Raw genomic sequence first — 111,763 nt, 5'->3', positions numbered from 1 at the left:
TCAACCCCGCCTTGGCCGCAAACGCCGACTGCGACGCCACCAACTGCGGAATATGGGCATCCAACAAACTCATCACTTACATCCTTTCCTGATCGACTACCACTCGTGCGATACGCTGTGCTGTCTCAGTTGTGTTCTCCCCCTTCGCCGTTGGTATGGCCAGCTGACTCCGCCTCCCAGGTGCCGGGCACCATCGGCATCGTCGGACCGCCGCCGAACTCGTCACCGGCCAGAGTCGCCAGCCCCGTCGCGGCGGCAACGGTGTCTTTGCCCACCGTGCCGGTGAAGCCCAACCGTCCTGCACCGTTGCCGGAGGCCGTCGTCTCCGGCTCGGTGCCGTTGCCGGAGCCGAAATCGGTTTCCATGTCCGCGAATTCGTCAGCATAGTCGTGCAGGGCCGCCCGGCGGCGGCGCCGTGCGCGTGCCTTCTCCCGGCTCGACACCCCTACCGCAGCAGCGGCCGGGATATGTGCGGCCGGTGCCTTGGTTCCCTCGCGATCGCGCAGGCTCGGACCCGGTCCACCGTCCGGATAGATACCGCCCACCGCGTAGGCAAAACCCGGTGCCGCCGAGGCGGCGGCAGGTGCGGCGCTCGCCGCAGCGGTGCCGCCCGCGGGGGCGGACCCGGCGGCGGCCGAGGCGGGAACACCAGGCGCCAGGGCTGCGACCGGTAACGCGGCAGACGGCGCGGTCCCGGTCGCGGCGGGTGCTCCGACCACCGCCGGAGCGAGTGCCGGCGCAATCGGGGAGTCCGTGGTCATCAGTGCGCTGACGCCAAGACCGATCGCGAGCGGGAGCACGAACGGGGCGCTGAGGATCATCGCCCACGTCGGCCAGCCGACGAGGTTCCAGAACACCTGGTAACCGATGAAGAACAGCAGCGGAAAATAGGTCACCCAGGCGGCGGGATTGGTCAATAGTGCTTGAAGCACCTGGCCCGGATTCTGCAGCAGCTGCATCAGTTGGTTGAGCATCTGGCTGAAGAAGTCCGACCCAGACGGCGCCTGGGTGGCGGCCTGCGTGACGCCATTCGACTTCACCACCGTCGGCGCCGGCGTGGTGCGCGGCGCCGACGCCAGCGCGGTGCCGGAAACCGCGTGATAGGTCGCCATTGTGGTGGCTGCCTGGACCCACATCCGGACGTAGTCCGCCTCGTTTAGCGCAATCGGAATCGTGTTGATGCCAAAGAAATTCGTGGCAACCAGAATCCCGTGGATCGCGTGATTGGCGGCCAGCTCGGGCAAGGTCGGCATGGCGGCCAACGCCGTGGTGTAGGCCGCCGCCGCCACCTCGTGCTGAGCGGCCACCCCTGCGCTGTTCGCGCTGGCCTGCGTCAACCACGCCAGGTACGGCAGATGGGCAGCGACGTACTGCTCTGCGGTCGGACCTTCCCACGATCCGGCCTGCACCGCGCCCAACAGCGTGGTGAGTTCACCTGCAGCGGAAGCGTATTCGTTACTGAGCGAGGTCCATGCCGCCGCGGCCGCCAGCAGCGACCCGGGCCCAGGACCGCTGCCGAGCAGCGTCGAATGCACCTCCGGCGGCGAAGCCATCCACACCGGCGCGGTCATAGTCAGCCGCCGGCAACCAGGTAGGTCGAGGCCGCGGCCGCGTCACCGGCGGCATAGCTGGCACCGGACTCCCCGACGCCGACACCCGCCCGGCCCAGTTCCTCGACACCTTGGGCGGCCACGGCCGCGTGCTCGCTGCCCTGGGCGCTGAAGCCGGCAGCGGTTTGCAGCGAAACCGGGTCGGCCGCAGACGGTATCACCGCGCTGATCAACGGAGCCGCGCTCGCGTGGGCAGCCGCCAGCTTGGCGGTGATCGCCTCCACCGCCGCACTCGTAGCGGCCAACCCCTCGGGAACAACTTGCAGCGTCATTGCAGATACTCCTTTCGACCGTCAACGGTCACGCCCTCGTCCACCAGAGGGTTGACCAACTGCACATACGTGGGACTGTCGTTGTCGCCCAACAGGATCGCTCGACCAGCGGGCAACCGCTCGAATCGCTGACCACGGATCTTGCCGCCGTCGGCCGGATTGCCGGACAGCATCAGCGTGGTCGCCTGCAAATCGTTGAACCGGCGCAGCAGCGGGCTGGTCATCAACGCGTGCGCGGAGCCGCTGGCGCGCGCGGTGATGATCACCCGCAAGCCCAGATCGCCGGCTTCCGCCAACAGGCCGATCAGGCTGGTCCAAGGCCGCTGCCCGATGAACGGCCCGCTCATCGCCGGCGTGTCCGGGATCTGGTCGACGTCGTCGATGATCAGGTAGTGGGTGTGGCCCCGGTATCTCCAGCCGGCCAGTTCGTGCGGCGCCAAACCCGCCGGCGGGCGGCGCTTTTCGATGAGAGCCGAGAGCCCCAGCATCGCCGGGATGACGCGGTCGATGTTGGTGGTGTACTCGTTGTCACCGAACAGCGGCTCGTCGAAGAGATGCAGCCGGCGGTCCAGCACCGTGAACGCGACCTGCTCGGCGGTCGAGTGGTCGCGGACGGTGCGAATGATGTGGCGCAGCAGCGTCGTCTTGCCCGACTTGGTGTCTCCGAACGCCATCAGCAACGGGTTCTCGGCGAAGTTGACTTCGACTGCGGCCAAGTCTTCTTCGCGCTGGCCGATGACCACCCGGTCCGGGCCGCGATACACCCCGCCGACCTCGGTGGGTGCCAGGTTCTTCGGCAGCAACCGCACCGGCGGCGCCTCGGCGCCCGGGTAGCGGGCGTTGAGCGTGGCGACCTGGTCGGGCTCGGGGGCCGCGAACAAGAAGTGCTCGGCGGCCATGGTCAGCCCCCGGCCGGGCTGGTCCGGCGGCACCGTCTCGGCCGGGCGACGCAGCGCGCCGACCACTCGGACATTGCTGTCGCGGGCGTCGTGCAGCTTGAGCTCCAGCCGCAGCCCGAGACCGTCACGCATCGCCAGCGGAACCTCCAGCCAGCTGGGCGTGGTGACGATCACGTGGATGCCGTAGGCAAGGCCGACGTTGACCAGCTCGGTCACCTTGGCCAGCAACGGGTTACGGGTGTTGAACTGGTCGGTGTTGTCCCGGCTGAAGGCATAGAGGTTGTCGATGACCAGGAACACCTCGCCGAACCCGTCGTCGAGCCCCGATTCCTGCCGATGCCGGAAGACCTCCCGCTGCTGGCGGATGCGCAGCAGCTGCTCGAGCTCGCCGAAGGTGCGACGGATGCGTTCGGGCTCCAGCGGCGACGCCACGCTGCCGACGTGTGCCAGGTCCTCCAGCGCCCGCAGCTGCCCGCCGCCGTAGTCCAGGCAGTAGAAGCTCACTTCACCGGGCGCGTGCAGGTTTGCAGCCGAGAGGATAAAGGTCTGCAGCGCAGTCGATTTGCCCGACTTGGCGCCGCCATGGATGACCATGTTGCCGGCGGCCGAGCGCGCGTCGAACACCAGTGGGTCGCGGCGCATCTCGAACGGCTTGTCGATCTCGCCGAGCGGCCAGCGCCACTGTCCTTGCGGTATGGCGGCGCGGGCCAGCACCGACCGCAGTGGGATCGGCTCGTCGAGCGGCGGCAGCCACAGCTCCGGCGCGCGCGGCCCGTAGCGGGCCAACTGGTCGCCGATGGTGGCGATCAGCTTGCGCGGCGGACCGGCCGGCTCCTCCTCGTCGGCGCCGGTGATCACGGTCTCCTGATCCGGTTCGACGCGCCCGGCGCTGAACAGCTTGGGCTCCGGAGCGGAGTGCACCACAAGGGTTTTCGCCGCCTGCGGCGGATCGTAGATGCCGTCGACGTAGGTGCTGCGGAACTTGATCGGCGCAGCGCCCGGTGCGGGCACCAGGAACCCCACGCCCTTGTGCTCCTTGCCGGACTCGATGTGGTAGGCGTCCTCAACGCCGATGATCTGCCGCGACACCGCGGGGCTGGCGACCTTCAAACCGATCCGGTAGGAGGTGTTCTTGTCGATGTCCTTGATCTTGCCGATGTCCAGCGTCTGCGACGCGAACAGAATGTGGATGCGGAACGAGCGGCCCTTGCGGGCAACGTAGTCGAACAGCTCCGCGTATTCCGGATGGTCGGCCAGCATCAGGGTGAACTCGTCGGCGACCACGAACAGCGTCGGGATCGGCGCCAGGTCGTGGCCCGCTGCAATGGCGTTCTCGTATTCGGTGACCGAGTTGAACGCGCTGCCCTGCACGCGACGGCCGGCCTCGCGCAGCAACACCTCGCGGCGAGCCACCTCACCGCGCAGCGTGTCGGCGAACCGGTCGGCCAGCGACTTCTTCTCGGCCATGTTCGAGATCACGGCGACGACCTGCGGGAAATGCCGGAAGCTGTCGGCGCCGGCCTCACCCTTGAAGTCGGCGTAGATCACGATCAGCCGGTCGGCGGGATGAGTTGTCAACAGTGACAACAGGATCGACATCAGGGTCTGCGACTTGCCGGAGCCGGTCATGCCGATCATCAGGCCGTGCGGGCCCATGCCGCCCTCGGCCTCGTCCTTGAGGTCGAAGATCAGCGGCTCCCCGGTCGCGGTGACCCCGATCGGGACTCGCAGCTCGTCCTCGCGCCGGCGCGGCGCCCACAGCGTCGGCACGTCCAGCCGCGACGCGTCCGGAATCCCCAGCAGCGTCGTGAAAGTGGCGCCGCGGGTGGCCGCCGACTGAAGCCCACTGTGGGTGGGGTTGGAATCCCAGCGCGACAGCCGCCGCGCAAGATGCGCGGCCTCGTCGGCGCCGAAGGTGTCGGCGGTGTCGACGTAGCGCTGCCAGCCGCCGGTCTGCCACCGGTCGATGACACCGTCGGCGACCCGCAGGATCGGCCGTTCCGGATCCGAATACTGTTCGCGGTGCGGGGGGGTGGCCGAACGGTGGATGACGGTGACCCCGGCCCAACCGGCCGCCAGCGTCGACGCGTTGACGTCGTAGTCGGGGTCGTCGACGACGACCAGCAGGTGCCGCAGCGCGTCGGCTGCACCGCCGTTGAACGCCGGGCGGTCGGCCAGCGCCGGGCCCAGCTGCGCGGCGAGCTCGTCGATGTTGGTCGACAGGTAGCGGGCCGGACCGACACCATCGACCTGCCCCGGAATGTCAACGTGCGGAAGCCATTTCAGCCACGACCAGTCCGGCGATTCCAGGTCGGGGGCGGCCAGCGCGACGCCGAGCACGGTCGGGTCGTGCCAGGTGACCGCCTGGGCGATCCAGGCGCGCAACGCGCCCCGCACGTCGTCGGTGTCGCCGAGCACGGTGATCCGGGAAACCTTGGTCAGGTCGATGCCGGCGGGCACGTCGCGCACCGTGCGCTGGGTGTCCAGCAGACTGCGTAAAGCACTGTGCGACACCGGTTCCAGGTCGATCTCGTCGGCGGTGTCGTTGACGCGCAGCGCGGTGGCGAGCGGCGCCGAATGCAGGCCGGCCCGCACCACCAGGAAGTCGTCGTCGGCCGGGTCGCGCTCCCACTGGCGCCGCGAACCGGGTATCGCGACCAATTCGGCCGGGTCCGGGTGCGACCATTCGGCGGCCGCGCGCTGCTCGGCGGCCTGGGCGCGGATGTTGTCTCGGACCACCGACAGGTAGCGCAGATAGTCGGCCCGTTCGGCGTCGACTTCCTCGGTGCGCATCTTGTTGTCGGTGCCACGGTAAAGCGCTGTGGCGGCGAGCAACAGCACGAACGGGAAGAACAAGGTCTGCGGGGAGATCACCCGCATCCCGGTGGCGACCATCGCGACGATCATCCCGACGATCAGGATGACGATCACGATGGGCAGCGCGCGGCGCAGCAGCGACGGCGGGATCGCCCGCGGCAGCTCCGGGGGCGCCTCGATGTTGATGGCTCCCTTGCGGCTCGCCGGCCGCGGCACCCGGCGGCGGGCCTCGAAGATCAAACGGCTCATCGGGTCTCCTCAGCTGAGGTCATTCGACCGGGCCGCTTGTCGGGCGCCAGGCCGTCGTGGGCGAGCAACGCGTCGGCGCGCGACAGCGTGGGGCCGGGCGCGAACAGCGACAGCATTGACCACGGGATCGGAGTCGGGGGCGGGTTGAGGCCAAGAGCTTCAACGGTTTTGGAGCGGCCGGTGGAACCGGCTTCGGTGTCGATGCCGTAACGCACACCGGTGTCGGAGATCCAGAACAGCGACCCCGCCGCCGGTGACTCCGCGCCCTGGCCGACGCTCTGGGCGAAGTAACCGGTGCCGGGTGCCAGGGCGACACGCGTCGCTGTCCCGCCGGCACCGGCACTGACCAGATCCTCGGTGTGCACCGCCTCGGGCACCGGCAGCGCCGAGCCGGACAGCAGGGTCAGTGAGTTCGTAGCGGCTCCGGCCGGCTTGCTCCAATGCGCACAGGTGACCGGATCATGGGCGGCGTCGACCAGAGTGATCCGCTGGTCCGGATAGCGCGCGGTGTCCAGCACCCGCGACACCGGCAGCTTCGCAACCTGATCGGCGCTGAGCCGGGGCGGCTGGTCCAGGCCGTAGGAGTTGGCATTGCGCAGCATCGCAGCCAGCACAGCCGAAATCGGTTGCAGCCCATCGGGTAAGACCGCGTAGTACAGCGGGGTGTTGTCCGCAGCGTAGGCGACGACGACGGCGCCGACCGGCGCTCCCACCGACAACGGGAACTGCGGCGGGCTTCCGGCATCGGGGATGGCCGGGGCGGTCAGCGCCGGCGCCTCGGGAATCGCGTTGAACAGGCCGGCGGCTATCGTCCGCGGCGCAGGCACGTCCGTGCCGAAGCCCAACGCACCGGTGACGGCGCGGTCGGCCAAGTCGATGCGGCTGCGCTTGCCGTCCCACAGCAGCCAGGTGCCGGCGTCGTTTTTGGTCAGCACGCCATGCCCGGCGGCCAGCGTCGCCGCGCGGGCGCCGCTGCTGTCCGGGGTGCCGGCGATCACCGTGACACCGACATCCGGGCCACCGACGGCGTCGCACACCGTCCAGTTGGCGTCCTTGTCGGTGTTTTGCACCATCCGCTCCGGCGCGCCGGGGATGCCGATCAAGTTGCCGCGTGGGAATTGGTCCAGCGCACTGCTTTTCACGGTGGTGGGGTTGACCGGCCGGCCGGCGATCAGCCGCGCCGAGGTCAAGTTGAGCACCGGGTGCAGTCGGTCCCCGACCCGCACGTACAGCGCGGCGGTGGAGCGGTCGGCCAGCACCGGGTTGTTGGCCGGTGACCCGTTGGGCCGGATCAGCGAGAACACAAAACAGCCCACCAGGGTGGTGACCAGGATCAGCACGCCCATCACCACCGAACGGGTCTGCGTGCGCAGCGGGTCGACGAGCATCCGGGTGTCGTGCAGCGCAACCCCAGATGCAATGCGGCGCATGACGAATCGCCAGCCGCTTACCTGGTGGCGGGTGACGAAGCCGCGACGATAGACGACCTTGTCGGGGTTGTCGTTGACCGGTGTGCGCGACGAGAACGAGCGCCGCTCGTCGTCGGGTTCGCGGGCGGTCATGATGGCACCGACAGGCCGAGGCCACGCAGCAGCGGTTCCACCGAGTTGGCGACGTCGCCAGCGGTGATGGTGATCAGTTCCTCGTCGGTGAACTCACCTGTTCCCGCCTGTTCCGAGTGATCCAATCGGAATTCTCTTTCTTCCTCGGATTTTTCGACGATGTTGCGGACGAACCGGCCGTTACCGGCGATGTCGAGGCTGCGCCGGTTGACGCCGTTGGAATCGGGCGTCGTCGAGGTAGCCAGATGGGCGAACAGCTTCTCCAGATCGTCGAGGGCGGCCTTCTCGAAGGCACTGTCGCGTTGCTCGGCCATCTTGTGCGCGATCTCGACAAGTTCGCCCGGGTTGTACGACGGGAAGTCGATGCTGCGGGTGAACCGCGATCGCAGACCTTCGTTGGTGTCGAGGAACTTGTCCAAATCGGCGCGGTACCCGGCGATGATCACCACCAGCCGGTCGCGGTCGTTCTCCATCCGGGCCAGCAGGGTGTCGATGGCTACCAGCCCGAAGTCGTTCTTGGCGCCCGTCGCGACCAGCGCGTAGGCCTCGTCGAGGAACAGCACGCCGTCCAGTGCGCTGTCGATGATCGCGTTGGTCTTGGCTTCGGTCTCACCGATGTGCTGGCCGATCAGGTCTGCGCGGTGCACCTCTTTGATGTTCTCTTTCTTCAAAAGACCCAGGCCGCAATAGATTTTGGCGACGACACGGGCGATCGTGGTCTTACCGGTACCGGGCGGTCCGGCGAAGACCAGGTGGTGGGTGCGCTGGGCCACCGTGAGCCCCCGCTGCTTGCGCACCAATTCCATTGCCACCGAGCTCTTCAGGCGCGCCACCTGGTTTTTGACCTGCTCCAGTCCGATGAATTCGGCGAGCTGGCGTTCGGCCTCGGCGAGCAACTCGGCCTTGCGCTCCCGGGATTCAGGGTCGATGAAGTCTTCGGCACTGGGCTCCGTCTCCGGATTCCATGGATCGGTACGCGCCTCGATCCGGGCCGCAGTAGTGGTGACGATCCCGAAGCTGGTGTCGGACAGGGCGTGCTCGATCTGCTCGTTCTCCGGATTGGCCGCGTAAAGGTCTTGCAGGACTTCGCTTGCCGACTCTTCATCGACGTGTGCGCGCAGTACCAGCGCTTTGGCCAGTGCGCCGTCGACCGCGGCGACGGGGACCGGACCGTCGGGTTCCTCCAGGTATGACAGTGCCGGGGCGAACATGCCCAGCCGGGCCAAGGCGATGCCCAGCGTGATCTTGGCGGCGTGCGCGTACGTCTCGTCCAGGTCAGGATCGTTGACGACGGGGGTCAGCAGTTTGACGACGTCGGACCAGCGCTCGGCGCGGTAGTGGATGGCCACCGTGACCCAGCGGGCGTCGCGCCAGCTCGGCCGGCTCTCGGCGATCTCGCCGGCCAGTTTGTGTGCGTCGGCGTACTTGCCCTCGGCGGCCAGCGCCGCCGCATAGGCGAGGTGGAAATCGTCGGGGTCGGTGGCACGAAACCGCAGATACAAACCGGTGTCGTAGTAGAAACCCAACGCTCGCGGCGCCAGTTCGACGCGGCGCTGCAAGATCCCCGCGGTGGGGGCGGTGCGCGAAACCGCTTCCAGCACACGGGCCGACACGTCGCCGGCAGCGGCCAGGCCGGTCCAAGCGTCGCACTGGTCGTAGGCGATACGGGTGAGGGCGATGAAGCCGGACCGGGCGGCGGCCAGGTCGGCCGGGCGCCGGCGGTCGTAAACCTTGAGCCCGAGCGCCCGGCAGCAGGTAGCGAATCGGCTGATGACGTCGTCGTCAACCCGGGCAGTTGCGGGCCGCGTCGCAAGCGTGCCGGTGTCAGCGCTGTCCACGCCCCCGTCTCCTCCTGTTGTTAGTGCTACCTAACTTCGCTGAAGTTAGCATTGCATAAGCTAAGTGTCGAGACGCCCCTGTTGGAGCAGCGAGCGGCCACGGCCACGAGACTGACGCAACACGACAGCCTCCTTCCGGCACCGCACGTTTATGAAAACCATTTTCGATAACGCCTCGCTCGGGACCATACCCCACGCTGACGCCCTCGATTGAGCGGGTCTCACTATCAGTCGGACCGCTGCCGTGTCGGGTTCCCCGACCCGAGCGGGCATCGCTCGACAGCTCAGGCACCCCAGCCCCGACACGGCAAAATCCTTCCACGCATCCGCGGGTACAACAATCGATTTTCACAGCCAATACGGAGAAAAGCGCTCTAAATCTCCGTATCTGCGTGCATAGAATATCGTATTGCGTGCTATATCGGAGGGTGTTATCGGAAGAGGTTCGTGATGACCGCAGGAGCCGCGCCGATCTGGATGGCCTTACCGCCGGAAGTACATTCGGCGCTGCTGAGCAGTGGACCGGGCCCGGGGCCGCTGCTGGCGTCCGCCGCCGCGTGGGACTCGCTTAGCACCGAATACGCCTCGGCTGCAGACGAACTCACCGCTGTACTGGGAGCGACGCAAGCCGGCGCGTGGGAGGGCCCGAGCGCGGAGTCGTATGTTGCCGCCCACGCTTCCTACGTCGCCTGGCTGACGCAGGCCAGCGCCGATTGCGCCGCAACGGCCGCCCAGCTGGTGAGCGCGGCAACCGCCTACACGACCGCGTTGGCCACCATGCCCACGCTGCCCGAGCTGGCCGCCAACCACACCACCCACGCCGGGTTGGTGGCGACCAATTTCTTCGGCATCAATACCATCCCGATCGCCCTCAACGAGGCCGACTATGTGCGGATGTGGGTCCAAGCGGCCACCACCATGACCGTCTACCAGGCTGTTTCGGCCGCGGCGATCGCCACGACCCCACGTACTGCAGCGGCGCCGCAGATCATGAAATCGGACATGAGCAGCGGCTCGGGCATGGGCAATATGCCCGGCATGGGCACCACCCTGCCCACCACTCCCGAGCAGTGGCTGCAGGCCATCTTCCCGCCGCAATTCAATCCGTTTTCGCCGAATTCCTTCCAGATGATGCAGCCGAGCTTGGCGACTTTCCTCCCGCGCGCCGGAGCCATGCTTGCCAACTATGCGGGTAACCCGGTGCAGTTCCTCGAGGCAGTGCTGCTTCTCGGTACCCAGTTCGTCGTGCATCGCACGATGTATCTGATCTGGCTCATTCTCTACAACCCGGCGGGGCTGATCGGCTTTGTGCTCAGCAATCCGATCTACACCCTGGGATTGACCGCACCGATGGCAATCGCGCCGGCCGGAGCGGCGGGCGGATTCGCCGGTCTGGCCGGGCTGGCCGGCGTGACTGCGCCGGCGCCGGTTCCAGTCGCTGCGGCACCAATGCCCGTCGCGACGGTGCCCCCAGTCCCGGCCATCGCGGCCGCTCCCACCCCGACCGCTGTCCCACCGCCCGCGGCTGCGCCGGTCGCAACCGCACCTGCACCAATGGCTCCACCTCCGCCGAGCGTTCCGCCCCCATCACCGCCGCTGACGGGCCCGGAAGCTACCCTCGGCGCCCAAAGCTCCATCTACCCATATCTCGCAGGCGTTCTCGGGTCTGGCGGGGAGTCGAGCGTTCGCGGCAAGGCGCCCAAGGCGGCAGCCGAGGTCTCCGCGGAACCGGCGCCCGCGGCGGCGTCAGCGGTGCGGCAAAAAGACGCCAGGCGTCGGCGGGCGGCGGGCCAACGGATCGACCGCGGTTATCGCTACGAGTTCCTGGAGCCGGACGGCCCGACGACGATGGCCTCCGATCGTGGCGCGGGACCGCTGGGCTTCACCGGAACCGCAGCCAAGTCCGCTGTCCAGCACGCGGCGGGCTTGGCGACGCTGGACGACGATCGGTTCGGCGGTGGGCCGGCGATGCCGATGATGCCGGGCAGCTGGGAGATCAGCTCTTGACAGCGCTGACCAAGGTGTTGCGGGCGATCATCGGTCCCGCCTCTGTGCCCGGCCCCGGAACCGGTCGCCCGACTTCCCGTAGGTAATCCGCCAGCGGGGTCGGCACCGCGTTCCAGCCCCGCTCACCGAACCACTGGTCGGCCGGCGCGCACCGCTCGTTGTAGACCAACTGAAAGAACAGACGTTGATCGCCTTCGGCTCTGGCCGCGCGTTCTTCTTCTACGGCGGCGGCGAACTCCTCCGGAGGAAGCGGGGCACCGTCCTCCAAGCCGACATGGCTACCTGAGGCGGCCAGCGCATCGATTCCGGTGAACAACTGATGCTGCGCGGTGGCCGGAAGGTAGATCAGCAGACCCTCGGCAATCCAGGCCGACGGCTGGGACGGATCAAAACCGGTGTCCCGCAATGCTTGTGGCCAGTCTTCGCGAAGGTCGACGGCGACCTCACGGCGCTCGGCTCGTGGCTTTGCGCCGTGTTCGGCGAGCACCTCACGCTTGAACTCCAGCACCTGAGGCTGGTCCAACTCGAAGATCGTCGTCCCGCCGGGCCAGGGCAGCCGGTAGGCGCGGGAATCCAGCCCGGCGGCCAGGATGACCACCTGCCGCACACCGGCGTCAGCGGCCCGCCGAAAGTAGTTGTCGAAATACCGGGTACGGGCGCCCTGGAAGTTGACGAAGTGCTCGCCGAAATCGGTTGTCTTCAATTGGTGCTCGGGAGCCTTGCCGTCGAGGACGTCGGCCGACGGTCCCCCCACCGCGCGGCAGAACACCTCGGCGAACGGGTCGATCGCCAGCGGGTCGGGCTTTTGGGCTTCCAATGCTCGGGCGGTGGCCACGAATAACGCGGTCGAACCGACACTCGTCGTGATGTCCCAGGTGTCACCTTCAGTACGCATGTAACCGACCCTACGCCAACAGGATTGGGCTACACCGCCCGACGACGGGTAGTGATGCGTCTGATGCCATACGATAGACATCATGCGCACCACCGTGTCGATCTCCGATGAACTGCTCGCGGCCGCCAAACGGCGGGCCCGGGAGAGAGGCCAATCGCTGGGCGCGGTGATCGAAGACGCCCTTCGCCGCGAACTTGCGGCGGCCGATGACCGGAAGCCCCGGCCGAGCGTGCCGGTGTTCCATGGCACCGGCCCCAGGCCGGGCCTCGACTTGACCTCGAACCGGGCCTTGGCCGAAGTTCTCGACGAGGACCTGGACCTGAATACGCGTCGGTGAGCATGTTCCTTCTCGACGTCAACGTGGTGCTGGCCGCGCATCGAGGTGACCACCCCGATCACCAGACGGTCCGACCCTGGTTCGATCAGTTGCTCACCGGCGACGAACCTTTCAGCGTCCCCAACGCGGTCTGGGCATCCTTTCTGCGGTTGGCGACGAATCGACGGATTTTTGAGGTTCCCTCGCCGCGAGCCGAGGCGTTCGCTTTCATCGAGGCAACCAGCGCCCAACCGCATCACCTTCCGACGAACCCGGGTCCACGCCACGTCGCATTGCTCCGCGAAATATGCGACGAGGCAGACGCGTCCGGTGACCTGATCCCCGACGCCGTCCTCGCTGCCATCGCCGCCGAGCACCACTGTCACGTGGTGACTCTCGACCGGGACTTCGCCCGGTTCACCTCCGTACGCCACATCCGTCCGGGGATTTAGACCAGCGGCCGGCCTGTCTTGATCCTCCGGTCCAGATCCCACAGCAGCACGTTGAACGGGAATTTGCGGACGAATCGTGGCATCAGGTTGTTGACCGTGCGCAGCACGGCCATCAGCCGGTCGAAGCGCCGCTGTTTGGCGGCGTCCCAGGGGAACCGCATCTCGTCGCGGAACCGTTGCGGCAGAAAGCCGGCGGTGATCAGCAGCCCAAAGCTGTCCAGCCGGCGCTGCACCGGACCGGGCAGTGTCACGCCGGGCATGCGGCCCACCGCGATCGGATAGAGGTACTCGCGCACCGCGTCGTCGATGTGCACCTTGTCCAGCGACTCCTGCCAGTACTTGTCGAATGCGGCGCGATCGGCCGGCCACATCTCCGGCGGAACCTGCAGTGTGGTGCCCAGCGCCATCCCCTCGCGGTAGTGCCGCTCGGCCTCTTCGTCGTCCATTTCGCCGACGAAGATGCGGTAGATGTCGACCCCGCCCTTGTACAGACAGGCGCCGACCCACAACTGCAACTCTGGATCAAACGCGTTGTACTGCACCGGGCTTTCGTCCGTCGAGTACACCTGCGCGTGCGCGCGGTTGACCGCCCGGCGAAACGCCGCCTTCTGTTCGTCGCTGCCCGCGCTGGCGACTGCCAGGTAGGTGAAGGTGGTGCGCGCCCGCTTGACCGGATGCAGGTCGACTCGACCGCTTTCCACCCGGCTTTCCAGCACGCCGTATCCGACGCCGGGGCGGGCCAACTGCATGATCACGTTGGCCGGACCGGCCAGCAGCGCCACGCCCATCAGGCCGTCGTCCATCCCGGCCGTCCGTAGCCGACGCCCGCGCCGCTTCACCCGCGGGTCGGGCGGGTCACTCACCGCACGCTCGACCTGCCCGATCGGATCGCTGATCGTCATCGCCACACCTGCCCGCTAATTGTGAGAACGCCTGTTTCCCGATATTGCCGCCCGGGCGACTTCGATGTCAAGATGGTGGCCATGGCCCCGACGGAGACGACGAGCGTGCGGCCGTATCGGGGCGTCGATCCCGCCGAGCGGCTCGCTGCGCGCCGCAGCCGATTACTGGGGGCCGGTCTGGATTTGCTGGGCGCCGATCAGCAGGATCCGCCCGAGCTGACTGTGCGGGCCGTGTGCCGTCGCGCCGGGGTGGCAGCTCGCTACTTCTACGAGAGCTTCGCCAACAAGGACGACTTCGTCGGCGCCGTCTTTGACTGGGTGATTGCCGATCTGGCCGCCACCACCCAGGCGGCGGTGGCCGCGGCGCCACCCGAGGAGCAGACCCGCGCCGGCATGGCCAACATCGTCCGGACCATCGACGGCGACCCGCGGGTGGGGCGTTTGCTGTTCAGCTCGCAGCCGGCCAACGCGGTCCTGGTGCGCAAACGCGAGGAGTCCAGCGCGCTGTTCGCGATGTTGTCCGGCCAGCACGCCGGTGCCGCACTGAGGATGCAGCGCAACGACCGGATCACCGCCACCGCGCATTTCGTGGTCGGTGGTGTCGGGCAAACACTGAGCGCCTGGCTGGCCGGCGAGGTGCGGCTGGATTCCGGGCAACTCGTCGACCACCTGGCGGCGCTGCTCGACGAACTGGCCGACCCGGCGCTGTACCGAGACTAGTTACCGACCGGCACTCGGCGATCGGCCGCCGTCTTCGGCACCGCCTTCGCGTCGCTGCCGCTGAATTCCTTTGTCCAGCAGGCAAACTCGAGTGTGATGCCGTCGGGGTCCTGGAAGTAGAACGATCGCACGTAGACACCGGGGTGCAGCGTCGCCGAGACCTGCATCTCGCTCTCGTCGTGGTTGAGCACCGGACCGACCCGGACGCCCTTTTCTTTGAGCCGCTTTCGGTAGTCGTCGAATTTTTCGGCCGGAACGTGAAAGGCCAGGTGGTTCATCGTGCTGACGGCGCTGGTGATGTCCCCGATCCCGGGAATGGCGGCCGGCGACGACACACCCGGGACCCGGTTCGGCGCGTCGGCGAACCAGAAGAACGCGACGCAGTCACCGTTGCCGGCGTCGAAGAAGAAGTGCTGCCCCTGACCGCCGGGCAGATCCAGCGATTTGACCAACGGCATGCCGAGGATGTTGCTGTAGAAGTCGACAGTGCGGGCCATGTCCGAACACACCAGCGCGACATGGTTGATCCCACCGAGTTCGAATTCGGAGTTGGGGTTGTGCGGCTTGATCATCTGCCGGGCTCCCGTCGGTCGGCGCGCGTATCGCTGATCCGTGCACGAAGAACTGAATCTGAATCTAACATCAGATTCAGCTCTCTTCCAGGGGTCGCATGGGTCGCAGCAAGAGGAGGCGTCGCCGGTGTACACCGTGTCCGAGCAGCCCGGCCAGCGCGCCGAACTGCCCACGCATCGCGGCCGGCGAACGCAGGCCGCGATCGACGCCGCGGCCCGGGCCGTCATCGCGCGCAAAGGAATACTGGCCGCCACCATCGCCGACATCGCCACCGAAGCCGGCCGATCGACGGCGTCGTTCTACAACTACTACGACTCCAAAGAGGCGATGATCCGCGAGTGGGCGCTGCGATTTCGTGACGAAGCCAATCAGCGTGCGAAAACCGTCGTCCAGCACGGGCTTTCCAACCGCGAGCGGGCACATGAAGCCGCGGCCGCACACTGGCACACCTATCGCAACCGGCTCGCCGAGATGATCAGCGTGTCTCAGCTGGCGATGGTCAGCGACGACTTCGCCCAGTGCTGGGCCGAGATCTGCGCGGTCCCGGTCTCTTTCATCACCGAAACGGTGCGACGCGCACAGGCCGACGGGTACTGCGACGACGACGACCCGGAGCTGATCGCGGTGGCGATCGTGGCGATGTTCAACCAGTTCTGCTACCTGCAGCTCAGCGGCGCTCGTGCGTATGTGGCCGGTGATCCAGACGACGAGGCTTGCATCAACACGCTGGCCAACATCTTCTACCGCGCCATCTACTACAAGGAGGTCCCGTGAGATGGCCACCCCTGGAGTGATTCGCGAGTTCATCGGACTGCCCTCGCCCACCGCACGTCGCGCCGGCGCGGGCGGGAACCCCTGTCAGGGGCTGTATCACCGCGGCGTGGGTCGCAAGCCGAAGGTGGCAATGATCGCCACGCACTACCAAATCGACTTCTCTGAACACTATCTCGCCGACTACATGGCGACCCGCGGTATCGGGTTCCTCGGCTGGAACACCAGATTCCGCGGCTTCGAGAGCAGCTTCCTGCTCGACCACGCCCTGGTTGACATCGGGGTCGGCGTGCGGTGGCTGCGCGAGGTCCAGGGTGTGGAAACCATTGTGCTGCTGGGCAACTCAGGCGGTGGTTCGCTGATGGCGGCCTACCAGTCACAGGCGGTCGAGCCGAATGTAACCCCGCTGCCCGGCATGCGGCCCGCCAGCGGGTTGACCGAGCTGCTGCCGGCGGACGGCTACATCGCCAGCGCAGCCCACCCCGGTCGTCCCGACGTGCTGACCGCATGGATGGACGCGGCAGTCGTCGACGAGAACGACCCCATCGCCACCGATCCGGATCTGGACCTGTTCAACGAAAGCAACGGTCCGCCGTTTTCCGAGGAGTTCGTCGCGCGGTACCGCTCGGCGCAGGTCGCCCGTAACCACTCGATCACCGATTGGGCCGAAAAGGAGCTGAAACGCGTACGGGCGGCGGGGTTTTCCGATCGGCCGTTCACCGTGATGCGAACCTGGGCCGATCCGCGGATGGTCGACCCGGCCATCGAGCCGACCAGACGCCAGGCCAACATGTGCTATGCCGGGATTCCGGCGAAGGCGAACCGATCGGCGCACGGCATCGCCGCCGCCTGCACGCTGCACAACTGGCTGGGGATGTGGAGCCTGCGGACCGCGCAGACCCGGGCCGAGCCGCATCTGGCGCGCATCACCTGCCCCGCGCTGGTCATCAACGCCGACGCCGACACCGGGGTCTTCCCCTCGGATGCCCAGCGCATCTACGGCGCGCTGGCCAGCACCGACAAGTCGATGTGCACGATCAGCACCGACCATTACTTCACCACTCCCGGAGCACGCAGCGAGCAGGCTGACACGATCGCCAAGTGGATTGCCAAAAGGTGGCGCTGAGAGTCCTCGCGCACTTCGTCCCGGGGCCGCAGGTGCTGGATTTCGTTGCGCCCGAAGGTGGCTGGCTCGACATCCGCTGGTGCGCGGGTGATGACGACAACGCCTTCTACCACGAGCTGCCCGACGCCGAGGTGATCTGGCACGTGCTGCGGCCGCTGTCGGGCGACGACCTGCGCGGCGCGCCCAAGCTGCGGCTGGTGCACAAACTCGGTGCCGGGGTAAACACCATCGACGTGCAGGCCGCGACCGAGCTGGGCATCGCGGTGGCCAACATGCCGGGCGCCAACGCGCCGTCGGTGGCAGAGGGCGCGGTGCTGCTGATGCTGGCCGCACTGCGCCGGCTGCCGGTGCTCGACCGGCTCACCCGCGAAGGGCGCGGCTGGCCGTCCGATCCGCAGCTGGGCGAAACGGTGCGCGACATCGGCGGCTGCACAGTCGGGCTGGTCGGCTACGGCAACATCGCCAAGCACGTCGGCCAAATCGTCGCCGCGATGGGTGCGACGGTGCTGCACACCAGCACCCGCGACGACGGGTTGCCGGGCTGGCGAACGCTGGCGGAGCTGCTGGCCGCCAGCGACATCGTGTCGCTGCACCTGCCGTTGACGGCCTCGACGCACCACCTGCTCGGCCGCGACCAGCTGGCCGCCATGAAGCCGGGCGCGGTATTGGTCAACACGTCGCGCGGCGAGCTCATCGACGAGGCGGCCCTGGTGGACGCCCTGCGCAGCAACGGGTTGGCGGCCGCCGGGCTCGACGTGTTCGCCGTCGAGCCGGTGCCGCCGGACAACCCGCTACTGCGCCTGGACAACGTGGTGCTGACGCCGCACGTCAGTTGGTACACCGCCGACACCATGCGGCGCTACCTGATCGAGGCCGTCGCCAACTGCTGTCGGCTGCGGGACGGGCAGCAGCTGGCCCATGTAGTCAATCAACCGACCGGTTATTAGATTGAGGGGGACAGGCGCCCCTACGAAAGGCAGGGCAAGGCGATGCCGATCGCGATTACTCCTGAGCATCAAGACTTGGCCGACTCGGTGCGGTCCCTGGTGGCGCGGGTAGCGCCGTCGGAGGTTTTGCACGCCGCGCTGGAAACACCGATCGACAATCCCCCGCCGTACTGGCAGGCCGCGGCCGAACAGGGCTTGCAGGGCGTGCACTTGGCGGAATCCGTTGGCGGCCAAGGCTTTGGCATCCTCGAATTGGCGGTGGTGCTCGCCGAGTTCGGTTACGGCGCGGTGCCGGGGCCGTTCGTCCCGTCGGCGGTCGCCAGCGCGCTGATCTCCGCGCACGACCCGGACGCCAAGGTGCTGGGCGAGCTGGCGTCGGGTGCGGCTATCGCCGCCTACGCGCTGGGCCCCGGCCTGACCGCCACCCGCCACGGTGACGGGTTGGTGATCCGCGGCGAGGTCCGGGCGGTGCCCGCGGCGGCCCAGGCGTCGGTGCTGGTGTTGCCGGTGGCCATCGACAGCGGCGAGGAATGGGTGGTGCTGCACGCCGACCAACTCGAGATCGAACCGGTCAAGAGCGTCGACCCGCTGCGCCCGATCGCTCATGTGCGTGCCAACGCCGTCGAAGTCGCTGACGACGCCGTGCTCAGCAACCTGTCCATGACCACCGCCCATTCGCTGATGTCGACACTGCTCTCGGCGGAGGCCGTCGGCGTCGCGCGGTGGGCCACCGACACCGCGTCGGAGTACGCCAAGATCCGCGAACAGTTCGGCAGGCCGATCGGCCAGTTCCAGGCCGTCAAGCACAAGTGCGCGGAGATGGTCGCCGACACCGAACGGGCCACCGCGGCGGTGTGGGATGCCGCCCGCGCGCTCGACGAGGCCAGTCCCGCAGTCGAATTCGCGGCGGCGGTAGCGGCGACTTTGGCTCCGGCAGCCGCGCAGCGCTGCACCCAGGATTGCATCCAGGTGCACGGCGGCATCGGGTTCACCTGGGAGCACGACACCAACGTGTATTACCGGCGCGCGCTGATCCTGGCCGCGTCCTTCGGCCGCCGCACCGACTACCCCCAGCGAGTGGTCGACACCGCGACCAGCACCGGGATGCGCAAACTCAACATCGACTTGGATCCGGACACCGAGAAGCTGCGGGAGCAGATCCGCGGCGAGGTGGCCACGCTCAAGGCGATGCCCCGCGACCAGCGCACCGTCGCGATCGCCGAGGGCGGCTGGGTGTTGCCGTATCTGCCGAAGCCGTGGGGCCGCGCCGCCGGACCGGTCGAGCAGATCATCATCGCCCAGGAGTTCGAGGCGGGGCGGGTCAAGCGCCCGCCGATCGGCATCGCTTCGTGGATTGTGCCGTCGATCGTCGCGTTCGGCACCGAGGAACAGAAGCAGCGGTTCCTGCCGCCGACGTTCCGCGGCGAAATGATCTGGTGTCAGCTGTTTTCCGAGCCGGGCGCCGGATCCGATCTGGCCGGGTTGAGCACGAAGGCGACCAGGGCCGACGGCGGCTGGCGCATCACCGGGCAGAAGATCTGGACCACCGCCGCGCAGTTCTCGCAGTGGGGGGCGCTGCTGGCGCGCACCGACCCGTCGGCACCGAAACACAACGGCATCACTTACTTCCTGCTGGACATGAAAAGCGAAGGCGTGGAAGTAAAGCCGCTGCGCGAGCTCACCGGCGGCGCGATGTTCAACACCGTCTTCATCGACGACGTGTTCGTGCCCGACGAGCTGGTGCTCGGCGAGGTGAATCGCGGCTGGGAGGTCAGCCGCAATACGCTGACCGCCGAACGGGTTTCGATCGGCAGCAGCGAGGCGCCGTTCCTGGCCAACCTGGAGGGGTTCGTGGAGTTCATCCGCGACGGCCAGTTCGACCAGGTCGCGCAGAACCGGGCGGGCCAGTTGATCGCCGAGGGGCATGCCGCCAAGGTGCTCAACATGCGCTCGACACTGCTGACGCTGGCCGGCGGCGACGCGATGCCGTCGGCGGCCATCTCCAAGCTGCTGTCGATGCGCACCGGCCAGGGCTACGCCGAATTCGCGGTGTCCACCTTCGGCACCGACGCCGCGATCGGGGATCCCGATCAGCTGCCCGGCAAGTGGGCGGAGTATCTGCTGGCCAGCCGAGCCACCACGATTTACGGCGGCACCTCGGAGGTGCAGCTCAACATCATCGCCGAGCGGCTGCTGGGCCTCCCCCGCGACCCGTAGCCCCGCTCTTGGCGCGAGCGCTCTTTTTCCGCGCGAGCGTGCGTGTCGCCGGCCGACACGCCGAGGTTTTCACCGGTTTTGCGCACGCTCGCAGGCAGCCGATAACCCGTCGCGCCAAGGCCCTGATCCCTGCTAGGTTCGCTCTCAATGACTGAAGGCCCGCCCAATCGCCGCGACTGTGCCGATGCCGGCGAGCGGGAAACTCTGGAATCGTTCCTCGACGATTACCGAGACATCGTGGTGCGCAAGGTCTCCGGCCTGTCCGACGCCGACGCTCGACGTCACCTCGTCGCGTCGCCGACGACGGTGGGCGGATTGGTCAAGCACCTGCGCTGGGCGGAGTACGGCTGGTTCGATCAGCTGTTGCAAGAGCGGGTCGACGACAACCGCCGCCTGCACGAGCGGTCATGGGAGTTCGAGTTCCTTCCCGGGGAGTCGCTGGACGCGCTGATTACGGAATACCAAGCGCAGTGTGAGGAATCGCGACGCATCGCAGGCAAGTATCCGCTGGAGCACACCGTGCCGCACCGCCGCTTCGGCCGTGTCTCGCTGCGGTGGATCTACGTGCACATGATCGAAGAAACCGCCCGCCACACCGGACAGCTGGACATCTTGCGCGAACAGCTCGACGGCGCAACGGGATTCGACGGCTAGACCTGGCTGAGCGTGCGCAGATCCGGGAATTTTCCGCACGTCACTGGGACACGCACGCTCGCGCCAGAAAGTGGCTCGCGCCGGAAAAGTGGCTCGCGCCAGCCTAGGCGTCCATCTCGCGAAGCTCGCGCTTGAGGATCTTGCCCGTGGGATTGCGCGGCAACTCGTCGAGGAAGATCACTTCGCGCGGCACCTTGTACTTGGCCAACTGATCTTTCACGTACTTCTTGATGGTGTCCTCGTCGATGTCGGCGCCTTCCTTCTTGACGACGAACGCGCGCAATCGGTGGCCCCACTCCTTGTCCTCGACGCCAATAGCCGTGGCCTCCACCACATCCGGATGCCCGCTGATGCAATCCTCGACTTCGGCGGGGAAGACGTTCTCACCGCCGGAGACAATCATCTCGTCGTCACGGCCACTGATGTACAGCAGGCCTTTCTCGTCGAAATAGCCCACGTCGCCCGACGACAACATCCCGTCGATGATCTGCTTGCCCCCGCCGCCGGTGTAGCCCTCGAACGGAAAGCTGGTGCCTACGAAGATGCGGCCGACCTCGCCCTGCGGTAGCTCCTTGCCGTTCTCGTCGAAGATCTTGACCCGCACCCCTTTGACCACCGGCCCGGCCGTCGACGAATTGTATTGCAAATGCTTGGGTTCCGCGATCGTCGCGAACGCGATCTCGGTGGAACCGTACATGTTGTAGACCACCGGCCCGAAGTCCTTGAGCGCCCGTTCGGCCACATCGGCGTTCAGCGCGGAGCCGGACACGAAGATGATCCGCAAGCTCGACAGGTCCGGCTTCTTGTCCATCTTTTCCAACGCGTCGAGCATCCGCGCCAACATCACCGGCACGACCACGACCGCCGTCACTTTGTGCTTTTCGATGTCTTCCAGCACCTGCGGCGGCTTGAACTTGCGATGGAGCACCAGTGTCGAACCCAGAAACGCGCCGATGGTGGCGTGCAGGAAGCCCAGCGCGTGGAACATCGGCGCGGGCAGCGCCGTCACCTCGCCGGCCTTGAACGGGACATGCGACAGGATCCCGCCGATCGGCGCCAGGGTCGGTGGGGTGCTGCGGTTGGCGCCCTTCGGGGTGCCGGTTGTGCCGCTCGTCAAGATGATGATCGACGAGTGCTTGCTGGCCTTGGGCGCCGGCGTGCCGCTGCTGCGTCCGATCAGATCGGCGAGCGTCTCGTCCGTGCTGCCCGAATCCTTGTCCGAGTCGGGGTTGGTGCCCAGCGCCCGCAGCTTGCCCAGCGGCGGTTCGGCCTTGCTGACGTCTTCGGTGTACTCGTCGTCGTAGATGATCAGCTTGGCGTCTTCGCGCTCCGACACCTCCTTGATCTGCGGGCCGGAGAACGAACTGTTCAGCAAGATGATGCGGGCGCCGACCCGCGCGCACCCATACTCCGCGATGGCGAACCACCGGCTGTTGCGGGCCAGGATCGCGACACCGTCACCGCCCTTGACGCCCTTGTCCAATAGACCGTGGGCGACCGCGTTGGCGGCGTCGTCGAGTTCCTTCCAGGTGAACTCGCCGTCGTCATCGATGATCGCCACCTTGTCCGGAGTGCGCCGCGCGTGCAGCGCCGGCAGCATGCCGATCTCGCCCCACTTGCGGATGTCGTTGACCATCGCCGCGACGTTCTGCGGCGGCTCGATCGGGAACCCGCCCGCTTCGAAGATCTTGCGCACGTAGTGCAGTTCGGCCAGGCCGCGCGACGCATACTGCTGCGCTTTTGCCACGGCCCCGAACGGGTCCAACAGGTTAGGCATGACCCCACCATATGTGAGCCACGTCGCACTTTGACGTGGAAAATTACGATGAACTGCATGGCCGGTCCAGTGACGCTCGAGCTGGGCGGCCGCGACGTTGAGGTCACCCATCCGGACAAGGTGCTGTTCCCGGACCTCGGCTACACCAAACTGGACCTGATCCGCTACTACCTGGCGGTCGCCGACGGCGCGCTGCGCGGCGTGGCGGGCCGGCCGATGATCCTGAAGCGCTTCGTCAAGGGCATCGAGCAGGAGGCGATCTTCCAGAAGCGCGCCCCGGCCAAGCGCCCGGATTGGGTCGACGTCGCCGAGCTGCGCTACGCGTCGGGCACCTCGGCGGCCGAAGCCGTCATCCACGACGCCGCCGGCCTGGCGTGGGTGGTCAACCTCGGCTGCATCGACCTCAACCCGCATCCGGTGCTCGCCGAGGACCTCGACCATCCCGACGAGTTGCGGGTCGACCTAGACCCGATGCCGGGCGTGGAGTGGCCGCAGATCGTCGACGTCGCCGCCGTCGCCCGTGAGGTCCTCGAGGACTACGGGTTGACGCCGTGGCCCAAGACGTCGGGGTCGCGCGGCTTTCACATCTACGCGCGGATCGCACCGGACTGGACGTTTCGGCAGGTGCGGCTGGCCGCGCAAACGGTGGCCCGCGAGGTCGAGCGGCGGGCGCCGGAGCTGGCCACCGCCCGATGGTGGAAGGAGGAACGCCAAGGGGTGTTCGTCGACTTCAACCAGAACGCCAAGGACCGCACGGTCGCGTCGGCGTACTCGGTGCGGGCCACGCCCGACGCGCGGGTGTCCACGCCGCTGCACTGGGACGAGGTCGCCGACTGCGACCCGGCGGCGTTCACGATGGCCACCGTGCCGGACCGATTCGCCGAAATCGGCGACCCGTGGGCCGAAATAGACTCCGCGACAGGCGGATTGGAGCAGCTGCTGGTGCTCGCCGAGGAGCTCGGCCCCGCCCAGAAAGCGTCGAAGGGCGCCCGCAAAAGAGCCGGAGCCGGCCGCCGCCACTCCCCCATGCCGCTCATCGAGATCGCCCGCACCAAGACCAAGGACGAGGCGATGGCCGCCCTGGACACCTGGCGAGGCCGCTACCCCGCCGCCGCCGATCGGCTGCAGCCGGCCGACGTGCTGGTCGACGGCATGCGCGGGCCGAGTTCGATCTGGTACCGGATCCGGATCAACCTGCAGCACGTGCCGGAAGACCAGCGGCCCCCGCAGGAGGAGCTGATCGCCGACTACAGCCCGTGGCCGCCGCGCTAACCGGCCCGCCGCGGCGCTGACTTTCTGTCCTGGCCTGTAGTTACCCGATGTTAGTGTCGACGGGTTGACGACGCGGCCGTTGGGCGTCGCGAAGTTCGTCTAAAGGTCGACATCGAGGGGTTTGCGATGCGGGTAAAACCGGAGTTGTTGCGCGGTTTCGCCGGCCAGGTCGACACCGCGTCGGCGACGATTCACAGCGCCGATGTTGGGCGAGAGGTGAGCACCGCGGCTGACGGGCTGCCGGGGTCGGCGACCCAGTGGGCGGCTCGTCTGGTCGGCGCGCACATCGCCGCGGTCGAGGCCAAGATCGCCAAAAATGTCGCCGACATGGGGACGGCGGTGCGCGGTGCCGGTGATCGCTACGAGGTGGAGGACGACGCCCTCGCCGGCAAATTCAAGGGGCTGTTTTAGATCGTGTTGCCCTCGCGCTCGCGGTTACAAGCTTGGAACCCCGACTCGCTGTCACCGGCAGGGAAGGCGATCGACGCTGCCGGTCAGTCGGTGTACGGCGCGGTGCGTGGCCTCGAGGATGGGATCGACCGGCTGGCCGACGCGGGCGGGTGGCAAGGTCAGGCCCATGACGCGGCGACGGGCATGTTTCGCCGGGCGACCCACCAAACCTCAGACTTCGCTACCGGCGTCGGTGCGGTGGGGACGGCGTTCAGCAATGGTGACGCGGCGATCGGGGCCGCTCGGTATCGGCTGTTGCGAGCGGCAGACGATATCGACGAGGGTGAGTTACATGTCACCGACCAGTGGGTGGTGTTGATCAAGCCGGCACGTATGTCGGCCCAGCATGCCGCCGAGCTGCAACAGCAGGCCGAGCATGATCAAGCCGAGATCAATCAACTGCTGCTGGCTCTCGGCGACGCCGATGATGGCACGGCCGCCAACGTGCAGGCCGCCGCGCAGAAACTCGGATTCACGCTCCCGGGCCCGAGTGATATGGCTTCTCTTTTTCCGCAGGCTCCGTCGCGGCCCGCAGACGAAGTTCCCAACCCGCGGACCATGCAGGGTTTGATGCAGCAAGGCACCATTCGTGGCGAAGACATGGCGATGACGGTGCGTGAGTCCAGCGAGAAAACCACCGAGGATGGTCAACACGTCACGACCCTGATGATGCAGGACGGCAGCAAGCACGTGATCACGAACTGGGGGACCTTGGTGCCCAAGGTCGCCGACGACTACTACGACAAGAATGGCAAGTTCGTGTCGGGTACCAGCTCATGGACGGGGCTGGACAATCAAACCAAGTACACCCAAATTCAGTGGGGCGACGGCACGACTCTCACAATCACCGATGCCCCGGGCAGTAAGCCGACAGCCAGCGTCACTATGGCCGACGGTCGGCAGGCGGAAGTGCCCGCCGACAGCCCTTTCTTTACCCATCCGGTGCTCACGCAAGTCGGAGGCGGGATTACCGCGTTGGATACGCACCTCGAGCGTGGCGGCCGCATTCCCATGCTCACGCCGGAATCGATCAAGAACGTCGGGACAGTCACACGCTACGCCGGACCGGCGCTCGGCATTGGAACCATGCTCTACGACATGGCCAAGGCAGAAACAGCTCACGAAGCCTGTGTCGCCGGTGTATCGGGGGTGTTCGGAATCGGCGGGGGCGAAGCGTCGGGGACTTTAGCGGCGGCAGGAGCCGCGGCTATCCCTATGACCGCTCCACTCGCCCCAGGAGCAGCTGCAGTGGGCAGCGCTTTGGGTGGCTGGACCTTTGGCTGGGTAGGTACCAAAATCGGTAATGTGATTTGCCCATGAAGTATTTCGCGCTGGCGCTTTTTGGCGCATTCGGCACTTTGTGCATTGTTTGGACGGTAGTTACTCTCACACGTGCGGAATTCCTGACAGCGCTCGCGGTTCTCGCACTTGCGGTATTTTGCTTAGGCTTTGTCGCCATGTTCATATGGGGCACAGCGGGGAAGGTGACTGCACGCACAGCATTCGATTCCGCTGGTACGACACTCCGGCCTGATCGCGCTGCTGACATATTCCTCCGTTTTATCGCGCTCGCCGGGACCATCGCGATGGGGTTATTTGCGATCTTTGCGCCAATCGGCAAGCTCGACATTCCAGTGCCTCGCGAGATGCGTTATTACTTGCCGTTCATCGCCGCGGGCGGCGCTGTGTCGGGTGCGCTGATCTTGTGGCGAGCGTTCAACCACGGTGGGATGAGTTACCTACGTCTGTCGACTAGGGGATTCGAGTTCGTGGACGGACTTTTGTCCGCACACGGCGAGTGGGAACAGGTGAATGACGTCACCGACCGAAAGCCACACGGGCGCACCCCTAACAAGGGCGCGATCGTCGTGGTGATGCGGGACGGACAAACCCCGACGTTCTCCTCCTCCAGCTCATACACGGAGGATAACCAAGCCTTACGCCGGATGGTGCGTTTCTATTGGCAGCATCCGGAGTGCCGCGTAGAGCTGACCGACGGCCGCGCCTTGGCACGCTTGTCTTCCAATTCATTCAAAGCCGACTGACTTGGTACCGGTGAAGAAAGTTCCCATAGCCCAATCAGCGACCAAAGTTTCCAACGCGGGCATGGCATAGACGTGAGGTTGGTCACCTGCGGAGCCGCATTGAAGGCTCAGGCCGCTCATTGCTGGTGGGGATGTACTTAGCATAGTCGGCGCTCCACTTTCGGGTGGGTCGATAAGTAGGAAGGTCGGTAACGTACGTAATTTGCCCATAAGAGTCTTTGGTCTTGCATTCCTAAGCGGGATAGGTGTTTTGTCCACCTATTGGGTTGCGGTGACCCTGGGTCGAGGCGAGTACTTGACGTCGATCGTTTGTCTCGGATTTGCAGTATGCTGCTTCGGATTATTGGGCACATCGGTCTGGCTCAGCATTGGTAAGGTCACCGCCCGAACGGCATTCGGTCGTGCAGGTACAACCTTTCAACCGAATCAGCGTGCAGATTTGTTCATTAGAATGTTTATGCTTCCAGGCGTGATTTCGATGGTGCTCTTCGCTGCATTCTTGCCGCTCGGCGAAGTCGACTTTCCAGTGCCTCGTGAACAACGCTATGCTATTCCGGCCGGTGCCGGGGTAGCTGCAATGGTAGGGATCCTGATCTTATGGCGTGGGTTTGAGCGCGGTGGCATGAGCTACCTATGCCTAAGTCCCGCCGGATTTAACTTTGCGGAAGGTTTGTTCTCGGCAGAGGGGCAGTGGGACCAAGTCACCGACGTCACCGACAGAATGCCGCGCGGCCGGACTCCGAATAAGGGCGCGATTGTCATGGTGATGTCCGATGGACGTACCCCAACATTCTTCTCTGGCGGCTCATATTTACACAACGAACAGGCGCTGCGCGAGTTGGTGCGGTTCTACTGGCAACATCCCGAGCACCGTGACGAACTTACTGACGGCCGGGCTTTGGCCCGCTTGTCCTCGAATGGATTTGAAGCGTAACGGCACGGAAAACACAAGCGACCACAGACCCAAACCGTTTTAGGCGGCAGGGCCCAACTCCACAGCGAAAGCATCGACAAGCGAACGGAGCTCGACGACCGAGCATCACAAAGTGCTCGGGCAGGATAGATCGCAATAGCTGGCCTTGGTAGACCCTCGAACTGGCTTGCATAAGCTGGAGGCCCACGACCTTAGAGGGATTCGAGATGTTCGTTGATGATGGGGAGCTGGTTACGGCGAGCCAGGTGAGCCGTGACACGGACAGCTACCTGGCCTCTGCAGCCTCGGGTAAGCGGTTTGTGGTGTTCAGCGATGGTGCGCCCAAGGCGGCCATCATTGGCATAGACGACTTGCGGCGCTTCGAGGCAATGAGACGCGGCTCCGACGCTCCCGCGCCCGACGACATCGACACCGCCGGCGTTGACTACCGCTCGTTGCTGCGGGCGCACGATCCAACCGTCACCCCGATCGGCGTTTATGCCGACGGCACGGTGGCCACGCTGAGCGTCCGGCGCCACCACGCCATCATCGCCAGCGAGCACTCGGGCCGCGAGGATCTGCTGACCTCGGCAATCCTGGGCGCCGCAATCGCCAATCCGCCGACTCAGCTGAACTTTGTGCTGGCCACCGGGCGCTCTGCCACCGGCCTGCCGGCCCAGCTGGCGAACCTGCCTCATGTTGTCGCCGAAGAAACCGACCTCGACGACAAAGCTGCGCTGGCCCGTTTCCTTGACCATATTCGCGGCGAAGTGCAATCCCGCCGGGCGCTGCTGCAACGACACCGCGTGCGGTCTTACGCTGAATTGCGCTCCGCACAGCCGCAATCCCGCGAACCTACCGAGCTGGTTTTCGTCATCGACGGCGCCACCGAGCTGCTGGACACCGACTACGAATTACGCGCCCTACGCGACCTGGTCACCCATATCGCGGTCGCCGAAGACACTTACGGGCTGTACCTGTGGCTGAGCTCCCCGACACCTCTCCCGCACGGATTGAGGGACGTCGTTCCCAGCCGCGTTGCGCTGCAAGTACTTTCCGGCTCCCACTCACGTGATGCTATCGGTGTGAGCGACGCGGCGCAATTGACCAGACGCGGCAGCGGGTACGTCAAAGCCGGCAATGTCGCGATCCCGCGGCACTTTCAAGTAGTCGCCCCCTTTGATCTAGACCAAGTGATCGCCGACATCGCACCCGAGTGGAACCACGACGACAAGTTGTCGACTACCGCCGAGCCCGCCGAGCGACTCCGCTGGGCTGCCGAACTTCCCCAGAAACTGACGATCACCGAGCTGGTATCGCAATGGGAAACCGAAGGCGGCGTTCGCCATTGGGCTCGTGTCCCGATCGGCGTCATCGACAACTCCGCGCAACACCGACACAGCGTGTTGACCCTTGACTTCGCGAACAACCCCGGGATCGTCATGATTGCCGGCGGCAACCCCGATCACGTCACTGCGGCCGTGGCCACCATGATCGCCGCGGCGCACGACACCAACGCCCCCGAAATTCTGCAATTCATCTATCTGGGACCCGCCTACCACACCGCTGCGTTTCCCGAATTGCTGCTACCCAACGTCAGCGAAATCATCAGCTGGGATTCCTCCGAGCGCATCGACGCGACCATCGAAGCTCTCACCCGACGGATCGCCACCGGCGCTCCCGGCCCCCGCCACCTCGTCCTGGTCGTCGACGGCTGGCAGGCCTGGCGGCGCGACCGGCGCGATAGGTTTGACGACATCGCCGACATCGCGCGACGCGGCCACCCCGCCGGCGTCCACCTCGTCATCGGCACCAATTCCTACGACTTCCACCTCTCCAGCCTGACGCCCTTCGTCAGCGAAACCATCGAGCTTCGCCTCAGTGAAACCTACGGCTCACCGTTCGAACGCGCCGCATCTAAGCTCATTCCCGACGACCCACGCAGAGGGCTCACCAAACACGGCCAAATCCTGCTCGCCACCAGCTGACCCACGACCGCTAACCAGCGGTTTTCCTTCGAGATCGAGTTGATTAGCCGAGTCCTCACTGTGCAAGACCGAAGTATGCGCTCGGCACTAACCCGCGGTGCGTCACGCCATCTGCGCCCTCCTATCTCGTTCCATGAGAGAGAATCGCTGAATGCAGGCGCTGTCCACTTCGTTCACGCCGGAATGCCCCTGAGATGAAGACCCACGACCGGTGGGGGCGTCGCCAGTTCTTGGGCTTCGCCGGGACGTCGACGCTGCTCGCCGCGGGGTGGCCCATGGCGTGTTCGTCGAAGAAGCCCACCACCGGGCGCAACGCCGAAGGCGGTGCCCCTGTGACGGTCCCACACGTATTCGGCGAGACCACCATTCCCGAACCGCCCAGACGGGTGGTCAGCGCTGGCTACACCGGACAGGATGACCTGCTGGCGGTGGGCGTCGTGCCGATTGCGGTGACCCAGTGGTTCGGCGACCAGCCGTTCGCGGTGTGGCCCTGGGCCCAACCGAAACTGGGCGACGCCAAACCCGTTGTGCTGAACCTGGATAACGGAATTCCGGTCGACCAGATCGCCAAGCTGAAACCGGATCTGATCGTGGCGACCAACGCCGGCGTCGACGCCGATACCTACCAAAAGCTCGCCGCAGTCGCGCCGACGATCGCGCAGTCCGACGGCGAGGCGTTCTTCGAGCCGTGGAAGGAGCAGGCCACCGCGATCGGCCACGCGGTGTACCAAGCCGATCAGATGAAGTCATTGGTCGACGGTGTCGACCAGAAGTTCGCCGCGGTCGCGCAACAGAACCCGCAATTCAAGGGCAAGAAGGTGCTGCTGCTGCAGGGCCGGCTCTCCCAAGACAATGCGGTGGCGACCGCTGGTTGGCGCACGGAGTTTCTGACCCAGATGGGTCTGGTGGTCAGCGACAGCATCACTCCGTTCGCCGTCGATTCGCAGCGCGCGTTGATTCCTCGCGACAAGCTGCAGGGGGTCCTCGCCGCGGCCGATGTGCTGATCTGGACCACCGACGGCGAGGAGGATCAGCAGGCGCTGCTAGCCGTCCCCGAGGTGGCGGCGCGGCAGAGCCACAGTGTTTTCACCACCAAGGATCAAACCGGGGCAATCGCCTTTGCCTCCCCGCTGAGCTACCCCGTGGTGGCCGACCAATTGCCGCCGCTGATCACGAAAGCCCTTGGCGTCTAAACGTTTGCTAAGGCTGCTCTGGCAGTGCTCGAAAAATTCTCGCCGCCTCGCAAACCCGGAGTTACTGTCGAGTAATGAGCGTGGCAATGGATTTGACGGTGGCCAACACCGTCCTCGACTACGGCGATCGGGCGCTGCTGCTGCAGTTCGACAGCACCGCCGAGGTGCTGGCGGCCATGGCTGAGTTGCGCGAGGCGACGCTGCCCGGCGTCCTGGACATCGTCCCGGCTTCCCGCACCGTGCTGGTGAAGCTCGCCAGCCCGCGCTACCAGGGTGTCGTCCGCCATCGCCTGCGTGGGTTGCAGGTGGACAGCGACGCCGTCGAGACCGCGCCGCCGCACGGAAACGTCGACGTGGTGATCGACGTCGTCTACGACGGCGCCGACCTCGCCGAGGTCGCCGAGCGCACCGGGCTGAGCACCGCCCAGGTCATCAACGCACACACCTCGACGCCGTGGCGGGTCGGATTCGCCGGTTTCGCACCGGGTTTCGCGTACCTGGTCGGCGGCGACGAGCGGCTGGTGGTACCCCGGCGATCGGAGCCTCGGCCCTCGGTACCGGCAGGCGCGGTGGCCCTGGCCGGCGAGTTCAGCGGCATCTATCCGCGCCGCTCCCCCGGAGGGTGGCAGCTGATCGGCCACACCGACGCGGTGCTATGGGATATCGACCGTCCCAACCCGGCGCTGCTGATGCCGGGCATGTGGGTCCAGTTCCGAGCCGCATAAGGAGATCCGGTGACCACTTTGGAAATCTTGCGCACCGGCCCGCTGGCCCTGGTCCAGGACCTCGGACGGGTCGGACTGGCCCACCTCGGCGTCACCCGTTCGGGGGCCGCCGACCGCCGTTCACACACCCTGGCCAACCGCCTGGTGGCCAACCCCGACGACCGCGCCACCATCGAGATCACCTTCGGCGGCTTTTCGGCTCGAGTCCGCGGCGGCGACGTCGACATCGCGGTTACCGGCGCCGACACCGACCCCACAGTCAACGGAATTGCCTTCGGCAACAACAGCATTCACCACGTTCGCGACGGCGACGTGATCTCGCTGGGCATGCCGTACTCTGGCCTGCGCAGCTATCTGAGCGTCCGCGGCGGCATCGACGTGACACCAGTGCTCGGCTCACGCAGCTACGACGTGATGTCGGCGATCGGGCCGCTGCCGCTGCAAGCCGGCGACGTGCTGCCGGTCGGCGAGCACACCGACGACTACCCCGAAGTGGACCAGGCACCGGTCGCCGGAATCGCCGAGCACCTTGTCGAACTGATGGTGGTGCCCGGCCCGCGCGACGACTGGCTGGCCGACCCCGATGCGCTGGTGCACTCCATTTGGATGGCCTCCGACCGCAGCGACCGGGTGGGTATGCGGTTGGAGGGTCGCCCGCTGCAATACCGCTGGCCGGATCGTCAGCTGCCCAGCGAGGGAGCAACGCGCGGCGCAATCCAGGTGCCGCCCAACGGTTTACCGGTGATCCTCGGTCCCGACCATCCGGTGACCGGCGGATATCCGGTGGTCGGCGTCGTCGCCGACGACGACGTCGACAAGCTGGCCCAGGTGCGGCCCGGCCAGTACGTCCGGCTGCATTGGTCGCGGCACAGGTCGCCGTTGGCGGCGGTTTCCGGATCCGTGACGGCAGGCCCCTCGGCCTGGTAAACCCGAAGGTGTGCGCACCCAGGTCCACACCGCCCGCCTGGTTCACACCTCCGACCTCGACGCCGAGACCCGCCACAGCGCCCACCACATGGTCACGGCGGCATACGCCGGTGAATTCAGCGACACCGACTGGGACCACGCATTGGGCGGGATGCATGCGCTCATTTGGCATCACGGCGCGATCATCGCCCACGGCGCGGTGATCCAGCGGCGGCTTATTTACCGCGGCACGGCGTTGCGCTGCGGCTACATCGAAGCGGTGGCGGTGGCCGAAGAGTGGCGCGGCCAGGGGCTGGCGATCGCAATCCTCGACGCGTGCGAGCAGGTGATCCGCGGCGGCTACCCGCTGGGCGCGCTGAGCTCCTCGGACCGGGGACGACGGCTCTACGCCGTGCGTGGGTGGCTGCCGTGGCGCGGACCAACGTCTGTGCTGGCGCCGACAGGACCGACGCGCACTCCCGACGACGACGGGTCGGTGTTCGTGTTCCCGGTCGGCATCAGCCTGGACACCTCCGCGGAGCTGATGTGTGATTGGCGTGACGGCGACGTCTGGTAGTCACCAGATAGGCCTATTACGTTCCTGTACAACAGGTTTCGTTATCCTCGAGCTGAAGGGCGCTGGCGACCGGGATCAGCATTTCCGCGCAGGCCTCGCCACCATAGTGGCCGGAACCGTTCGGCCCGAAGCAAAACCAGCGATGTGATGCAGGCCACGCGAGACGGACGGATCACAGCGCGTCACGCAGTCGGTGATCGGAAGTTCACACCGGGGACACGCCGGACAGCTTTGGGGCAACAAAGAATTCTTAGCGTGGCCGCATGCCACGTACACATTTGATAACCGACTGGGATCCCGAGGACGTTGTGGCCTGGGAGGCCGGTAACAAGAACATCGCCCGCCGCAACCTGATCTGGTCGGTGGTGGCCGAGCATGTCGGCTTCTCGATCTGGTCCATCTGGTCGGTGCTGGTGCTGTTCATGCCGCAAGCGGTCTACGGGTTTTCGGCCGGCGACAAGTTCCTGCTGGCCGCCACCGCCACCCTGGTCGGAGCCTTCCTGCGCATCCCCTACACCCTGGCCACCGCGACGTTCGGCGGCCGGAACTGGACGATGTTCTCGGCATTCGTGCTGCTGGTCCCGACGGTTACCACCATGTGGCTGCTGGCCCACCCCGGCCTGCCGCTGTGGCCCTATCTGGTGTGCGCAGCGTTGACGGGCTTCGGCGGCGGTAACTTCGCGTCGTCGATGACCAACATCAACGCGTTCTACCCGCAGCGGCTCAAGGGTTGGGCGCTGGGCCTCAACGCCGGTGGCGGCAACATCGGGGTGCCGACGATCCAGTTGGTCGGCCTGCTGGTCATCGCCACCGCAGGCAACCGACAGCCGTACTGGGTATGCGCCTTCTATCTGGTTTTTCTGGCCGTCGCCGGAGTGGGTGCCGCGCTGTTCATGGACAACTTGGCCCACCACAAGATCGACGTCACCGCGATGCGGTCCATCCTGTCCATGCGCGACACCTGGATCATCGCGTTGTTGTACGTCGGCACCTTCGGGTCGTTCATCGGTTTCTCGTTCGCATTCGGTCAGATCCTGCAGATCAACTTCGCCGCCAGCGGCCAAAGTGCCGCACAGGCCGCACTGCACGCCGCACAGATCGCCTTCATCGGGCCGCTGCTGGGGTCGGTGTCGCGGGTATACGGCGGAAAACTCGCCGACCGCATGGGCGGCGGGCGCATCACGCTGGTCACATTCACCGGAATGATCTTGGCCGCAGGCTTGCTGATAGGCGCCAGCACCCTCGACGACAACACCCGCGGCCCCGCGACGGGTGCCACCATGGTCGGCTACGTCATCGGTTTCGTCGCACTGTTCGTGTTGTCCGGCATAGGAAATGGCTCGGTGTACAAGATGATTCCGTCGATCTTCGACGCGCGCAGCCGATCGTTGAATGCCACCGAAGCCGAGCGCCAGCATTGGTCACGGGCTATGTCCGGGGCGTTGATCGGGCTCGCCGGTGCGATCGGCGCCCTCGGCGGCGTCGGCATCAATCTGGCTCTGCGCCAGTCCTACCTGAGCAACGGCTCGGCGACGGCAGCGTTCTGGGTGTTCGTGTCGTTCTACGTCGGTGCGTCGATTCTGACTTGGGCGCGCTACGTCCGCCGGCCGATGCGGACGCCCGCTGCAGCACCCGACCTGGCGACGGCGGCTGCACCCGCTTTCGCTCAAACGTGACCAGCGCCAACTGCAATAGCGGCACCGAAGCCTAGTGTGGCGCAACGAGGTTGTGCAACCCAGCGGCCTGCCAGCGACCTTTCAGGTAACTGGGACAGAACTTTCAGGCGCTATCGCCCAATCTGGCTTGACCGGGTTTGGGTCTTGATGTGAGATTGCCGCGTACGTCTTTGCAAGCCCGATGAGGGACGCCCGCACCCGAGATAGGCGTGGGCTAATTCGCTTGCGACTTGCCGGAAGCCGGAGATGTCGTGTGGCGGCGAACTCCGGCGCCAGGGGTGCCGTGCACGCACCGGTTCGGTCGTGCCGGCACCCCTGTCAATGCAACGGAGTTGACGCACCTGGGATCCGAAAGGTTGAGACTGCATGGCCCGCTCGCATCACATCGCCGATTGGAACCCCGAGGACACCGCGGCCTGGGAAGCCGGTAACAAGGCCATCGCGCGTCGCAACCTGATCTGCACGGTTGCCGGTGACCACGTCGCGTTCTCGATCTGGTCGCTGTGGTCGGTGATGGTGCTGTTCATGCCCCAAGAGGTCTACGGCTTCTCGCCGGGTGACAAATTCCTTCTGGCAGCGGTCGCGACGTTCGTCGGCGGATGTGTGCGCATCCCGTACACGATGGGCATCGCGAAATTCGGCGGGCGCAATTGGACGGTGTTTTCGGCGCTGGTGCTGCTGATCCCGACGGTTGGGACGATCCTGCTGCTTGCGAATCCGGGCCTGCCGCTGTGGCCGTATGTGCTGTGTGCGGCCGCCACCGGACTGGGTGGCGGCAATTACTCCGCCTCGCTGGCCAATGTGAACGCCTTTTACCCGCAGCGCCTCAAGGGTTGGGCGCTGGCGGTCAACGCCGGTGGCGGCAACCTCGGCGTGGCCGTGGTGCAGGCGGTCGGGCTGCTGGTGCTCTCGCTCGCCGGCAACCGGCAGCCCTATTGGGTGTGCGGCGGCTACCTGGTGTTGCTGGCGATCGTCGGTATCGCTGCGGCGCTGTTCATGGACAACCTCGACCACCGCATCGAGGTGGGCCACATCGGTTCGATTCTGCGCGAGCGCCACACCTGGGTGATTTCGCTTCTCTACATCGGCACATTCGGCTCGTTCATTGGGTTCTCGTTTGCCTTCGGCCGCGTGCTCTACATCAACTTTCTGACCACCGGCCAAACCGCCGCGCAAGCATCGCTGCACGTCGCGCAGATCGCGTTCCTGGGGCCGCTGCTGGGTTCGTTGTCCCGCATCTACGGCGGCAGGATGGCGGACCGGATCGGCGGCGGCCGCATCACCCTGGCAGTCTTCGGCGGCATGATCCTGGCCTCTGGGCTGCTGGTCGCCATCAGCACTTACGACGAGCACACCGGTTATGCAACGAGCACCGCCGCGCTGGTCGGGTACGTCGTCGGCTTCATCGCGTTGTTCATCCTGTCCGGCATCGGCAACGGGTCGGTGTTCAAAATGATCCCGTCGATTTTCGAAGCGCGCAGCCGCACTTTGGACGCCAGCGAGGCCGAGCGGCGCCACTGGGCGCGCGACATGTCGGGCGCCCTGATCGGGTTCGCCGGCGCGGTGGGCGCGTTTGGCGGGGTGGCGATCAACCTTGCGCTGCGCCAGTCGTATGCGAGCACCGGCGAGGAAACGGCTGCGTTCTGGGTCTTCTTGGCGTTTTACGTCGTGGCGTCGTTGCTGACGTGGGCAATGTATGTGCGCACGCCCGTTTCGGCGGCCCGCGTGCCCGGTGGAGAGATCGAACCGGCGCACGCCCGCTTGTGAGCGACGCCGCCCGGGTGTGACGACCGGGCAACTCGTCGGAAATTGCCAGGTAACGCAGCGGCAATCTGGCGGGCTTACACACTTCATATGGGTCAACCGGACTCGCCACCCCTTGCCGGCTACCGGGTGGCGGTCACCTCCGCGCACCGCGCCGACGAGCTATGCGCGCTGCTGCGCCGGCACGGAGCCACGGTGTGCAGCGCCCCGGCAATCACCAAAGTCGCCCTGCCCGACGACGACGAACTGCACCGCCACACCGAAGCACTGATCGCCCGTCCGCCGGACATTCTGGTCGTGACAACCGGTATCGGCTTTCGGGGCTGGATCGCCGCCGCCGACGGGTGGGGGTTGGCGAACCCGTTGATCGGCGCACTGGGCCGCGCCCGGATCGTCTCGCGCGGACCCAAGGCGACGGGCGCGCTGCGCGCCGCCAAGTTGCACGAGGAGTGGAGCCCGGAGTCCGAATCATCCCGCGAGGTACTGCATTACCTGCTCGAGTCCGGCGTGCACGGGCGGCGCATCGCGTTGCAGCTGCACGGTGCCAGCAAGGACTGGGATCCGTTTCCGGAATTCGCCGACGAACTGCGCGCCGCGGGCGCCGAGGTGGTTCCGATCCGGGTGTACCGATGGACGTCGGAGCCGAGCCGCGAATTCGACCAACTGGTCGCCCAGATCGCTCAGCGTCAGGTGGACGCCGTCAGTTTCACCTCCGCACCCGCGGTGGCCGCCACCTTGCAGCGGGCTCGCGAGCTGGGCATCGGAGAGCAGTTGCTGGCCGCGTTGCGCAGCGACGTGCGCGCGATGTGCGTCGGGCCCGTGACGGCTCAACCGCTGGTCCGGTTGGGCATTCCGACGTCGTCGCCGCAGCGGATGCGGTTGGGCGCGCTGGCCCATCTCATTGCCGACGAGCTGCCCCGCCTGCGGTCCCGCACGGTGCAGGCCGCCGGGCATCTCATCGAGATCCGCGGCTCGTGTGTGGTGGTTGACGGCACCGTCAAGTCATTGTCACCGGCCGGGATGGCGACGTTGCGGATCTTGGCCCAACGTCCGGGCGTGGTGGTAGCGCGCAGTGAACTGCTGCGGGCTCTTCCGGGCAACGGCACCGACACCCATGCGGTCGACACCGCGGTGCTTCGGCTGCGAACTGCCTTGGGCGACAAGAACATTGTGGCAACGGTGGTCAAACGCGGTTACCGGCTGGCAGTCGACGAAGAGTCCGGTGTGGCGTGAGCCTGATCCTGGTGGCGCACGGCACCCGCCGACCCGAGGGGATCGCCATGATCGGCGACCTCGCCCAACAGGTCAGCGCGGTGCTGAATCAGCCTGTGCACGTGGGATTTGTCGATGTGCTGGGCCCCACGCCCAGCGAAATACTGTCCGACGCAACGGTCGCGGCTGAACCGGCGATCGTGGTGCCGGCGTTCCTGTCTCGCGGATATCACGTTCGCACCGACCTGCCCGCACACGTCGCCGCCAGCGGTCATGCCGACGTCACGGTCACACCCGCGCTGGGGCCCAGCGCGCAACTGACCCGAATCGTCGTCGGCAAAATGCACGAGTCTGGTTGGCGCCCAGGCGATTCCGTCGTGCTGGCCGCCGCGGGCACATCGGATAAGCCAGCCCGCGCCGATTTGCGTACCACCGCAATGCTGCTGTCCGCACTCACAGGATCGCCGGTCGACCTGGCGTTCGCGGCCACCGGCGAACCAAGCGTGGCGGAGGCGGTCGCGCAGGCCCGCAGCCGATCCGGTGGCCGGGTTGTGGTGGCGTCCTACCTACTTGCCGAGGGTTTGTTCCAAGAGCGGCTGCGTCAGTCCGGGGCCGACGTCGTCAGCGCGCCGCTTGCCGCTCACCCGGCGCTGGCTCGGCTGATCGCCGGCCGGTTTCAGGCCGCCCGCGCGCTCGCTCCGGCGTGACCGAACCGACCGACCTGCACGATCCCGTCGATCACCCGCGTCGGATACACCGGCACCGCCACGTCGGGATCGTCGAGGCAGCGGCCGTCGTCGAATGCGAAAGCTTGCTTGGCGATCGGTGATTGGACGACTGCCCGTCCGCCGCGGTCACCCACGATGCCGCGGGACATCACCGCGGCGCCGGAGAACGGGTCGATGTTGCCCAGCGCATGCAGCGAGCCGTCGGCGAGCCGGAACAGCGCCGCTTGCGATCCGTCGTCGAGCAGCACCCCGACGCCGCGGCCCGGGATGAGGTAGTCGTAGGCGCACGCCGCAGTCCAGGTCTTGGTCATGTCATCTACCAGCGTCATGAGATCTCCTTGGTGTCGTGCACTTTCACGCCGGCATCGTCGGCATACCGATGGAAACGGGGGCGGGCCTCTTGCGCCCGTTGTATTCAGTGAAGGTCACCGTCGAGTCGACGGCGTCGGGCGCGTTGACGAAGGACACGAACCGTGACAGTTTGTCCGGATCCTCCAGCACGCCTTTCCATTCGCACTTGTAGTTCGCCACATGCCGCTCCATTGCGGCCTCGAACTCCTCGGCCAGCCCGAGGGAGTCGTGGCAGACCACGTCGCGCACGTGATCCAAACCGCCCTCGAGTGATTCGATCCACGGCGCGGTGCGCTGCAACCGGTCGGCGGTGCGGATGTAGAACATCAGGAACCGGTCGATGTAGCGGACCAGCGTTTCCTCGTCCAGGTCGCTGGCCAGCAGCTGGGCATGCTTGGGCGTCATCCCGCCGTTGCCGCCGACGTAGAGGTTCCAGCCTTTTTCGGTCGCGATCACGCCGACGTCCTTGGCGCGCGCCTCGGCACACTCCCGCGCGCATCCCGAGACACCCATCTTGATCTTGTGGGGTGCCCGCAGGCCGCGGTAGCGCAATTCCAGGTCGATGGCCAGCTGCACCGAATCCTGTTGTCCGTAGCGGCACCAGTCGCTGCCCACGCAGCTCTTGACCGTGCGCAACGCTTTTCCGTAGGCGTGCCCGGATTCCATGCCGGCGTCGACCAGCCGCTTCCAAATCGCCGGCAATTGGTCGACCCGCGCGCCGAACAGGTCGATCCGCTGGCCGCCGGTGATCTTCGTGTACAAGCCGAAGTCCTGTGCGATCTGGCCGATCAGGATCAGGTGTTCGGGTTTGATGTCGCCGCCGGGAACTCGAGGCACCACCGAGTAGCTACCGTTGCGCTGGATATTGGCCAGGAAGTGGTCGTTGGAGTCCTGCAGTGCTGCCTGTTCGCCGTCGAGGATGTGCTCGGAGCCGGTGGACGCCAGGATCGAGGCGACGACGGGTTTGCAGATGTCGCAACCCATTCCGGTGCCGAAGCGCTCCAGCAGGCCGGAGAACGTGCGGATCGAGGTGGCGCTGATGATCTCGAAAAGCTCGGCGCGCGACTGGCTGAAGTGCTCGCAGAGCGCCTTGGACTGTTCGACGCCCTCGGCCTCGAGCAGTTGCTTGAGCAGTGGAACGCAGGATCCGCACGACGTCCCGGCCTTGGTGCAGGCTTTCAGGCCCGGCACATCGGTGCACCCGGCCGCGATGGCGTCGCACAAGTCTGCCTTGGTGACGTTGTTACACGAGCAGATCTGCGCCGAGCCGGGCAGTGCGCCCACTCCCAAACCCGCTGCGCCGCCGTCGGATTGGGCCGGCGAAATCAGCGCCAGCGGGTCGCCGGGCAGCTCCTCGCCGACCATGGGCCGCAGCATCCCGTAGGCGGAGGCGTCGCCGACCAGGATGCCGCCGAGCAGGGTCTTGGCGTCGTCGGAAAGCACCAGCTTGGCGTAGGTCTGGTTCACCGCGTCGTTGATGACGACCTCGAGGCAGTTCTCCGTCTTGCCCATCGCGTCGCCGAAGCTGGCCACGTCGACGCCGAGCAGCTTGAGCTTGGTCGACATGTCGGGCTCGGGGAATTCGGCCGCGCCGTCCAGCAGTCGATCGGCGACCACCTCAGCGGAGGTGTATCCCGGCCCGACCAGTCCGTAGCAGCGGCCCTCGATGGCGGCGACCTCTCCGATCGCATAGATATTGAAATCACTTGTCCGGCAAGACAAATCGGTGAGGACGCCGCCCCGCTCGGCGATCGCCAGCCGCGCCGCGGAGGCCAGCTCGTCACGCGGCCGGACGCCCGCGGCGAAGATCACCAATCCCGCGTCGATCACCTCGCAGTCCGACAAGTGCACCCGCAGCGATCGCCCCCCGTCCAGGTGCTCGAACGATTCGATCCAGTCGGTTTTCACGTCCAGATGCACCGAGATACCGAGATCGGCGATCATGCGGCCCAATAGCGCCCCGCCCGCCTCGTCGAGCTGTTGGACCATCAGTCGCGGCGCCAATTCGACGATGTGGGTCTGCAGCCCGAACCCGCGCAGCGCGTTCGCGGCCTCCAACCCCAGCAGGCCACCGCCGACCACCACCGCGGTCTTGGTGTGGCCGGCGTCGAGCGTGCGCTGCGCGTCGGCGCGAATAGCGTCGAGGTCGTCGAGGGTGCGGTACACGTGGCAACCGGGCAGGTCGTGACCCGGAACCGGAGGGACAAACGCATACGACCCGGTCGCCAAGACCAGCTTGTCGTAGCCGAACTCCTCACCGCTGCTGGTGACCACTTTCCTGGCGGCCCGGTCGATGTCGACGACCCGCGAACTCAGCAGCAGCCTGACGTGCTCGTCACCAGCGTAGTCATTGCCAGGCAACGCAAGCTGCCGTCGTTCCCAGTGTTGGGTGTAACCGGTGAGACCGACTCGGTCGTATGCCGCGTCGGATTCCTCGGCCAACACAGTGATTCGCCACAACCCGTCGGTGTCGCGGGCCCGCAGCGCCTCGACGAAACGGTGGCCCACCATGCCATGCCCGACCACGACGACATCGCGAATATGGCCGTCGTCACAGTGATTTCGGGCAGAAGCCATGGCCCGAGGCTATGGAAGCGATGTTGCCGATATGTTTCGCGAACTTGGCCGGCAGCTGTGAGACTGTTTCGCAAATCTCTCCACCTTGGGCGGAACCCGTTCGCGCCAAGCGAACGCGCAGGTGGAACTTAAGCGTAGGCGACTCATGTTTATCCCGATGACAGGCCGGCAGGGTGTCGGCCGCATCACGACGAGGAGGAATCATGAGCAACGTCACACTGTGGTCGCGACCCGCTCGGGACACCGAGCGTTGGATGCGTGAATTCTTCGGTCCCGCAGCCGCGTCCGATTGGTTCAAGCCGCTCAACGGTTTTCGGCCCGCCGCGGAGATCGTCAAGGACGGCGATGACGCGGTGGTCCGACTGGAGCTACCGGGTGTGGACGTCGAGAAGGACGTCACCGTCGAGCTCGACCAGGGCCGGCTCGTGATCCACGGCGAGCGCCGTGACGAGCACGCTGCGGACCAGGGGGGCCGCACGCTGCGCGAGGTCCGCTACGGCGCGTTCCGTCGGTCGTTCCAGTTGCCTGCGCACGTCACCAGCGACGCGCTATCGGCCTCCTACGACGCCGGCGTGCTGACCGTCCGGGTAGCCGGTGCCTACGCCGGTACGCAGGCGAAGCGCATCGCGATCACCAAGTAACCAGCAGACGCAAAATCCCTCGCACGCACGGCGTGTTGGGGGATTTTGCGTCTGGCCGCTCAGGACCAGCAGGCCAGGATCTCCTTGGCCCGGCTGGCCAGCGCGGCCTGCAGGAACGGGCCGAAGCTGATCCGCCCGACACCCAGCGGGCCGAACGACGCCGGGTCGTCCTGATCCGGCAACGCGATCGCATTGACCGGCAGCGGCAGCTCAGAGGTCAAGCGCCGCAACGTATCCGGGTCATGACGCCCCACCGGATAGAGCACGTCGGCACCGGCAGCCGCGGCCTCTTTCAGCCGCGCCACCGCCCGCTCGACGCGGTCCGATTCGTCGCCGTCCCTGCGCAAGAACAGATCCGTGCGGGCATTGATCACGACGTGCACGCCGGCGGCGTCGGCGGCCGACCGCAAAGCACCGACCAACGCGGCGTGTTCACTCGCCGAGCGCAGCCGCTTGCCCTCGCTGTGCACGCTGTCCTCGATGTTCAGGCCCACCGCCCCAACGCCAAGCAGCCCGTCGATCAACTGCGCGGCCGGCAGCCCGTAACCCGATTCGATGTCCACCGACACCGGGACGTCCACCGCGGCGGTGATCTGCGCGACCCGGCCCAACAAGTCGTCGAACGACATGCCTTCGTTGTCGGGCTTGCCAACAGAATCGGCGACGGGGTGGCTGCCGACGGTCAGCGCGGCGAACCCGGCATCGGTGGCCAGCCGCGCGGACCAGGCGTCCCACACCGTCGGCAGGATCACCGGGTTACCCGGCTGGTGCAGCGCCAGCAGCGCGGCCGCCCGGTCGGCGAGTGTGCGCTCTGCATGCATCGGCGCGGCCCCTCCCCCGCACGGACGTGACCTACCTCACCTCCGCTGTGTGGGACGGATAGTATCGAGAGACGTACTGTGATCCACGACACCCCAGCTCAGGAGATCCGTTGTCGAGCCCCACTGAATTAGCTGAACTGCACAACCTCATCGGTGGTCTGCGGCGGTGCGTGACCTCGCTGAAGTCGCGCTACAGCGACGCTCCGGCGATGCGGCGCATCGTCAACGACGCCGAGCGCATTCTCAACGATGTCGAGCTGCTCGACATCGACGCCGGCGAACTGGAGTTGGCGCACGCCAGCGTCCCGCAGGCCGGTGAGAAGATCCCCATCCCCGACACCGAATACGACGCCGAATTCTGGCGCGACGTCGACGACGAGGGCGTTGGCGGGCACAGCCGGCCCTAGACCAACCCCCGCGGTACAGGTGCGCAGGTGTGACTTAGTACCCTCCAACGAGCCCCACGCGAAGAGGATCACAGTTGATGAGCGCACCTACCGCGAACCGTCCTGCCACCGGCGTCTTCTCGCCCACCCGCGCGCAGTTGCCGCAGCGCACGCTGCGAACCGACCGATGGTGGATGCCGATCTTTTGGACCGACCTGGGTCTGTCGGTTTTCATCGTCTACGCGACGATCCGGGCTTTTTGGGGCAGCGCCTATTACGTCGAGAAATACCACTACCTGACGCCGTTCTACTCACCGTGCGTCAGCGCGTCGTGCGTGGAGGGAGCCCGGCACTTCGGCACGTGGGTCGGTGAACTGCCCTGGTTTATCCCAATGGCTTTCATCTCGCTGCCGTTCCTGCTGGCTTTCCGGCTGACCTGCTACTACTACCGCAAGGCTTACTACCGCACGGTGTGGCAATCCCCGCCGGCATGCGCTGTGGCAGAACCACATTCGAAATACACCGGCGAGACGCGGCTTCCATTGATCATGCAGAACGTGCACCGCTACTTCTTCTACGTGGCCTGCGTCATCTCGCTGATCAACACCTATGACGCCATCAAGGCGTTCCACTCGCCGAGCGGCTTCGGCATCGGGCTGGGCAACGTCATCCTCACCGGCAACGTGATCCTGTTGTGGATCTACACCCTGTCCTGCCACTCCTGCCGCCACGTGACCGGCGGCCGGCTCAAGCACTTTTCGAAACATCCAGTGCGCTACTGGCTCTGGACGCAGGTCAGCGTGATCAACACCAAGCACATGCAGTGGGCCTGGATCACATTGGGCACCCTGATCCTGACCGACTGCTACGTCATGCTGGTATCCAGCGGCGTCATCTCCGACTTGAGATTCATTGGCTGACAATACGAGTGAGGTTTCATGGTTGAGGTCGAACGGCACGCCTACGACGTAGTCGTGATCGGTGCCGGCGGCGCAGGTTTGCGTGCGGTCATCGAGGCCCGCGAGCGGGGCCTGAAGGTCGCCGTGGTGTGCAAATCCCTTTTCGGCAAGGCACATACGGTCATGGCCGAGGGCGGCTGCGCGGCGTCGATGGGCAACGCGAACCCGAAAGACAACTGGCAGGTGCATTTCCGCGACACCATGCGTGGCGGGAAATTCCTGAACAACTGGCGGATGGCGGAGCTGCACGCCAAGGAAGCCCCGGACCGGGTCTGGGAGCTGGAGACCTACGGCGCCTTGTTCGACCGCACCAAAGACGGCAAGATCAGCCAGCGCAACTTCGGCGGGCACACCTACGCGCGGCTTGCCCACGTCGGCGACCGCACCGGGCTGGAGTTGATCCGCACGATGCAGCAGAAGATCGTGTCGCTGCAGCAAGAGGACTACGCCGAACTCGGCGATTACGAGGCCCGGATCAAGGTGTTCGCGGAGTGCACGATCACCGAGTTGCTCAAAGACGGCGACGCCATCGCCGGCGCGTTCGGCTATTGGCGCGAGTCCGGCCGGTTCGTCTTGTTCGAGGCGCCCGCGGTGGTGATGGCCACCGGCGGGATCGGCAAGTCGTTCAAGGTCACGTCGAACTCTTGGGAGTACACCGGGGACGGGCACGCGCTGGCGCTGCGGGCCGGCGCGACGCTGATCAACATGGAGTTCGTCCAGTTCCACCCGACCGGCATGGTGTGGCCACCCAGCGTGAAGGGCATCCTGGTCACCGAGGGTGTTCGCGGCGACGGCGGCGTGCTGAAGAACTCCGACGGCAAGCGGTTCATGTTCGACTACATCCCGCCGGTGTTCAAGGGCCAGTACGCCGAGACCGAACAAGAGGCCGACCAGTGGCTCAAAGACAACGACTCGGCCCGTCGCACCCCTGACCTGCTGCCCCGCGACGAGGTGGCCCGGGCGATCAACTCCGAGGTCAAAGCCGGCCGCGGCAGCGCGCACGGCGGGGTCTACCTCGACATCGCCTCACGGCTGACGCCGGCGGAGATCAAGCGGCGGCTGCCGTCGATGTATCACCAGTTCATGGAGCTGGCCGGGGTCGACATCACCAAGGAGCCGATGGAAGTCGGGCCGACCTGCCACTACGTGATGGGCGGCATCGAGGTCGACCCGGACACCGGCGCGGCGACGGTCCCCGGGCTGTTCGCCGCCGGCGAATGCTCCGGCGGGATGCACGGGTCCAACCGGCTGGGCGGCAACTCGCTGTCGGACCTGCTGGTGTTCGGCCGGCGCGCCGGCCTGGGCGCCGCCGACTACGTCCGCGCGTTGCGCAGCCGACCGGCCGTCTCGCAAGAGTCCGTCGACGCCGCCGCCAAGCTGGCCCTGGCGCCGTTCGAAGGGCCCAAAGACGGTGGGCCGGCGGAGAATCCGTACAAGTTGCAGATCGACCTGCAGGACACCATGAACGATCTGGTCGGGATCATCCGCAAGGCCGAGGAGATCTCCGAGGCGCTGTCCCGGCTGGAGGAGTTGCGCACCCGGTTCACCAGGATGCAGGTGGAGGGCAACCGCCAGTACAACCCCGGCTGGAACCTGGCCATCGACCTGCGCAACATGTTGATGGTCAGCGAATGCGTCGCGCGTGCGGCCCTGGAACGCACCGAAAGCCGCGGCGGGCACACCCGCGACGACCATCCCGCCATGGAGGCCAACTGGCGCAACACGTTGCTGGTGTGCCGGGCTGCGGGAGACGACGCGACGCTGCCCCACATCAGCGTCAGCCGCGAGGAGCAGGTCCCCATGCGGCCCGACCTGCTGGAGCTCTTCGAGATCTCCGAGTTGGAGAAGTACTACACCGACGAAGAGCTGGCCGAGCACCCAGGACGGAGAAGCTAGAAGATGGCATACAACGCGAGCATGCGGGTGTGGCGCGGCGACGACGACGGCGGCGCGTTGCAGGACTTCACCGTCGAGGTCAACGAGGGCGAGGTGGTGCTCGACGTCATCCACCGGCTGCAACAAACCCAGACACCCGACCTTGCGGTGCGCTGGAACTGCAAGGCCGGCAAGTGCGGGTCGTGCTCGGCGGAGATCAACGGCCGGCCCCGGTTGATGTGCATGACGCGGATGTCGACGTTCGCCGAGGACGAGGTCGTCACTGTGACGCCGCTGCGAACGTTCCCGGTGATCCGCGACCTGGTCACCGACGTGTCGTTCAACTACGAAAAGGCGCGCGAAATCCCGTCGTTCGCCCCGCCCAAGGAGTTGCAGCCCGGCGAATACCGGATGGCGCAGGTCGACGTGCAGCGCTCGCAGGAGTTCCGCAAGTGCATCGAATGCTTCCTGTGCCAAAACGTCTGCCACGTGGTCCGCGATCACGAGGAGAACAAGAAGGCGTTCGCCGGACCGCGCTTTTTGATGCGGATCGCCGAGCTGGAGATGCATCCGCTGGACACCCTGGACCGGCGCAACCAGGCGCAGGAGGAACACGGCCTGGGTTACTGCAACATCACCAAGTGCTGCACCGAGGTCTGCCCGGAAAACATCAAGATCACCGACAACGCGCTGATCCCGATGAAGGAGCGCGTCGCGGACCGCAAATACGACCCCGTGGTGTGGCTGGGCAACAAGCTGTTCCGCCGCTGACGGGACATTTAGCACGCGCCCAATTCGGGTACTCCCCGACCATGGCGATCCGAGAACCAGCCAGCATCAACAGCATTCGCACCGCGATTCGGGAGTTGTCCACTCGGGCCGAGCTCGCGCGCAAAGAGGGCCGACACGAGGCGGCCGACGAAATCGAGCAGCGCATCCAGAGCTACCGCGACGAACTGGGCCATCGGCCCTAGCGGTCAGGCACCGAGGCGGCGCAAAACGCTGCGGTGAAACACGATGGGCGCCACGTCCGGATCCACCCGGACGTCGCTGACCCGCAGCACGACGATGGTGTGGTCTCCGGCCGGGACCAACTGGTCCACGCTGCTTTCCAGCCACACGCTGGTGCCCTTGATGAAGACCGCGCCGCTGCGGTAGGAGACCGTTTCCAAGCCGGCGAACCGGTCCCCCGTCTTGGCCGCGAGTGTGCGAACCGCCTCGTCGTGCGCCTCCCCGAGCACGCTGATGCCCAGTGCCGGTACATCTTTGAGCTTCGGCCACGTCGTCGACGTGTTCTGCACACAGAACGACACCAGCGGCGGATCCAGCGACACCGGGACGAAGGTGCTGGCGGCCAGCCCTTCACGTACGCCGTCGACCTCGGCGGCGATCGCGATCACGCCGGTCGGGAAATGGCCGAAGGCTTCACGCAGTGACGACGGTGTCAGCTTGTCGGGTGAGTTCACCGGGGTTCATTCGTATCGACGGGTTTTCGCCTCACGACCCTACCGAGTAGTCGTGCGCCTCGGCGACGTCGGGGTGCGCGCGCAGCCTGCGGTCAGATAGAAGAAACCGACCTCGTGAGCGGCCCCGCGCAGGTGCCGTCGCAGCGCACTCGGATGGTCGCTGAGGTCCACCACCGGTAGCTCAGTGACGGTTGCCACAGATCTCACGGGTCCATCATCGCCGCAGGTGAGCGGGGCCGCCAGGGTAGCAATCGGGCGGATCCCAACCGGTTGGTTGCTTAGCCGATGAAATTTAGCTCACACCCGCTTGCGTTGAAGTTACCGACCCGTTAAGTTTAGCGGTGTTACTGGTGGGTAACTTAGCCTTAGTACCCAACCAACAAGTGGCATTCTCATCGAGGAGGAGCACGTGAGCCACTACAAGAGCAATGTCCGCGACCAGGTATTCAACCTTTTCGAGGTCTTCGGCGTGGACAAGGCATTCGGGGAGGGCAGCTTCAGCGATCTCGACGTCGACACGGCGCGGGAGATGCTGGGCGAGATCAGCCGACTGGCCGAGGGCCCGGTTGCCGAGTCGTTCGTCGAGGGCGACCGCAACCCGCCGACCTTCGACCCCGAGACGCACGCGGTGACGCTGCCCGAGTCCTTCAAGCAATCCGTCCGCGCGGTTATCGACGGCGGTTGGGACAAGGTCGGCATCGACGAGGCTCTGGGTGGCATGCCGATGCCCCGGTCGTTGGTGTGGGCGCTGCACGAGCACATCCTGGGCGCCAACCCGGCGGTGTGGATGTACGGCGGCGGCGCAGGCTTCGCCAACATCCTCTACCACCTGGGTACCGAGGAGCAGAAGAAGTGGGCCGTGCTGGCCGCCGAGCGTGGTTGGGGCTCGACGATGGTGCTCACCGAGCCGGACGCCGGCTCGGATGTGGGCGCCGCCCGCACCAAGGCCGTGCAGCAGGACGACGGCTCCTGGCACATCGACGGTGTCAAGCGGTTCATCACCTCCGCGGACTCCGGCGACCTGTTCGAAAACATCTTCCACCTGGTGCTCGCCCGCCCGGAGGGCGCCGGCCCCGGCACCAAGGGTCTGTCGCTGTTCTTCGTGCCGAAGTTCCACTTCGACCCCGAGACCGGCGAGCTGGGCGAGCGCAACGGTGTGTTCGTGACCAACGTCGAGCACAAGATGGGCCTGAAGGTCTCCGCCACCTGCGAGCTGTCCTTCGGACAGCACGGCGTACCGGCCAAGGGCTGGCTCGTCGGCGAGGTGCACAACGGCATCGCGCAGATGTTCGAGGTCATCGAGCAGGCCCGAATGATGGTCGGCACCAAGGCGATTGCCACGCTGTCCACCGGCTACCTCAACGCGCTGGACTACGCCAAGGAGCGTGTGCAGGGCGCCGACATGACGCAGATGACCGACAAGACCGCGCCGCGGGTGACCATCACCCACCACCCCGACGTGCGCCGCTCGCTGATGACCCAGAAGGCCTACGCCGAGGGTCTGCGGGCGCTGTACCTCTACACCGCGACCTACCAGGACGCCGAGGTGGCCAAGGCGGTGCACGGTGTGGACGCCGAGCTGGCGGTCAAGGTCAACGACCTGATGCTGCCGGTGGTCAAGGGCGTCGGCTCCGAGCAGGCCTACGCCAAGCTCACCGAAAGCCTGCAGACGCTGGGCGGGTCCGGCTTCCTGCAGGACTACCCGATTGAGCAGTACATCCGCGACTCGAAGATCGACTCGCTGTACGAGGGCACCACGGCCATCCAGGCGCAGGACTTCTTCTTCCGCAAGATCGTCCGCGACAAGGGAGTGGCGCTGGCCCACGTGTCGAGCCAGATCGAGGAGTTCGTCAAGAACGAGTCCGGTAACGGCCGGCTGAAGGCCGAGCGGGCGCTGCTGGCCACCGCGCTGGCCGACGTCCAGGCGATGGCAGCGTCGCTGACCGGCTACCTGATGGCGGCCCAGGAGGACATCTCCAGCGTCTACAAGGTGGGCCTGGGTTCGGTGCGCTTCCTGATGGCCGTCGGCGACCTGGTGATCGGCTGGTTGCTGCAGCGTCAGGCCGCGGTGGCGGTCGAGGCGCTGGATGCCGGCGCCAGCGACGCCGACCGGGCGTTCTACGAGGGCAAGATCGCGGTGGCGTCGTTCTTCGCGAAGAACTTCCTGCCGCTGCTGACCAGCACCCGTCAGGTGATCGAGACGATCGACAACGACGTCATGGAGCTTGACGAGGCAGCCTTCTAAGCCTGCCGACCAGAGGTAAAAGTCCCCGCACGCACAGCGTGTCGGGGACTTTTACCTCTGTTGGCGCAACAACGCGCGGGTGCGGGCACGAACTTCGGCAGAGCGGTCGAACACGACGGCGACGAACTCGTCGACGCCTGCCGCGCGCAGGCTCTCCAGGCGCTCGCCGACCGCCGCCTCGTCACCGATGATCACGGCGTCTTCCGGCCCGGCGTAACCCTCCCTGTCGAGCATCGCGCGGTACGACGGCAGCTGGCCGTACATCGCGAACTGCTCGGCGGCCTGCGCCCGCGCGGCGGCGACGTCGTCGGTGACGCTCACCGGAAGCGCCGCAACCACCCGCGCCGCGCCGTCGGGGCGGCCCGCGTCGGCAGCGGCCTGCCGTAGTGTCGGCCCGATGTGCTCGGCCAAGGTCTTGGGGCCGGTCATCCAGGTCACCGTGCCTGCCGTGCGGCGGCCCGCCAGCCGCAGCAGTTGCGGACCCAACGCCGCGATGTATACGTCAGGCGCTGTGGCGCCCGGAATCTGCAGTGCGCCACGGGTGGTCACGGTCTCGCCGACCGCATCGGCCTTCTCCCCCGCCAGCAACGGCTGCAGGCCGTCGAGGTATTCGCGCAACCGCCGAACGGGTTTGTTCCACGGGATGCCCCACATGCCTTCCGTGACCGCCTGGTGCGTCATACCCAGACCCAGAATGAAGCGGCCGCCGCTGATCAGGCTCAGCGTCAAGGCGCGCTGCGCCAGCAGCATCGGATGCTGGTTTTGGATCGGTATGACGCCGGTGCCGACCTCGATGCGGTCGACTTCACGCAGCGCCACGGCGAGCACGGTGAGCAGATCCGGTTCGTAGGGCATCTGCGTCATCCAGACCCGGCGGAAGCCCTCGTCGCGCAAGCTGGCGAGGTTCTCCACGGTGGCGTTGACGGGAGAGCGGCCCTGGGTATCGCTCAACGAACCGAGGATGCTGATCTGCACGACTCATCGTAACGGCGTCAGACCGACAAAAAGGGGCCGCCGCTGGATCCCCTCTTTTCAGCGGCGGCCCCTAAATCCAGGGATGCCCCGCGCTGCCATCGGGTCGGGGGGTCGGACGACAACACGGAGCTATCCGGTCTATCGGATAGCCGTGACGTCGCGTTACTAAACTTTTCCGACGGAAATTTTTCCGCCGTTTCCGCTGGGTATTGGCTCAGGCTTCGAGGATGGCGGCCACACCCTGACCGCCCGCCGCGCAGATCGAAATCAGTGCACGCAGTGGCTTGTCACCGGACCCCTTCTGCTCGGCCTTCTTCTCGGCCAGCTGCTTGGCGGTCTGCGCCAAGATCCGCCCACCGGTCGCGGCGAACGGGTGGCCGGCGGCCAGCGACGAGCCGTTGACGTTCAGCTTGGACCGATCGATCGGCCCCAGCGCGGCGTCCAACCCCAGCCGCTCCTTGCAGTATTCCTCGGACTCCCAGGACTGCAGGTGCGCCAACACCACCGAGGCGAACGCCTCGTGGATCTCGTAGAAGTCAAAGTCGTGCAGGCTCAACCCATTTCGGGCCAGCAGCCGCGGCACCGCATACGTCGGCGCCATCAGCAGGCCGTCGGCGCCGCTGACATAGTCCACCGCCGCGGTCTCGGCGTCGACGAAGTAGGCCAGCGGGGTCAGCGAGTGCTCGGCCGCCCACTCGTCGCTGGCCAGCAACGCCACCGAAGCGCCGTCGGTCAGCGGCGTGGAGTTGCCGGCCGTCATCGTGGCGTCGCCGGCTTTGACCCCGAACACCGGCTTGAGCTTGGCCAGCTTCTCCACCGACGCGTCCGGCCGCAGGTTGTCGTCGCGGTAGAGCCCGAGAAACGGCGTCACCAGGTCGTCGAAGAAGCCGCGGTCGTACGCGGCGGCCATGTTTTGGTGGCTGGCGGCGGCCAGCTCGTCCTGGGCGACGCGGGTGATGCCCAGCTGCTTGGTGGTGATGGCCTGGTGCTCGCCCATCGACAGTCCGGTGCGCGGCTCGCTGTTCACCGGGATCTCCACGCCGAGGCTGGCGGGCAGCTTGCCGACGAGCTTCAGCCGCTGGACGTTGGTCTTGGCCCGGCGCAGCCCCAGCAGGGTACGGCGCAGGTCGTCGCCGAAGCCGATCGGCGCATCGGAGGTGGTGTCCACCCCGCCGGCGGCGGCGGCCTCGTAGCGGCCGGCGGCGATGCCGTCGGCCGCGGCGATCGCGGCCTGCAGACCCGTGCCGCAGGCCTGCTGGATGTCGAATGCCGGTGTGTAGGACGACAGCTTCGACCCGAGCACGCATTCGCGCATCAGGTTGAAGTCGCGGCTGTGCTTGAGCACCGCGCCGCCGATCACCGCGCCCAGCCGTTCGCCGGCCAGACCGAACCGGTCGACCAGGCCGCCCAGCGCGGCGGTGAACATGTCCTGGTTGGACGCCTCGGCGTAGGCGCGGTCGGAGCGCGCGAACGGGATGCGGTTGCCGCCCAGCACGGCGACGCGCCGCTGGGTCTTCGAACTTGCAGCAGAATTTTCAGGGGCCACGCTTATCTCCGTCAGTTGAGGGTTACTCGCGGTTGAGGGCCATACTACCCACTGTTCTTACTCTGGAGTAAGTTCGGTCTTCGATACGGTTGTCGATAGACGGCACGCTCGACATGGAAGGCAACATCAGTGGCCCCCAAGCTTTCATCGGATCTATTCTCCCAGGTCGTCAACTCCGGCCCCGGGTCGTTTCTGGCCAAGCAGCTCGGCATTCCCCAGCCCGAGCCGCTGCGCCGCCACCGGCTCGGCGAACCGCCGCTGGCCGGCTCGCTGCTGATCGGCGGCGAAGGCCGAGTCGTGGAACCGCTGCGCGCCGCGCTGGAGCGGGACTACGACGTGGTGGGCGCCAACCTCGGTGGCCGCTGGGCCGACTCGTTCGGCGGACTGGTCTTCGACGCCACCGGGATCAACGCGCCGGCCGGCCTGAAGGCCTTGCACGAGTTCTTTCCCCCGTTGCTGCGCAACGTCGGGCCCTCCGGCCGCGTAGTCGTTGTGGGCACCACTCCCGAGGCGGCGGGCAGCACCGACGAGCGGATCGCGCAACGGGCGCTGGAGGGCTTCACCCGCTCGCTGGCCAAGGAGCTGCGGCGGGGTGCCACCGCTCAGCTGGTCTACCTGGCCCCGGACGCCAAGCCGGCCGCCACCGGCCTGGAGTCGACGATGCGGTTCATCCTGTCGGGCAAGTCGGCTTACGTGGACGGCCAGGTGTTCTACGTCGGCGCCGAGGACGCTACGCCGCCGGCCGACTGGGACCGTCCGCTGGACGGCAAGGTGGCCATCGTGACCGGCGCCGCCCGGGGTATCGGCGCGACAATCGCCGAGGTGTTTTCCCGCGACGGCGCCCGGGTGGTCGCGATCGACGTCGAGGCCGCCGCCGAGGCGCTGGAAAAGACCGCCAGCAAGGTCGGCGGCACGGCGCTGACGCTCGACGTCACCGCGGCCGACGCCGTCGACAAGATCACCGAGCACCTGCGCGACCACCACAACGGCCGGGCCGACATCCTGGTCAACAACGCCGGCATCACCCGCGACAAGCTGCTGGTCAACATGGACGAGGGCCGCTGGGACGCGGTGCTCGCCGTCAATTTGCTTGCCCCGCTTCGGCTTACCGAGGGTTTGGTCGGCAACGGCAGCATCGGCGAAGGCGGCCGGGTGATCGGACTGTCGTCGATGGCCGGCATCGCCGGCAACCGCGGGCAGACCAACTACGCCACCACCAAGGCCGGCATGATCGGCATCACCCAGGCGCTGGCGCCGGAGCTGGCGGGCAAGGGCATCACGATCAACGCCGTCGCACCGGGATTCATCGAAACGCAGATGACCGCGGCGATCCCACTGGCCACTCGCGAGGTGGGCCGTCGACTGAACTCGCTGTTCCAGGGCGGCCAGCCCGTCGACGTGGCCGAGACAATCGCCTACTTCGCCAGCCCGGCGTCAAATGCCGTGACCGGCAACGTGATTCGGGTGTGCGGCCAGGCCATGATGGGGGCATGAGGTGACGCAGCCGAGTGGTCTGAAGAATCTGGTGCGCGCAGCGGCCGGGGCGCTGCCGTTGGTGCCGCGCGGCGACAAGCTGCCCAGCCGCACGCTGACCGTGAAGGACGTGCCCATCGACCGCGCGAACGTGGCCGCCTATGCGGCCGTCACCGGTCTGCGCTACGGCGACAACGTGCCACTGACCTACCCGTTCGCGCTGACCTTCCCGACGATGATGTCGCTGGTGACCGGATTCGACTTCCCGTTCGCCGCAATGGGATCCGTACACATCGAAAACCACATCACCCAGCACCGGCCGATCGCGGTGACCGACACCGTCAACATCTCGGTGCACGCGGAAAACCTTCGGGAGCATCGCAAGGGTCTGCTCGTCGACCTGGTGACCGACGTCAGCGTCGGCAACGACAGGGCGTGGCATCAAGTGACGACCTTCCTGCACCAGCAGCACACCAGCTTGTCGGACGAGCCCAAACCGCCGCCGCAGAAGCAACCGAAATTGCCTCCGCCCACCGCGATCTTGCGGGTGACCCCCGGACAGATCCGCAAGTATGCCTCGGTCAGCGGTGACCATAACCCGATCCACACCAACCCGATCGGCGCCAAGCTGTTCGGCTTCCCCACCGTGATCGCCCACGGAATGTTCAGTGCGGCAGCGGTATTGGTGAACCTGGAGGGCCGGCTGCCCGACAAGGTGAGCTATTCGGTGCGGTTCGGCAAGCCGCTGGTGTTACCCGGTAGCGCGGGGCTCTATGTGGACCAGGTCGACGACGGCTGGGATCTGAGCCTGCGCAACATCGCCAAGGGTTACCCGTACCTGACCGGCACGATCCGCTCGCTGCAGACCGGCAGTTCGCGAGACTTAAATGTCTGCGATTCCTCTCGGCGTGTCGTCGCAAAGGTTTAAGTGTCGCGGTGATGTCGAGACTAAGTGCTGGTGGTGATTTCGGTGGGTGTGCCTTTCAGGCCGCGCCAGAACAGGTTGATCATCAGCTCGGCCGCCTCGTCGACGTCGGTGTCGCCGGTGCTGAGCCTGGTGGCGATCGCCTCGCCGGCCCCCACCAGCGCCACCGCCATCATCTCGAAGTCGGTGCCCGGCTCGGGGTTTCGAGTTCCCGCCTCGAGCAGACGGGCGACCAGGGCGATGATCCGTTCGCGACCCTCGCGCACGGTGTGCGCGAACGCCTGCGAACTAGTCGCCTGGGTATACATCACGATCCACGATGCGCGGTTGGCGTCGATGTAGCGCAGAAAAGACACAATGGTGTTGCGCAGCAAGTCCTTTGGGCTTTGCTCAAGGTCGATGTCTTCGCGTACGCCGTCGATGAACCGGGACAGCTCGCGGTCCAGGCAGGCGCCGAACAGTTCTTCCTTGGAGCCGTAGTACAGATACAGCATCGGTTTGGAGATCTCGGCCTTGGCGGCGATGGCGTCCATCGAGGTCTCGTGGTAGCCGTTGATCGAGAACATCTGCACGGCGGCGTCGAGCATCTGCTGCTCGCGGACAGCACGCGGTAACCGCTTGGTACCACCTGCCATGGACTGTCCTTCACCTACCGAGTTATCTGACTCCAGGGTAAGCAATGCGTGCGGTCTACTTGCCGCATCCGGGCGACGACTTCTTCATCGCCGCGATCCGATGCAGCGAGGCGTCGACGGCCGGCTGGGCCAACTCGCCCGCCGCCAACGCCTTCTCGAGCCGGTCCAGCACGGCGGGCACCTCGTCGGTGGTGACCCACAGCGCGACGTCGCTGCCGGCCTGCAGAGCGCGCAACGCGGCGTCGGGCACCCCGTATCGTTCGTTGATCGCGGCCATGCTGGACAGGTCATCGCTGAACACCGGCCCGTCGAAGGGCGGCGCGCCGTAGCCGCGCCCGTCGCGCAGCAATTGCACCGCGGCAGGGCTCAAGCTGGCCGGCTGGTCGCCGGTCAGGCCGGGAACCTGCAAGTGACCGATCATCACCCCGACCGGCGACGCGCTGACCAGCGTCCGGTAGGGCACCAGGTCGTCGTCCTGCAGCTGGTCCAGCGGCGGAGTGATCACCCCGCCGGTGTGCGAGTCGCCCGAGCCGTGCCCGTGGCCCGGGAAATGCTTGAGCACCGGCAGCAGTCCGGCATCGCGCAGCCCGCGCGCGTATGCGCCGGCATAGTCGGTGACCACCGCCGGATCCGAGCCGAACGACCGATCGCCGATCACGGTGTCGTCCGCGGCGTCGGTGACGTCGACCACCGGAGCGAAGTCGATGGTGATGCCCAGGCCGCGCATCTTGTGGCCGCGCTCGAGCGCCATCGCGTAGACCTCGTCGGGGGTGTGGGTCTGCGCCAGCACGCGCGCCGACGGCGCCGTGCCGATGAGCGACGAGAGCCGGGACACCCGGCCGCCCTCCTCGTCGACGCTGATCGCCAGCGGCAGCGAGCGCGCGGCTCCGGTAATGCCGCTCAGCGAGCCGTCGGTGAACATGGACAGGTCGGTCCAGCTGCCGATGAAGATGCCGCCGACGTGGTGGTCCGTGACCACGGCCTTGGCGTCGGCGGCGTTGCGGACCCCCACCATCAGCAGCTGGGCCAGCTTGTCGCGGGCCGACAGGCCAGCGGCGGGGTCCCCGCAGGCAGGCGGTTGACCGGCGGCCGAGCTCGACGGCGCGCCGGATGGTTTGGTGTGGTGGCCGCATGCGGCAACCATCGCCGACACCACGGCAAGCACTGCCAGGACGCGTGAAAAGGCCATCGGGCCATGCTGTCACGGCGCCGATCCGCGCTGCGGGGTGGACACCGGTTGCCGTCGACCATGCCGGCAGCGAATGCTCTGCTAGGTTGGGCGACTAGGTTTGGTGACTGCCCTGCCCAGCTATTTCGAGGAGTTTCCGGATGAACCGGTTCGTTGCGCCCGCCGCAGCCAGCATTGTGGTCGGTCTGCTGCTGGGCGCCGCCGCGATCTTCGGGATCACCTTGATGGTGCAGCAAGACACCAAGCCGCCACTGCCGGGCGGCGACCCGCAGTCGTCGGTGCTCAACCGGGTTGAGTACGGCAACCGCACCTAACCCGGCGGTGCCGGCCGTTTCGGCCGAGGCCGCCTCGCCCGCTGTGACACCGCTTTCTCGCCGTTGGCTGTGGTTGGTCGGGGCGGTGGCGCTGACCCTGAGCTTCGTCCAGGCGCCGGGACAGATCTCCCCCGACACCAAACTCGACCTCACCGCAAACCCGCTGCGGTTCCTGGCCCGTGCCACCAATCTGTGGAACAGCGAGCTGCCGTTCGGCCAGGCGCAAAACCAGGCGTATGGCTACCTTTTCCCGCACGGCTCGTTCTTCCTGGCCGGGCACCTGCTGGGTGTGCCCGGCTGGGTGACCCAGCGGCTCTGGTGGGCGCTGCTGCTCACGGTCGGCTTCTGGGGGTTGCTGCGGGTCGCCGAGGCACTGGGCATCGGCAGCCCGACGTCCCGAGCGATTGCCGCGACGGCGTTCGCGCTCTCTCCGCGGGTGCTGACCACTCTGGGGTCGATCTCGTCCGAAACGTTGCCGATCATGCTGGCGCCCTGGGTGCTGCTGCCGACGATCCTGGCGCTGCGGGCCGAGGCCGACCGGTCGGTGCGACGGCTGGCGGGCCAGGCGGGGCTGGCGGTAGCGCTGATGGGCGCGGTCAACGCGATCGCGACGCTGGCGGGGTGCCTGCCGGCGGTGATCTGGTGGGCCTGTCACCGGCCGAACCGGTTGTGGTGGCGCTACACGGGATGGTGGCTGCTGGCGCTGACGCTGGCGATGACGTGGTGGCTGGTGGCGCTGGTCCTGATGGCCCGGATCAGCCCGCCGTTTCTGGACTTCATCGAATCCTCCGGCGTGACCACGCAATGGTCGTCGCTGGTGGAAGTGCTGCGCGGCACCGAAAGCTGGACACCGTTCGTGGCGCCCAACGCCACCGCGGGCGCGCCGCTGGTCACCGGCACCGTCGCCATCCTGGCCACCAGCCTGGTCGCCGCGGCCGGGCTGGCCGGCCTCGCGATGTCCGGCATGCCCGCCCGCGGTCGGCTGGTGACGATGCTGCTGGCCGGGGTGGTGCTGATCGCCGCCGGCTACTCCGGCGGGCTGGGGTCGCCGCTGGCCCACCACGTGCAGGCATTCTTGGACGCCGGCGGCGCGCCGCTGCGCAATGTGCACAAGCTGGAATCGCTGATCCGGATCCCGCTGGTGCTCGGTTTGGCGCAGTTGCTGAGCCGGGTGCCGCTGCCGGGCAGCGCGCCGGCGTCGGTGTGGCTCCGCGCGTTCGACCATCCGGAACGCGACCGGCGCGTCGCGGCCGGGATCGTCGTGCTGATCGCGCTGATGGTCAGCACGTCGCTGGCGTGGACCGGCCGGCTCGCCCCGCCCGGCGCGTTCCGCGCGATACCTCAGTATTGGCACGACGCCGCCGACTGGCTCGACCAGCACAACACCGGCGGGCGGGTGCTGGTGGTGCCCGGCGCGCCGTTCGCCACCCAGGTGTGGGGCACCAGCCACGACGAGCCGCTGCAGGTGCTGGGCGACAGCTCCTGGGGAGTGCGCGATTCCATTCCGCTGACCCCGCCGCAGACCATCCGCGCGCTGGACTCCGTGCAGCGGCTGCTCGCCGCCGGTCAGCCGTCCGCAGGCCTGGCGGATACTCTTGTCCGGCAAGGCATTTCGTACGTCGTACTGCGCAACGACTTGGATCCCGACACGTCGCGCTCGGCCCGCCCGATCCTGGTGCACCGCGCGATTACCGGGTCGCCGCGGCTGGAGAAGGTGGCCCAGTTCGGGGCGCCGGTGGGGCCGGGCCCGGTGCCGGGGTTTGTCAGCGACAGCGAACTGCGGCCGCGGTATCCCGCGGTGGAGATCTACCGGGTCGGCGCCGCCGCCGGGAATCCGGGCGCCCCCTACCTCGCAGACATCGACCGGGTGCCCCGCGTCGACGGCGGTCCCGAGGTGCTGTTGCGCCTCGACGAACGGCGGCGCCTGCTCGGTCGGCCGGCGCTGGGGCCGGTGCTGCTGACCGGCGACGCGCAGCGCGCCGGCCTGCCGGTACCCGTAGTGACCGTCAGCGACACCCCGGTCGCGCGGGAGACCGACTACGGCCGCGTCGACCACCACTCGTCGGCGATCCGCGCCGCAGGCGATGCCCGCCACACCTTCAACCGGGTGCCGGACTACCCGAGCCCGGGCGCGGATACCGTCTACGGCGGCTGGACCGGCGGGCGGCTGACGGTGTCGAGCTCGTCATCGGATGCCACCGCGCTGCCCGACGTCGCGCCGGCTGCCTCACCCGCGGCCGCGATCGACGGGGACCCGGCGACCGCGTGGGTCTCCAACGGGCTGCAGTCCGCGGTCGGGCAATGGCTGCAGGTGGACTTCGACCACCCGGTGACCAACGGCGTCATCACGCTCACACCGAGCGCGACCGCCGTCGGCGCCCAGATCCGGCGCATCCAGATCGAAACCGTCAACGGCACCACCACGCTGCGGTTCGACGAGGCCGGCAAGCCACTCAGCGCGGCGCTGCCCTACGGCGAAACTCCATGGGTGCGGGTCACGGCGATCGGCACCAGCGACGGGTCCGCGGGTGTGCAGTTCGGCATCACCGACTTGTCGATCACTCAGTACGACGCGTCCGGCTTCGCCCACCCGATCGACCTGCGGCACACCGTGCGGGTTCCGGCGCCGCCGGCCGGCGCCGCGGTGGCGGGATGGGATCTGGGTTCGGAGATGCTGGGTCGGCCGGGCTGCGCCCGCGGTCCCGACGACATGCGCTGCGCGGCGTCGATGGCGCTTGCGCCGGAAACGCCGGCCACGTTCAGCCGCACGCTGAGCGTGCCGGGCCCGGTGTCGGTGACGCCGACGGTGTGGGTGCGGGCCCGGCAGGGGCCGAAACTGGCCGACCTGATCGCGGCGCCGGACACGGCCCGGGCGCGTGGCGACTCCGACCTGGTCGACGTCTTGGGTTCGGCGTATGCGGCTACCGACGGCGATCCGGCGACCGCGTGGACGGCGCCGCAGCGGGTGGTGCAGCACAAGACGCCTCCGACGCTGACCGTGACCCTGCCTCGTCCCGCCGAGGTGACCGGATTACGGCTCACCCCTAGCGGTTCGGCAGTGCCGGCGCATCCGAGCATGGTCGCGGTCGACTTGGGCGACGGCCCTCAGACCCGCGAGCTGAAATCCGGCGACGGCGCCCCGCAGACTGTGCCGCTGAAACCGCGGGTCACCGACACCGTCAAGGTCAGCCTGCTCGACTGGGCCGACGTGATCGACCGCACCGCGCTGGGCTTCGACCAACTCAAACCACCGGGGCTGGCCGAGATCGCGGTGCTCGGCAGCGACGGCAAACCGGTCGCGGCCGCCGACGCCGCCCACAATCGCTCCCGTGAAGTCACCGTTGACTGCAGCGGCGGCCCCGTCATTGCGATCGCGGGACGGTTCGTGCATACGTCGATCAAGGCCACGGTCGGCGCGCTGCTCGACGGCGAGCCGGTGGCCGCCCAACCGTGTGAGCGTGAACCGATCTCGTTGCCGGCCGGTCAGCAGGAGCTGTTGATCAGCCCCGGCGAACAGTTCGTCGTCGACGGCGCCCAACTCACCAGGAGCACCGAATTAGCTAGTGTCCCAACGGTTCCCGCCGAAACCACGGCATGGGGTCCGGCGCGTCGGGAGGTGCGGGTAGCCGAAGCGCCGACGGCACGGCTGCTGGTGGTGCCGGAAAGCATCAATCGCGGCTGGGTGGCGCGTACCGACACCGGAGCCCGGCTGAACCCGGTCGCCGTCAACGGCTGGCAGCAGGGCTGGGTGGTGCCCGCCGGAACCTCCGGCATCATCACGCTGACCTTCGCGCCCAACACGGCGTATCGGATCGGGCTGGCCGGCGGCCTTGCTCTGCTACCGCTGCTTGTGCTGATGGCGTTGTGGCGTGGGCGTCGGCGCCCCCCCGATGATCCACCCGCGCAGCCGTGGGCACCCGGCCGGTGGGCTGCCGTTGCGGTGCTGGCGGCCGGGGCGGTGATCGCGGGCGTAACCGGTGTCCTGGTATTCGCGGCCTTCCTTGGGCTGCAATGGCGGCCGCAACACCGAACTACCGTCGGGTTGAGTGCGGCTGGAATGATCCTGGCCGGTGCCGCCTTGTCCCGGCATCCCTGGCGGTCGGTCGACGGTTACGCCGGGCATTCGGCCGTGGTGCAACTGCTGGCGTTGATTTCACTGGCCGCAGTAATGACGTCGGTGGTGGTATTGCGCCCACGCGAACCGGGGTAAGCGAGACAATGGAAGTCCACCGTCCGAGGAGCTCCGGACAATGGGATGGTTTAGCGCACCCGAATATTGGCTGGGCAGGCTGGTACTGGAGCGCGGTATCGCAGCCGTCTACTTGATCGCGTTCGTCGCCGCTGCCCGGCAGTTCCGCGCGTTGATCGGCGAGCACGGGATGCTACCGGTGCCGCAATTCGTGAGCCGAGTGAGTTTCCGGGAACTGCCGAGCATCTTCCATTTCCGCTACTCCGATCGGCTTTTCGCCGCCGTCGCCTGGTTCGGCGCGGCGCTGTCCGTGGCGATCGTCGCCGGTGCGGCCGGATTGGTGCCGCTCTGGGTGGCGATGCTGATGTGGCTGGTGCTGTGGGTGCTCTATCTGTCGATCGTCAACGTAGGGCAGACCTGGTATTCGTTCGGCTGGGAGTCGCTGCTGTTGGAGACGGGCTTCTTGGCGATCTTCCTCGGCAACGAGCGTGTGGCCCCGCCGGTGGTGACGATGTGGCTGGCCCGGCTGCTGCTGTTTCGGCTCGAGTTCGGCGCGGGGCTGATCAAACTGCGCGGCGATCGGTGCTGGCGCGACCTGACCTGCCTGTACTACCACCATGAGACCCAACCGATGCCGGGGCCGTTGAGCTGGTTCTTCCATCACCTGCCCAAGCCGCTGCACCGAATCGAGGTGGCGGGCAATCACTTTGCGCAACTCGTCGTGCCGTTCGGGTTGTTCGCGCCGCAGCCGGTGGCGAGCGTCGCGGGCGCGATCGTCGTCATCACCCAGCTGTGGCTGGTGGCGTCCGGCAATTTCGCCTGGCTCAATTGGCTGACAATCCTGTTGGGTTGCAGTGTGATCGACGCATCGTCGGCGTCGGCGGTGCTAGCGATTCCGCAGCAGCCGACGATGACCGAGCCGCCGACCTGGTTCGCGGTGCTCGTGATCGCCTTCGCCGTCGTGTCGGTGTTCTTGAGCTACTGGCCGGTGCGCAACATGCTCTCGCGACGGCAGCGGATGAACATGTCGTTCAACCCATTTCATCTGATCAACACCTACGGTGCGTTCGGCAGCATCGGCCGGGTCCGCCGGGAGGTGGTGATCGAGGGTACCGACGAGCCGACGATCACCGAGCAGACGGTGTGGAAGGAATACGAATTCAAAGGCAAGCCGGGCCCGGTGCGCCGACTGCCGCGACAATGGGCGCCCTATCACCTGCGGCTGGATTGGCTGATGTGGTTTGCGGCCATCTCCCCGCATTACGCCTATCCGTGGCTGCGAGGTTTCCTGGTGCGCCTGCTGCAAAACGACCCGCCAACGCTAAGACTGCTGCGGCGCAATCCTTTCCCGGATTCGCCGCCGAACTTCGTGCGGGCCCAGCTTTACCGCTACCGGTTCACCACGGCGAGCGAGCTGATGCGGGAGCGGGCATGGTGGCACCGCACGCTCGAAGGACTGTACGTTCCGCCGGTCGCGCTGGAGAAAGTGAAGTCTCCACAGACTGGTTGACCGTTATTCGGTTGCGGTGGATGCGCCGTCAACCACGTCGGTGACGTGATGGTCGGTGGCGGTCCAGCTGGCGAGTAGGCGAAGCGCTTGTTCGGATCGTGAGTGCGGTTCAGCGGTGTAGCCGATCAACGACAGCCCGCCCGCGGCGGTGATGTCGAAGACGTTGTAGGTCAGCGACAGTTCGCCGACATCGGAATGCCGGAATCGCTTGACGCCGTGACGATGTGCTTTGACGTTGTGGGCTGCCCACCTGGTGCGGAATTGCTCACTGCGGGTAGCGAGTTCGCCGACCAGTCCGGTGACGGCCGGCGAGTGAGGCGAGCGCGCGGCCTCAGCCCGCAGCAGCGCAACGACATCGTCGGCCATCATGCTCCACTCGGGAAAGACCTGATCGGCTGAAGCGTCAAAGAAGACGAACCGGGCCAGGTTCGGTGTGGTGTTTCCTCGGTCGAAGACCGGCGCATACAACGCCCGCCCGAGCGTGTTGGCGGCGACGATGTCGAGGTGGCCGTTGATCACCACCGCCGGCGCGGTGACCATGCTGTCCAGCAACGCCTGCACCCCGCCGGGGACCGCTCGGTCCGCCCGGCGCGGCGACCGGGTCTTGCCAGGCTTGGCTGTGGCGGCGCGGGCGAGGTCGAACAGGTGCGTTGCCTCCGCCTCGGTGAGGCGTAACGCTCGGGCGACGGCATCGAGCACCTCGTCGGAGACGCCGGAGACATGCCCGCGTTCGATCTGTGTGTAGTACTCGATGCTCACGCCGGCCAGCTGCGCGACTTCCTCACGACGCAATCCGGGAACGCGCCGTCGCCGACCCGACGGCAGCCCCACCTGCTCGGGCGTGATTCGCGCGCGCCGGCTCATCAAGAAGCCCTTGATGTCCTTGCCGACGTCCATGAGAACAACAGTAGGCAAAATGCCGAGCCTCAGGCAGGGACCGCCGATACCCCTATAACCAGCACCTGCCTTTGCGGGTGGCGCGTGCATAGCGTCGACGTGGCAAGCACATTTATTCCATACCGAGGAGGTCGCTGGTATGCCGAACGAAGACCAACAAGCTCAAGCAGCATTCGATGGTTTCGTGGACATGTGGGTCACGGGCACGACGGCCGGGCGGCGCGCGCCGGTCCTGCGTCGTCCCGGCGAGGTAGGTCTCGAGTACGAAGAGGTGTTCTTTCCGTCGATGGACGGCGTTCCACTCGAAGGGTGGTTCATCCCGGCCGATTCGGACAAAGCTGATCATCCACAACCACTTCCTACCCGGCAATCGGTACGGCTATCCCGGTCACCTGCCGGAGTTCGGTGGCCTGGGCGGGTTCGAGGTGAACTTCCTGCCCGAGTACAAGGCGCTGCATGACGCCGGCTACAACATTTTGTGCTACGACATGAGCAACCACGGGCTGAGCGGATCACGAAACGGCGGCACCGCCGGAATCGGTTTGCTCGAGTATCGCGACGTGATCGGGTCGGTGCGCTACGCCAAGTCGCGGCCCGACACCGCCTCGATGACCACCTTCCTGCTCAGCGTGTGCTTGGGCGGAGACTCGACGTGTATAGCGATGGCCAAGCACCCGGAAGAGTTCGAGCACATCAAGTCGCTGGTCCTGCTGCAGCCGGTGTCGGCGAATCCGATCATCGAGGAATTCGTCAAGGCCAACAACATTCCCGACGGCTACGAGAAGTTCGACAAGGCTGTCCACGAGCGGACCGGCTTCCATCTGTCCGAACAGTCCCCGATCGAATACGCCAAGTCGATTCACATCCCGACGCTGGTGGCGCAGGTTCATCACGACACGATGACCCGCCCCGAGGACGTACAGGCGATCTATGACGCGATTCCGGTCGACGACAAGAAGCTGCACTGGATCGAGGGAACGACCCGACGCTTCGACGGCTACAACTACTTCGGCGAGCACCCCGAAATACCGATCGACTGGTTCAACTCACACGGTGGCTGAACCGGGTGAGATACCCGATTATCGGATAACGCGGTCCGGCCTGCTGTAGACGTTCATGGAGTCCCCCCGCAAGAACGCCACCAGCGTCAGGCCTGACTGCGTGGCGAGGTCCACCGCAAGCGACGACGGCGCGGAAACCGCGGCCAGCACGGGGATTCCGGCCATTACCGCCTTTTGCGTCAACTCGAACGACGCGCGGCCGCTGACGAGAAGCACCGTGCCGGACAACGGGATTCGACTCTGCTCGACGGCCCAGCCGATCACCTTGTCCACGGCATTATGGCGGCCGATGTCCTCCCGTACCACCAGCATCCGGGCGTCGGCGTCAAACAGTGCTGCACCATGCAGGCCGCCGGTGCTGGCAAACACATTCTGTGCATCCCGAAGTCGATCTGGCATCGCGGTGATCGCTTGTGCACGGACGGTGACCGGATCGTCGCCGGGACAATACCGGCTGTTCGACTGCACCGCGTCCAGGGAAGCCTTGCCGCACACGCCGCACGAGGACGTCGTGTAGAAGTTGCGGGTGACGTCTACCTCGGGCATCGGCACGCCAGGTGCCAAGGTCACGTCGAGCACGTTGTAGGTGTTGAGGTTGTCGGCCAGCGGGTATCGCAAGCGCGGCGAGGCCGGGCGAAGCGGGTCGCCGCCATCAGCCTGAGCACCGCGGCAATACCGGACGGTAAGCACATCGTCGCGGCGGGCGATCACGCCTTCGGTAAGCAGAAACCCTTGGGCCAGCTCGAAATCGGAGCCGGGCGTGCGCATCGTGACCGTCAATGCGCGGCCGTTGACCCTGATCTCCAGCGGTTCCTCGACGGCCAGCGTCTCCGGGCGTTCGGCCGCACGACCAGCCGCAAGGTGACTGGCGCGTCGGCGTGCCGTTACCCGACCCATGTCACCGCGCCGCCGAGCGGGTGACTTCGATCGGCACGTGCTTCATCACCGGTTGGCCACTCTCGCTGTTGAAGTTCCCGATCGGACACAGCACGTTGAGCTCCGGCATGTATCCCGCCGCGCAGCCGCGGGGAATGTTATAGCCCACCGCACGGTAGCCGTACACGCTGCGCCGGGTGCCGTCCCTGGCGATGCTGGTGATGTCGATGTAGTCAAACTCGGAGATACCCATCTCGGCCATGTCGATCGTGTTCATAAACAGTAGCGTGCGCAGGTTCGTCACCCCGCGGTACCGGTCGTCGTCGGAGTAGACGGTGGTGTTGAACTGATCGTGGGAGCGCATCGTGCCCAAGATCAACTGCCCCGGAGGTGGAACCACGTCCGGCAATGCGGCGGCCGAAAATTCGGCCCGGGCGGAGTCGGTGAGAAACACCAGTTCCCGTGCGGGCTGGCGGATTCGGAAGCCAAGGGGTTGGCGCACCCGTCGGTTGAAGTCCTCAAACCCGTAGAGCCCCTTGGCCATCCGGTCCCGGATCAGGTCGTAGTCGGCGACGAGTTCGCGCCACGGGGTCTTGGAGTTGGGCAGGGTGGCTTCGGCCATGCCGGCGACGATGGCAGGCTCGGACAGCAGATGCGGTGACGCCGGTTCTTTCATGCCCGCCGAAAGGTGCACCATGCTCATCGAGTCCTCCACCGTGATCGACTGGATTCCGCCGGCCTGGCGGTCGATCTCGGTGCGTGCCACACAGGGCAGGATCAATGCCCGCCGGCCGTGGACCAGATGGCTGCGGTTCAGTTTGGTGGAGACGTGCGCGGTCAGTTCGCATTGGCGCAACGCCTCGAAGGTGTAGGCGGTGTCGGGCGCGGCCAGCGCGAAGTTGCCGCCCATCCCGAAAAACACCTTGACGTCGCCGCGATGCATCGCGTTGATCGTGGCGACCACATCCAGCCCGTGCTCACGGGGCACGTCGATCTCGCAGGCAGCCGCGATGCGGTCGAGGAAGTCGTCGGAGGGGTAGTGATCGACGCCGCAGGTCCGGTTACCCTGCACGTTGCTGTGGCCGCGAATTGGGCAGGGCCCCGCGCCTTCCCGGCCGATGTTGCCGCGCAGCAGCAGCAGATTGACTATCTCGCGAACGGCGTCCGGGCCGTGGGCATGCTGGCTGACGCCTAGGCACCAGGCGATGATGGTGGCCCGCGCCTTCCGGTAAATGTCTGCCAGGGCGCGGATTTGGTCGACCGGTACGCCCGACTGGTGTTCGATCTCCGGCCAGCTCACCGCCTCGCACGCCGCCTGGTACTCGGCGAAGCCTCTTGTGTAGCGCTCGATGAACAACTCGTCGATTGCCGTCGGATCGTCCTTGGCGGTTTCCAGCAGCGCCTTCGCGACACCGCGGATCAACGCGAAATCCCCACCGGTGCGCGGCTGGATGTTCATCGTGCTGATGTCGGTGGCGCGGAACAGTGCCATGTCGAGCATCTCGTGCGGCACGATCGTGCGGGTCGCGGCGGCCTCGATCAGCGGGTTGATGTGCACGATGGCCGCACCACGGCGGTGCGCCTCCACCAACGCAGTGAGCATCCGCGGGGCATTGGTGGCGGCGTTGACGCCCATGATAATCAGCGCATCGGCCTCCTCCCAGTCGACCAAGTCCACGGTGCCCTTACCGGTGCCCAGCGTTGACAGCAACGCGACACCGCTGGCCTCCTGGCACATGTTCGAGCAGTCCGGGAAGTTGTTGGTGCCGAACTCGCGGACGAACCACTGGTAGAGGAAGGTTGCCTCGTTGCCCAGCCGGCCCGAGGTGTAGAAGGAGGCCTGGTTGGGCGAGTCCAGACCGCGCAGAGTCTCGCCGATCAACGCGAACGCCCGGTCCCAGTCGATCGGCACATAGTGATCCGATTGCGGGTCGTACACCATCGGCTCGGTGAGCCGTCCGGCGTCCTCCAGCGCGAAATCGCTCCACGTCAGCAGTTCGGTAACACTATGGGCGGCAAAGAAATCGCGGCCCACCCGCTTGGGGTCCATTTCCCAGGTCGAGTGCTTGATGCCGTTCTCGCAGATGTCCAGGCGCAGGCCCTTGCGATCGTCCGGCCAGGCGCAGCCCGGGCAGTCGAATCCGCCGTTCTCGTGGTTCATCCGCACGATCACCTGCGGACCCTCCAGGAGCTCGCGACGTTGCAGCAGCACCTTGCTGACACTCATCGCGGCTCCCCATCCCGCCGCGGGATGGTGATAGTCGCGTTTCTTCGGACGACCCTCCCCCGGACCGCATCCGGGTGCCGCCGTTTCGGGGGTGCCCTGACCCAGCAGAACCTCGGCACCCTCGCCGGGCAGCCGGGATGCCGACTCGTCGGGTGTTGTTGTGGTCATTGTCGCATTCTCCTTATGCCGCAGGGGCTTTCCGGTTCACAGTGATGCGCGGCCCCGCGGCGTCTCTGCGCAACCCGGTCGACGGCGGGATGACCTCGGCCGAAATCCGGCGGCGGAACACCCAGTACGTCCATGCCTGCGCAATTAGCACCGCCGGGGCGGTGATCAGCGCAGCCCACGTCATGATCTTCAGTGTGTAGGGGGTCGACGAGCCGTTGTAGACGGTGACACTCCATTGCGGGTTCAGCGTCGACGGCACCAGGTTCGGATACAACGCGCCGAACAGCAGCACGACGACCGCGGCGACGACGAGCGTCGTGCACACGAAAGTCCAGCCTTCTCTAGGGTTTCCGGTCATCACCTTCAGACCGATCCACTGACGCCACACCAGCACGACTGCGACTAACTGAGCGACCACGGCGGCGGCCAGCACATACCAGGTCCAGTCCTTTCCGTGGGCCAACTGGGTCCACAGACCAAACACCGCGACGACCGCCGTCACCGGCAGCGACAAGACGGTCGCGAAACGCAACGCATCCTCGCGAACTCCCTGGGCGGTCTTGAGGACCAGAAAAACGGCACCGTGGAACAAGAACAACGCGGCGGTCGCCACACCGCCCAACACCGCGTAGGGATTGATGATGTCGCCGAACGACACATGAACACGATGGTTCGCATCCACCGGAAGCCCGCGTACCAGGATGGCGAACGCGACGCCCCACAGCACCGCGGGCAGCCAAGATCCGGCAGCGATCCCGACGTCGGCCCACTTGCGCCACCCGGTGTCGTCGACCTTGCCGCGCCATTCGATCGCGACGACACGCAGGATCATGCCGAAAAGGATTGCCAGCAAAGGTAGATACAGCGCGGAGAAAACCGTGGCATACCAGTTGGGGAACGCGGCGAACATCGATCCGCCGGCGACGATCAGCCAGACCTCGTTGCCGTCCCACACCGGCCCGATCGTGTTGAGAACCGCCCGCCGGTGCATCTCAGGGTCGCCCTTGGCGACGCGGCCCAGCGGCGCCATCAGCATCCCGACGCCGAAGTCGAAGCCTTCCAAAACGAAGAATCCGACGAACAGCGCGGCGAGGATTACGAACCACAGTTCATGCAAGTCAGTCCCTTTCAGTACGCGAACGACAGCGGCGCAACCTCGTCCGGGCTCGGTACCACCGGCGGCGCCGGCTCGGCGTCGTGCTCCTGGGGGCCGGCAATCACGTAGCGGCGCAATAACCCGAACCAGATCGCTGCGAGCACCGCATAAACGAGCGTGAGAGTGATCACCGAGAACAGCACCATGCCGGCCACGTGGTCTGACACTCCCTGCTGCACGGTGATGTGAATCATCTGATCGCCGGTCGGGTTGGGCGCCACGATCCAGGGCTGGCGGCCCATTTCGGTGAATATCCAACCCGCACTGTTGGCCAAGAACGGAGTTGGGATCGTCAGCAGCGCGAACCAGGATAGCCAGCGCCACTTGGGAATCCGGCCCCGCCGGGTCAGCCAGAGGGCGACGAGGGAAAACAAGACCGGCACTGCCAACAGGCCGACCATCGCGCGGAATGACCAATAGGTGACGAACAAGTTCGGCTGATAGTTGCCCGGACCGAACTGTTTTTCGTAGCGCAGTTGAATGTCCTTGACACCCTCGAGCGTGACACCGCTGAACTTTCCCTCCGCCAGGAACGGCAGCGCGTATCGCGCCTCGAGGACGCGCGCGACACTGTCGCAGTTGTTGTGGGTGCCGACTGTCAGGATCGAGAAGGTGGGGTCGGTCTCGGTGTGGCACAACGATTCCGCCGACGCCATTTTCATCGGCTGCTGCTTGAACATCAGCTTGCCCTGGATGTCGCCGGTGAAGAACAAGCCCACGGAGGCGACCAGCACAACCAAACAACCCAGGATGGTCGCCGGCCGGTACATCGTGCGTGCGTCGTCTGCTGTGGGTTCGCGCACCATCAGCCAGGCGGAGATCGCGGCGACGAACACGCCGGCGGTCAGCCAGGCGCCCACGACCGTGTGCGTGAACGCCGCCATTGCCGTGTTGTTGGTGAAAAGCGCGACGATGCTGTCAAGTTCGGCGCGTTTGGTTTCCGGGTTGTAGTGCGCTCCGACCGGATGCTGCATGAACGAGTTGGCCGCGATGATGAAGAATGCCGACACGTTGACCGAGATGGCAACCACCCAGATGCAGGCCAGGTGCACGAGGCGCGGCAGCCGGCTCCACCCGAAGATCCACAGGCCGACGAACACCGACTCGAAGAAGAACGCGGCGAGCCCCTCCATGGCCAACGGTGCGCCGAAGATGTCACCGACGAAGCGGGAGTATTCACTCCAGTTCATCCCGAACTGGAACTCCTGCACGATCCCGGTTGCTACGCCGAGGGCGAAGTTGATCAGGAACAGCTTGCCGAAGAACCTCGCCAGTCGATACCACGATGTATGGCCGGTAACCACCCACGCCGTCTGCATCAGAGCGATCAGCGGGGCCAGCCCGATCGTCAGCGGCACCATGATGAAGTGGTAGACGGTCGTGATCCCGAACTGCCACCGTGAAACGTCGACTACATCCACCGGCGCCTCACCTGCTGGTCTCGTCCCCCAGAGAGAGCACCACGTTCATGAGGAAAACGATAGGCCCGGACAGCGCCTACGCGCGAGAGTGTCGAACGCCGCGGCCGTCCGATCGGCGACGACCGCCTTGACGTCGAAGTCGCGCTGCTGCTGTGCCAGTGGTTCGGTTCGGCCGTACTGTCATCGTGACGGCCATCAGCCGGCGACCGCGGCGTCCTTCTTCGCGATTTTCTCCCGGAATATCGGGAACAGCGGCTCGCCCAGCGGGACCAGCTTGTTGATAAGCGTTTTCACCGGCCCTGAGCGCGTGATCTTGGCGTGGACCTCGCTGTTGATAATGCCGCGGGCCAGGTTGTACTCACCGCGCCAGAATTTGTCAGCGATGTCGCCGGGCATCAGCAAGGTGACGTCGGGCTGGAGGTCGGTGGGACCGAAAATGACTTGGTAGTCCTCGCGGAAGGCGACGGTCAGCTCGCAGTCGGGGTCGTTGAGAACGACGTGCAAGACGAGGTTTTCAGCCCGAACCTTCGGACCGACCTCGGGATGATTGCCCGCGTCCCGGAACATTCCGCAGATGTATTCGTCGACCTCGTCTGCGTTCTTGAAAAACATTGTCCCCAACTCCTCCCTGGGGTGACCGGTATGGGTCAAGTATTTGGCGGGGCACAGCAGACTGCTATGGAACCGTTGCCAAGATGCGCACCGGGTCCTTGGTGGCGGTTACAAAGGCCTGGTGGCTAGAGCGTGCTGTCGAGTTGGCCGAGGCGCTCGGTCAACCGCAGGTTCTCCGAATAATCCACCGGGCAGGAGATCAGCGAGACGCCGTCGTCGTCAAGCGCGGCTTTCAGCGTCGGCAGCAGCTCGTCGGCACTTGTGATGCGGTATCCCTTGGCGCCGAAGCTTTCCGCGTAGCTCACCACGTCGGGGTTGCCGAACTTGACGTAGTAGTGGTCGCCGAGTTCGAGGTCCATCTTCCACTCGATGAGCCCGTAGCCGCCGTCGTCCCAAATCAGCACCACCAGCGGGATCTTTTCCCGAACAGCTGTCTCGATCTCCTGCGAGTGCATCAGGAACGCGCCGTCACCCACGACGGCCAACACCTTTGCATCGGGTCGTGCCAGCTTGACACCCAGCGCTCCGGGCAGCGCGAATGCCATGGTGGACAAGCCATTCGAGATCAGGCAGGTGTTGCGCTCGTACGTCGGATACAGCCGTGCCATCCACATCTTGGTGGCGCCGGTGTCCACCAGCACCACGTCGTTGCGGCCCAGCGCGGCACGAGTGTCGGCTACTATCCGCTGCGGCGCGAGCGGAAAGCGCGAATCCTGTTGCCCTCGTTCGAATTCCTCGGTGAGCAGATCACAACCGGGCGCCGCGGCATCGGTGCTGAAGCGGTGTCCCGCAAGCGCGTCGGTGAGGGCGTCGAGTGAGGCGCTGACGTCGCCGATGATGCCGACGGCAACCGGGTAGTGAACGTCGACCTCGGCGGGGAACCGGTGGATGTGGATGATCTGTTTGTCGCCGTCCGGGTTGATCTGGACCGGGTCGAACTCCTGCAGCTCGTAACCGACAGCGACGACGACGTCGGCGTTGTCGAACCCGAAGTTGACGTAGTCGTGCCGCATGAACCCCATCGTTCCGATGCTGTTGGGGTGGTCGTCGGGCATCACGCCCTTGCCGTGGAAGGTGTTGGCGACCGGGATCGACAGCTCGTCGGAGAACCGGACGAGGGCCGCGGTGGCGTCGTTGCGGGCCGCGCCGTGGCCGGCCAGCACCACCGGTCGTTTCGCAGTACGAAGGATGTCGGCCGCGCGCTGCACTTGACCCTCGGCCGGCGCTTCGGCGCGAGGGACGTTGCGGGGTAACGGCTTCAGGTCGTAGTCGGTGTCGTCGACGTCGATGTCTTCGGGCACCGCAAGATAAACCGCCGCCGGGCGTTCGGCCTCGGCCAGCTTGAACGCCTTGCGAAACATCTCCGGAATCGCCCGCGCGGTGGGCACGCCGTCGGCCCAGCGGGTGATCGGCGCGAACATCGACACCAGGTCGACGTATTGGTGCGACTCCTTGTACTCCCGGTCGTGGCCGACCTGGGCGGAGATCGCGACCATCGGCGTGCTGTTGGTGGTGGCGTCGGCGACCCCGAGCTGCATGTTGATGGCACCCGGCCCGAGCGTGGTGGACACCACCGCCGCCCGGCCGGTCACCCGGCCATACATCTCGGCCATGAACGCCGCCGCCTGCTCGTGGCGGGTGAGCACGTAGTGGATCTTCGAGTCGGCCAGCGCCTGCACGAAGCGGATGTTCTCCTCGCCCGGTATGCCGAAGACCACCGACACACCCTCGTTTTCCAGGCACTTCACCATCAGCTGGGCGGCTGTACTCACAGTGGCCACACTAATGGCGTCTCGATTCGGCAGTTCCCGCGGCAGGCACATCACATGCAACATGTATATATGTTGAGCTACCATGCATGGATGAGTTCGTTGCTGCAGATTCGCAACGTTCCCGATGCAGCTCGGCGGGAACTCAAAGCACGCGCGGCCGCGCAGGGTCGGTCGCTGAACGCCTACTTGCTCGACTTGATCAACCGTGAGGTCAGTCGGCCCACGGTCGCCGAAGTCCTTGAGCGCGCCGCGCAACGCGCCGAGCGCGCAACCGGGTTGGCAGCCGAAGTCATCGAGGTTGCTCGAGCCGAGCGCGACGACCGCGCGTGATCGTGGTCGATAGCGCCGCGCTCGTCGACGCGCTCACTGTTGTCGAGGGCTCCGAGGAACTCCGCGCTGACCTCGCCGGCGAGGATCTCCATGCCCCGACGCTGTTGGACTTTGAGGTGGTCTCCGCGCTGCGCGGGCTGACCGTCGGCGGTCAGATCAGCGCGGCCAGGGCACGGGACGCCTTGACCGACTTCGACGCTCTGCCCATCCGGCGGTGGCCGAGCAGCGCGGCGTTTCGCCTACGGGCATTCGCCCTCCGCGACAACCTGACCGCCTACGATGCGGCCTACGTCGCCCTCGCCGAGGCGCTCGAGTGCCCGATCCTGACCCGGGACACGCGACTGTCTCGCTCCCGCGGCCACAACGTGGAGATCCGTGTGCGCTGACAGTCGTGGCAATGCCGCCAAAGTGGCACGCTGGGAAACAGCACGTTCCGCCAACAACAGAGGATGTCACTGTGTCCATCGCCACGATCAACCCGGCCACCGGAGAGACGGTCAAGACCTTCACCCCGGCCACGTCAGAGGAAATCGAAGCCGTGATCGCCCGCGCGCACGAGCGATTCGCCGACTACCGTCGCACCAGCTACGCTCAGCGTGCCGAGTGGACCAACGCGACCGCGGACCTGCTGGAGGCCGAAGCCGACCAGGTCGCTGCGATGATGACCCTGGAGATGGGCAAGACGCTGGCGTCGGCAAAGGCAGAAGTGCTCAAGTGCGCCAAGGGTTTTCGCTACTACGCCGAACACGCCGAGCAGCTCCTCGCCGACGAGCCGGCCGACGGTAAGGCAGTCGGCGCGTCCAAGGCGTACACCCGCTACCAGCCGCTGGGCGTCGTGCTGGCCGTCATGCCGTGGAACTTCCCGTTGTGGCAGGCGGTCCGGTTCGCCGCTCCGGCCCTGATGGCTGGCAACGTCGGCATCCTGAAGCACGCGTCGAACGTGCCGCAGACCGCGTTGTATCTCTCCGACGTCATCCGTCGCGGCGGCTTCCCGGACGGTTGTTTCCAGACGCTGCTGGTCCCGTCGAGTGCGGTCGAGGAGATCCTGCGTGATCCGCGGGTGGCGGCGGCGACGCTGACCGGTAGCGAACCGGCCGGCCAATCGGTCGGGGCCATCGCCGGCGACGAGATCAAACCCACGGTGCTCGAACTCGGCGGCAGCGACCCGTTCATCGTGATGCCGTCGGCCGACCTCGACGCGGCGGCGTCCACTGCGGTCACCGCGCGGGTACAGAACAACGGACAATCCTGCATCGCGGCCAAACGGTTCATCGTGCACACCGACGTCTACGACGACTTCGTGGACAAGTTCGTCGAGAAGATGGCCGCTTTACGGCTGGGCGACCCGACGGACCCGGACACCGACGTCGGTCCGCTGGCCACCGAGTCCGGCCGCGCCGACGTCGAGAAGCTGGTCGACGAAGCGGCCGCCGCAGGTGCGGTAATCCGTTGCGGCGGAAAGCGAGTCGACGGGCCGGGCTGGTTCTACCCGCCGACGGTGATCACCGACATCACCCGCGACATGCCGATCTTCTACGAGGAGGTATTCGGTCCCGTCGCCTCGGTGTACCGCGTAGCGGACATCGACGAGGCGATCGAGATCGCCAACGCCACCACCTTCGGGCTGGGGTCCAACGCGTGGACCCGCGACGAGTCAGAGATCAGCCGTTTCGTCGACGACATCGAGGCCGGGCAGGTCTTCATCAACGGGATGACGGTGTCCTACCCCGAGCTGCCGTTCGGCGGGATCAAGCGTTCCGGGTATGGCCGTGAGCTGTCGGGGCACGGGATCCGGGAATTCTGCAACGCCAAAACGGTGTGGGTCGGCTAGCGATTTCGGCGCGATAACCATCGCTCAGCGACGAAAACCGCGCCGAACTCGCCGACATCAGACCGATGCCAGCGCCTTCTCGTCCTCGTCGGCGAAGGTGTCCTCCAGTTGCAGCGGCGAGTAGTCGACGTCGATCTCCTCGACCGGCCTGCCGCGAGCGCTGCTGATCGTCCCGAACCGCCGCATGCCCTTGTCGCTGGCGTAGGCGAGGAACTCCTCGGTCGACAGGCCGAACGGGATGTCGGGGGCATACAGCGCAAACCCCTCTTCGGTGAGCTTCAGCGCCAGCGGCATCAGCTCGTTCATCCGCGTTTCGAACACCGTCCAGTTGGCGTCGTCGGCGGCGACGTGGCGGCGGCAGGTGAACGTGCCCCACGCCATGTGGCGCCGCTCGTCGTCACCGATATGCCGAACCAGCGCCTGCATCCCGGGCAGAATGCCGCGTTCGACGCAGATCTTGTGCCAGGCGTAGTAGCCGGTCAGCGCCAACATGCCCTCGACGATGTGGTTGTAGGTGACCGACGCCCGGACTTGCGCCGCCGGCGAGGGATCGTCGGATAGCGCGTCGAGCGATGCCGGAAGTTCCTCGTTGAACATTTGCCGATAGGCCGGCAGGTCGTCGAAGTAGCTGTGCAGGTCGGCGGTGATCCCGACGGCGTCGAGCCACCGCCGAAAGACCGACACATGTTTGGCTTCCTCGAAAGCGAACTGGGTCAGATACATTTCGTCGCCCAATCGGCCTTCGGCGCGCATCGCGTCCATGAAGGGCTGGATGTCCTTGGTGACCGCTTCCTCGCCGGCGATGAATTCGGCGCACAGCCGGGTGGCGTAGTCGCGTTCGCGGTCCGAGAGCTTCTCCCAATCCGCGCGGTCGCGGGAGAAGTCGATATCGGCCGGGTCCCAGAATTTCGCGTTGCCCCCGGCAAAGAGCTTGAGCGGCAAGCTATCCCAGTTGAGTCCGCCTGCGGCCAGCGAGCCGTATCGTGTCCGTGTCATGGGGTTTGGACCTCCTTCAGGGTGGTGTGTGGCAGCGAGGAGAAGGCTGCCGCCAAGACCGCGACCAGGCGCCGCACCGCCAGCGCCGGCTGCTCGGGCGTGGGCTCGTCGAGCCCGAGGATCGGATCCATGCCTCGCACGTAGGGCGCCAGCGCTAGATGCGGAAAGATCATCAACAGCAACGACAGCAACGCATCGGTGTCCGCATCGGCCCGCAGGTCGCCACGGACTTGAGCGTCGCGCACCAGCGGCCTGAGCACTTCCAAGTAGTGCCGGTGGATGACGGTCCGCACACTGACGCGGGCGTCGGTGTCGACTTCCAGGCTCGCGGCGGCATGCAGCGAACGTTCCCGGGGATGGTCGGCGAAGTAGGCGACCCAGTCGTCGAGCAGGTCGGTGAGAAACTCGAAAAACGGTCTGCTCGGGTCGAGTTCGCGGATGCGGTCTTCCATGTAGGAGCGCACTCGCTGGCTGCCGACGTCGGCGATGAATGCGTAGAGGTCGCGCTTGTCGGCGAAGTATTGGAACAGGCTGCCTTTGGCGACGCCGGCGCGCCGGGCGATGACGTTGAGACTGCCGCGGGAAAACCCGTGCGCGCCGAATTCCGCCTCGGCGGCTTCTATCACGGCTGCGCGCCGAGACGGATCGACACGAGCCCACGTCACCGTCGGCATCGGTCCTCCTCAGGTCGATGACCACTGGTCATTCTAGTGTGACGCGGCTCACCCTTCAAGGTGCGATGATGCTCGGGTGGAACGGGCGTTCGACGAGCTTGTGGCAGAGGCCGATTCGGTGTCGGTCGCGGGCTGGGACTTCTCCTGGCTGGAGGGACGGGCTACTGAGGAGCGCCCGTCGTGGGGGTACCAGCGGCTGCTGCGGGCTCGCTTGGCGGAGGTGTCATCTGCGCTCGACATCTATACCGGCGGCGGTGAGGTGTTAGCCGGGGCGGGTCCTTTTCCTCCGACGATGGCTGCGACGGAGCCGTGGCCGCCGAATATCGCATTGGCCACCCAGCTACTCCATCCGCTGGGGGTGGTCGTGGTCGCCACCGGTGACGAGCCGCCACTTCCGTTCGCGGACGCCGCCTTCGATCTGGTGACCAGTCGACATCCGTCGGCCGTGTGGTGGGACGAGATCGCTCGAGTGCTCCGGCCTGGCGGCACCTTTTTCGCCCAGCATGTGGGCGTTATCTACCTGCGTAAACTGATTGAGTACTTCATGGGACCACAGCCTGTGGCGCGGATCCGTGGGCAATTGAACCCGGATACGGTCAGCACCGAGGTCGCGGCAGCCGGACTGGAAGTGGTGGACCTGCGACATGAGCAGATACAGCTCGAGTTCTTCGACGTCGGCGCCGTGATCTATTTCCTGCGCAAGGTGATTTGGGTTGTTCCTGGATTCACAGTCGCCAAATACCGCGACAAGTTATTCAGAATGCACCAACAGATTGAAGCCGAAGGAGCCTTCGTCACCCACAGCTCACGAGTACTAATAGAGGTCCGCAAGCCCGGTAGACCCTCCGCCAAAAGCCACCAGCGGTGAGCCAGCCAGATCCACCACGCAGCGCGATCATCGGCGCCGGCATGGTCGGCTCGGTGCATGCTCACGCGGTCCGTCGAGCCGGCGGAGACCTCGTGGCGATCTGTGGCAGCACGCCGGAAAACAGTCAACGCTCCGCGCAGCGCCTCGGGGCCGAACGCGCAGCCACAGCAGAAGAAATCCTCAGCGCTGACGACGTCGACGTCGTGCACATCTGCTCACCGAACAATCTGCACGTCGTGCAGGCCACCGCAGCGCTGGCAGCAGGAAAGCACGTTATTTGTGAAAAGCCCTTGGCCACAACAGTTTCCGATGCTGCCGCCCTGGTCGACGCCGCCAATGCCGCCCGCACCGTTGCGGCCGTGTCGTTAATTTACCGCTTCTACCCGATGGTGCGGGAAGCTCGTTGCCGGATCGCCGATGCAGCCGTGTGGCTCATGCACGGCGGCTATGTGCAAGACCATATGGCCAGAGCAGACCCGCAGGGCTGGCGATCCGACCCGACACAAAGCGGTGTTTCGATGACCTTCGCCGACATCGGTTCGCATTGGTGTGACCTGATGGAGTTTGTCACCGGTCATCGCATCAGCGCTGTCGTCGCGACGGAAGCCTCCGTACCGCGCAGCGGTGCCCGCCAAGACGACGGTGCGGTGGTCGCGTTTCGCACCGACCGAGGGGCGATCGGAAGCGTCGTTGTCAGCCAGGCCTCACCGGGCCGAAAAAACCAATTGTCCTTCTCTTTCGATAGTCGTGAGACCTCGGTGCAGTTCGACCAGGAACACCCCGATGAGCTCATCATCGGCGGGCTGCACGCGAACACCGTATTATCACGCGACGGAGATGCGCTCGATCCGCGCAGCGCGCGTTATTCCGTGCTGCCGGCCGGACATCCGCAGGGATACCAGGAGTGCTTCAACTTGTTTGTCGCCGACGTGTACGAGGCCATCCGCACCGGCGCCGCGCCCGATGGCCTGCCAATGTTCGCAGATGGCTTGCGGGCCGCCAGGATTCACGCCGCAGTAGCCGCCTCGGTGTGCAGCGGCGCCTGGGCGGACGTCGAACTGTCGACGGGCACGCCGTGAGCACCGCGCCGGTGCGGCTCGCCCTGATTGGGTTGGGCAACATGGGGATGGAACACCTGGCGATCTTTGCGAGCCTGCAACCGCAGGCGCAGATCACCGCGCTAGCCGACAGCCACGTTCCGTTCGCCGAACGCGCCGCTTTTCACGTGCCGACTGCCGAGGTTTTCCACGACCCGGTGGACTGCGTGAACAACGCCGACGTCGATGGGGTCGTAGTGGCGACCGCTGACGAGGCCCATTACGAAATCGTCGATGCGTGCATCGCCCGTGGTCTGTTCGTGCTCTGTGAGAAGCCCCTCACTACGTCAGCCGACCAGTCGTTGCAATTGGTCAACGCCGAACTGGCTACTGGCCGCCGACTGGTGCAGGTCGGCTACATGCGCCGCTACGACGCCACCTACCAGGAGATCCACCGCGCGCTGCAGTCCCGCCGCATCGGCGAATCGGTTTTGATCACCCAACGCCACCGTAATCCGCTGGCAGTCATCACCTTTGACGAGCAACAGCTCATCACGAGCTCTGCGTCCCACGACATCGACGTGTTCCGCTGGCTGTGCGGTGAGGACATCGGCGAGGTTTCCGCCATCGCCAAGACCAGTGGCGACGGATCGACTGTGTTTGTCGTCCTCACGCTGACCTCGCGGTCGGGTGTGCTTGGCATCATGGAGCTCGGCCGTGGGCCGGGGCTGGAATACGACATCGGCTGCGACATAGTCGGAAGCGCCGGGGTACTCACCCTCCCCTCCCCCGCACCAACCGACAGCACTGCCGATGGCGACGGCGCGCTGCCCGAGGCCTGGATGCAACGTTTCCACCAGGCCTATCGCTCGCAGGACGCTGCGTGGTTGGCCGGAATGACCGCCGGATCATTCACCGGAGCCTCGAGCTACGACGGGTATGCCACCAACGTCGTCATCGATGCCGCCCTGGCTTCACTGGCTAGCGGTCGACCACAACCGGTTCGGCAGGAGTCGCCACGCAGCGGGAAACGGCTGCCGCGGTAGCCGCCGGAGCCTTAGCATCGGCCCCATGTCGCAACTGAATACCGCACGCGGACCGATCGATACCGCCGACCTCGGCGTCACGCTGATGCACGAGCACGTGTTCATCATGACCACCGAGATCATGCAGAACTATCCCGAGGATTGGGGCGACGAGGCCCAACGCGAGGCTGACGCCGTCAAGCGGCTCAACGAACTCAAGGCCGCGGGCGTGGACACCATCGTCGACCTGACCGTCGTCGGGCTGGGCCGCTACATCCCGCGCATCGCGCGCGTCGCCGCCCAAACCGACCTCAACATCGTCGTCGCGACCGGGTTGTACACCTACAACGACGTGCCGTTCCGCTTCCACTTCCAAGGGCCGGGCACGCAGTTGGACGGTCCGGAGATCATGACCGACATGTTCGTCCGCGACATCGAAGAGGGCATCGCCGACACCGGTATCAAGGCGGCAATCCTCAAGTGCGCCACCGACGAACCCGGCATCACCCCCGGCGTGGAGCGGGTGCTGCGAGCCGTCGCCCAGGCGCACAAACGCACCGGGGTGCCGATTTCCACGCATACTCACGCCGGTCTGCGCCGCGGGCTCGAGCAGCAACGCATCTTCGAAGAGGAAGGCGTCGACCTCTCCCGGGTAGTGATCGGTCATTCCGGCGACAGCACCGACATCGGCTACCTAGAAGAGCTGATCGCCGCCGGCTCCTACCTCGGCATGGACCGCTTCGGCATCGACGTGATCCTGCCGTTCGAAGATCGGGTGAACACGGTGGCGCGGATGTGCGAACGCGGGCACGCCGACCAGATGGTGCTCTCCCACGACGCCAACTGCTACTTCGACGCGCTGCCCGCAGAGCTGATGCCGGTCGTCGCACCCAATTGGCACTACCTGCACATCCACAACGACGTGATCCCGGCGCTGAAGGACCGCGGCGTCACCGACGAGCAGCTGCACACGATGCTGGTGGACAACCCGCGGCGGATCTTCGAACGGCAGGGCGGCTATGAGTGAGGTCCCGCCGATCGGCAGCCAGATCTCGGCCCTGGCCCGGCTCGCCCCCGACGAACCCGCCGTCACCTGCGACGGGCGCACGATCACCCGCGACGAACTCGACAAGTCGACCAACCGGCTCGCCCGTGCGTACGCGGAGCTCGGTGTCGGCGTCGGCGACTACGTGACGATCGTCTTGCCGAATTCGATCGAGTGGGTGCAGGCCACGGTCGCGTGCTGGAAGCTGGGCGCCGTGCCCCAGCCGCTCTCACCGCGGCTGCCGGACGCCGAATTCGAAGGCATCCTCGAGCTACGGCCGCGCGCCCTACTGGTGGGCCGCCAGCATCCCGGAATCCCCAGTGTGCCAGCAGGATTCACTCCAGATACGTCCGATGATCCGCTGCCCGAGGCCGTATCGCCGTGCTGGAAGTCGATGGCCTCCGGCGGCAGCACCGGGCGGCCCAAGCTCATCGAAGCCGGCGGCGACAGTCGGATCCCGCCCGAGATCGGCTATCCCCTGGGCGCGCAAGAGGGCGACGTCAACCTGATCTCGGTGCCGCTGACCCACAACACCGGCTTCACCACCGCGGTGATCGGCCTGCTGATGCGCCACCACCTGGTGCTGATGCCCAGGTTCGACCCGCACGAATTCCTGCGGCTGGTCACCGAACATCACGTCACGTTCCTGACCACGGTGCCGACCATCATGCAGCGCCTGCTACCGGTCTATCGCGCCAACCCGGATGCCTACGACCTGTCGTCGATCCGGCGGTTCTGGCACTTGGGCGCGCCGTGCCCGCCCGCGATCAAACAAGCATGGATCGAGTTGCTGGGTCCCGAAAAGATCTGGGAGCTCTACGGCGGCACCGAACTTCAAGCGCTGACGTTCATCTCGGGCGACCAATGGCTGACCCACCGCGGCTCGGTAGGCGTCGTGGTCGCCGGTGAGATGAAGGTGCTCGACGACGACGGCCAGGAGTGCCCGCCCGGCGTGGTCGGCGAGATCTACATGCGGCCCAGCCCCGGCACCGCACCGACGTACCGCTACGTCGGCGTCACCGCCAAGAGCCGCGACGGGTGGGATTCGCTGGGCGATCTGGGCTACTTCGACGAAGACGGGTTTTTGTACCTATCGGATCGGCGGGTCGACATGTTCACCGTCGGCGGCCGCAACGTCTATCCGGCCGAGATCGAGAACGCGCTGTCGGCGCACCCGGATGTGTTGTCCTGCTTGGTAGTTGGCGTACCCGACGACGATCTCGGCCAGGTGCCCTACGCGCTGGTTCAAGCGGAGACTCTCGACGAGGAGGCGGTCCGCGCGTTTCTGGTAGAACGCATTGCGGCCTACAAAGTGCCGCGGCACGTCGAGTTCGTAGACACCCCGTTACGCGACGACGCCGGCAAGGCGCGGCGCTCAGCGGTGCGCGCCGAGGTCATGGCGCGATTGCGTCCTCTTGGCGCCGGATGACCGCCTCGCGCCTGCGGATCTCCCACTGCCGCAAAGCTTCCCGGCACGGCGCCTCGACCAGCGCGTAGCTCACGGCCGCGATCGCGATGGCGAAGATCAGCGTCAACACCAACACCTCGGGCATGTGGCCGCGGAACGAGAACTCGCCGATCACCGGGAACACCATGGTCAGCGCCGCCAGGTGCCAGATGAAGATGCCGTAGGACCAGCGGCCCAGCGTCACCATCGGCGCGCTGCCCAAGACCCGGTGCGGGGTGTCGGGGCGGTCCAGGACCAGCGGCGCCACCAGCGCGGCCGCCAGCAGAGAACCCATGGCGGTCTTCACCGCGAACTGCCCGGCGGTGCTGGGCGTCAACCCGGCCGGGCCGGCCAGTGGCGAGGCGGCCACCAGATAGGTGCCCACCGCGACGACGGCCATCAGCACGCGGCGTCGCGCCAGCCGATGCGGCAACCCGATCGGGCTGTACACCCACTCCGCGAGCAACATGCCGGCGGCGAACCAGGAGAAAAACGCCGGCGGCCAGTTCAGTGGGTTGAGCCCGGACGGCGCGTGGAACGGAATCCAGCCCCAGAACCAGCTGGCGATCCCCAGTGCGGCAATCACCGGCACCCGCGCGCGGACCGGCAACCGAGCGGCCAGCAGCGCGAGGATCGGCAACGCCAAATAAAAGGTGACCTCCACCGACAGGCTCCACATCTGGGTGAGTCCCGCGGTGAGGGTCAACGGCACATAGACCTGGGTCAGGGAAAGGTTCGCCAGCCAGACGGTCAGGCTGGCGTGCTCGGCGTCGGGCAGCAGGGTCAGGATCACCACGACGGCCACCACATAGGCCGGCATGATTCGCACCACCCGCGAGCGCAGATAGTGGCCGGTCGACGGGCGGGGTCCCAGGCCACGGGCCGCCCCGGCGTGCCCGCGCCACAGCAGGAACCCCGACAACGCGAAGAAGACCGCAACCGCCAGGTCGAAACGGCCGAACAGCCGGCCGTCGACGCCGCTGGAGTGCCCGGTCTGGAACGCGACGTGGGTCACGACGACGCCGATGGCCGCGCACGCCCGCATGCCTTCCACGGCGGGCAGGAAGCTGCGGGTTCCACCCACCTGGGCGGTATCGGTCACGGAAGACAGTGTGCCCACGCTGCGGTGCGGGACTAAAGCCGGGACCTTAAATTTTGCTGTTAGGGTCAAACGAGTTTTGGCTTTGGTCCGAGGTTCTTGGACCAGAAGGAGGACGCGGGTGAACCGAGCAGTCATGTTGCGGATCGCCGCATGCGGAATCATGGGGCTCGGGGCCGCCCTGCTCATCGCCGCGCTGCTGCTCTGGACATATACCGACAGCAGGATCACCAAGATTCCGCTGAACCTGGACACCACCTTGATCAGTGACGGCAGCGGTACCGCGCTGGACCCGGCGTCGCTGTCGGGTGACCACTTCGTCGTCGACAAGGACGTGCCGCTGGTATCCCAGCAGCAGATCAGCGTCGAGTCGCCCGCCAACGCCGACGTCGTCACCTTCCAGGTGGGCACCTCGGTTCGGCGCACCGACAAGCAGAAGGACACCGGCCTGCTGCTGGCCTTGGTCGACACCGTCACCCTCAACCGCAAGACGGCGATGGCGGTCTCCGACGAGACCCATCCCGGCGGCGCCGTGCAAAAGCCGCGCACGATCAACGACGACAACCCGCCGACGAACATCGCGCTGCCGCACGACGGGCTGTCCTACCGGTTCCCGTTCCACACCGAAAAGCGGACGTATTCCTACTTCGACCCGATTGCGCAGAAGGCGTTTGACGCCAACTACAGCGCCGAAGAAGACGTCAACGGCCTGACCACCTACAAGTTCACCCAGAACGTCGGTTACGACGACGACGGCAAGCTGGTCGACCCGGTCAAGTACCCGTCGTTGTACGCCAACGACGAGGACAGCAAGGCCACGGCCACGGCCGCGATGTGGGACGTCCCCAGCGACAACCCGGACGAGAAGATCACCATGACCCGCTATTACGCGGCGCAGAAGACCTTCTGGGTGGACCCCGAGTCGGGCACGATCGTCAAGGAAGAAGAGCACGCGAACCACTACTTCGCCCGCGACCCGCTGAAACCCGAGGTGGCACTGGCCGACTACAAGGTCACCACCAACGAAGAGACCATCGAAGCGCAGGTCAATGCTGCCCGCAACGAGCGCGACCGGCTGGCGCTGTGGTCGCGGGTGCTGCCGATCACCTTCACCGCCGCCGGGTTGATCGCGTTGATCAGTGGGGTGCTGCTGGGGTCGTTCAGCCTGCGGACCGAGGCGGCGTTGCTCGACCCCGGTCTGGACACCGCCGACCACGGCTTCTTCGGCCGCGGCGCGCCGCCCGCCGAGCCGGTGCCCGGGGCCGAGGCCGAGACCGAGAAGCTGCCCACGCCGCCCGCCGACCTACAGAGAGACGCCGGTCCGCCGCCGACGGCGCCACCCGAGTCCGGTCCGCCCGACCGGCCCTAACCTTGACCGGGATCGGCCGCTGGGTTCTGCGGTGGTCCCGTCCCGGGTACGCGCTGGCGCTGGCGCTGCTGGTGGCCGGTCGGTTGCTGGGGCCGGGTTATCTGCTACTGCGCGACGCGGTGTCCACGCCGCGGTCTTATCTGTCCGACAGCGCTCTTGGTCTGTCCGAGCAGGCGCCGCGGGCAACGCCGCAGGATTTCGCGGTGGCAGTGGCGTCGCAGGTCGTTGACGGCGGTGTCGTAGTCAAGGCGCTGCTGGTCGTGGGGCTGTGGCTGGCCGGCTGGGGTGCGGCCCGGCTGGTGGCGGCGGCGCTGCCCGACTCCGGGGCGAGTGGCCAGTTCGTGGCGATCACACTGGCGATCTGGAATCCGTACGTCGGCGAGCGGTTGCTGCAGGGACATTGGAGCCTGCTGGTGGGCTACGGCTGTCTGCCCTGGGTGGCAACGACGATGCTGGCGCTGCGGTCAGCGGGCGGATGGGCGCCGTTCTTCGGGCTGGCGTTCTGGATCGCGCTGGCAGGGCTGACGCCGACCGGGCTGATGCTGGCTGCGACGGTGGCACTGGTCTGTGTGGCGGCGCCGGGCGCGGGGCGCCCGCGTTGGCTCTGCGCTCTGGCGACCCTGGCGGGCGCGGTGGTGGCGGCGTTGCCGTGGCTGACGGCGACGGCGCTGGGCTCGGCGCTGCCGGCACAGCAGGGTGCCGCGATTACCGCGTTCGCGCCGCGCGCCGAGCCGGGCCTGGGCACGCTGGGCAGCCTGGCCGGCCTGGGCGGTATCTGGAACGGTGAGGCGGTTCCGCCCACGCGCGCAACGCTTTTCGCTCTGGTTTCGGCGGTTGTGTTGCTTGGGGTGGTGGTGACCGGCGTGCCGGTGGCGGTGCGCCGACCGGCGGCGGTTCCGCTGCTGGCGTTGGCAGTGGTGTCGGTGCTGGTGCCCGCCGCGCTGGCCACCGGCCCGGGGCTGCAGCTGCTGCGTGCGGTGGTCGACGTCGCGCCCGGCCTCGGTGTGCTGCGCGACGGGCAGAAGTGGGTGGCGCCGGCGATCCCCGGGTATGCGTTGGCGGCGGGGGGTTCGGTGCTGACGTTGCGCCGTTGGGTGCATCCGGCGGCGATGGCGCTGACCTGTTGTGCCGCATTGTTGTTCACGCTGCCCGACCTGGCCTGGGGTGTCTGGGGCAAGCTGGGGCCGGTGCACTATCCGCCCGGCTGGCGCGTCGTCGCGGCGGCGATCAACGACCACCCCGGGACCGTGGCGGTGTTGCCGGCGGGCAGCATGCGCCGCTTCTCCTGGTCGGGCCCGGCGCCCGTGCTCGATCCGCTGCCCCGCTGGGTGCGCGTCGACGTGTTGACCACCGGCGACTTGACCATTTCCGGGGTGACCGTTCCGGGCGAGGGCAGCCGGGCCCGTGCGGTGCAACAGCTGCTGCTAACGGGCACCGAGCCCGGTGAGCTGGCCCGCGCCGGGGTGGCGTGGCTGGTTGTCGAGGAGGACACGCCCGGTGAGATAGGCTCGGCAGCAAGCACTTTCAAGCGGCTGCCAGCGGTCTATCGCGGGCCGGATCTGGAGTTGTACCGAGTTGGCGGCGAGAGTTTTCGTGCGCCCGCCGACCGGCGGGTGGCGGTGCTCGTCGCACATTTCGTGTGGCTGGCGATGCTTGTTGCAGGTGGGGTCGGGACGGCGGTTGCGGGATGGCGCCGGCAGGCCAGCAGAGCTAACTGACAAAGCTGACGTGTTGCTAACACACCCCCTGCGGGCAGGTATGAATCCTATTGTGCTGCTTCGCTTCTGAAGTATGCCTCCACTGCAAGCTCTCACTGAGCGCACCAGCCGTGGCCGCTGCGTGATGCCGCGAAGGCCGACTTCCTTGCCAATGTCAGACGTCTCGACAACCAGATGCCCAGTTTGATCGTCACCCACCGCCAACGCGGCGACGGGCGGTTCGCCGCGGTAAAAATGGGGGACCGGAAGGCCGTGGCGGCCCCCGTCCGCCGGCGGTCCCGTCTGCCGCGGACCGATCCAGCCCTGCCCGGCGCTGAATGGTCCCAACGGCTTCGGCCGTACCGACGTGTGAGATTTTTCTTCACTGGTAAACCCCCACTTGTGCGGCTGGATGTATGCGTTTGTCGCATCTGGCATATTTGCGAAACGAATGGTCACGCGCACGAATTCGTCAGGCTCGATAAAAGCGCTGGCAGTGGCCCTGAGGATAACCAGGGGTGTCTTTTGAGACATGTGAGGTCACTAGTGTGCGTGGGTCGGTAGCTGCCCGGAACCTGCCGACATGGCGGGTCATGACCGACTAGCCTTATGGGCATGCGATTCAGCCGCGTCACCATCGATCCGGACGTTATGGGGGGGATGCCGTGCATCCGCAGCTTGCGTATCCCGGTGGCGACCGTGGTCGCCATGGTTGCTGACCAGATGACGCCGCCTGAGATTCTTGCCGAGCTTCCCGACCTTGAGGAAGAAGATGTCGCCGAGGCTCTGCGCTACGCGGCTGAGGCAGTGCGTGAGCGAGAGCTGCCGTTGCGTCCGACCGCATGAGGCTGTTGCTAGACGAGAATCTTTCACCGGCACTATCCAGATTTCTCATCGAAGCCGGTCACGACGTCGTCCATGTCCGTGATCGTGGCTTGACAAGTGCGACAGATGATGTGGTCCTCACGTTAGCAGCGACCGAGGGCTGTGTGCTGATCAGCGCTGATACGGATTTTGGCACCTTGCTGGCTCGGTCAGGTGCCAGCAAACCGTCGGTCGTCCTGATACGCCGCGCAGTCGGTCGACGAGCAGCCCAACAAGCCCGCCTACTCATCTCCAACCTGCCTGTAGTGCAGGACGAGCTAGAGGACGGGGCCGTCGTCGTGCTCGGCGAGAAAACAATACGTATCCGCCGGCTGCCGATCTAAGCGATCGAAGAGGCCGAGGTCCTCGCAGGCTAGCTCAAGGACTTGCAACAACGGCAAGGTTGCTACGGGGTCGCGAGGGCGGGGCGATGATCAGGCAATCAGTTCGATCTCTGCCTCATGGCCGTGGGATTGAGCGAGTAGCCCGTCGCAAGTGATTAGCGGGGTTGCGAGGCCTTGGACGAGGGCAACGTACACACCATCGGCGATGGTATGGGTATTGTGCAGTTGGACGGCACGCTCAACGAAAGCCTTTGTAGCCCAACGCCGGAACCCACGCCGACGTGTGACGAATGGGACGGATGCGATTCTCGGAGCTCCTGCGGCCGGGAACGGGTCGTCGGTTCTCGGCAACCGCCCGACCCGACTAGGTACGATAGGTTTCATTAGCGACGCTTCACCGAGGTGAGATGTCGTGCACCAGTTGGAGATTCGCATGAGCTTGTCAAAAGACGACGTACGCAGGGTGGTCGATATCTACCTGCGGGCGTGGATTGCCCAAGACCCCGACTTGGTCGTCACCGTCTTCACGCCGACCGCCACGTACCACGAGCGTGTGCTCGAGGAGCCGATTTGCGGCGAGGCTGGAATCCGGCATTACTGGCAAACGAAAGTCGTTGAGGCACAGGCGAATATCGAGGTAAAGCTGCTCAATCTGTACCTGGACGGGACCACCGCTGTTGCCGAGTGGAAAGCCCGGTTCGACGATCTCGTCCAGGGCCACCGCAAGGTGATGCGTGAGGTTGCCATCCTGGAATTCGACGGCGATCGGATCGCCAGCCTGCGAGAGTACTGGGCGTCGCGGCGACTAGGCGCCTAACCCGTTACTCGTCGGGATCGGTGCCCCAGCTGCTCGGCATCATCGGCATGGTCGGCCCGCCGGTGGAATCCTCGGCCAGGGTGGTCAAGCCCGCCGCTTGTCCGGCACCGGCCTTCTGCGTGGTACCGGCGAAGCCCAGCGTTCCGGCGCCCTGGTCCGAGGCCGCCACTTCAGGCTCCAGATCCATGTACTCGTAACCGCGGCCGAGCTGTGTCACTTTAGTTCGGCGTCTGCGCTGGCGGGCCTCCTCACGGGTAGCCGCCGCGGCCGCAACGGCGGCCGAGTCGGGCTCTGACGCCTTCATTTTGGCGCCGGCGCGGATGTTCATCGGCGCGCCGAACCCGGTGCCGGGCGGGCCGACGACGTACGGGTAGGCGAGACCCGCCCCGCCGGGAGGGGGCGGTGCCGTCGGGGCGGTGGTCGCGATGGTGCTCGCCGCGGGCGCGGTCGCGGGTGGCGGGGCCGCAGCAGGGGCCGCGGCCGGCGTGGGTGCGGGTGCGGGCGCCGCTCCGCCAACCGGCTGGATGTCGGATGGTGCTGGGGCCGGCGCCACGGCGGGAACGTCGGGCATCGAGACGGCACTGGATTGCGACAGGCCGGCCAGCCCGGTCAGGCCCAGTGCGCCCGTCATCGGGAAGGCGGGCGCGACCAAGCCGAACGAGAGCTCCGAGAGTTGCGTCAACTGAGGGGCGAAGGTGAGATACACCTCGCCTCCCCAGCGCGGAATCCAATACGTGAAAATCTGGTAGAGCACTTGGGCGTTGGTCGGATTCGGGTTGGTCAGCTCATTCCAAATAGCGGTGCCGATCTTGTCCAGGCGCTCAGTCCACCAACTCGGATCTGTGGGGCCCGGCCCTTCGTCTTGGCTTCCGCCGGAGTTGTTGCTGTTGGATTTCTGGATTTGCGGGGCAGGGTCGGTCTGCGGCGTCGACGCCACCGCGGTGCTGGCCACCGCGTGATACGTCGTCATCGTGGTGGCTGCCTGCACCCACATTCGCGCATAGTCGGCTTCGTTGAGCGCGATCGGGATCGTGTTGATTCCAAAGAAATTCGTCGCTACCAACACCGCGTGCATGGCATGGTTCGCGGCCAGCTCGCCCAGGGTCGGCATGGCCGCCAACGCCGCGGTGTAGGCTGCCGCCGCGGTCTCGTGCTGGGTGGCCGTTGCCGCGCTGTTCGCGCTGGTCTGCACCAGCCACGCCAGATACGGAACATGCGCGGCCACATAAGCTTCCGCACTGGGCCCCTGCCACGCTCCGGTCTGCACTGCCGCCAACAGCGAACTGAGTTCCTCGGCCGCCGACTCGTATTCGACGCTCAACGTGTTCCACACACCGGCGGCCGCCAGCAACGGACCAGGTCCAGGACCGCTGCTCAGCAGTGTCGAATGCACCTCAGGTGGTGAAGCCATCCAGATCGGCGCGGTCATCGTCGAACACCCACGGGCACCCTCCCGAGGTAATCTTCCGCGACAGGAGGTGATTACGCAATACAGAACTGCGGTTGATCTAGGCGTATTTATCCGCTTTTCCGGACCACAAGGCTTGATCTCTGCGCGGAAGCGCTTTCACATGTCGGCCAGCCGGACGAGGTATCCGGTCGTAATCAGCGTTCGGGCCAGTGCCGTCTGCTGCTCGGCAGTGAGCCCGGGCAGATCGCGAATCCGGAACGGCTCGGCGCTCCGCGACACGAACTGCATCGCGGCTTTGTGCTCGGGGGAGACCCGTATCAGCAGCTGGGCAAACTGCAGGCCAACACTTGCAGAGTCGACCAGAACTCGCGAATAGAGCGGCTGATACTTGACCACCACTGTGTCTGCGTCGATGCCCACGGCGTTAGAGATCTGTCCTACTAGTGGGCATCGGCCGCGCCGAACCAAGACCTCCTCCATTGCCGCGAGACCTTCCTCGATGGCGCTCGGGTCCTCGATGGTTCTGAGTATGTCGTGCACGACCTCAGTCAGACTCGCGCGCACGCCGGCGTTATCCAGATGCCGCGGTGGCAGACGGGCATGGATGCTGTCGTCACGCAGACTCAGCGCATGGAGCAGGTGGGTCATGAGTGTCAGGACGGTGGGTGCGTGAATTCCGACGGTCAAGTGGACCGACAACTCCGAGTGGGTCTCCGCCCCGTGAACTCGGCCGCGGGGCACGTACAGTACGTCGCCGGCTTCCAGATGCAGCTCGGTCGGCGACGAAAGCTCAGGCGTGACAACCGCATCCGGGCGATGCATCTCGTGGGGCGGGACCACGGCGTCGTTGGACAGGTACCAGACCTTCGATCCTTGGATCTGAAGAACCAACACGTCGTGCGGGTCGTAGTGAGGGACGAAGCCGGCTGATCCGGGCGGTGTGATGTAGCCGTTGGCCCGGGCCGGGAAGTTCAGCTCGACCTCGATGGAGTGCGTCAACGAACCAATTGTCCGCGCGTACTCCTCAAGCCTGTTGAGGACGATCGTGTAGCCGTCCGCGAAGTCGCCACGGACGCGATCCAGATCGAGGCTGCCGTCCGAAAGCCGGTAACTGGCAGGCTCCTTGTCCTCGCCGCGCCGCACCAGCCGCACTCCGGACGGCTCTGGCCGGACGTATTCCAAGAGTTCGTCGACTACCGACGGCCCTTGCAGCAGGCGGTCGAAGTAGCCTTCACTGCCTCGCTTGACGTGGTAGTGCGTTTGCCCCCATACCTCGTCGAGAAAGGTTCGCACGCTGAGAGGTTGAAGCAGCCAGGCGAGCGACGTGTCGGCCACGGCTACACCACGCCGCTGATTGACTTCCCGGCCAACACGGATTCCAGCACGGTGCGCATCGCGTCGGCGCTTTGCTGCCAAGAGAATTCGGTGCTGCGCGCTTGCGCCTTGGCCCCGAGTTGGTCGCGCAGCACCGGATCGTCCAGGAGTTGGTGCAGCCGATTCACCAGCTCGGCCCGATCGTCGACGAGAACGCCGGTCACCCCGTCGATGATCGAATCGGCCAGCCCGCCCGACGAGCGATAGCCGATGGTGGGCACGCCGTGCTGGGCCGCCTCGACCACGGCCAGACCCCACCCTTCTTTGCGTGACGGCAGCACGTGCACCCAAGCTTGTTGCACCACATGGTGTTTGGCGATGTCGTCGACGTGGCCATGGAATGTCACCGCGTCGCTGATGCCGAGGCGCGCCGCATGGTCGACAAGTCGCTGCCGCCACCATCCGCCGCCGACGATGTCCAGATGCAAATCCGGTATCCGCGGCCGCAGTTCCGCCGCCGCGTCCAGCGCGTCCTCGATCTGCTTGTGTGGCACCAGCCGGGACAACACCACCACCCGCGGGAAGGGCGCCCGCGGCTCAGTCAACGTCGTCGCCGGGGCTTCGTCAAGACCGTTGCGCACCACCGCGATTCGCTCGTAGTCCACACCCAGCGCAACCAGGTCGCGGGCCGACGGAAGCGACACCGTCACGTACTGGCTGCGCCGGTGCACTCGGGGCGACAACCACGACTCGACGAACCAGCCCAGCCGGCCCAGCATCCGCCCGGCGACCGGCCACTGCTCGCGGTGGCAGTGGTGCACGAGCACTGCAACCCGTCGTCCGTAGATCAGGCGCGCCAGAAACGGCAAGCCGTTCTGAGTATCGATCACCACATCGGGCCGCACATGCCGCAGCGGTCCAAGCCGCAGACGCGCCGCCGCCATCGCCAGCAGCGCCCACACGTACACCGAATAACGCCCGCCGGCACGGCTGATCTGCACGCCGTCGATGACTTCGCAGCGAGCCGCGCCCGGGTAGCGCGCGGTGCGCAGCGTGACGGCCATACCGGACTCGGCGAGCTGCGCGCCGATGCGCTGCAGATACGTTTCGCTGCCGCCGCCTTGCGGGTGGCCGGTGTCGCGCCAGCACAGCAGCAGGACCGAGCGCAGAGCAGACATCGGGAGCCAGCCTAACGTGGGCAAGATGGCCGTCACCGACGTGTTCGCCCGGCGGGCGACGCTGTCCCGCTCGGTGCGGCTGCTGTCGGAGTTCCGCTACGAGCAATCGCAGCCGGCCCGCTTCTACGGGACACTGGCTGCCGATACCGCGGCGATGGTCGGCGACCTCTGGCGCGGCATGCACGGCGAATCCGCGGCGGGACGCACCCTGCTCGACGTGGGAGGTGGGCCGGGATATTTCGCGACGGCGTTTGCCGATGCCGGACTGCGGTACATCGGCGTCGAGCCGGACCCGGACGAAATGCACGCGGCGGCACCGACTTACACCCAGGGCCCGGGCGAATTCGTGCGGGCGTCGGGCATGGCGCTGCCGTTCGCCGACGACTCGGTGGACATCTGTTTGTCATCCAACGTCGCCGAACATGTTCCGCGGCCCTGGCAACTCGGCGCCGAAATGCTGCGGGTGACCCGGCCGGGCGGGCTGGCGGTGTTGTCGTACACGGTGTGGCTGGGGCCGTTCGGCGGACACGAGATGGGCCTGACCCACTACTTGGGCGGCGAGCGAGCCGCCGCGCGCTATGCCCGCAAACACGGCCACCCGGCGAAGAACAACTACGGGTCGTCGTTATTCGCGGTGTCGGCGGCCGACGGTATGGACTGGGCGGCCAGCACCGGGACGCTCATCGCCGCATTCCCGCGCTACCACCCGCGATGGGCGTGGTGGCTGACATCTGTGCCGGTGCTGCGGGAGTTTCTGGTGAGCAATTTGGTGCTGGTACTGCAGCCTCGACCGTGAGTTGATTGAAACCTGTTCTCGTTTTGCCGATCGCTGGGTAGGGTGGCGCCATGAGCGAAAGCCAGAAGACCGAGTACGACAAGCTGTTCATCGGCGGCAAGTGGACCGAACCGTCGACCGCCGACGTCATCGAGGTGCACTGTCCGGCCACCGGCGAATACGTCGGCAGGGTGCCGCTGGCAGCTGCGGCCGACGTGGACGCCGCCGTCGCGGCGGCCCGCAAGGCGTTCGACACCGGGCCGTGGCCGTCCACCCCGCCGGCCGAGCGCGCTGCCGTCATCGCCAACGCGCTCAAGTTGATGGAAGAGCGCAAGGAGCTGTTCACCCAGATCCTCGCGGGCGAGACCGGCCAGCCGCCGACGACCGTCGAGACGATGCACTGGATGAGCTCGATCGGAGCGCTGAATTTCTTCGCCGGCCCGGCCGTCGAGCAGGTCAAGTGGAAAGAGATCCGCAACGGCGGATACGGGCAAAGCATCGTCTACCGCGAGCCGCTCGGCGTCGTCGGCGCGATCGTCGCGTGGAACGTGCCGCTGTTCCTGGCCGTCAACAAACTGGGCCCGGCGCTGCTGGCCGGCTGCACGGTGGTGCTTAAGCCGGCCGCCGAAACACCCTTGAGCGCAAACGCTTTGGCGGAGGTGTTCGCCGAAGCGGGCCTGCCCGAGGGTGTGCTGTCGATAGTTCCCGGCGGGGTCGAGACCGGCCAGGCGCTGACGTCCAACCCGGACATCGACATCTTCACCTTCACCGGCAGTTCGAACGTCGGTAAGGAGATCGGCCGGCGCGCCGCGGACCTGCTCAAGCCGTGCACCCTGGAGCTCGGCGGGAAATCGGCGGCGATCGTGCTCGACGACGTCGACCTGGCCTCCGCCATCCCGATGCTGGTGTTCTCCGGGATCATGAACACCGGGCAGGCCTGTGTGGCCCAGACCCGTATCCTGGCGCCACGCTCGCGGTACGACGAGATCGTCGACGCGGTAAGCACTTTCGTGCAGGCGCTGCCGGTGGGCCTGCCGTCGGACCCGGCCGCGCAGATCGGTTCGCTGATCTCGGAGAAGCAGCGCGCCCGGGTCGAGGGTTACATCGCCAAGGGCATCGAGGAGGGCGCCCGGCTGGTGTGCGGCGGCGGACGGCCCGAGGGCCTGGACAGCGGATACTTCGTGCAGCCCACGGTATTCGCCGACGTCGACAACAAGATGACGATCGCCCAGGAGGAGATCTTCGGGCCGGTGCTCTCCATCATTCCCTACGACACCGAGGAGGACGCGATCGCGATCGCCAACGACTCGGTGTACGGGTTGGCCGGCAGCGTGTGGACCAGCAATGTGCCACGCGGGATTGAGATCTCGGAGAAGATCCGCACCGGCACCTACGCGATCAACTGGTATGCCTTTGATCCCTGCTGTCCGTTCGGCGGCTACAAAAACTCCGGCATCGGCCGCGAGAACGGCCCGGAGGGCGTCGAGCACTTCACGCAGCAGAAGAGCGTGCTGATGCCGATGGGCTACACGCTCGACTCGGCGGGCTGAGGCTCGCCTAGTACTGCAGCCGTCATCTGCTTCGGGTATCAACTTGAAATATCCACAGAAGTGGATGCCATCGCAACGGAGACAAATCTGCGCACCACCACAGAAGAGCTCGACATTGTGCTGCAGAACGTCGGCCAGGATCCGCGCTGGTCGACGGGAAAGCCGTGGGTCATCGTGGAGTGCAAGAACTGGAGTAATTCCGTCGGCCGACACCATCTCGACTCCCTGGAGTCAAAGATTAGGAACCGATCCGGGCAATGCGCCATGGGCGTCTTCGTGTCCTGGAACGGGTTTACACCTGACTTCGAACGCGCGCTCGGGCACCTGGTTCGTGAGCCCTACATCATCCTGACCATGGACGGGAATGGCATTACAAATGCCGTGCAGGCTTGCGACTTCGCGTCCTACCTCGAAAACCGATACCGGGTCGCGTGTTTCCATCGATAAGTGATGTGGCAATGACGTTCGGCGGTAAGGATGTTGGGCGAACCAAGCGGAAGCTGCACAGTCCATCGATCGCTCAGTGCAAGCGCCGCCGGTTAACGAGAAGTAGGCGACGTTGGGGTGTCGGTTTCCCGCATCCGGCAATCCGACTTCGCGGACAAGCTTGACGCTACTTGGGTGCCGAGTTGGAAGTCGACGCCGTCCGGGCCGTCCAGGTAGATGTCGTGGAAGCCGGGTTGGTCATGGAAGACACCCAAGTGGGTGGCCCCGAAACGGGCCACCCCCTCTTTGACGATCTGTAACGCTTGTGACCATTTGTCGTCGGGGATTGGGCCGCTGAAGGCGATCAGCTGATACACCTGTTTGCCCCGAGTGTGGGAGTATTTGCCACCGCAGCCTTCCCAGGAGTTCTCACGGAAGTTCCATGTCAGGCCGGGCACCAGGGCGGCGATGCGATCGGCCATTTGGCGCATCGCGGTCTCGTACTCCACCTTGGCGACTTCGAAGGACGGTTTGGACCGTAAGTCGTTTTCCATCTGCGCGATCTGTTCCGGGCTCACGTTGTGCTCCTCTCCGCCGCCGCGGTACATGTCGCCGCTACCCGTCCCGCATCCGACCGCCAGCGCGCACACCATGGCGGCCAGGCACAGCATGGGTCTGCGCATCACCCGCCCCCTTCTACGATTCTCGGCGGGATATTGGGCGGGAACAGGTTCGGCGGCAGAACCGGTGGCCCGGGCGGCGGAAGCTGCGGGGTGGCCAGCACTTTGTTGTCGGGCAGCCCGGCGGCGATGGCCGCGAGGTTGTACTCCGACATGCGAACGAGATCACGCCCATCGGGAGTGTGGAACAAGCGCGGGTAGTCGGCGTGGCTATTCACGCCGGGATGGTAGACGCCCGTCGGGTCCGGGCCAGCCTGCGCCGAGAGCTGCGGCAACATCCCGTCGTAGGGGTTCGCGCCCCAGCCGTGCGAATCAGACAGTGGGGCAATCCATTTCACGATGGGGTCAGTCGGGGCCCCCATCACATAGGCGTGACCGGCGCCTACCCCCAGCTGGGCAGGATCTGTGAGCTCCAAGCCCGGCGAACCGTAGAACACCACGTCGTTGACCGGGTGCAGACCTTCGGCATTGAGTTGCTGCAACGCCAGCGACGACGTCAGCGACCCGTAGGAATGCCCCAGCAATGTCAGGTGCGCGTTGGGGTTATTGACGTGCACCTGCTCCAGGTACGACGACAGGCTCGCCGCCCCGGCTCGCGCCTGACCGTCCCCCATGGTGGCCAAGCCGTCCGCGACGCTGCCGGTGTTGATCGGGTTCGGCGGCGGGTCATAACCCATCCAGGCAATCGTCGACACCGAACCCGGCTTACCGGCGTTGACGAGCTGCTGGGTCGCTTGGTCCCGCAGGCTGCGTGCTTCTTTCACCATGTCGGGCAAGCTCGCCCGGGTGGTCGAACCCACCCCAGGAACGGTCACCGAGACGTTGCGGGCGGTGTCGGGGTTGCCGACCGCCACCGCAGCGTGGACTTTGCCGTGATAGTCGGCGGGGATGTCCAGTTGGGCCAGGTAGGTCTCGGGTGCATTCGCTAATGCCTGATCAACGGAGTCGAACTGGGCCAGCCGGTCCTTGGCCGCGCTGATCTGGTCGGCGAGTTTGTCTAATGTGTCCTTGTTCCAGGTGTGGTCGGTTGCCAGCATTGTGCCGAGCTGCCGTTGCATGCGGTCGAGGTCGGCCTGCGTGCGCGCACGCGCCTCGCGTAACTGTTTTTCGTTGGCCGCACTAGCCCGCTGTGTAGGTGTGCCTGCGGGTGTCCCGTCAACGTTGTCGATGACCTCGGGCTCGTAACCTTGGGCCGTCATCGCTGTCTCGGCCGCGCGCAGAGCCGCGATGTAAGTGCCGCGGGTGGTGGTGATCTGTTCAAGTGCCGATCGGACCGCGTCGACGGCCTTGTCGTGCAACCCGCCGGTGTACTGACGGTTGCTCTTCGCCGCCGACATCTGATCGTCGATCTCGTGCAGCGCGGAATTGACTGCCGCGATGGTGGCGTCGCTGTCACGCTAGGCGCTGGCCAGCGACGCGGCCACCTGCTCCAAACTCGCCGCTATACGCGGCAACGCTTCTTTATGCCCCGCCAGCGCGGCGGTTGCCCGCTGCACTTCGGCCGACTCGTTGATCGGATGCTCGACGCCGTTGCGCCGATATCCCTCATTGAACTTCTTCTTGGCCTTATCGAAGTCATCATCGGCTTCCTTGACATGGTTACCCGACCGGTGAAACGCATCGGCGAGGTTGTTGATCGCGCCGGCGTCCCCAGCCTGCAGCTCATCATCGAGTTTCCACGGATCACCACCGGCCGCCCCGCACAGCTCATCGACATTCAGATTGATCAGGCAAGCCGGTCGCATACCCCGGCCCTACCCGATGTCGGTGCCAGCCGACTTGATCGCATCCGCCTCGCAGCCGTCGGTGGCGGTGAACAACTGCGCGGCCTTCGCCACTTTGTCCGATACGCCCGTCAATGTCGCGTGATGCCCGTGCAGCTGCTGCTGGTGATTTTGGTGAGCCGTGCTTACCGTCGCGTGAAACTGGTTCGCCTCAGCGAAATCACCGAAAATCTTCGATGCCACAGCAGTGCCAGCGAGTTCTTCGGCAGCCTTGCGTGCCGAGTCGCCGGCGTCGCGGCATAAACTGCCACCCGCGGCCAGCGGTGGCGTGTTGACCTCGATCTTTCGGGCAACCATTGCTGCAGGCTACCGTTTCGCCAGCAGGCGCGCCAAGCACAACCGCCCGCACTTGATCCCGCGTGCACGCCTCGGCGATGCGTCCCGGACACTGTGGATAATCGCTCGGACCAGACTTTAGAGGGATCGAGATGTTCGTTGATGTTGCGGAGCTGGTTTCGGCGAGCCAGGTAAGCCAGCGAACACTCGGGCCGCGAGGATCTGCCGACCTCGGCAATCCTGGGCGCGGCGATCGCCAACCCGCCATCTCGGCTGAACTTTCCGATCAGCGTCGTTGACAACTCGGCCGAACACCGACACAGCGTGTTGACGCTCGACTTCGCGAACAACCCGGGGAGCCGCGAGACCGGGCCCGGAGGGCGTCGAGCACTTCACCCAACAAAAGAGCGTGCTGATGCCGATGGGCTACACGGTCGACGGCTAGCGGCCGGCGCGGTCGCATCGTCCGGCGTTTACGGCACCGCTTCCGGCGGCGCGATGGGAGCCATCGGAGGGTGCACCGGTCGGTGCGAAGGACTTCCGTTGTTCGGCGGCGCCAGCTCGCTGTCGCAGCTGCTCGCCGTGCAGGTAACAACGTAAGTGCCGTCGTCGTAGTTGTCGCAGGTTTGGGTGCCGTAGGCGTCCGTGTAGCAACACTTGGAGTATCGGTGTCCGCCACTGTTGGTTGTGGTGTATGTGCCTCCAGCGGACTTGCATTCGCTTTGGATGGTCGATTCGGGTTCCGCCTGGGACGCGGGTGCGGTCAAGATCGCCGCGCCGAGCGCGATGGCGCCCGCGGCGACAGGCACGCGCAGTCGCGAAAGTTTCATGGTGCCATCTCCTTTGAGTAGCTGCTAGCTTCGCTTGCGCGCGGTGACAAGCAGGTACTCCCAGTGCATCGTCGACGATCCGGCCAGGAATCGTTGGCCCAGTTCGGCCAACGCGGCATCGAGCGCGGCGACGCGGTCGTGGTCGGCCGCGATGGTGCGATACGTGGTGATCGTCGGTCCGTAGTTGGCCTTGAAGAAGTCGCGGAATGCCTCGCCGGTGGCAAACAGGTCGACGTTCAGCGCGCGTCGCTGCATGGCCAGATCGGTTACCCGTTCGCCCAGCAGTAGATCTAAGTAATATGCAATAGAGCATAGGAATGGCTTGCGGTCGCCGCAGTGCAACAGCAGAGCCCTAGTGACTTGCATAGAACCCCTAGCTTGTTCTATGCTACCTTGCATAATCATGGGCCCGCCTGGCGCATGAGGCAGGAGAAGATCATGTGGGTCGTCGAGTTGAACATCGCCGGTTACCGCTTCACCCGTGAGGTTCCCGACCTGCCCCACACGTCGTTGAAGTCGGTGCGGTTGCACCCGCGCAGCGTGCACTGGCGGATGCCGCAACTGCGCCACTCGCACGCCGCCTGAGCCGGGTCTCGGGGGGAGCTCGCAATGTCGATTGCCACGCGCACTAAACGCACCAAACGCGGCGGAACGCGCACCAAGATGCTGCTCAGCGCCGTCGAGGTGATGCGGGAACGGGGTGCGGCCGGCGTCACCATCGACGAAGTGCTCACCCGCAGCGGCGCACCGCGCGGCTCGGTGTACTACCACTTTCCCGAGGGCCGCAACCAGATCCTGACCGAGGCGCTGCGGTACGCCGGTGATGCGATCGCCGCCACCATCGATCAATCCGCCGAGCGCGGCGCGATGGTGCTGCTGCGCGAGTTCGTCGAGCTGTGGGAACGGCTGCTGACCGATAGCGACTTCGGCGCCGGCTGCCCCGTCGTAGCGGCAGCGATCGGCTCGGCCGACGAGGAACCTTCATTGACCACCGAGGCGGGGCAGATCCTGGGCCGCTGGTGCACGGCGTTGACCCGGGCATTCGTCGCCGACGGCTTTCTCGAATCGGACGCGGCATCCCTTGCGGTGACGTCGATTTCCGCGCTCGAAGGCGCCGTCGTGCTGTGCCGTTCGACGCGGAGCACCGGCCCGCTGCGCGAGGTACACAATCAGCTCGAATTCCTCATCAAGGCAAGGGAATTCGTCCGCCGTAACGGCGTGCCGAAGTAACGCGCGGGCAGACGCAGAATCGCACGATTTGCGCCCGCACAATGCGATTCTGCGTCTGCTCGCCCAGAGAGGGCTAGTCGCTGGCCGGTAGCGGTTTGGCCTCTTTGAGGCTCAGCGCGGTCTGACCGATCGCCAGCGTGCCCGCACCCGCCTTGGTCACCAGCACCTCGGCGCCGTTCTCGTCCACATAGCGCTTGCCCATCACGTTGCCGTCGGCGAACGCCGGATCCAGTTCCCCGCAACGCTCGGAGCCCAACGGCACCATCGGCGCGCCGCCGCAGCGCAAGTCGTCGAGGCTGTCGGCGCTGCGCACGACGATGACCTGGGTGTCGCACACCTGGCTGGCCAGACGGGTTCCGTTTTTGATCATGATTTCGATCCTAGAGTTCTTAGGGATTCCACGATTTCGCGGCGAAGCACCTTGCCGGTGGCGTTGGTGGGCAGCTCGTCGCGAAAGACTACTCGGTCGGGGGTACGCGAACCGCGTAAGTGTTTGCGGACATACTCGCGCAGTTCGTCGGGATCCGGTTCGACACCGGGCACGGGGACCACTACCGCAACGATCGCCTGACCCCACTGCGGATCGTCGACGCCGACGACGGCGACGTCGCGCACGTGCGGGTGCTCGATCAGCACATCCTCGAGCTCGGCCGGGGCAATGTTTTCGCCGCCGCGGATGATCGTGTCGTCGCTGCGCCCGCCGATGAACAGGTAGCCGCCCTCGTCGAGCATCGCGATGTCCTTGGTGGCAAACCACCCGTCGGCGTCGAGCACCGAACCGATCCCGGTGTAGCGGCCCGACACCTGGTCGCCGCGGACGAACAGCTCACCGGTCTCCCCCGGCCCGAGCACAGCACCGTTCTCGTCGCGGATCTGCACCTCGATCCCGGGCACCGGCTGACCGACCGATCCGAGCCGGCGGGCGATCGCGGGATCAGAGGCTGCCTGCGCCTCGCGGTGATCCTCCGGGGTGAGCACCGCGATTGTCGAACTGGTCTCGGTCAGACCGTAGGCGTTGACGAAGCCGACGTTCGGCAACAGCTCCAGCGCCCGGCGAACCAGCGGCAGACCGACCTTCGACCCGCCGTAGGCCAGGTTGCGCAGCGACGGCAGTTCATGGCGGCCGGTCTCCAGCACGGTGACGATGCGGTCGAGCATCGTCGGCACCACGGTGGCGGTGGTGACGTGCTCGGCGTTGATCAGCCGCACCCATTCCTCGGCGTCGAAGATCGGCAGATAGACCATCTTGCGGCCGGCGTACAGGTTCGACAGCGCGGCCCCGACTCCGGCGATGTGGTACGGCGGCACGCAGATCAGCGCGGCGTCCTCTGCGCCGGCCGACTCGAATTCCACTGTGCCCGTGACGTAACTGGTCAGGTTGTTGTGCGAAAGCTCGACGGCCTTGGGCTGCGACGTGGTGCCCGACGTGAACAGCACGATCGCCGTCGCATCCGGATCGGGAAACTCCGCCACGGGCTCTGCGCTGCGGGCGCAGGCCAGGAACTCCTCGGAGTCGACCGTCTTGCCGACGACCATGTCGCGGTAGCGGTCGTCGACGATCACCAGCGGTTCGGGCAACCGCCCGATCAAGGTCTGGATGCCCTCGGCCGAGAGCCGGTAGTTGATCGGCGTGAATGGCAGCCCGGCGCGTGCCGAGGCGAAGATCAGCAACGGCAGCAACGCCCCGCCGGTGCCGACGTAGGCCACATGCCGGCAGCCCGATCCGGCGATGACGCCGGCGCCGCCGTCGGCCAGATCGCTCAGCTCTTGCGAGGTCAACCGGAGCTCGCCGGAGACGACGGCGGTCCGGTCAGGGCTGCTCGAGACCGCCATCTCCAGGAGTAACGAAATGCTCAACGCTCGGACTTTCTGTGCCGTCGGGCCGTTACAAATGCCGCCAAAAGTGTCATGTCGAGTTTAGATCATGCAACTAGTTGTCGAGCACCTGGGCGATCCGGGCCTCGACATCGCCGAGACCCGACACGTCGATCCCGAACCGGTTGACCAGCGCGTCGAGCACCTGCTCGGCGGTGTCGAATCGGATGCGGTCGGTTTCACCTTTGAAATGGATCGCGAGATGACGCCCGTTCAGATTCCATCGCGCGTCGTCGGTCACCAGCGCAGCGGTGAGGCTGGTGACAAAATGCGACTCGGGATACGTTGACACATACCAACTTCCGACGACCAGATCGATCAGCGGTCGCGGCTCGGTGCTGAAGATGTACAGCGGCTGCCACTTTTCCCGGACCAGCGCCTCCAACACGTATCCGTCGCCGTGGGTGCGCAGCCGGTACGGCTCGTGCCGGGTCTGCTGAACCGGACCGGGTATCAAGCGAATCGGCGAGGAAAGGGTCTGCCCGCCGAAACCGACGTCGGCCAGGAACACGTCGTCGACCCCGGGGATCCGCACCGCCAGCGCCTGGTGGGTCAGCGCCGGCGGCGGTCCGGCCAACCCCTGCGGGCTCATCCACACCACCCGTCCCGCCAGCGCGTCGACCCCAAATCCCAACTGCTCCAACACATATCGCAACAGATTGTTGTGCTCGTAGCAGTAGCCGCCGCGGCGTCGGCGCACCAGCTTGTCCGCCAGACCCTCCGGGCTGAGATCGGTCACCGGCACGCCGAGCAGCGGGTCGAGGTTCTCGAACGGAATGCGGCGTCCGTGCGCGGCCACCAGCCCGGCCAACGTCTGCAACGTCGACTCGGTCGGCCCCGAGTAGTCGATCCGGGCGAAATACGCCGGGAGGTTCAGGTCCCGGTCCACTTCGGAGGCCGCTTCTCGGCGAAGGCGATGGCGCCTTCTTTGGCGTCGTTGGAGGCGAACACCGGCATCAGGATCTTGGTCTGCTCGGCGAACATGTTCTCCGGGCTCCAGCCGCGGGACTCGACGATGATCCGCTTGGTGGCAGCGACCGCCAGCGGCCCGTTGGCGGTGATCTTCTCGGCCAGCTTGATCGCCTCGTCCAACGCCTGGCCCGGCTCGGCCAGCACGTTCACCAGGCCCAGCGCATGCGCCCGCTCGGCGGGCAGATTGTCGCCGGTCAGCGCCAGCTCCATCGCGACCGCGTAGGGGATGCGCTGCGGCAGCCGCAGCAGCCCCCCGCCCCCGGCGACCAGACCGCGCTTGACTTCGGGGATGCCAAACGCTGCGTCCCTGGACGCCACGATCAAGTCGGTGGCCAGCGCCAGCTCGGTGCCGCCGGCCAACGCGTAACCCTCGACGGCGGCGATCAGCGGCTTGGTCGGCGGGCGTTCGGTGAAGCCCAGCCCGCGGCCCTCGACGACGACGTTCTCGCCGCGCGCGAACGCCTTGAGGTCCATGCCCGCGCAGAAGGAGCCGCCGGCACCTGTCAGGATCGCCACCGACAGGCCCGCGTCGCCGTCCAGCCGGTCCATGGCGTCGGCCAGGCCCTTGCTGACCGCGGCGTTGACGGCGTTCTTGGCCTGCGGCCGGTTGATCGTGATGATCAGGATTCGGTCCCGCTGTTCGACGAGAACTGGGGCTTCTTCTTGTTCGGTGCTCACGACGGTGTGACGCTCCTTCGGATAGGGACAGGTGTCGAACGATGGTATCGGTCGGCCCGAACCGGCGCCCCGCGCGCTCGACTACCATCACAGCAAAATCGGCGCGGAATCATAGCGGCGATCGCAAGCGCGGCGAAGCCGAGCGCAGCGGGTCGCCGGCCACCAGATCAAGGGGGATAGTTGACAGCCATCGACACCGAACCAACCGAAATTTCCAAGTGGGATCCCGGCCTCACCGAACGGGTGATGGGGTGGATCCGCCCGCTCATCAAGGGCTACCACCGCGCAGAGGTGCGCGGCCTGGAGTCGTTCCCGCCGGGCGGCGCGCTGGTGGTGTCCAACCACTCCGGCGGGCTGTTCCCGATGGACGTTCCGGTCTTCGCCACCGGCTTCTACGAGAAGTTCGGCTACGACCGTCCGGTCTACACGCTCAGCCACGACGTGTTGTTCACCGGCCCGATCGCCGACTTCTTCGTGCGAACCGGGTTCATCCGGGCCAACCACGAAAACGCCGACGAGGCACTGCGTTCCGGCGGCGTGGTGGTGGTGTTCCCGGGCGGCGACTACGACGTGTACCGGCCGACGCTGTCGGAGAACACCATCGACTTCGACGGGCGCACCGGCTATGTCCGGGCGGCGTTGAACGCCGGGGTGCCGATCGTGCCGGCGGTCGCCATCGGCGGGCAGGAAAGCCAGCTGTATCTGTCGCGCGGCACCTGGCTTGCCCACGCGCTGCGGCTGGACAAGCTGATGCGGGTGAAGATCCTGCCGATCTCGGTGGGTTTCCCATTCGGGCTGTCCGCGGTGCTGCCGGTCAACGTGCCGCTGCCCACCAAGATCGTCATGCAGGTGCTCGAGCCGATCGACGTGACTGAGCAGTTCGGCGAGGACCCCGACATCGACGAGGTCGACGCCCACGTCCGCCACGTCATGCAGAAGGCGCTGGACAAGTTGGCCAGCGAGCGCCGCCTGCCGATTCTCGGCTAGGTCCGATGGGTCTGCTCGCCACCATGGTCCGGGCCGGGATCATCGCACCGCTGCGGCCCGACAAATACCTGCGCATCGCTGCCGTTGCGCGTCGCGAAGGTCTTTCCGTCACAAGCGGATTCGCGATGTCGGCGCAACGCTGCCCGGACCGGCCGGCACTGATCGACGAGCTGGGGTCGCTGACGTACCGCGAGCTCGACCGGCGCTGCGACGCGCTGGCCGCGGCCCTGCAGGGGTTGCCCGGCGGCACGCCGGCGGTGGTCGGGATCATGTGCCGCAACCATCGCGGTTTCGTCGAAGCATTGGTGGCCGCCAACCGAATTGGCGCCGACGTGTTACTGCTCAACACCTCGTTCGCCGGGTCGGCGCTGGCCGAGGTCGTCAACCGCGAGGGCGCCGACGCGGTGATCTACGACGAGGAGTTCACCGACTCGGTCGACCGCGCGCTGGCCGACCGCCCGGGCACCACGCGCATCGTCGCGTGGACCGAACAGCCGCACGACCTCACGGTCGAAGGACTCGTCGCTGCGCATGCCGGTCAGCGTCCTGCGCGCACGGGCCGCAAGGGCAGACTGATCCTGCTGACGTCGGGAACCACCGGAAGTCCCAAGGGCGCCAAGCATTCCGGCGGCGGTGCCAACGAGCTCAAGGCGATCCTGGACCGGGTGCCGTGGCACACCGAGGAGACGACGGTGGTGGTGGCGCCGATGTTTCACGCCTGGGGTTTTTCCCAGCTGGTGTTCGCCGCGTCGCTGGGCTGCACGGTGGTGACCCGGCGCAAGTTCGACCCGGAAGCCACCCTCGACCTCGTCGACCGCTACCAGGCCACCGGACTGTGCGTGGTGCCGGTGATGTTCGACCGGATCATGGACCTGCCCGACGAGGTACGCCGCCGCTATAGTTGCCGCTCACTGCGATTCGCCACCGCGTCGGGCTCGCGGATGCGGCCCGATGTGGTGACCCGGTTCATGGACGAATTCGGCGACGTGATCTACAACAACTACAACGCCACCGAGGCGGGCATGATCGCGACGGCGACGCCCGAGGACCTGCGGGCCGCGCCCGACACGGCCGGCAAGCCCGCCGTCGGCACCGAGATCCGCATCCTCGACAGCGAGTTCCGCGAGGTGCCGGTGGGTGAGGTCGGCCAGATTTTCGTGCGTAACTCCAACCGGTTCGACGGCTATACGTCCGGCAATACCAAGGATTTTCACGACGGCTTCATGGCGTCCGGTGACGTCGGCCGGGTCGACGAGGCCGGGCGGCTGTACGTGGTCGGACGCGACGACGAGATGATCGTGTCCGGCGGCGAGAACGTCTACCCGATCGAGGTGGAAAAGACTTTGGTGGGACACCCCGACGTCGCCGAGGCGGCGGTGCTCGGGGTCGACGACGAACAGTACGGCCAGCGGCTGGCGGCGTTCGTGGTTCTAGTGAAGGGGTCGACGATCACCGTCGACGCGTTGAAGCAGCACGTGCGCGACAACCTGGCCAACTACAAGGTGCCCCGCGAGATCGTCGTGCTGCCCGAGCTGCCCCGCAGCAGCACCGGCAAGGTGGTGCGCGGCGAGCTGCTGGCACGCCTCAATTGATCGCCGAGTGTGGGCTAAGCCTGCGCCATCGCGCTCTCGACCACCGTCAGCTTTTCGGAAAGCCCTGCGGCGCGGCGTAATTCGACGAAGTCGTCGAGGATGGCGTCGGTCACCTCGTGCGGGTCGTCGACGGTGATGCCGTCGGAGAGCACCGACACGTTGAGCTGGTCGACATAGCTCCACACCGTGATGTTCAGCCCGCTGCCCGCGGTCAACGGCCCCACCGAATAGATCTCGGTGACCAGCGCGCCGCCGACCCTGCCGTGCTCACGCGGCCCGGGAACGTTGGAGATCGGCAGGTTGAGCACCTTGTTCTGGCCGTCGCGGCTGGCCAGCCACCGAAACAGCGCCTCCGCCGGCGCCGGCGGGAAGTAGGCCGACCACCGGCTCACCAGCTCCGGTCCGAGCAGCTGGTGACTCTCCTTGGCGTCGACGGCGTTGTCGTGGGCCAGTTGCACCCGTTCCAGCGGGTCCTCGATGTCGCACGGCAACGCGACCAGCATCCCGGTGAAGTAATTCCCCGAGATCCGCTCGGGTGAGAAGTCGAAACTCACCGGCACCGAGGCGAGCAGCGGCTCAGCCTTGCCGTCGTAGCGCAGCAGCAGTTTGCGCAACGCTCCCGCCGACAAGGCCAGCACCATGTCGTTGATCGTGACGCCGAGCGCCTTGCCGGTCTCCTTGATGTCGGCCAAAGCCAAAGTGGCCGTGGCGAATTTGCGTTCGGGCGTGATCATGTGGTTCATGAACGTCGGCGGCGGGGTGAACGGCCGGGTCAACTGCGGCGAGAGCTTGCGGTTGCTGCGACGCACCCGGCCCAGACCCTCCGCGGTGTAGCGCACGGTGCGCGGAATTCGTCCGAGCTGGCGCAGGTGATCGCCGAACGCCGAGCGCACCAGCTCGGCCTTGGAGGGGGCCGGGTCAGGCGCATACCGGTTGCGGCCTGTCGCCGGTTCGGGCGCCAGGTCCATACCGCGGGCCAGCAGGTTGGCTGCCGCAACGCCGTCGGCCAGCGCATGGTGGATCTTGCCCACCACCGCAATCCGGTTGTTGGCCAGGCCCTCGACGAAATACATCTCCCACAGCGGGCGGCTGCGATCCAGCGGCGTGCTGGCGATCTGCCCGATCGCCTCGTCGAGCTCGCGGCGCCCGCCCGGCGCGGGCAGCCGCCACGGCCGGATGTGGTAGGTGAGGTCGACGTCGCAGTTCTCCCGCCACATCGGGTGATGGAACTTCATCGGGATGTCGACCAGCTGGTAGCAAAACGGGTCCAGTTTGTACAGCCGGCTGTGGATGACGCGGCGAAACGCGTCGATATCGAAATCACGGCGGTCGGGATCCAACTCGATCACCGCGATCTTGAGAGTGTGCATATGCACGTTGGGAGTCTCGCTGTACAGCAGTACCGCGTCCCAGCCACTAAGCCTTTTCACCCGCCACCTCCCGTTTGGGAGGGACCTTACAGTCGGGCGGCGATCAAATAACCTCTTTGGCCATCAATGCGTGGTTGCGGTGAACCTGGTTGAGGAACAACCCGACTGCGGTGGCCATCGCGCCGGTGCGGGCCCCGTCGATCAGGTCGAAACCATGGCCGGCGCCAGGCAGTTCCATGTAGCCGACCGGCGAATGCGACACCGAGCGCAGCCGCTCGACGAAGCTGCGCGCCTGCTCGACGGGGATCACCGTGTCGTTGCTGCCGTGAATCACCAGGAACGGCGGTGCGTCCGGGTGCACCCGCGCGATCGGCGAGGCGTTCCGGAATACCTCGGGATGCCGGTCGATGCTGCGCTTGACCACCACTCGTTCCAGAAAGTCGACGAAGCGGACCCGCTCGGCGGTGGAGCGGTCCTCCCAGTCGTAGCGGCCGTAGATCCCGACGACGGCGTCCACGGACGTGTCCGAACCCTCGGGCAGTTCGGCCTGCAGCTCGCGGTCGTCGACGGTGAGCCCGGCCAGCGCGGCCAAATGCCCGCCGGCCGAAGAGCCCGCCACCGCAACGAAATTGCGGTCGCCGCCGAACTTGTCGACATTGGCGCGGGCCCACGCGATCGCGGTCTTGACGTCGGTGATGTGGCTCGGCCAGCGGTGGTGCGGCGCGACCCGGTAGTCGATAGACAGGCATACCCAGCCCAGCTCGGCCAGTTTCGACATCAGCGCATAGCCCTGCAGGGCGCGGCTGCCGTGCACCCAGGCACCGCCGGGCACGAACACCAGCACCGGCGCCGGGCGGGTGGGCAGGTTCTTCCGGCGCCACACGTCGAGCAGTTGGGCGGGGTGATCGCCGTAGCGGACCGCGGCGCGATGCAGGTAGCGGCGGTGCTTGAGCGCCCGCCACACCGGCGGCGTGCGCTCGGGTGCGGGCCATTCGATGTCGAGGTCTTTGGCAGAGACGATGCCGCGCAGCGCTGCTTGCGAAACGGTGTGGGTCTGGTCGCGTTCGCGCTTGCGGACCTCGCCGATGCCCGGGGTCAGCCAGGACTTGGCCGTAGCGGACAGAAACTCGGGCAGCACCCGGGCGCCCCAGACCCCCATTGCCGTCGCGCCACCCAGCGGCTCCAGATGCCTGCCGACCACCGGCAGCGAAGCGGACGCGACGCTCAAGGCCAGCATGTAGTCCGCCGGGCGGGCTCGCAGCAACCACCGGATTCTTGCGGCCGTGGTCGGTCCGGGATAGCGGGTCGCGGGGCGCACCATGGCCGGAGCGTACCCCGTCGGGTCGGGCGCAAACGGCGATCGGGGGTCGGACTCACCGATGATCCGTCTGCTGAGCCGCGTCATACTTGACCGATGTCGAACACCGATGTTCACCCCGACCTGCGCCGAATCGCGCGCCTGGCTCCGCGAACCCTGGTCAGCCCGCGGACGTTACGAGTGATGCGGGCCGCGACGCGGCTGCAGGGCCTGCGCAGTCCGGGGGACGACGTCGAAGTGCTCACATTGGACTCCGGCGCCGGTGTCCGACTGTTCCGGCCTACGGCGACAGCCGAATCCACGCCCGCGCTGCTGTGGATCCACGGCGGCGGCTACGTCCTGGGCAGGGCAAGCCAGGACGACAAGCTGTGCCGCCGCTTCAGCCGCGAGCTGGGCGCCACCGTGGCGTCGGTCGATTACCGGCTGGCGCCCGAACACCCCTACCCCGCGCCGCTCGAGGACTGCTATTCGGCGTTGACGTGGCTGGCCCGGCTGCCCGCGGTGGATCCGGCGCGGATTGCCATCGGCGGTGCCAGCGCGGGCGGCGGCCTGGCGGCCGCCCTGGCGCTGCTCGCCCGCGACCGCGGCGAAATCACGCCGGCCCTCCAGCTGCTGGCCTACCCGATGCTCGACGACCGAAGTGCAGACAATCCGAGCCTCCCGTCGTACCGGTTGTGGAGCCCCAGCAGTAACCGCTTCGGCTGGGCGGCGTATCTCGGCGACGCCGACCCGCAGGTCGCCGTGCCCGCGCGCCGCGACGACCTGAGCGGACTGCCCCCGGCGTGGATCGGGGTCGGCACCCACGACCTGTTCCACGACGAGGACCTGGCCTACGCCGAGCGGCTGACCAAGGCCGGGGTGCCGTGCCACGTCGAGGTGGTCGCCGGCGCCTTTCACGGGTTCGACCTGTTAGTGCCCAAAGCCAAAGTGTCCCAGGCGTTTTTCGCCAGTCAATGCGCCAGCCTGCGGACAGCGCTGACAGCGAAGGGCTGACAGCGTGCCGTTTTCTGTCACCGACGAGCAGCGGGCACTGCGCAGCACGGTTGCCGACTTGATGGCGAAACGCTCGCCGGAGTCCGCGGTGCGGGCGATGATGGCCACCGACACCGGTTTCGACCCGGAGGTGTGGCGGGAGTTGGCGGCCACCGGCCTGGTGGGGCTGCTGATCCCCGAGCAGCACGGCGGCGGCGGTGCAGGCCCGATCGAGCTGGGCATCGTGGCCGAGGAGACGGGCGCCGCGCTGATGGTCGGCCCGTATCTGTCGACGGCGGTGCTGGTGCCCAGCCTGCTGGCCGAAGTTTGCGACACGGCAGAATCCGCGGCGGTGTTGCCGCGGATCGCGTCCGGTGAGCTGATCGCCACGGTGGCCTTCGCCGAGGACGGCTCGGCCCGGGTGCCGTGGACCATCGCGACGTCGGCTCGGGCCGCCGGTGACGACTGGCATGTGACCGGGAGCAAGCAGTTCGTGCTCGACGGCGGATTGGCCCAGTTGGTGTACGTGCTGGCCGCGGCCGATGCCGGGCCGGCGGTGTTCGCCGTCGAGACCGCTGCGCCGGGCGTGGAGGTGACGCCGTTGACCACGGTCGACCTGACCCGCAAACAGTGCCGGCTCCAATTCTCCGACACGCCAGCGCGTTTGGTCGGCCGGTTGGGTTCCGGCGTCGAGGTGTTCGGCGCGGCGCTGGATTCCGCCGCGGTGGCGTTGGTCGGCGAACAGGCCGGCGGTGCACGGCGGGTCGTGGATATGGCTGCGGAGTACGCCAAGACCCGCTATCAGTTCGGCCGGGCGATCGGCAGCTTCCAGGCCGTCAAGCACATGTGCGCCGACATGCTGCTGGAAGCCGAGTCGGCCGTATCGGCCGCCCGGTTCGCCGCCGAGTCGTTTGCCCGGAAGTCGCCGTCGCGGTTCGCGGATCTCGCTCTGGCACAGGGCTATTGCTCCGACGCATTTGTGTTTGTCGCGGCGACAAACATCCAGGTGCACGGCGGCATCGGGTTCACCTGGGAGCATCCGGCGCATCTGTATCTGCGGCGGGCTCGCACCGATGCCCAGCTGCTGGGCAGCCCATCCTGGCACCGCGAACGCTACCTGCAGCAGATCGGAGCCTGACGTGACTGACGACGAAGTGCGCCGCGAAGTCCGAGAATGGCTGGCCGCCAATTGGTCTTCCGGCATCGATCGCGCCGGGTGGGCGCGCACTGTCGTCGACGCCGGCTGGGCCGTTCCCAGCTGGGAGCCCGAGTGGTACGGACGGGGTCTCAGCGATACCCAATCCCGCATTGTCGCCGAGGAGTTCGCGGCAGTCGGGGCGCCGGGCGCCGGGCACGACCGGGCCAATCTGTTCGCCTGCACGCTGCACGACTGCGGTACCGATGAGCAGAAGCGACGACTGATCCCGCCGTCGATCCGCGGCGAGAGCAAGTGGTGCCTGCTCTACAGCGAGCCGGGTGCCGGGTCCGACCTGGCGGGCCTGCGTACCCGCGCCGACCGCGACGGCGACGACTGGGTGATCAATGGCCAAAAGGTGTGGACGTCGTTCGCCAAGACCGCCGATTACGGCATGCTCGTGGCACGCACCGACTGGGATGTGCCCAAGCACAAGGGAATCAGCTTCTTCATGTTGCCGATGCGCCAGCCCCGGGTGGAGATCCGCCCGATCCACCAGATCACCGGCGAATCGGAATTCAACGAGGTGTTCATCGAGAACGCCCGGGTGCCCGCCGCCAACATGGTTGGCGAGCCGGGGGCAGGTTGGTCGGTGCTGCAGGTGGCGCTCGGCTACGAGCGCCGGTTCATGGGCGATCTGGCCCGCACGTCCAAGGACACCAAGCGACCCAAGGCCGAAAAGGGCGGCGGCTTGGTGCAATTGGCGCGCGATTTCGGCCGGCTCGACGACGCCGATGTCCGTCAGCAGATCGCCCGGATCGACGCGCTGGTTACCGTGAACCGGTGGAACAGAGAGCGTTCGAAGGCCGCCGATCGCGGCGAGGCGGCGACGCTGATGGCGTTGGGCAAGCTCGCGATGTCTCGGATTCTGCACGAGACCGCCCGGGTGGAGACCGAGATCGTCGGCGCCGAGGCCATGCTGGCCGGACCGGACAACCCGGTCGGTGACGCGGTGACGTTTCGGACCCTCAACGCGTATTTCACCTCGATCGGCGGCGGTACCGACCAGATCCAGCGCAACATCATCGGCGAACGCGTGCTGGGCCTACCCAAAGAGCCGGAGCCATACCGCAATACCCCGTTCCGCGACCTGCCACACTGACCCCCTTCCTGCGCGAGCGGGCGTGTCCCCGGCCGACACGCCGGGGACACGCCCGGGTTTGCGCTCAGTGTCAGGGTGATGGTGCTGCGTTGCGGTGTGTCAGCGTGACAGGGCCGCTTCGTGGTGGTTGGTTCCGGATCACCCGGTGTCTGACTCAGGGTTTTGCGTGCCGCCTTCGGGTTGGCGTTGAGCGTGTTTTGTCGGCACCGGGTGTGAAGGACCGGCCGGCGTGACCTGATAGGAGCGTGGCCTCGCCCCCACTGAGCTTTGTCCGCCGACCGGCCCAACCGTCCACCTCTGAGTAAAGGAGGCAACCACCATGGTTGTTGTTGGGGCCGATGTGCACAAGCGGACACACACTTTCGTCGCCGTCGATGAAGTCGGCCGCGCACTGGGTCATAAGGTCGTTAAGGCCACCAGCGCCGGGCATGTACAGGCGATCGTGTGGGCACGCGAGCAGTTCGGTAATGATTTGGTGTGGGGCA

The 111,763-nt window shown here is 66.4% G+C and carries 99 protein-coding genes and 8 pseudogenes; 61 read left to right on the top strand and 46 right to left on the bottom strand.

The features are described from left to right. From AWC14_RS28430 to eccA, 6 genes and pseudogenes are all read right to left on the bottom strand, one after another. Positions 1-73, bottom strand: a pseudogene (locus AWC14_RS28430) (type VII secretion protein EsxS); the annotation flags it as partial. Between the two features lie 52 nt (positions 74-125). Continuing rightward, positions 126-1,571, bottom strand: coding sequence for a PPE family protein (locus AWC14_RS25320; RefSeq protein WP_045374237.1), 1,446 nt, complete (start codon positions 1,569-1,571; stop codon positions 126-128). Between the two features lie 2 nt (positions 1,572-1,573). Further along, the gene (locus AWC14_RS25315; protein WP_045374235.1) at positions 1,574-1,882 is read right to left on the bottom strand and encodes a PE family protein; all 309 of its coding nucleotides are present in this window, start codon (positions 1,880-1,882) and stop codon (positions 1,574-1,576) included. Then, positions 1,879-5,847 carry a type VII secretion protein EccCa gene (gene eccCa / locus AWC14_RS25310; protein ID WP_057003209.1) on the bottom strand — a complete coding sequence of 1,323 codons (3,969 nt, stop codon included), beginning with the start codon at positions 5,845-5,847 and terminating at the stop codon, positions 1,879-1,881. The genes AWC14_RS25315 and eccCa overlap by 4 nt, the downstream gene beginning before the upstream one ends. Further along, positions 5,844-7,409, bottom strand: a complete 1,566-nt coding sequence (gene eccB, locus AWC14_RS25305) for a type VII secretion protein EccB (protein ID WP_045374232.1) — start codon at positions 7,407-7,409, stop codon at positions 5,844-5,846. The genes eccCa and eccB overlap by 4 nt, the downstream gene beginning before the upstream one ends. Then, a complete protein-coding gene (gene eccA, locus AWC14_RS25300; RefSeq protein WP_045374229.1) occupies positions 7,406-9,247 on the bottom strand; it encodes a type VII secretion AAA-ATPase EccA in 1,842 nt (613 codons plus the stop codon). Before eccA ends, eccB begins: the two co-directional genes overlap by 4 nt. A gap of 450 nt (positions 9,248-9,697) precedes the next feature. Here eccA and AWC14_RS25295 point away from each other — a divergent pair, with 450 nt between their 5' ends. Further along, the gene (locus AWC14_RS25295) at positions 9,698-11,254 is read left to right on the top strand and encodes a PPE family protein (RefSeq protein ID WP_045374226.1); all 1,557 of its coding nucleotides are present in this window, start codon (positions 9,698-9,700) and stop codon (positions 11,252-11,254) included. On the opposite strand, the gene AWC14_RS25290 is transcribed toward AWC14_RS25295, so the two are convergent. Further along, complete coding sequence (locus AWC14_RS25290) at positions 11,244-12,149, bottom strand: class I SAM-dependent methyltransferase (RefSeq protein WP_045374223.1); 906 nt, start codon at positions 12,147-12,149, stop codon at positions 11,244-11,246. The two genes, AWC14_RS25295 and AWC14_RS25290, sit on opposite strands and share 11 nt — an antisense overlap. A gap of 82 nt (positions 12,150-12,231) precedes the next feature. Between AWC14_RS25290 and AWC14_RS25285 the strand changes: the two genes are divergently transcribed. Together AWC14_RS25285 and AWC14_RS25280 are read left to right on the top strand one after the other, a co-directional pair. Continuing rightward, positions 12,232-12,486, top strand: coding sequence for a ribbon-helix-helix protein, CopG family (locus AWC14_RS25285; RefSeq protein WP_045374220.1), 255 nt, complete (start codon positions 12,232-12,234; stop codon positions 12,484-12,486). A gap of 2 nt (positions 12,487-12,488) precedes the next feature. After that, positions 12,489-12,917 carry a type II toxin-antitoxin system VapC family toxin gene (locus AWC14_RS25280; protein WP_045374217.1) on the top strand — a complete coding sequence of 143 codons (429 nt, stop codon included), beginning with the start codon at positions 12,489-12,491 and terminating at the stop codon, positions 12,915-12,917. Here the strand turns inward: AWC14_RS25280 and AWC14_RS25275 are convergent. Continuing rightward, a complete protein-coding gene (locus AWC14_RS25275) occupies positions 12,914-13,819 on the bottom strand; it encodes an oxygenase MpaB family protein (protein ID WP_045374214.1) in 906 nt (301 codons plus the stop codon). The genes AWC14_RS25280 and AWC14_RS25275 overlap by 4 nt on opposite strands. Before the next feature lie 81 nt (positions 13,820-13,900). Between AWC14_RS25275 and AWC14_RS25270 the strand changes: the two genes are divergently transcribed. Beyond that, positions 13,901-14,539 carry a TetR/AcrR family transcriptional regulator gene (locus tag AWC14_RS25270; RefSeq protein ID WP_428839008.1) on the top strand — a complete coding sequence of 213 codons (639 nt, stop codon included), beginning with the start codon at positions 13,901-13,903 and terminating at the stop codon, positions 14,537-14,539. Here the strand turns inward: AWC14_RS25270 and AWC14_RS25265 are convergent. Further along, the gene (locus tag AWC14_RS25265; protein ID WP_045374209.1) at positions 14,536-15,111 is read right to left on the bottom strand and encodes a VOC family protein; all 576 of its coding nucleotides are present in this window, start codon (positions 15,109-15,111) and stop codon (positions 14,536-14,538) included. The genes AWC14_RS25270 and AWC14_RS25265 overlap by 4 nt on opposite strands. 136 nt (positions 15,112-15,247) lie before the next feature. On the opposite strand from AWC14_RS25265, the gene AWC14_RS25260 reads away from it, so the two are divergent. From AWC14_RS25260 to AWC14_RS25240, 5 genes are all read left to right on the top strand, one after another. Continuing rightward, positions 15,248-15,886 (top strand): TetR/AcrR family transcriptional regulator, encoded by a 639-nt coding sequence (locus tag AWC14_RS25260; RefSeq protein WP_235215812.1) that lies wholly within the window; start codon positions 15,248-15,250, stop codon positions 15,884-15,886. Position 15,887: 1 nt separating this feature from the next. After that, complete coding sequence (locus AWC14_RS25255; RefSeq protein WP_045374203.1) at positions 15,888-17,009, top strand: alpha/beta hydrolase; 1,122 nt, start codon at positions 15,888-15,890, stop codon at positions 17,007-17,009. Continuing rightward, positions 17,006-17,956: a 2-hydroxyacid dehydrogenase gene (locus tag AWC14_RS25250; RefSeq protein ID WP_045374243.1), complete on the top strand. Its 951-nt coding sequence runs from the start codon at positions 17,006-17,008 to the stop codon at positions 17,954-17,956. Before AWC14_RS25255 ends, AWC14_RS25250 begins: the two co-directional genes overlap by 4 nt. Before the next feature lie 42 nt (positions 17,957-17,998). Further along, complete coding sequence (locus AWC14_RS25245) at positions 17,999-20,173, top strand: acyl-CoA dehydrogenase family protein (protein ID WP_045374200.1); 2,175 nt, start codon at positions 17,999-18,001, stop codon at positions 20,171-20,173. A 147-nt stretch (positions 20,174-20,320) separates the two neighbouring features. Next, on the top strand, positions 20,321-20,827 hold the full coding sequence (locus AWC14_RS25240) for a DinB family protein (RefSeq protein ID WP_045374197.1): 507 nt from the start codon (positions 20,321-20,323) through the stop codon (positions 20,825-20,827). Between the two features lie 103 nt (positions 20,828-20,930). On the opposite strand, the gene fadD2 is transcribed toward AWC14_RS25240, so the two are convergent. Continuing rightward, a complete protein-coding gene (gene fadD2, locus AWC14_RS25235; RefSeq protein WP_045374194.1) occupies positions 20,931-22,604 on the bottom strand; it encodes a long-chain-fatty-acid--CoA ligase FadD2 in 1,674 nt (557 codons plus the stop codon). 48 nt (positions 22,605-22,652) lie between these two features. Here fadD2 and ligD point away from each other — a divergent pair, with 48 nt between their 5' ends. The 14 genes from ligD to AWC14_RS25165 all read left to right on the top strand — a co-directional run bounded on the left by ligD (position 22,653) and on the right by AWC14_RS25165 (position 38,032). Beyond that, the gene (gene ligD, locus AWC14_RS25230; RefSeq protein ID WP_045374191.1) at positions 22,653-23,876 is read left to right on the top strand and encodes a non-homologous end-joining DNA ligase; all 1,224 of its coding nucleotides are present in this window, start codon (positions 22,653-22,655) and stop codon (positions 23,874-23,876) included. A 126-nt stretch (positions 23,877-24,002) separates the two neighbouring features. Beyond that, a complete protein-coding gene (locus AWC14_RS25225; protein ID WP_045374188.1) occupies positions 24,003-24,287 on the top strand; it encodes a type VII secretion target in 285 nt (94 codons plus the stop codon). Between the two features lie 3 nt (positions 24,288-24,290). Beyond that, on the top strand, positions 24,291-25,646 hold the full coding sequence (locus tag AWC14_RS25220) for a hypothetical protein (protein WP_045374185.1): 1,356 nt from the start codon (positions 24,291-24,293) through the stop codon (positions 25,644-25,646). After that, positions 25,643-26,371: a hypothetical protein gene (locus AWC14_RS25215; protein WP_045374182.1), complete on the top strand. Its 729-nt coding sequence runs from the start codon at positions 25,643-25,645 to the stop codon at positions 26,369-26,371. Before AWC14_RS25220 ends, AWC14_RS25215 begins: the two co-directional genes overlap by 4 nt. Before the next feature lie 295 nt (positions 26,372-26,666). Next, positions 26,667-27,305 (top strand): hypothetical protein, encoded by a 639-nt coding sequence (locus tag AWC14_RS25210; RefSeq protein WP_142281836.1) that lies wholly within the window; start codon positions 26,667-26,669, stop codon positions 27,303-27,305. Between the two features lie 245 nt (positions 27,306-27,550). Continuing rightward, the gene (locus AWC14_RS25205) at positions 27,551-29,272 is read left to right on the top strand and encodes an FtsK/SpoIIIE domain-containing protein (protein WP_045374179.1); all 1,722 of its coding nucleotides are present in this window, start codon (positions 27,551-27,553) and stop codon (positions 29,270-29,272) included. A gap of 194 nt (positions 29,273-29,466) precedes the next feature. Then, positions 29,467-30,465 (top strand): ABC transporter substrate-binding protein, encoded by a 999-nt coding sequence (locus tag AWC14_RS25200; protein ID WP_045374176.1) that lies wholly within the window; start codon positions 29,467-29,469, stop codon positions 30,463-30,465. A gap of 74 nt (positions 30,466-30,539) precedes the next feature. Beyond that, positions 30,540-31,190 carry a 5-oxoprolinase subunit B family protein gene (locus AWC14_RS25195; protein WP_045374173.1) on the top strand — a complete coding sequence of 217 codons (651 nt, stop codon included), beginning with the start codon at positions 30,540-30,542 and terminating at the stop codon, positions 31,188-31,190. A gap of 9 nt (positions 31,191-31,199) precedes the next feature. Beyond that, the gene (locus tag AWC14_RS25190; RefSeq protein ID WP_045374170.1) at positions 31,200-32,117 is read left to right on the top strand and encodes a 5-oxoprolinase/urea amidolyase family protein; all 918 of its coding nucleotides are present in this window, start codon (positions 31,200-31,202) and stop codon (positions 32,115-32,117) included. 10 nt (positions 32,118-32,127) lie between these two features. Beyond that, positions 32,128-32,673 carry a GNAT family N-acetyltransferase gene (locus AWC14_RS25185; protein ID WP_045374167.1) on the top strand — a complete coding sequence of 182 codons (546 nt, stop codon included), beginning with the start codon at positions 32,128-32,130 and terminating at the stop codon, positions 32,671-32,673. Between the two features lie 263 nt (positions 32,674-32,936). After that, complete coding sequence (locus AWC14_RS25180; protein WP_045374164.1) at positions 32,937-34,349, top strand: nitrate/nitrite transporter; 1,413 nt, start codon at positions 32,937-32,939, stop codon at positions 34,347-34,349. 366 nt (positions 34,350-34,715) lie between these two features. Beyond that, entirely contained in the window at positions 34,716-36,116 is a 1,401-nt protein-coding gene (locus AWC14_RS25175; protein ID WP_057003208.1) for an MFS transporter, read from the top strand. Positions 36,117-36,203: 87 nt separating this feature from the next. Further along, a complete protein-coding gene (locus AWC14_RS25170) occupies positions 36,204-37,346 on the top strand; it encodes a uroporphyrinogen-III synthase (protein ID WP_045374161.1) in 1,143 nt (380 codons plus the stop codon). Continuing rightward, the gene (locus tag AWC14_RS25165) at positions 37,343-38,032 is read left to right on the top strand and encodes a sirohydrochlorin chelatase (protein WP_045374158.1); all 690 of its coding nucleotides are present in this window, start codon (positions 37,343-37,345) and stop codon (positions 38,030-38,032) included. Before AWC14_RS25170 ends, AWC14_RS25165 begins: the two co-directional genes overlap by 4 nt. On the opposite strand, the gene nirD is transcribed toward AWC14_RS25165, so the two are convergent. Further along, entirely contained in the window at positions 38,002-38,382 is a 381-nt protein-coding gene (gene nirD, locus AWC14_RS25160) for a nitrite reductase small subunit NirD (protein WP_045374155.1), read from the bottom strand. The genes AWC14_RS25165 and nirD overlap by 31 nt on opposite strands. A 25-nt stretch (positions 38,383-38,407) precedes the next feature. Beyond that, positions 38,408-40,981 carry a nitrite reductase large subunit NirB gene (gene nirB, locus AWC14_RS25155; protein WP_081967976.1) on the bottom strand — a complete coding sequence of 858 codons (2,574 nt, stop codon included), beginning with the start codon at positions 40,979-40,981 and terminating at the stop codon, positions 38,408-38,410. 203 nt (positions 40,982-41,184) lie between these two features. Here nirB and AWC14_RS25150 point away from each other — a divergent pair, with 203 nt between their 5' ends. Beyond that, positions 41,185-41,622, top strand: coding sequence for an Hsp20/alpha crystallin family protein (locus tag AWC14_RS25150; protein WP_045374149.1), 438 nt, complete (start codon positions 41,185-41,187; stop codon positions 41,620-41,622). A 59-nt stretch (positions 41,623-41,681) separates the two neighbouring features. On the opposite strand, the gene AWC14_RS25145 is transcribed toward AWC14_RS25150, so the two are convergent. After that, on the bottom strand, positions 41,682-42,443 hold the full coding sequence (locus tag AWC14_RS25145) for an isocitrate lyase/PEP mutase family protein (protein ID WP_045374146.1): 762 nt from the start codon (positions 42,441-42,443) through the stop codon (positions 41,682-41,684). Positions 42,444-42,553: 110 nt separating this feature from the next. Between AWC14_RS25145 and AWC14_RS25140 the strand changes: the two genes are divergently transcribed. The 5 genes from AWC14_RS25140 to AWC14_RS29065 all read left to right on the top strand — a co-directional run bounded on the left by AWC14_RS25140 (position 42,554) and on the right by AWC14_RS29065 (position 46,637). Next, positions 42,554-42,850, top strand: coding sequence for a hypothetical protein (locus AWC14_RS25140; RefSeq protein WP_045374143.1), 297 nt, complete (start codon positions 42,554-42,556; stop codon positions 42,848-42,850). Between the two features lie 77 nt (positions 42,851-42,927). Beyond that, a complete protein-coding gene (locus AWC14_RS25135; RefSeq protein WP_045374141.1) occupies positions 42,928-43,749 on the top strand; it encodes a hypothetical protein in 822 nt (273 codons plus the stop codon). An 18-nt stretch (positions 43,750-43,767) separates the two neighbouring features. Beyond that, positions 43,768-45,684 carry a fumarate reductase/succinate dehydrogenase flavoprotein subunit gene (locus AWC14_RS25130; protein ID WP_045374138.1) on the top strand — a complete coding sequence of 639 codons (1,917 nt, stop codon included), beginning with the start codon at positions 43,768-43,770 and terminating at the stop codon, positions 45,682-45,684. A gap of 3 nt (positions 45,685-45,687) precedes the next feature. Next, positions 45,688-46,434 (top strand): succinate dehydrogenase/fumarate reductase iron-sulfur subunit, encoded by a 747-nt coding sequence (locus tag AWC14_RS25125; protein ID WP_045374135.1) that lies wholly within the window; start codon positions 45,688-45,690, stop codon positions 46,432-46,434. Between the two features lie 41 nt (positions 46,435-46,475). Further along, on the top strand, positions 46,476-46,637 hold the full coding sequence (locus AWC14_RS29065) for a hypothetical protein (RefSeq protein WP_162835644.1): 162 nt from the start codon (positions 46,476-46,478) through the stop codon (positions 46,635-46,637). A 3-nt stretch (positions 46,638-46,640) separates the two neighbouring features. Here AWC14_RS29065 and AWC14_RS25120 read toward each other — a convergent pair whose 3' ends face one another. Together AWC14_RS25120 and AWC14_RS29845 are read right to left on the bottom strand one after the other, a co-directional pair. After that, the gene (locus AWC14_RS25120) at positions 46,641-47,129 is read right to left on the bottom strand and encodes a flavin reductase family protein (protein WP_045374132.1); all 489 of its coding nucleotides are present in this window, start codon (positions 47,127-47,129) and stop codon (positions 46,641-46,643) included. A 90-nt stretch (positions 47,130-47,219) separates the two neighbouring features. After that, positions 47,220-47,327: pseudogene (locus AWC14_RS29845) on the bottom strand (isopenicillin N synthase family oxygenase); the annotation flags it as partial. Between the two features lie 211 nt (positions 47,328-47,538). On the opposite strand from AWC14_RS29845, the gene AWC14_RS25115 reads away from it, so the two are divergent. Beyond that, complete coding sequence (locus AWC14_RS25115) at positions 47,539-49,374, top strand: acyl-CoA dehydrogenase (RefSeq protein WP_045374129.1); 1,836 nt, start codon at positions 47,539-47,541, stop codon at positions 49,372-49,374. A gap of 51 nt (positions 49,375-49,425) precedes the next feature. On the opposite strand, the gene AWC14_RS25110 is transcribed toward AWC14_RS25115, so the two are convergent. Next, positions 49,426-50,349: a TIGR03564 family F420-dependent LLM class oxidoreductase gene (locus AWC14_RS25110; protein WP_045374126.1), complete on the bottom strand. Its 924-nt coding sequence runs from the start codon at positions 50,347-50,349 to the stop codon at positions 49,426-49,428. 214 nt (positions 50,350-50,563) lie between these two features. Next, on the bottom strand, positions 50,564-51,895 hold the full coding sequence (locus AWC14_RS25105; protein WP_057003207.1) for an acetyl-CoA C-acetyltransferase: 1,332 nt from the start codon (positions 51,893-51,895) through the stop codon (positions 50,564-50,566). A gap of 129 nt (positions 51,896-52,024) precedes the next feature. On the opposite strand from AWC14_RS25105, the gene AWC14_RS25100 reads away from it, so the two are divergent. Beyond that, a complete protein-coding gene (locus AWC14_RS25100; RefSeq protein ID WP_045373156.1) occupies positions 52,025-53,389 on the top strand; it encodes a 3-oxoacyl-ACP reductase in 1,365 nt (454 codons plus the stop codon). Between the two features lies 1 nt (position 53,390). Beyond that, positions 53,391-54,230, top strand: a pseudogene (locus tag AWC14_RS25095) (MaoC/PaaZ C-terminal domain-containing protein); the annotation flags it as partial. A gap of 86 nt (positions 54,231-54,316) precedes the next feature. Here the strand turns inward: AWC14_RS25095 and AWC14_RS25090 are convergent. Beyond that, positions 54,317-54,928: a TetR/AcrR family transcriptional regulator gene (locus AWC14_RS25090; protein ID WP_045373154.1), complete on the bottom strand. Its 612-nt coding sequence runs from the start codon at positions 54,926-54,928 to the stop codon at positions 54,317-54,319. A 55-nt stretch (positions 54,929-54,983) separates the two neighbouring features. Next, positions 54,984-56,117 carry a glycoside hydrolase family 3 N-terminal domain-containing protein gene (locus AWC14_RS25085; protein WP_045373152.1) on the bottom strand — a complete coding sequence of 378 codons (1,134 nt, stop codon included), beginning with the start codon at positions 56,115-56,117 and terminating at the stop codon, positions 54,984-54,986. Positions 56,118-56,257: 140 nt separating this feature from the next. Here AWC14_RS25085 and AWC14_RS25080 point away from each other — a divergent pair, with 140 nt between their 5' ends. Genes AWC14_RS25080 through AWC14_RS25070 form a run of 3 tightly spaced genes read left to right on the top strand, consistent with a single transcriptional unit; the run spans position 56,258 to position 62,130 of the window. Further along, on the top strand, positions 56,258-56,431 hold the full coding sequence (locus tag AWC14_RS25080) for a DUF2613 domain-containing protein (RefSeq protein WP_065013670.1): 174 nt from the start codon (positions 56,258-56,260) through the stop codon (positions 56,429-56,431). Between the two features lie 43 nt (positions 56,432-56,474). Beyond that, positions 56,475-60,641 (top strand): alpha-(1->3)-arabinofuranosyltransferase, encoded by a 4,167-nt coding sequence (locus AWC14_RS25075; protein ID WP_045373181.1) that lies wholly within the window; start codon positions 56,475-56,477, stop codon positions 60,639-60,641. A 40-nt stretch (positions 60,642-60,681) separates the two neighbouring features. Next, the gene (locus AWC14_RS25070) at positions 60,682-62,130 is read left to right on the top strand and encodes a lipase maturation factor family protein (protein ID WP_045373150.1); all 1,449 of its coding nucleotides are present in this window, start codon (positions 60,682-60,684) and stop codon (positions 62,128-62,130) included. 3 nt (positions 62,131-62,133) lie between these two features. Here AWC14_RS25070 and AWC14_RS25065 read toward each other — a convergent pair whose 3' ends face one another. Continuing rightward, positions 62,134-63,027, bottom strand: a complete 894-nt coding sequence (locus tag AWC14_RS25065; RefSeq protein WP_045373148.1) for a helix-turn-helix domain-containing protein — start codon at positions 63,025-63,027, stop codon at positions 62,134-62,136. 190 nt (positions 63,028-63,217) lie between these two features. Here AWC14_RS25065 and AWC14_RS25060 point away from each other — a divergent pair. Beyond that, positions 63,218-64,088: pseudogene (locus AWC14_RS25060) on the top strand (alpha/beta hydrolase family protein). 18 nt (positions 64,089-64,106) lie between these two features. Here AWC14_RS25060 and fdhD read toward each other — a convergent pair. From fdhD to AWC14_RS25030, 6 genes are all read right to left on the bottom strand, one after another. After that, on the bottom strand, positions 64,107-64,985 hold the full coding sequence (fdhD, locus tag AWC14_RS25055; RefSeq protein ID WP_045373146.1) for a formate dehydrogenase accessory sulfurtransferase FdhD: 879 nt from the start codon (positions 64,983-64,985) through the stop codon (positions 64,107-64,109). Position 64,986: 1 nt separating this feature from the next. Further along, on the bottom strand, positions 64,987-67,359 hold the full coding sequence (locus AWC14_RS25050; protein ID WP_082632489.1) for an FdhF/YdeP family oxidoreductase: 2,373 nt from the start codon (positions 67,357-67,359) through the stop codon (positions 64,987-64,989). Between the two features lie 13 nt (positions 67,360-67,372). Then, the gene (gene cydB, locus AWC14_RS25045) at positions 67,373-68,476 is read right to left on the bottom strand and encodes a cytochrome d ubiquinol oxidase subunit II (RefSeq protein ID WP_045373143.1); all 1,104 of its coding nucleotides are present in this window, start codon (positions 68,474-68,476) and stop codon (positions 67,373-67,375) included. An 11-nt stretch (positions 68,477-68,487) separates the two neighbouring features. After that, the gene (locus tag AWC14_RS25040; RefSeq protein ID WP_045373140.1) at positions 68,488-69,936 is read right to left on the bottom strand and encodes a cytochrome ubiquinol oxidase subunit I; all 1,449 of its coding nucleotides are present in this window, start codon (positions 69,934-69,936) and stop codon (positions 68,488-68,490) included. Positions 69,937-70,131: 195 nt separating this feature from the next. Next, complete coding sequence (locus AWC14_RS25035) at positions 70,132-70,548, bottom strand: hypothetical protein (RefSeq protein ID WP_045373137.1); 417 nt, start codon at positions 70,546-70,548, stop codon at positions 70,132-70,134. A gap of 125 nt (positions 70,549-70,673) precedes the next feature. Continuing rightward, positions 70,674-72,320, bottom strand: coding sequence for an acetolactate synthase large subunit (locus AWC14_RS25030; RefSeq protein ID WP_045373179.1), 1,647 nt, complete (start codon positions 72,318-72,320; stop codon positions 70,674-70,676). A gap of 90 nt (positions 72,321-72,410) precedes the next feature. Between AWC14_RS25030 and AWC14_RS25025 the strand changes: the two genes are divergently transcribed. The 3 genes from AWC14_RS25025 to AWC14_RS25015 all read left to right on the top strand — a co-directional run bounded on the left by AWC14_RS25025 (position 72,411) and on the right by AWC14_RS25015 (position 74,481). Further along, entirely contained in the window at positions 72,411-72,650 is a 240-nt protein-coding gene (locus AWC14_RS25025) for a FitA-like ribbon-helix-helix domain-containing protein (protein ID WP_045373134.1), read from the top strand. After that, entirely contained in the window at positions 72,647-73,036 is a 390-nt protein-coding gene (locus AWC14_RS25020) for a type II toxin-antitoxin system VapC family toxin (RefSeq protein ID WP_045373131.1), read from the top strand. The genes AWC14_RS25025 and AWC14_RS25020 overlap by 4 nt, the downstream gene beginning before the upstream one ends. Before the next feature lie 71 nt (positions 73,037-73,107). Continuing rightward, the gene (locus AWC14_RS25015; protein ID WP_045373128.1) at positions 73,108-74,481 is read left to right on the top strand and encodes an NADP-dependent succinic semialdehyde dehydrogenase; all 1,374 of its coding nucleotides are present in this window, start codon (positions 73,108-73,110) and stop codon (positions 74,479-74,481) included. A gap of 57 nt (positions 74,482-74,538) precedes the next feature. Here AWC14_RS25015 and AWC14_RS25010 read toward each other — a convergent pair whose 3' ends face one another. Together AWC14_RS25010 and AWC14_RS25005 are read right to left on the bottom strand one after the other, a co-directional pair. Next, positions 74,539-75,477, bottom strand: coding sequence for a R2-like ligand-binding oxidase (locus AWC14_RS25010; protein WP_045373125.1), 939 nt, complete (start codon positions 75,475-75,477; stop codon positions 74,539-74,541). Next, positions 75,474-76,151 (bottom strand): TetR/AcrR family transcriptional regulator, encoded by a 678-nt coding sequence (locus AWC14_RS25005; protein ID WP_045373122.1) that lies wholly within the window; start codon positions 76,149-76,151, stop codon positions 75,474-75,476. Before AWC14_RS25005 ends, AWC14_RS25010 begins: the two co-directional genes overlap by 4 nt. 76 nt (positions 76,152-76,227) lie before the next feature. Between AWC14_RS25005 and AWC14_RS25000 the strand changes: the two genes are divergently transcribed. Genes AWC14_RS25000 through AWC14_RS24980 form a run of 5 tightly spaced genes read left to right on the top strand, consistent with a single transcriptional unit; the run spans position 76,228 to position 81,555 of the window. Further along, positions 76,228-77,019 carry a class I SAM-dependent methyltransferase gene (locus tag AWC14_RS25000; protein WP_045373119.1) on the top strand — a complete coding sequence of 264 codons (792 nt, stop codon included), beginning with the start codon at positions 76,228-76,230 and terminating at the stop codon, positions 77,017-77,019. Then, the gene (locus AWC14_RS24995) at positions 77,016-78,098 is read left to right on the top strand and encodes a Gfo/Idh/MocA family protein (protein ID WP_268811683.1); all 1,083 of its coding nucleotides are present in this window, start codon (positions 77,016-77,018) and stop codon (positions 78,096-78,098) included. The genes AWC14_RS25000 and AWC14_RS24995 overlap by 4 nt, the downstream gene beginning before the upstream one ends. Further along, positions 78,095-79,102 (top strand): Gfo/Idh/MocA family protein, encoded by a 1,008-nt coding sequence (locus AWC14_RS24990; protein WP_045373116.1) that lies wholly within the window; start codon positions 78,095-78,097, stop codon positions 79,100-79,102. The genes AWC14_RS24995 and AWC14_RS24990 overlap by 4 nt, the downstream gene beginning before the upstream one ends. Before the next feature lie 25 nt (positions 79,103-79,127). Continuing rightward, positions 79,128-80,108, top strand: a complete 981-nt coding sequence (locus AWC14_RS24985; RefSeq protein WP_045373113.1) for a phosphotriesterase family protein — start codon at positions 79,128-79,130, stop codon at positions 80,106-80,108. Next, complete coding sequence (locus AWC14_RS24980; protein WP_045373112.1) at positions 80,101-81,555, top strand: AMP-binding protein; 1,455 nt, start codon at positions 80,101-80,103, stop codon at positions 81,553-81,555. The genes AWC14_RS24985 and AWC14_RS24980 overlap by 8 nt, the downstream gene beginning before the upstream one ends. On the opposite strand, the gene AWC14_RS24975 is transcribed toward AWC14_RS24980, so the two are convergent. Beyond that, positions 81,521-82,618 carry an acyltransferase family protein gene (locus tag AWC14_RS24975; RefSeq protein ID WP_235215774.1) on the bottom strand — a complete coding sequence of 366 codons (1,098 nt, stop codon included), beginning with the start codon at positions 82,616-82,618 and terminating at the stop codon, positions 81,521-81,523. The genes AWC14_RS24980 and AWC14_RS24975 overlap by 35 nt on opposite strands. Before the next feature lie 175 nt (positions 82,619-82,793). Between AWC14_RS24975 and pgfA the strand changes: the two genes are divergently transcribed. After that, positions 82,794-84,041 (top strand): cell envelope lipid trafficking protein PgfA, encoded by a 1,248-nt coding sequence (gene pgfA, locus AWC14_RS24970; protein ID WP_158089928.1) that lies wholly within the window; start codon positions 82,794-82,796, stop codon positions 84,039-84,041. A gap of 26 nt (positions 84,042-84,067) precedes the next feature. Then, a complete protein-coding gene (locus AWC14_RS24965) occupies positions 84,068-85,759 on the top strand; it encodes an MmpA family trehalose lipid delivery protein (protein WP_045373173.1) in 1,692 nt (563 codons plus the stop codon). Positions 85,760-86,334: 575 nt separating this feature from the next. Here the strand turns inward: AWC14_RS24965 and AWC14_RS29840 are convergent. After that, positions 86,335-86,448: pseudogene (locus AWC14_RS29840) on the bottom strand (hypothetical protein); the annotation flags it as partial. Between AWC14_RS29840 and AWC14_RS24960 the strand changes: the two are divergent. Next, positions 86,399-86,584 carry a DUF433 domain-containing protein gene (locus AWC14_RS24960; RefSeq protein WP_235215773.1) on the top strand — a complete coding sequence of 62 codons (186 nt, stop codon included), beginning with the start codon at positions 86,399-86,401 and terminating at the stop codon, positions 86,582-86,584. The pseudogene AWC14_RS29840 and the gene AWC14_RS24960 overlap by 50 nt on opposite strands. Then, a complete protein-coding gene (locus AWC14_RS24955; RefSeq protein ID WP_081967940.1) occupies positions 86,581-86,946 on the top strand; it encodes a DUF5615 family PIN-like protein in 366 nt (121 codons plus the stop codon). Before AWC14_RS24960 ends, AWC14_RS24955 begins: the two co-directional genes overlap by 4 nt. Positions 86,947-87,036: 90 nt before the next feature. Here AWC14_RS24955 and AWC14_RS30115 read toward each other — a convergent pair. Next, a pseudogene (locus tag AWC14_RS30115) lies at positions 87,037-87,213 on the bottom strand (type II toxin-antitoxin system VapC family toxin); the annotation flags it as partial. Between the two features lie 166 nt (positions 87,214-87,379). Between AWC14_RS30115 and AWC14_RS24945 the strand changes: the two are divergent. Next, positions 87,380-87,763 (top strand): nuclear transport factor 2 family protein, encoded by a 384-nt coding sequence (locus AWC14_RS24945; RefSeq protein ID WP_045373169.1) that lies wholly within the window; start codon positions 87,380-87,382, stop codon positions 87,761-87,763. A gap of 4 nt (positions 87,764-87,767) precedes the next feature. Here AWC14_RS24945 and AWC14_RS24940 read toward each other — a convergent pair whose 3' ends face one another. The 3 genes from AWC14_RS24940 to AWC14_RS24930 form a co-directional block, all read right to left on the bottom strand. Then, complete coding sequence (locus tag AWC14_RS24940) at positions 87,768-89,192, bottom strand: PPE family protein (protein ID WP_045373108.1); 1,425 nt, start codon at positions 89,190-89,192, stop codon at positions 87,768-87,770. 138 nt (positions 89,193-89,330) lie between these two features. Beyond that, a complete protein-coding gene (locus tag AWC14_RS24935; RefSeq protein ID WP_045373105.1) occupies positions 89,331-90,509 on the bottom strand; it encodes a cupin domain-containing protein in 1,179 nt (392 codons plus the stop codon). Between the two features lie 2 nt (positions 90,510-90,511). Continuing rightward, entirely contained in the window at positions 90,512-91,666 is a 1,155-nt protein-coding gene (locus AWC14_RS24930) for a glycosyltransferase family 4 protein (RefSeq protein ID WP_045373103.1), read from the bottom strand. Between the two features lie 25 nt (positions 91,667-91,691). Here AWC14_RS24930 and AWC14_RS24925 point away from each other — a divergent pair, with 25 nt between their 5' ends. From AWC14_RS24925 to AWC14_RS24915, 3 genes are read left to right on the top strand one after another with little or no spacing between them, the layout of a single operon-like run. Further along, positions 91,692-92,462 (top strand): class I SAM-dependent methyltransferase, encoded by a 771-nt coding sequence (locus AWC14_RS24925; protein WP_045373168.1) that lies wholly within the window; start codon positions 91,692-91,694, stop codon positions 92,460-92,462. A gap of 50 nt (positions 92,463-92,512) precedes the next feature. After that, a complete protein-coding gene (locus AWC14_RS24920) occupies positions 92,513-93,991 on the top strand; it encodes an aldehyde dehydrogenase (RefSeq protein WP_045373100.1) in 1,479 nt (492 codons plus the stop codon). Between the two features lie 60 nt (positions 93,992-94,051). Continuing rightward, positions 94,052-94,438, top strand: coding sequence for a restriction endonuclease (locus AWC14_RS24915; protein ID WP_052425451.1), 387 nt, complete (start codon positions 94,052-94,054; stop codon positions 94,436-94,438). A 92-nt stretch (positions 94,439-94,530) separates the two neighbouring features. On the opposite strand, the gene AWC14_RS24910 is transcribed toward AWC14_RS24915, so the two are convergent. The 4 genes from AWC14_RS24910 to AWC14_RS24895 are packed head-to-tail and all read right to left on the bottom strand — an operon-like array spanning position 94,531 to position 97,178. Next, complete coding sequence (locus AWC14_RS24910) at positions 94,531-95,100, bottom strand: LppA family lipoprotein (RefSeq protein ID WP_045373097.1); 570 nt, start codon at positions 95,098-95,100, stop codon at positions 94,531-94,533. Continuing rightward, entirely contained in the window at positions 95,100-96,434 is a 1,335-nt protein-coding gene (locus AWC14_RS24905; protein ID WP_052425450.1) for an alpha/beta hydrolase, read from the bottom strand. Before AWC14_RS24905 ends, AWC14_RS24910 begins: the two co-directional genes overlap by 1 nt. 60 nt (positions 96,435-96,494) lie before the next feature. Next, positions 96,495-96,842, bottom strand: a complete 348-nt coding sequence (locus AWC14_RS24900; RefSeq protein ID WP_052425449.1) for a putative alpha/beta hydrolase — start codon at positions 96,840-96,842, stop codon at positions 96,495-96,497. Between the two features lie 9 nt (positions 96,843-96,851). Then, positions 96,852-97,178 carry a DUF2563 family protein gene (locus AWC14_RS24895; protein ID WP_081967938.1) on the bottom strand — a complete coding sequence of 109 codons (327 nt, stop codon included), beginning with the start codon at positions 97,176-97,178 and terminating at the stop codon, positions 96,852-96,854. A gap of 349 nt (positions 97,179-97,527) precedes the next feature. Here AWC14_RS24895 and AWC14_RS30275 point away from each other — a divergent pair. Beyond that, positions 97,528-97,602: pseudogene (locus AWC14_RS30275) on the top strand (hypothetical protein); the annotation flags it as partial. 28 nt (positions 97,603-97,630) lie between these two features. Here AWC14_RS30275 and AWC14_RS24885 read toward each other — a convergent pair. Both AWC14_RS24885 and AWC14_RS24880 read right to left on the bottom strand, forming a co-directional pair. Continuing rightward, a complete protein-coding gene (locus AWC14_RS24885) occupies positions 97,631-97,987 on the bottom strand; it encodes a hypothetical protein (RefSeq protein WP_045373093.1) in 357 nt (118 codons plus the stop codon). A gap of 24 nt (positions 97,988-98,011) precedes the next feature. Then, positions 98,012-98,242 (bottom strand): hypothetical protein, encoded by a 231-nt coding sequence (locus AWC14_RS24880; protein WP_052425448.1) that lies wholly within the window; start codon positions 98,240-98,242, stop codon positions 98,012-98,014. A 183-nt stretch (positions 98,243-98,425) separates the two neighbouring features. Here AWC14_RS24880 and AWC14_RS29060 point away from each other — a divergent pair, with 183 nt between their 5' ends. Together AWC14_RS29060 and AWC14_RS24875 are read left to right on the top strand one after the other, a co-directional pair. Further along, positions 98,426-98,572 (top strand): hypothetical protein, encoded by a 147-nt coding sequence (locus AWC14_RS29060; protein WP_162835638.1) that lies wholly within the window; start codon positions 98,426-98,428, stop codon positions 98,570-98,572. Between the two features lie 24 nt (positions 98,573-98,596). Then, a complete protein-coding gene (locus AWC14_RS24875; RefSeq protein WP_045373091.1) occupies positions 98,597-99,217 on the top strand; it encodes a TetR/AcrR family transcriptional regulator in 621 nt (206 codons plus the stop codon). 73 nt (positions 99,218-99,290) lie between these two features. Here AWC14_RS24875 and AWC14_RS24870 read toward each other — a convergent pair whose 3' ends face one another. The 4 genes from AWC14_RS24870 to AWC14_RS24855 all read right to left on the bottom strand — a co-directional run bounded on the left by AWC14_RS24870 (position 99,291) and on the right by AWC14_RS24855 (position 102,742). Then, positions 99,291-99,587, bottom strand: coding sequence for a hypothetical protein (locus tag AWC14_RS24870; RefSeq protein ID WP_045373087.1), 297 nt, complete (start codon positions 99,585-99,587; stop codon positions 99,291-99,293). Beyond that, positions 99,584-101,074 carry a class I adenylate-forming enzyme family protein gene (locus AWC14_RS24865; protein ID WP_045373084.1) on the bottom strand — a complete coding sequence of 497 codons (1,491 nt, stop codon included), beginning with the start codon at positions 101,072-101,074 and terminating at the stop codon, positions 99,584-99,586. The genes AWC14_RS24870 and AWC14_RS24865 overlap by 4 nt, the downstream gene beginning before the upstream one ends. 73 nt (positions 101,075-101,147) lie before the next feature. Continuing rightward, entirely contained in the window at positions 101,148-101,981 is an 834-nt protein-coding gene (locus tag AWC14_RS24860; protein WP_045373082.1) for an arylamine N-acetyltransferase family protein, read from the bottom strand. Further along, positions 101,966-102,742, bottom strand: a complete 777-nt coding sequence (locus AWC14_RS24855; protein ID WP_045373079.1) for a crotonase/enoyl-CoA hydratase family protein — start codon at positions 102,740-102,742, stop codon at positions 101,966-101,968. Before AWC14_RS24855 ends, AWC14_RS24860 begins: the two co-directional genes overlap by 16 nt. Before the next feature lie 180 nt (positions 102,743-102,922). On the opposite strand from AWC14_RS24855, the gene AWC14_RS24850 reads away from it, so the two are divergent. Further along, positions 102,923-103,729 (top strand): 1-acyl-sn-glycerol-3-phosphate acyltransferase, encoded by an 807-nt coding sequence (locus AWC14_RS24850; protein ID WP_045373077.1) that lies wholly within the window; start codon positions 102,923-102,925, stop codon positions 103,727-103,729. 5 nt (positions 103,730-103,734) lie between these two features. Beyond that, complete coding sequence (gene fadD12, locus AWC14_RS24845) at positions 103,735-105,321, top strand: acyl-CoA ligase FadD12 (RefSeq protein WP_085241490.1); 1,587 nt, start codon at positions 103,735-103,737, stop codon at positions 105,319-105,321. Between the two features lie 14 nt (positions 105,322-105,335). Here fadD12 and AWC14_RS24840 read toward each other — a convergent pair whose 3' ends face one another. Beyond that, on the bottom strand, positions 105,336-106,751 hold the full coding sequence (locus AWC14_RS24840) for a WS/DGAT/MGAT family O-acyltransferase (RefSeq protein WP_045373072.1): 1,416 nt from the start codon (positions 106,749-106,751) through the stop codon (positions 105,336-105,338). Positions 106,752-106,794: 43 nt separating this feature from the next. Then, on the bottom strand, positions 106,795-108,012 hold the full coding sequence (locus AWC14_RS24835; RefSeq protein ID WP_045373160.1) for an alpha/beta hydrolase: 1,218 nt from the start codon (positions 108,010-108,012) through the stop codon (positions 106,795-106,797). Positions 108,013-108,105: 93 nt separating this feature from the next. Between AWC14_RS24835 and AWC14_RS24830 the strand changes: the two genes are divergently transcribed. The 4 genes and pseudogenes from AWC14_RS24830 to AWC14_RS28425 all read left to right on the top strand — a co-directional run. Then, positions 108,106-109,002 carry an alpha/beta hydrolase gene (locus tag AWC14_RS24830; RefSeq protein WP_045373070.1) on the top strand — a complete coding sequence of 299 codons (897 nt, stop codon included), beginning with the start codon at positions 108,106-108,108 and terminating at the stop codon, positions 109,000-109,002. Positions 109,003-109,006: 4 nt separating this feature from the next. Then, positions 109,007-110,119 (top strand): acyl-CoA dehydrogenase family protein, encoded by a 1,113-nt coding sequence (locus AWC14_RS24825; protein WP_235215770.1) that lies wholly within the window; start codon positions 109,007-109,009, stop codon positions 110,117-110,119. Position 110,120: 1 nt separating this feature from the next. Continuing rightward, positions 110,121-111,278, top strand: a complete 1,158-nt coding sequence (locus AWC14_RS24820; RefSeq protein ID WP_045373067.1) for an acyl-CoA dehydrogenase family protein — start codon at positions 110,121-110,123, stop codon at positions 111,276-111,278. Positions 111,279-111,597: 319 nt separating this feature from the next. Beyond that, positions 111,598-111,763: pseudogene (locus AWC14_RS28425) on the top strand (IS110 family transposase); the annotation flags it as partial.

It is taken from the genome of Mycobacterium kyorinense (genome assembly GCF_002101735.1).
Classification (GTDB): domain Bacteria; phylum Actinomycetota; class Actinomycetes; order Mycobacteriales; family Mycobacteriaceae; genus Mycobacterium; species Mycobacterium kyorinense.
Note: the sequence above shows the minus strand (reverse complement) of the source record. Positions and strands in the feature narration are given on the sequence as shown.

Excerpts from the sequence above, each read along its gene's own strand:
- eccB (WP_045374232.1), bottom strand. The coding sequence starts at position 7,409 with ATGACCGCCCGCGAACCCGACGACGAGCGGCGCTCGTTCTCGTCGCGC.
- AWC14_RS25255 (WP_045374203.1), top strand. The coding sequence starts at position 15,888 with ATGGCCACCCCTGGAGTGATTCGCGAGTTCATCGGACTGCCCTCGCCC.
- AWC14_RS25245 (WP_045374200.1), top strand. The coding sequence starts at position 17,999 with ATGCCGATCGCGATTACTCCTGAGCATCAAGACTTGGCCGACTCGGTG.
- AWC14_RS24910 (WP_045373097.1), bottom strand. The coding sequence starts at position 95,100 with ATGCGCAGACCCATGCTGTGCCTGGCCGCCATGGTGTGCGCGCTGGCG.
- AWC14_RS25010 (WP_045373125.1), bottom strand. The coding sequence starts at position 75,477 with ATGACACGGACACGATACGGCTCGCTGGCCGCAGGCGGACTCAACTGG.
- AWC14_RS25240 (WP_045374197.1), top strand. The coding sequence starts at position 20,321 with ATGACTGAAGGCCCGCCCAATCGCCGCGACTGTGCCGATGCCGGCGAG.
- AWC14_RS25145 (WP_045374146.1), bottom strand. The coding sequence starts at position 42,443 with ATGCATGCAGAGCGCACACTCGCCGACCGGGCGGCCGCGCTGCTGGCG.
- AWC14_RS25065 (WP_045373148.1), bottom strand. The coding sequence starts at position 63,027 with ATGGACGTCGGCAAGGACATCAAGGGCTTCTTGATGAGCCGGCGCGCG.
- AWC14_RS25265 (WP_045374209.1), bottom strand. The coding sequence starts at position 15,111 with ATGATCAAGCCGCACAACCCCAACTCCGAATTCGAACTCGGTGGGATC.
- AWC14_RS24835 (WP_045373160.1), bottom strand. The coding sequence starts at position 108,012 with ATGGTGCGCCCCGCGACCCGCTATCCCGGACCGACCACGGCCGCAAGA.
- AWC14_RS24900 (WP_052425449.1), bottom strand. The coding sequence starts at position 96,842 with ATGCGACCGGCTTGCCTGATCAATCTGAATGTCGATGAGCTGTGCGGG.
- AWC14_RS25135 (WP_045374141.1), top strand. The coding sequence starts at position 42,928 with ATGAGCGCACCTACCGCGAACCGTCCTGCCACCGGCGTCTTCTCGCCC.
- AWC14_RS25025 (WP_045373134.1), top strand. The coding sequence starts at position 72,411 with ATGAGTTCGTTGCTGCAGATTCGCAACGTTCCCGATGCAGCTCGGCGG.
- AWC14_RS24895 (WP_081967938.1), bottom strand. The coding sequence starts at position 97,178 with ATGGTTGCCCGAAAGATCGAGGTCAACACGCCACCGCTGGCCGCGGGT.
- AWC14_RS25285 (WP_045374220.1), top strand. The coding sequence starts at position 12,232 with ATGCGCACCACCGTGTCGATCTCCGATGAACTGCTCGCGGCCGCCAAA.
- AWC14_RS25175 (WP_057003208.1), top strand. The coding sequence starts at position 34,716 with ATGGCCCGCTCGCATCACATCGCCGATTGGAACCCCGAGGACACCGCG.
- AWC14_RS25270 (WP_428839008.1), top strand. The coding sequence starts at position 13,901 with ATGGCCCCGACGGAGACGACGAGCGTGCGGCCGTATCGGGGCGTCGAT.
- AWC14_RS24905 (WP_052425450.1), bottom strand. The coding sequence starts at position 96,434 with ATGTCGGCGGCGAAGAGCAACCGTCAGTACACCGGCGGGTTGCACGAC.
- nirD (WP_045374155.1), bottom strand. The coding sequence starts at position 38,382 with ATGACGCTGGTAGATGACATGACCAAGACCTGGACTGCGGCGTGCGCC.
- AWC14_RS25280 (WP_045374217.1), top strand. The coding sequence starts at position 12,489 with ATGTTCCTTCTCGACGTCAACGTGGTGCTGGCCGCGCATCGAGGTGAC.
- AWC14_RS25070 (WP_045373150.1), top strand. The coding sequence starts at position 60,682 with ATGGGATGGTTTAGCGCACCCGAATATTGGCTGGGCAGGCTGGTACTG.
- AWC14_RS25225 (WP_045374188.1), top strand. The coding sequence starts at position 24,003 with ATGCGGGTAAAACCGGAGTTGTTGCGCGGTTTCGCCGGCCAGGTCGAC.
- AWC14_RS25035 (WP_045373137.1), bottom strand. The coding sequence starts at position 70,548 with ATGTTTTTCAAGAACGCAGACGAGGTCGACGAATACATCTGCGGAATG.
- AWC14_RS25150 (WP_045374149.1), top strand. The coding sequence starts at position 41,185 with ATGAGCAACGTCACACTGTGGTCGCGACCCGCTCGGGACACCGAGCGT.
- AWC14_RS25295 (WP_045374226.1), top strand. The coding sequence starts at position 9,698 with ATGACCGCAGGAGCCGCGCCGATCTGGATGGCCTTACCGCCGGAAGTA.
- AWC14_RS25090 (WP_045373154.1), bottom strand. The coding sequence starts at position 54,928 with ATGGCAGGTGGTACCAAGCGGTTACCGCGTGCTGTCCGCGAGCAGCAG.
- AWC14_RS24930 (WP_045373103.1), bottom strand. The coding sequence starts at position 91,666 with ATGTCTGCTCTGCGCTCGGTCCTGCTGCTGTGCTGGCGCGACACCGGC.
- AWC14_RS29065 (WP_162835644.1), top strand. The coding sequence starts at position 46,476 with ATGGCGATCCGAGAACCAGCCAGCATCAACAGCATTCGCACCGCGATT.
- fadD12 (WP_085241490.1), top strand. The coding sequence starts at position 103,735 with ATGGGTCTGCTCGCCACCATGGTCCGGGCCGGGATCATCGCACCGCTG.
- AWC14_RS25050 (WP_082632489.1), bottom strand. The coding sequence starts at position 67,359 with ATGACCACAACAACACCCGACGAGTCGGCATCCCGGCTGCCCGGCGAG.
- AWC14_RS25215 (WP_045374182.1), top strand. The coding sequence starts at position 25,643 with ATGAAGTATTTCGCGCTGGCGCTTTTTGGCGCATTCGGCACTTTGTGC.
- AWC14_RS24885 (WP_045373093.1), bottom strand. The coding sequence starts at position 97,987 with ATGAAACTTTCGCGACTGCGCGTGCCTGTCGCCGCGGGCGCCATCGCG.
- AWC14_RS25125 (WP_045374135.1), top strand. The coding sequence starts at position 45,688 with ATGGCATACAACGCGAGCATGCGGGTGTGGCGCGGCGACGACGACGGC.
- ligD (WP_045374191.1), top strand. The coding sequence starts at position 22,653 with ATGAACTGCATGGCCGGTCCAGTGACGCTCGAGCTGGGCGGCCGCGAC.
- AWC14_RS24980 (WP_045373112.1), top strand. The coding sequence starts at position 80,101 with ATGAGTGAGGTCCCGCCGATCGGCAGCCAGATCTCGGCCCTGGCCCGG.
- AWC14_RS24880 (WP_052425448.1), bottom strand. The coding sequence starts at position 98,242 with ATGCAGCGACGCGCGCTGAACGTCGACCTGTTTGCCACCGGCGAGGCA.
- AWC14_RS25085 (WP_045373152.1), bottom strand. The coding sequence starts at position 56,117 with ATGGCCTTTTCACGCGTCCTGGCAGTGCTTGCCGTGGTGTCGGCGATG.
- AWC14_RS25195 (WP_045374173.1), top strand. The coding sequence starts at position 30,540 with ATGAGCGTGGCAATGGATTTGACGGTGGCCAACACCGTCCTCGACTAC.
- AWC14_RS25275 (WP_045374214.1), bottom strand. The coding sequence starts at position 13,819 with ATGACGATCAGCGATCCGATCGGGCAGGTCGAGCGTGCGGTGAGTGAC.
- AWC14_RS25005 (WP_045373122.1), bottom strand. The coding sequence starts at position 76,151 with ATGCCGACGGTGACGTGGGCTCGTGTCGATCCGTCTCGGCGCGCAGCC.
- AWC14_RS24955 (WP_081967940.1), top strand. The coding sequence starts at position 86,581 with ATGAGGCTGTTGCTAGACGAGAATCTTTCACCGGCACTATCCAGATTT.
- AWC14_RS24940 (WP_045373108.1), bottom strand. The coding sequence starts at position 89,192 with ATGACCGCGCCGATCTGGATGGCTTCACCACCTGAGGTGCATTCGACA.
- AWC14_RS24920 (WP_045373100.1), top strand. The coding sequence starts at position 92,513 with ATGAGCGAAAGCCAGAAGACCGAGTACGACAAGCTGTTCATCGGCGGC.
- AWC14_RS29060 (WP_162835638.1), top strand. The coding sequence starts at position 98,426 with ATGTGGGTCGTCGAGTTGAACATCGCCGGTTACCGCTTCACCCGTGAG.
- nirB (WP_081967976.1), bottom strand. The coding sequence starts at position 40,981 with ATGGCTTCTGCCCGAAATCACTGTGACGACGGCCATATTCGCGATGTC.
- AWC14_RS25290 (WP_045374223.1), bottom strand. The coding sequence starts at position 12,149 with ATGCGTACTGAAGGTGACACCTGGGACATCACGACGAGTGTCGGTTCG.
- AWC14_RS24985 (WP_045373113.1), top strand. The coding sequence starts at position 79,128 with ATGTCGCAACTGAATACCGCACGCGGACCGATCGATACCGCCGACCTC.
- AWC14_RS25180 (WP_045374164.1), top strand. The coding sequence starts at position 32,937 with ATGCCACGTACACATTTGATAACCGACTGGGATCCCGAGGACGTTGTG.
- AWC14_RS25320 (WP_045374237.1), bottom strand. The coding sequence starts at position 1,571 with ATGACCGCGCCGGTGTGGATGGCTTCGCCGCCGGAGGTGCATTCGACG.
- eccCa (WP_057003209.1), bottom strand. The coding sequence starts at position 5,847 with ATGAGCCGTTTGATCTTCGAGGCCCGCCGCCGGGTGCCGCGGCCGGCG.
- AWC14_RS24925 (WP_045373168.1), top strand. The coding sequence starts at position 91,692 with ATGGCCGTCACCGACGTGTTCGCCCGGCGGGCGACGCTGTCCCGCTCG.
- AWC14_RS24875 (WP_045373091.1), top strand. The coding sequence starts at position 98,597 with ATGTCGATTGCCACGCGCACTAAACGCACCAAACGCGGCGGAACGCGC.
- AWC14_RS24960 (WP_235215773.1), top strand. The coding sequence starts at position 86,399 with ATGCCGTGCATCCGCAGCTTGCGTATCCCGGTGGCGACCGTGGTCGCC.
- fadD2 (WP_045374194.1), bottom strand. The coding sequence starts at position 22,604 with ATGCCTAACCTGTTGGACCCGTTCGGGGCCGTGGCAAAAGCGCAGCAG.
- AWC14_RS24975 (WP_235215774.1), bottom strand. The coding sequence starts at position 82,618 with ATGCGGGCGTGCGCGGCCATCGGCGTCGTCGTGACCCACGTCGCGTTC.
- AWC14_RS25200 (WP_045374176.1), top strand. The coding sequence starts at position 29,467 with ATGAAGACCCACGACCGGTGGGGGCGTCGCCAGTTCTTGGGCTTCGCC.
- AWC14_RS24945 (WP_045373169.1), top strand. The coding sequence starts at position 87,380 with ATGAGCTTGTCAAAAGACGACGTACGCAGGGTGGTCGATATCTACCTG.
- fdhD (WP_045373146.1), bottom strand. The coding sequence starts at position 64,985 with ATGGGTCGGGTAACGGCACGCCGACGCGCCAGTCACCTTGCGGCTGGT.
- AWC14_RS24870 (WP_045373087.1), bottom strand. The coding sequence starts at position 99,587 with ATGATCAAAAACGGAACCCGTCTGGCCAGCCAGGTGTGCGACACCCAG.
- AWC14_RS25080 (WP_065013670.1), top strand. The coding sequence starts at position 56,258 with ATGAACCGGTTCGTTGCGCCCGCCGCAGCCAGCATTGTGGTCGGTCTG.
- AWC14_RS25130 (WP_045374138.1), top strand. The coding sequence starts at position 43,768 with ATGGTTGAGGTCGAACGGCACGCCTACGACGTAGTCGTGATCGGTGCC.
- AWC14_RS25315 (WP_045374235.1), bottom strand. The coding sequence starts at position 1,882 with ATGACGCTGCAAGTTGTTCCCGAGGGGTTGGCCGCTACGAGTGCGGCG.
- AWC14_RS25170 (WP_045374161.1), top strand. The coding sequence starts at position 36,204 with ATGGGTCAACCGGACTCGCCACCCCTTGCCGGCTACCGGGTGGCGGTC.
- AWC14_RS24830 (WP_045373070.1), top strand. The coding sequence starts at position 108,106 with ATGTCGAACACCGATGTTCACCCCGACCTGCGCCGAATCGCGCGCCTG.